The organism is Acinetobacter tjernbergiae DSM 14971 = CIP 107465 (assembly GCF_000374425.1).
Classification (GTDB): domain Bacteria; phylum Pseudomonadota; class Gammaproteobacteria; order Pseudomonadales; family Moraxellaceae; genus Acinetobacter; species Acinetobacter tjernbergiae.
The window spans coordinates 1-84498 of record NZ_KB894372.1 but is presented as its reverse complement, the minus strand read 5'-3'; the positions used below and the strand labels follow the sequence as shown (position 1 = coordinate 84498).

Annotated in this window: 87 protein-coding genes and 2 pseudogenes; 29 read left to right on the top strand and 60 right to left on the bottom strand. The window is 39.7% G+C overall.

Annotated features, from left to right (window positions below; genetic code table 11):
• The 31 genes and pseudogenes from C502_RS18950 to C502_RS0114230 all read right to left on the bottom strand — a co-directional run.
• Positions 1 to 210, bottom strand: a pseudogene (locus C502_RS18950) (IS982 family transposase); the annotation flags it as partial.
• 259 nt (positions 211 to 469) lie between these two features.
• Positions 470 to 1036 (bottom strand): hypothetical protein, encoded by a 567-nt coding sequence (locus C502_RS0114375; protein ID WP_018679509.1) that lies wholly within the window; start codon positions 1034 to 1036, stop codon positions 470 to 472.
• A 258-nt stretch (positions 1037 to 1294) separates the two neighbouring features.
• A complete protein-coding gene (gene rplQ, locus C502_RS0114370) occupies positions 1295 to 1660 on the bottom strand; it encodes a 50S ribosomal protein L17 (RefSeq protein WP_004641032.1) in 366 nt (121 codons plus the stop codon).
• A gap of 18 nt (positions 1661 to 1678) precedes the next feature.
• Entirely contained in the window at positions 1679 to 2686 is a 1008-nt protein-coding gene (locus tag C502_RS0114365; RefSeq protein ID WP_004660372.1) for a DNA-directed RNA polymerase subunit alpha, read from the bottom strand.
• A gap of 18 nt (positions 2687 to 2704) precedes the next feature.
• Positions 2705 to 3331, bottom strand: a complete 627-nt coding sequence (gene rpsD / locus C502_RS0114360) for a 30S ribosomal protein S4 (RefSeq protein ID WP_004641035.1) — start codon at positions 3329 to 3331, stop codon at positions 2705 to 2707.
• A gap of 12 nt (positions 3332 to 3343) precedes the next feature.
• Positions 3344 to 3730: a 30S ribosomal protein S11 gene (gene rpsK, locus C502_RS0114355; protein WP_001040166.1), complete on the bottom strand. Its 387-nt coding sequence runs from the start codon at positions 3728 to 3730 to the stop codon at positions 3344 to 3346.
• A 19-nt stretch (positions 3731 to 3749) separates the two neighbouring features.
• A complete protein-coding gene (gene rpsM / locus C502_RS0114350; protein ID WP_018679508.1) occupies positions 3750 to 4106 on the bottom strand; it encodes a 30S ribosomal protein S13 in 357 nt (118 codons plus the stop codon).
• A gap of 107 nt (positions 4107 to 4213) precedes the next feature.
• The gene (gene rpmJ / locus C502_RS0114345; protein ID WP_000867907.1) at positions 4214 to 4330 is read right to left on the bottom strand and encodes a 50S ribosomal protein L36; all 117 of its coding nucleotides are present in this window, start codon (positions 4328 to 4330) and stop codon (positions 4214 to 4216) included.
• A gap of 20 nt (positions 4331 to 4350) precedes the next feature.
• A complete protein-coding gene (gene secY / locus C502_RS0114340; RefSeq protein WP_171067639.1) occupies positions 4351 to 5670 on the bottom strand; it encodes a preprotein translocase subunit SecY in 1320 nt (439 codons plus the stop codon).
• 45 nt (positions 5671 to 5715) lie between these two features.
• On the bottom strand, positions 5716 to 6156 hold the full coding sequence (gene rplO, locus C502_RS0114335; protein ID WP_018679506.1) for a 50S ribosomal protein L15: 441 nt from the start codon (positions 6154 to 6156) through the stop codon (positions 5716 to 5718).
• A gap of 3 nt (positions 6157 to 6159) precedes the next feature.
• Positions 6160 to 6336 carry a 50S ribosomal protein L30 gene (gene rpmD / locus C502_RS0114330; RefSeq protein ID WP_003653652.1) on the bottom strand — a complete coding sequence of 59 codons (177 nt, stop codon included), beginning with the start codon at positions 6334 to 6336 and terminating at the stop codon, positions 6160 to 6162.
• Positions 6337 to 6342: 6 nt separating this feature from the next.
• Positions 6343 to 6840 (bottom strand): 30S ribosomal protein S5, encoded by a 498-nt coding sequence (gene rpsE, locus C502_RS0114325; protein WP_004657688.1) that lies wholly within the window; start codon positions 6838 to 6840, stop codon positions 6343 to 6345.
• Positions 6841 to 6842: 2 nt separating this feature from the next.
• On the bottom strand, positions 6843 to 7193 hold the full coding sequence (gene rplR / locus C502_RS0114320; protein WP_003653654.1) for a 50S ribosomal protein L18: 351 nt from the start codon (positions 7191 to 7193) through the stop codon (positions 6843 to 6845).
• Between the two features lie 14 nt (positions 7194 to 7207).
• Complete coding sequence (gene rplF, locus C502_RS0114315) at positions 7208 to 7741, bottom strand: 50S ribosomal protein L6 (RefSeq protein WP_018679505.1); 534 nt, start codon at positions 7739 to 7741, stop codon at positions 7208 to 7210.
• A 13-nt stretch (positions 7742 to 7754) separates the two neighbouring features.
• On the bottom strand, positions 7755 to 8150 hold the full coding sequence (gene rpsH, locus C502_RS0114310; protein ID WP_018679504.1) for a 30S ribosomal protein S8: 396 nt from the start codon (positions 8148 to 8150) through the stop codon (positions 7755 to 7757).
• 12 nt (positions 8151 to 8162) lie between these two features.
• A complete protein-coding gene (rpsN, locus tag C502_RS0114305; RefSeq protein WP_005052026.1) occupies positions 8163 to 8468 on the bottom strand; it encodes a 30S ribosomal protein S14 in 306 nt (101 codons plus the stop codon).
• A gap of 9 nt (positions 8469 to 8477) precedes the next feature.
• Complete coding sequence (gene rplE, locus C502_RS0114300; RefSeq protein WP_018679503.1) at positions 8478 to 9014, bottom strand: 50S ribosomal protein L5; 537 nt, start codon at positions 9012 to 9014, stop codon at positions 8478 to 8480.
• 15 nt (positions 9015 to 9029) lie between these two features.
• Positions 9030 to 9347: a 50S ribosomal protein L24 gene (gene rplX / locus C502_RS0114295; RefSeq protein WP_018679502.1), complete on the bottom strand. Its 318-nt coding sequence runs from the start codon at positions 9345 to 9347 to the stop codon at positions 9030 to 9032.
• Positions 9348 to 9356: 9 nt separating this feature from the next.
• Entirely contained in the window at positions 9357 to 9725 is a 369-nt protein-coding gene (rplN, locus tag C502_RS0114290) for a 50S ribosomal protein L14 (protein ID WP_004657680.1), read from the bottom strand.
• A gap of 92 nt (positions 9726 to 9817) precedes the next feature.
• A complete protein-coding gene (gene rpsQ / locus C502_RS0114285; protein WP_004641057.1) occupies positions 9818 to 10075 on the bottom strand; it encodes a 30S ribosomal protein S17 in 258 nt (85 codons plus the stop codon).
• Positions 10072 to 10269 carry a 50S ribosomal protein L29 gene (rpmC, locus tag C502_RS0114280; protein ID WP_000849927.1) on the bottom strand — a complete coding sequence of 66 codons (198 nt, stop codon included), beginning with the start codon at positions 10267 to 10269 and terminating at the stop codon, positions 10072 to 10074. The genes rpsQ and rpmC overlap by 4 nt, the downstream gene beginning before the upstream one ends.
• Entirely contained in the window at positions 10269 to 10682 is a 414-nt protein-coding gene (gene rplP, locus C502_RS0114275; protein WP_004657678.1) for a 50S ribosomal protein L16, read from the bottom strand. Before rplP ends, rpmC begins: the two co-directional genes overlap by 1 nt.
• Positions 10622 to 11438 (bottom strand): annotated as a pseudogene (gene rpsC / locus C502_RS0114270) (30S ribosomal protein S3). The gene rplP and the pseudogene rpsC overlap by 61 nt, the downstream one beginning before the upstream one ends.
• Before the next feature lies 1 nt (position 11439).
• On the bottom strand, positions 11440 to 11769 hold the full coding sequence (gene rplV / locus C502_RS0114265) for a 50S ribosomal protein L22 (RefSeq protein WP_004672999.1): 330 nt from the start codon (positions 11767 to 11769) through the stop codon (positions 11440 to 11442).
• Between the two features lie 11 nt (positions 11770 to 11780).
• Positions 11781 to 12056, bottom strand: a complete 276-nt coding sequence (gene rpsS, locus C502_RS0114260) for a 30S ribosomal protein S19 (protein WP_004678590.1) — start codon at positions 12054 to 12056, stop codon at positions 11781 to 11783.
• A 13-nt stretch (positions 12057 to 12069) separates the two neighbouring features.
• Positions 12070 to 12894 (bottom strand): 50S ribosomal protein L2, encoded by an 825-nt coding sequence (rplB, locus tag C502_RS0114255; RefSeq protein ID WP_018679499.1) that lies wholly within the window; start codon positions 12892 to 12894, stop codon positions 12070 to 12072.
• An 11-nt stretch (positions 12895 to 12905) separates the two neighbouring features.
• Positions 12906 to 13226: a 50S ribosomal protein L23 gene (rplW, locus tag C502_RS0114250; RefSeq protein WP_018679498.1), complete on the bottom strand. Its 321-nt coding sequence runs from the start codon at positions 13224 to 13226 to the stop codon at positions 12906 to 12908.
• On the bottom strand, positions 13223 to 13825 hold the full coding sequence (rplD, locus tag C502_RS0114245) for a 50S ribosomal protein L4 (RefSeq protein WP_004660347.1): 603 nt from the start codon (positions 13823 to 13825) through the stop codon (positions 13223 to 13225). Before rplD ends, rplW begins: the two co-directional genes overlap by 4 nt.
• 11 nt (positions 13826 to 13836) lie before the next feature.
• Positions 13837 to 14475, bottom strand: coding sequence for a 50S ribosomal protein L3 (gene rplC, locus C502_RS0114240; protein ID WP_023274790.1), 639 nt, complete (start codon positions 14473 to 14475; stop codon positions 13837 to 13839).
• A 57-nt stretch (positions 14476 to 14532) separates the two neighbouring features.
• The gene (gene rpsJ / locus C502_RS0114235) at positions 14533 to 14844 is read right to left on the bottom strand and encodes a 30S ribosomal protein S10 (RefSeq protein ID WP_000070912.1); all 312 of its coding nucleotides are present in this window, start codon (positions 14842 to 14844) and stop codon (positions 14533 to 14535) included.
• Positions 14845 to 15070: 226 nt separating this feature from the next.
• Entirely contained in the window at positions 15071 to 15799 is a 729-nt protein-coding gene (locus C502_RS0114230) for a type 1 glutamine amidotransferase (RefSeq protein ID WP_018679496.1), read from the bottom strand.
• Between the two features lie 167 nt (positions 15800 to 15966).
• On the opposite strand from C502_RS0114230, the gene C502_RS0114225 reads away from it, so the two are divergent.
• From C502_RS0114225 to C502_RS0114200, 6 genes are all read left to right on the top strand, one after another.
• Positions 15967 to 17160, top strand: coding sequence for a PLP-dependent transferase (locus C502_RS0114225; protein ID WP_018679495.1), 1194 nt, complete (start codon positions 15967 to 15969; stop codon positions 17158 to 17160).
• A 19-nt stretch (positions 17161 to 17179) separates the two neighbouring features.
• Positions 17180 to 18727: a helicase HerA-like domain-containing protein gene (locus C502_RS0114220; RefSeq protein ID WP_018679494.1), complete on the top strand. Its 1548-nt coding sequence runs from the start codon at positions 17180 to 17182 to the stop codon at positions 18725 to 18727.
• A 143-nt stretch (positions 18728 to 18870) separates the two neighbouring features.
• Positions 18871 to 20082, top strand: coding sequence for an NO-inducible flavohemoprotein (gene hmpA, locus C502_RS0114215; protein ID WP_018679493.1), 1212 nt, complete (start codon positions 18871 to 18873; stop codon positions 20080 to 20082).
• Positions 20083 to 20161: 79 nt separating this feature from the next.
• Positions 20162 to 20614 (top strand): RrF2 family transcriptional regulator, encoded by a 453-nt coding sequence (locus C502_RS0114210; protein WP_018679492.1) that lies wholly within the window; start codon positions 20162 to 20164, stop codon positions 20612 to 20614.
• A gap of 73 nt (positions 20615 to 20687) precedes the next feature.
• Entirely contained in the window at positions 20688 to 21464 is a 777-nt protein-coding gene (gene yihA, locus C502_RS0114205) for a ribosome biogenesis GTP-binding protein YihA/YsxC (RefSeq protein ID WP_018679491.1), read from the top strand.
• 129 nt (positions 21465 to 21593) lie between these two features.
• Positions 21594 to 22538 carry a metal-dependent hydrolase gene (locus tag C502_RS0114200; protein ID WP_018679490.1) on the top strand — a complete coding sequence of 315 codons (945 nt, stop codon included), beginning with the start codon at positions 21594 to 21596 and terminating at the stop codon, positions 22536 to 22538.
• Between the two features lie 54 nt (positions 22539 to 22592).
• Here the strand turns inward: C502_RS0114200 and C502_RS0114195 are convergent, their stop codons facing one another.
• Entirely contained in the window at positions 22593 to 23834 is a 1242-nt protein-coding gene (locus C502_RS0114195; protein WP_018679489.1) for a dicarboxylate/amino acid:cation symporter, read from the bottom strand.
• 126 nt (positions 23835 to 23960) lie between these two features.
• Positions 23961 to 24833: an acyl-CoA thioesterase gene (locus tag C502_RS0114190; RefSeq protein ID WP_018679488.1), complete on the bottom strand. Its 873-nt coding sequence runs from the start codon at positions 24831 to 24833 to the stop codon at positions 23961 to 23963.
• A gap of 343 nt (positions 24834 to 25176) precedes the next feature.
• Between C502_RS0114190 and plsB the strand changes: the two genes are divergently transcribed.
• Positions 25177 to 27732 carry a glycerol-3-phosphate 1-O-acyltransferase PlsB gene (gene plsB / locus C502_RS0114185; RefSeq protein ID WP_018679487.1) on the top strand — a complete coding sequence of 852 codons (2556 nt, stop codon included), beginning with the start codon at positions 25177 to 25179 and terminating at the stop codon, positions 27730 to 27732.
• A gap of 61 nt (positions 27733 to 27793) precedes the next feature.
• Here plsB and C502_RS0114180 read toward each other — a convergent pair whose 3' ends face one another.
• Together C502_RS0114180 and C502_RS0114175 are read right to left on the bottom strand one after the other, a co-directional pair.
• Positions 27794 to 28774: a putative solute-binding protein gene (locus tag C502_RS0114180; RefSeq protein ID WP_018679486.1), complete on the bottom strand. Its 981-nt coding sequence runs from the start codon at positions 28772 to 28774 to the stop codon at positions 27794 to 27796.
• Positions 28775 to 28899: 125 nt separating this feature from the next.
• Positions 28900 to 29718 carry an NAD-dependent epimerase/dehydratase family protein gene (locus C502_RS0114175; RefSeq protein WP_018679485.1) on the bottom strand — a complete coding sequence of 273 codons (819 nt, stop codon included), beginning with the start codon at positions 29716 to 29718 and terminating at the stop codon, positions 28900 to 28902.
• 18 nt (positions 29719 to 29736) lie between these two features.
• On the opposite strand from C502_RS0114175, the gene recG reads away from it, so the two are divergent.
• Both recG and C502_RS0114165 read left to right on the top strand, forming a co-directional pair.
• The gene (gene recG / locus C502_RS0114170) at positions 29737 to 31782 is read left to right on the top strand and encodes an ATP-dependent DNA helicase RecG (protein ID WP_018679484.1); all 2046 of its coding nucleotides are present in this window, start codon (positions 29737 to 29739) and stop codon (positions 31780 to 31782) included.
• Positions 31775 to 32461: a ComF family protein gene (locus C502_RS0114165; RefSeq protein WP_018679483.1), complete on the top strand. Its 687-nt coding sequence runs from the start codon at positions 31775 to 31777 to the stop codon at positions 32459 to 32461. Before recG ends, C502_RS0114165 begins: the two co-directional genes overlap by 8 nt.
• Here the strand turns inward: C502_RS0114165 and C502_RS0114160 are convergent.
• Both C502_RS0114160 and C502_RS0114155 read right to left on the bottom strand, forming a co-directional pair.
• Positions 32412 to 32807 carry an NUDIX hydrolase gene (locus C502_RS0114160; protein WP_018679482.1) on the bottom strand — a complete coding sequence of 132 codons (396 nt, stop codon included), beginning with the start codon at positions 32805 to 32807 and terminating at the stop codon, positions 32412 to 32414. The genes C502_RS0114165 and C502_RS0114160 overlap by 50 nt on opposite strands.
• A 9-nt stretch (positions 32808 to 32816) precedes the next feature.
• Complete coding sequence (locus C502_RS0114155) at positions 32817 to 33401, bottom strand: LOG family protein (protein WP_018679481.1); 585 nt, start codon at positions 33399 to 33401, stop codon at positions 32817 to 32819.
• A 172-nt stretch (positions 33402 to 33573) separates the two neighbouring features.
• Here C502_RS0114155 and C502_RS0114150 point away from each other — a divergent pair, with 172 nt between their 5' ends.
• Positions 33574 to 34587 carry a magnesium and cobalt transport protein CorA gene (locus C502_RS0114150; protein WP_018679480.1) on the top strand — a complete coding sequence of 338 codons (1014 nt, stop codon included), beginning with the start codon at positions 33574 to 33576 and terminating at the stop codon, positions 34585 to 34587.
• A 50-nt stretch (positions 34588 to 34637) separates the two neighbouring features.
• On the opposite strand, the gene C502_RS0114145 is transcribed toward C502_RS0114150, so the two are convergent.
• The 10 genes from C502_RS0114145 to dxs all read right to left on the bottom strand — a co-directional run bounded on the left by C502_RS0114145 (position 34638) and on the right by dxs (position 45064).
• Positions 34638 to 35147: a hypothetical protein gene (locus tag C502_RS0114145; RefSeq protein WP_018679479.1), complete on the bottom strand. Its 510-nt coding sequence runs from the start codon at positions 35145 to 35147 to the stop codon at positions 34638 to 34640.
• 117 nt (positions 35148 to 35264) lie between these two features.
• Positions 35265 to 35552, bottom strand: coding sequence for an STAS domain-containing protein (locus C502_RS0114140; RefSeq protein WP_018679478.1), 288 nt, complete (start codon positions 35550 to 35552; stop codon positions 35265 to 35267).
• An 11-nt stretch (positions 35553 to 35563) separates the two neighbouring features.
• Complete coding sequence (locus C502_RS0114135; protein ID WP_018679477.1) at positions 35564 to 36196, bottom strand: MlaC/ttg2D family ABC transporter substrate-binding protein; 633 nt, start codon at positions 36194 to 36196, stop codon at positions 35564 to 35566.
• Between the two features lie 19 nt (positions 36197 to 36215).
• A complete protein-coding gene (gene mlaD, locus C502_RS0114130; protein WP_018679476.1) occupies positions 36216 to 36893 on the bottom strand; it encodes an outer membrane lipid asymmetry maintenance protein MlaD in 678 nt (225 codons plus the stop codon).
• Positions 36893 to 37672 carry a lipid asymmetry maintenance ABC transporter permease subunit MlaE gene (gene mlaE, locus C502_RS0114125; protein WP_018679475.1) on the bottom strand — a complete coding sequence of 260 codons (780 nt, stop codon included), beginning with the start codon at positions 37670 to 37672 and terminating at the stop codon, positions 36893 to 36895. Before mlaE ends, mlaD begins: the two co-directional genes overlap by 1 nt.
• The gene (locus tag C502_RS0114120; RefSeq protein WP_018679474.1) at positions 37669 to 38487 is read right to left on the bottom strand and encodes an ABC transporter ATP-binding protein; all 819 of its coding nucleotides are present in this window, start codon (positions 38485 to 38487) and stop codon (positions 37669 to 37671) included. Before C502_RS0114120 ends, mlaE begins: the two co-directional genes overlap by 4 nt.
• A gap of 442 nt (positions 38488 to 38929) precedes the next feature.
• Positions 38930 to 40948: a DEAD/DEAH box helicase gene (locus tag C502_RS18385; RefSeq protein ID WP_018679473.1), complete on the bottom strand. Its 2019-nt coding sequence runs from the start codon at positions 40946 to 40948 to the stop codon at positions 38930 to 38932.
• 375 nt (positions 40949 to 41323) lie between these two features.
• Positions 41324 to 41656, bottom strand: coding sequence for a hypothetical protein (locus C502_RS0114110; RefSeq protein ID WP_018679472.1), 333 nt, complete (start codon positions 41654 to 41656; stop codon positions 41324 to 41326).
• A gap of 545 nt (positions 41657 to 42201) precedes the next feature.
• Positions 42202 to 43032, bottom strand: coding sequence for an inositol monophosphatase family protein (locus tag C502_RS0114105; RefSeq protein ID WP_018679471.1), 831 nt, complete (start codon positions 43030 to 43032; stop codon positions 42202 to 42204).
• Between the two features lie 130 nt (positions 43033 to 43162).
• Entirely contained in the window at positions 43163 to 45064 is a 1902-nt protein-coding gene (dxs, locus tag C502_RS0114100; protein ID WP_018679470.1) for a 1-deoxy-D-xylulose-5-phosphate synthase, read from the bottom strand.
• Between the two features lie 304 nt (positions 45065 to 45368).
• On the opposite strand from dxs, the gene ribA reads away from it, so the two are divergent.
• The 4 genes from ribA to aroE all read left to right on the top strand — a co-directional run bounded on the left by ribA (position 45369) and on the right by aroE (position 48480).
• Positions 45369 to 45971: a GTP cyclohydrolase II gene (gene ribA, locus C502_RS0114090; protein WP_023274776.1), complete on the top strand. Its 603-nt coding sequence runs from the start codon at positions 45369 to 45371 to the stop codon at positions 45969 to 45971.
• 40 nt (positions 45972 to 46011) lie between these two features.
• Positions 46012 to 46485 (top strand): DUF4844 domain-containing protein, encoded by a 474-nt coding sequence (locus C502_RS0114085; RefSeq protein WP_018679467.1) that lies wholly within the window; start codon positions 46012 to 46014, stop codon positions 46483 to 46485.
• A 131-nt stretch (positions 46486 to 46616) separates the two neighbouring features.
• Positions 46617 to 47558 carry an oxygen-dependent coproporphyrinogen oxidase gene (gene hemF, locus C502_RS0114080; protein WP_018679466.1) on the top strand — a complete coding sequence of 314 codons (942 nt, stop codon included), beginning with the start codon at positions 46617 to 46619 and terminating at the stop codon, positions 47556 to 47558.
• Between the two features lie 133 nt (positions 47559 to 47691).
• Complete coding sequence (gene aroE, locus C502_RS0114075) at positions 47692 to 48480, top strand: shikimate dehydrogenase (protein ID WP_018679465.1); 789 nt, start codon at positions 47692 to 47694, stop codon at positions 48478 to 48480.
• Between the two features lie 62 nt (positions 48481 to 48542).
• Here aroE and C502_RS0114070 read toward each other — a convergent pair whose 3' ends face one another.
• A complete protein-coding gene (locus tag C502_RS0114070) occupies positions 48543 to 50867 on the bottom strand; it encodes a helix-turn-helix domain-containing protein (RefSeq protein ID WP_018679464.1) in 2325 nt (774 codons plus the stop codon).
• Between the two features lie 239 nt (positions 50868 to 51106).
• Between C502_RS0114070 and C502_RS0114065 the strand changes: the two genes are divergently transcribed.
• Positions 51107 to 52930 (top strand): acyl-CoA dehydrogenase C-terminal domain-containing protein, encoded by a 1824-nt coding sequence (locus tag C502_RS0114065; RefSeq protein ID WP_018679463.1) that lies wholly within the window; start codon positions 51107 to 51109, stop codon positions 52928 to 52930.
• A gap of 57 nt (positions 52931 to 52987) precedes the next feature.
• Here the strand turns inward: C502_RS0114065 and C502_RS0114060 are convergent, their stop codons facing one another.
• Positions 52988 to 53653: a hypothetical protein gene (locus C502_RS0114060; protein ID WP_023274775.1), complete on the bottom strand. Its 666-nt coding sequence runs from the start codon at positions 53651 to 53653 to the stop codon at positions 52988 to 52990.
• Positions 53654 to 53992: 339 nt separating this feature from the next.
• Between C502_RS0114060 and C502_RS0114055 the strand changes: the two genes are divergently transcribed.
• On the top strand, positions 53993 to 54262 hold the full coding sequence (locus C502_RS0114055) for a PspC domain-containing protein (protein ID WP_018679461.1): 270 nt from the start codon (positions 53993 to 53995) through the stop codon (positions 54260 to 54262).
• Positions 54263 to 54331: 69 nt separating this feature from the next.
• Here the strand turns inward: C502_RS0114055 and C502_RS0114050 are convergent, their stop codons facing one another.
• The 3 genes from C502_RS0114050 to C502_RS0114040 form a co-directional block, all read right to left on the bottom strand.
• Positions 54332 to 55444 carry an HPP family protein gene (locus C502_RS0114050; RefSeq protein ID WP_018679460.1) on the bottom strand — a complete coding sequence of 371 codons (1113 nt, stop codon included), beginning with the start codon at positions 55442 to 55444 and terminating at the stop codon, positions 54332 to 54334.
• A gap of 142 nt (positions 55445 to 55586) precedes the next feature.
• Positions 55587 to 56381 (bottom strand): TIGR03915 family putative DNA repair protein, encoded by a 795-nt coding sequence (locus C502_RS0114045; protein WP_018679459.1) that lies wholly within the window; start codon positions 56379 to 56381, stop codon positions 55587 to 55589.
• 2 nt (positions 56382 to 56383) lie between these two features.
• The gene (locus tag C502_RS0114040; RefSeq protein WP_018679458.1) at positions 56384 to 57646 is read right to left on the bottom strand and encodes a putative DNA modification/repair radical SAM protein; all 1263 of its coding nucleotides are present in this window, start codon (positions 57644 to 57646) and stop codon (positions 56384 to 56386) included.
• A 296-nt stretch (positions 57647 to 57942) separates the two neighbouring features.
• On the opposite strand from C502_RS0114040, the gene C502_RS0114035 reads away from it, so the two are divergent.
• The 3 genes from C502_RS0114035 (at position 57943) to glyS (ending at position 61698) form a co-directional block, all read left to right on the top strand.
• The gene (locus tag C502_RS0114035; RefSeq protein ID WP_018679457.1) at positions 57943 to 58569 is read left to right on the top strand and encodes a hypothetical protein; all 627 of its coding nucleotides are present in this window, start codon (positions 57943 to 57945) and stop codon (positions 58567 to 58569) included.
• Positions 58570 to 58639: 70 nt separating this feature from the next.
• Positions 58640 to 59629 carry a glycine--tRNA ligase subunit alpha gene (gene glyQ, locus C502_RS0114030; protein WP_018679456.1) on the top strand — a complete coding sequence of 330 codons (990 nt, stop codon included), beginning with the start codon at positions 58640 to 58642 and terminating at the stop codon, positions 59627 to 59629.
• Positions 59629 to 61698 (top strand): glycine--tRNA ligase subunit beta, encoded by a 2070-nt coding sequence (glyS, locus tag C502_RS0114025; RefSeq protein ID WP_018679455.1) that lies wholly within the window; start codon positions 59629 to 59631, stop codon positions 61696 to 61698. The genes glyQ and glyS overlap by 1 nt, the downstream gene beginning before the upstream one ends.
• Before the next feature lie 243 nt (positions 61699 to 61941).
• Here glyS and C502_RS0114020 read toward each other — a convergent pair whose 3' ends face one another.
• Positions 61942 to 62262, bottom strand: a complete 321-nt coding sequence (locus C502_RS0114020) for a hypothetical protein (protein WP_018679454.1) — start codon at positions 62260 to 62262, stop codon at positions 61942 to 61944.
• 291 nt (positions 62263 to 62553) lie between these two features.
• Positions 62554 to 62988, bottom strand: coding sequence for a hypothetical protein (locus C502_RS0114015; protein WP_018679453.1), 435 nt, complete (start codon positions 62986 to 62988; stop codon positions 62554 to 62556).
• A 351-nt stretch (positions 62989 to 63339) separates the two neighbouring features.
• Between C502_RS0114015 and C502_RS0114010 the strand changes: the two genes are divergently transcribed.
• Positions 63340 to 63759, top strand: a complete 420-nt coding sequence (locus tag C502_RS0114010) for a hypothetical protein (RefSeq protein WP_026315808.1) — start codon at positions 63340 to 63342, stop codon at positions 63757 to 63759.
• A gap of 54 nt (positions 63760 to 63813) precedes the next feature.
• On the opposite strand, the gene C502_RS0114005 is transcribed toward C502_RS0114010, so the two are convergent.
• Entirely contained in the window at positions 63814 to 65310 is a 1497-nt protein-coding gene (locus C502_RS0114005; protein WP_018679451.1) for a flavin-containing monooxygenase, read from the bottom strand.
• 508 nt (positions 65311 to 65818) lie between these two features.
• On the opposite strand from C502_RS0114005, the gene C502_RS0114000 reads away from it, so the two are divergent.
• Positions 65819 to 66208, top strand: coding sequence for a tautomerase family protein (locus tag C502_RS0114000; RefSeq protein WP_018679450.1), 390 nt, complete (start codon positions 65819 to 65821; stop codon positions 66206 to 66208).
• 315 nt (positions 66209 to 66523) lie between these two features.
• Positions 66524 to 67111 carry a hypothetical protein gene (locus tag C502_RS0113995; RefSeq protein WP_018679449.1) on the top strand — a complete coding sequence of 196 codons (588 nt, stop codon included), beginning with the start codon at positions 66524 to 66526 and terminating at the stop codon, positions 67109 to 67111.
• A gap of 51 nt (positions 67112 to 67162) precedes the next feature.
• On the opposite strand, the gene C502_RS0113990 is transcribed toward C502_RS0113995, so the two are convergent.
• Positions 67163 to 68449, bottom strand: a complete 1287-nt coding sequence (locus C502_RS0113990) for a hypothetical protein (RefSeq protein WP_018679448.1) — start codon at positions 68447 to 68449, stop codon at positions 67163 to 67165.
• Between the two features lie 121 nt (positions 68450 to 68570).
• On the opposite strand from C502_RS0113990, the gene C502_RS0113985 reads away from it, so the two are divergent.
• From C502_RS0113985 to C502_RS19575, 4 genes are all read left to right on the top strand, one after another.
• Positions 68571 to 69350, top strand: a complete 780-nt coding sequence (locus C502_RS0113985; protein WP_018679447.1) for a class I SAM-dependent methyltransferase — start codon at positions 68571 to 68573, stop codon at positions 69348 to 69350.
• A gap of 19 nt (positions 69351 to 69369) precedes the next feature.
• The gene (locus C502_RS0113980) at positions 69370 to 69945 is read left to right on the top strand and encodes a hypothetical protein (protein WP_018679446.1); all 576 of its coding nucleotides are present in this window, start codon (positions 69370 to 69372) and stop codon (positions 69943 to 69945) included.
• A gap of 302 nt (positions 69946 to 70247) precedes the next feature.
• Positions 70248 to 70523: a hypothetical protein gene (locus tag C502_RS19580; RefSeq protein ID WP_018679444.1), complete on the top strand. Its 276-nt coding sequence runs from the start codon at positions 70248 to 70250 to the stop codon at positions 70521 to 70523.
• Complete coding sequence (locus C502_RS19575; protein ID WP_023274774.1) at positions 70492 to 70776, top strand: hypothetical protein; 285 nt, start codon at positions 70492 to 70494, stop codon at positions 70774 to 70776. The genes C502_RS19580 and C502_RS19575 overlap by 32 nt, the downstream gene beginning before the upstream one ends.
• Before the next feature lie 203 nt (positions 70777 to 70979).
• Here C502_RS19575 and C502_RS0113965 read toward each other — a convergent pair whose 3' ends face one another.
• Positions 70980 to 71525 (bottom strand): hypothetical protein, encoded by a 546-nt coding sequence (locus C502_RS0113965; RefSeq protein WP_409360638.1) that lies wholly within the window; start codon positions 71523 to 71525, stop codon positions 70980 to 70982.
• Between the two features lie 188 nt (positions 71526 to 71713).
• On the opposite strand from C502_RS0113965, the gene C502_RS0113960 reads away from it, so the two are divergent.
• Positions 71714 to 72337: a class I SAM-dependent methyltransferase gene (locus C502_RS0113960; protein WP_018679441.1), complete on the top strand. Its 624-nt coding sequence runs from the start codon at positions 71714 to 71716 to the stop codon at positions 72335 to 72337.
• A 14-nt stretch (positions 72338 to 72351) separates the two neighbouring features.
• On the opposite strand, the gene C502_RS0113955 is transcribed toward C502_RS0113960, so the two are convergent.
• On the bottom strand, positions 72352 to 72819 hold the full coding sequence (locus C502_RS0113955; protein ID WP_018679440.1) for a Holliday junction resolvase-like protein: 468 nt from the start codon (positions 72817 to 72819) through the stop codon (positions 72352 to 72354).
• 129 nt (positions 72820 to 72948) lie between these two features.
• Between C502_RS0113955 and C502_RS0113950 the strand changes: the two genes are divergently transcribed.
• Entirely contained in the window at positions 72949 to 73593 is a 645-nt protein-coding gene (locus C502_RS0113950) for a ParA family protein (protein ID WP_018679439.1), read from the top strand.
• A gap of 122 nt (positions 73594 to 73715) precedes the next feature.
• The gene (locus C502_RS0113945; protein WP_018679438.1) at positions 73716 to 74810 is read left to right on the top strand and encodes an AI-2E family transporter; all 1095 of its coding nucleotides are present in this window, start codon (positions 73716 to 73718) and stop codon (positions 74808 to 74810) included.
• A gap of 62 nt (positions 74811 to 74872) precedes the next feature.
• Here the strand turns inward: C502_RS0113945 and C502_RS0113940 are convergent, their stop codons facing one another.
• Both C502_RS0113940 and C502_RS18645 read right to left on the bottom strand, forming a co-directional pair.
• Positions 74873 to 77977, bottom strand: coding sequence for a beta strand repeat-containing protein (locus tag C502_RS0113940; RefSeq protein WP_018679437.1), 3105 nt, complete (start codon positions 77975 to 77977; stop codon positions 74873 to 74875).
• 842 nt (positions 77978 to 78819) lie between these two features.
• On the bottom strand, positions 78820 to 84498 hold a 5679-nt coding region (locus C502_RS18645; protein ID WP_018679436.1), incomplete at its 5' end, for a VCBS domain-containing protein.

The window sequence follows — 84498 nt, the reverse complement described above, 5'->3', positions numbered from 1 at the left end:
ATCTTCCGTTAACCGTGTGAAAAAGGCTTTGAAATTACTGAAGTGAGAACACTTATACCAAATGGCGATAAAGCTAATTTCCGAGATGGTCAGCTGTGCAGTTCTGATTCTTAAAGAGTAGCGGATTTGTTTGAGAAACTTCCAATAAGTTGATTCAAATTTAAGAAAGAAATCATCGATTACACAGAATAATTCGGTACTATTGAACATTAGGACTAGAGCTTTAGGTTTGGTGTGGTAACTCAACTGATGGCTCTAGTTCTTTTATTTTTCAAGTCAATTTTTTATCCACGATTCGTGGTTATATTAAATAATGATACTTTAAAGTATTAAAAGACTTATAATCAGAACTGTTATGAACCATGACAGAATCATTTTTTACAATCAATAATTCATAATAAAATTGTTCTGATAATACGCTCTACACTACGTAAAAATAGGAGTTTTACTCCTATTTATAGTTCAAAATTTAATTCAAATGTTTAGAAACATCTTTTGCAACTTGGATTGCAATGTCATCCCAAGCTGATTCCAATAACCCTGTTTGACTACTACCTCCAATTTTAGGATCTTTAAGTTTTGAAGTATAAGTATTAGACCAACTCTTACCTTCATAATTAAAAGTAGCTGTTAAAGTGACATTCGCTACATCAACTGCTGGAGTAATATTAAATATACCAGCAGAATATTCAAAACCCGAACGAGCATTCTCAACGGTAATCATTAAAGGTTTACCATCTGATGAAATCGTAACGTATTGAGCAATTGCTTCTTCTATCCGATTAGATAAAGCTATACCAGTAGGAACCCTTGTTCTAGTTCCTCCACCTACAAAGCCATCTGCTCCTTGTATATCAATACGCTTTGGAAAAGTCTCAGGATTCCATTTAATAACTATTTTGTCATTTAATTTTGGTAATGTAGATAACTGTGAAATGGAAGAATAATTTAAACGATTATTAAAAGGTAAATTTATAGCACACCCTGTTACACTAAAAGTAGCAAACATTACCCCAATAATAGCAATTTTTTTCATAAACTCTCTCAACTTAATCATTAATAAATTTTGTATAAACATTTATAACTAATTTTTAAATGTTTATTTTACCGAATTCTACTTCACAAATTTTTCTAATGTAAAGTGATAGCCTTTATTTAAAACCTAATTTTAAATATTTTTTATCTAAAGATTATTATTTCACTATTATAAAAATAAATTAATTTCAAAAATAAAAAAGGTCGGCTATTACACCGACCTTTTTTGGAACAACTGACTGTTCTACACGTAGAAGTATTATTTTACTTCACGGTCAACGAGTTCAACGTAAGCCATCGGTGCAGCATCACCTGCACGGAAGCCCGCTTTAAGAACACGAAGATAACCGCCGTTACGTTCTTTGTAACGAGGGCCAAGAACGGTAAATAATTTACCAACAGTTGCTGCTGAACGAGTACGAGCAAACGCTAAGCGACGGTTTGCAACAGTATCGTTTTTAGCCAAAGTGATTAAAGGCTCAGCAACGCGGCGAAGTTCTTTCGCTTTAGGCAAAGTTGTTTTAATTAACTCATGCTCAACTAAAGCATTTGTTAAATTTTGGAACAACGCCTTACGGTGGCTGCTTGTACGGCCTAATTTCACACCACTATTACGATGACGCATGGTGATAGTCCTACTTAATTAACGGCTACGATAGGCAAAACGGTCATCCATACGGAGACTAGCTGGTGGCCAGTTCTCTAAACGCATGCCGAGTTGTAAACCTTTCGATGCCAAAACATCTTTGATCTCAGTTAACGATTTTTTACCTAAGTTAGGAGTTTTTAACAACTCAACTTCAGTACGTTGAACAAGATCACCAATGTAGTAAATATTTTCTGCCTTCAAACAGTTAGCAGAACGAACAGTAAGCTCGAGATCATCTACTGGACGAAGCAAGATTGGGTCAACTTCTTCGCGAGGCTCTTGAGCAACAGGAGTTTGGTCTTTCTGAAGATCAACAAAGATTGCAATTTGTTGTTGCAAAATTGTTGCCGCTTTGCGGATTGCTTCTTCAGGATCAACCGTTCCGTTAGTTTCAAGATCAATCACTAACTTATCAAGATCGGTACGCTGTTCTACACGAGCATTTTCAACTGTGTAAGACACGCGCTTGATTGGGCTATAAGAAGCATCTAACTGTAAACGACCTACTGGACGTGTTTCACCTTCAGGGAAACGTGAGTCAGATGTTTCATAACCACGACCTTGAGCTACTTTAAGGCGCATTTTTAATGAACCAGAAGAACTCAAAGTACCGATTAAATGATCAGGGTTAACCACTTCAACATTATGAGGTAAACGAAGATCAGCTGCTGTTACGTCACCTGCACCTTGTTTCTCTAATGTTAAATATGCTTCATTTTGATCGAACAGCTTAATAGACAATCCTTTTAGGTTCAGCAAGAGCTCGACGATGTCCTGCTGCAAGCCTTCTAAAGTACTGTACTCGTGCTCGACGCCTTCTATCTCAACTTCAACCACAGCAGCGCCAGGTAAAGAAGACAATAGAATGCGACGTAAAGCATTACCTAGAGTATGACCAAAGCCACGCTCTAAAGGTTCAAGAATCACTTTTGCCGAGGTCCCGCTCACCGCTTCGACCTTGATCGCTTGCGGAGTTAGAAACTCGTTTGCAGTACGCGTCATTTATTGCTACCTCAAGGATTATTTAGAATACAATTCTACAATCAAGCTTTCGTTGATTTCAGCAGGTAAATCAGAGCGATCTGGTGCAGCTTTAAACGTACCTTCCAACTTAGAATGATCAACTTCCATCCAAGCAGGAATACCACGTTGAGCAGCTAATTCAATCGCGTTTTTGATACGCAATTGTTGTTTAGCACCTTCATGCACTGCAATTACATCACCCGCTTTTACTTGAATAGACGCAATGTTTACACGACGACCATTTAAAGTAATAGAACGGTGAGATACTAATTGACGAGCTTCTGAACGTGTAGAACCAAAACCCATGCGATAAACTACGTTATCAAGACGGCTTTCAAGCAATTTCAACAAGTTTTCACCTGTTGCGCCTTTCACACGAGCTGCTTCTTTATAGTAGTTACTAAATTGACGTTCTAACACACCGTACATACGACGTACTTTTTGTTTTTCACGTAATTGTAGTGAATACTCAGATTGCTTACCACCACGAGCCTGACCATGTTGACCAGGTGCTTTATTGTGTTTTTTGGTTTTAACATCAAACGGTTTAACGCCTGATTTAAGTTGCAGGTCTGTCCCTTCGCGGCGAGAGAGTTTGCATTTTGGACCAATATAACGAGCCATGAATGTTTCTCCTTACACGCGACGTTTTTTAGGTGGACGGCAACCGTTGTGAGGAATTGGTGTCACATCGGTAATGCTGTTAATCTTATAACCCACTGCGCCTAATGCACGAACCGCAGACTCACGACCTGGACCAGGACCTTTTACAAGGACGTCTAGGTTTTTCAAACCGTAATCCAAAGCTGCTTTACCAGCAACTTCAGCAGCTACCTGAGCAGCAAACGGAGTTGATTTACGTGAACCACGGAAGCCTTGTCCACCAGAGGTAGCCCAAGCCAATGCATTACCTTGACGATCGGTAATCGTTACAATGGTGTTATTAAAAGACGCGTGAATGTGTGCAACACCTTCAGAGACGGTACGAGTGACCTTCTTGCGTGTGCGAGTATCTTTAGCCATCTTTTAGCTTCCAGAAATCTTACTTTTTAATCGGTTTGCGCGGACCTTTACGGGTACGTGCGTTAGTTTTGGTGCGTTGACCGCGGACAGGCAAGCTGCGACGATGACGAAGACCACGATAGCAGCCTAAATCCATTAAACGTTTAATGTTCATGGAAATTTCGCGACGTAAGTCACCTTCGGTTGGAACCTTAGTAACTTCTGCACGAATCGCATCAAGCTGAGCATCATCTAATTCACGGATTTTCGTGGTTTCAGCAATACCAACAGCAGCTAAGATATTCTTAGCAGTATGGCGACCGATACCAAAGATATACGTGAGAGAGATAACAGCATGCTTGTTATCCGGAATGTTTACACCGGCAATACGAGCCATTCAATTTTCTCCAAAAAGGCAGTCAAGATAATCAACCGCCCCACAAAAATCTTGAGGGGCGGATAATAACCTAATTAGCCTACTGAAATCAACAGGTCTTAATTAAATTAACCTTGACGCTGTTTATGACGAGGTTCTGCGCTACAAATCACGCGAATAACCCCATTACGACGGATAACTTTGCAGCTACCACAAATTTTCTTTACAGAAGCTTGTACTTTCATGATGAAACCTCTAAGTGCGCTTATCCCTTAGGATGAGCAGTCGTTTTTCTCATTAACGTTTGATCATCATATTGATGCGACGTAAGGTGCGCTTGGAGTTGCGCCATAAAGTCCATTACAACTACTACTACAATTAGTAAAGATGTTCCACCTAAATGAAATGGAATACCAAACGAACTTTGTAGAACCATTGGCATTAAACACACCACGGTAATATAGATTGCACCAATAAAAGTCAAACGGTTAAGAATATGATCTAAATAACGAGCCGTTTGCTCACCTGGGCGGATACCAGGCACATATGCTCCGCTACGTTTTAAATTCTCGGATACTTCCTTCGGGCTAAAAACCAGCGCGGTATAGAAGTAACAGAAGAAAATAATTAACGCGCCAAAGAGCATTAAATACAACGGCTGTCCAGGTGATAACACCAATGCCAGATCTTGTAGGCTACGTTTCACAATCCCTGCATTTGGATCAGCACTTCCCAACCATTGTCCCAAGCTCGCTGGAAATAACAACAAAGAGCTTGCAAAAATCGCTGGAATAACACCTGCCATATTAATTTTCAATGGCAAATGTGTTTGCTGTGCAGTAAACACACGACGACCTTGTTGTTTTTGTGCGTAGTTCACAGGAATACGACGTTGTGCTTTTTCAATAAACACAATCGCAGCAAGAACTGCTAGCGACAATAAGCCGAATACAGCCAAACCAATTAAACTACCTTGACCATTCTGAACAGATGTAAATGATTGAATTACTAAATTTGGTAACCCCGCCACAATACCTGCAAAAATAATCATCGAAATGCCATTACCAACACCACGTTCGGTAATCTGCTCTCCAAGCCACATCAAAAACATTGTTCCAGCAACTAAAGAAGTGACTGCTGGAACATAAAATGCAAGTCCAGAACTCAAGGTAATACCCTGACTAATCAGACCAGCACACATCCCCACACCTTGCACGAGTGCAAGGAATAAGGTGCCATAGCGTGTATATTGATTGATCTTACGCTTGCCCTGCTCGCCTTCTTTTTTCAAAGCTTCTAGCGAAGGAACTACTGTTGACATTAACTGCACAATAATCGATGCAGAAATATACGGCATAATCCCTAACGCTAAAATCGACATGCGTTCTAATGCACCGCCAGAGAACATGTTGAATAAACCTAAGAAGGTACCTTCATTAGCTTTAAAAAACCGCGCTAGCGCTACATTATCAATCCCCGGCAACGGAATATGCGCTCCTAGTCGAAAGACCAATAACGCGCCAATCAAAAACATTAATCGACGAATAATTTCACGATATTTCACATGAAATGGTTGGCCTTTCATCATGTTTACATGACCGGAAGAACTAGGAGTCATAGACACTCGAGATTACTCCTCGACTTTACCGCCAGCAGCTTCAACAGCAGCTTTAGCGCCTTTAGTCAACGCAACACCTTGTACAGTGAACGCGCGAGTGATTTCACCAGAAAGCACGATGCGAGCACGAATTTGGTCACGACGAACAACATTCGCAGCTTTCAAAGTTTCAAGGCTAACAACATCACCTTCCACTTTGTTCAACTCAGACAAGCGTACTTCAGCAGTTTTTAAAGCGATTTGGCTAGTGAAACCGAATTTAGGTAAACGACGATATAACGCTGTTTGACCACCTTCAAAGCCTGGACGAGTACCACCACTTTTACGTGAATTCTGACCTTTGACACCACGGCCACCAGTCTTACCAACACCAGAACCGATACCACGGCCTAAACGACGATTTTCACGCTTAGCACCTTCTGCAGGTGCAAGTTCATTTAAACGCAGAGTCATGGCTTATTCCTCTACACTAACCATATAGTAAACTTTGTTGACCATACCACGGTTAGAAGGCGTATCTTGCACTTCTACAGTATGACCAATACGACGCAGACCTAGACCTTGTAAGCAAAGTTTATGATTTTTTAAACGATGCGAAGAAGATTTAGTCTGGGTAACTTTAATCGTTTTCATGATTGATTACCCTTGAATTTGTTCTACTGAAAGACCACGTTTCGCAGCGACTTTCTCAGGAGAAGTCATATCACGCAAACCTTTGAAAGTTGCGTTTACTACGTTAGCAGCATTTGTAGAACCATAACATTTAGCAAGTACGTTATGTACACCTGCAGCTTCAAGAACAGCACGCATCGCGCCACCAGCAATTACGCCAGTACCTTCTGAAGCAGGTTGCATATATACACGGCTTGCACCATGACGAGCATTCACAGGGTGTTGTAAAGTAGTACCAGCAAGATCTACAGTAATCATGTTACGACGTGCAGCTTCAAGTGCTTTAGAAATAGCAGCTGGAACTTCACGTGCTTTACCACGACCAAAACCTACACGACCATTACCATCACCTACCACAGTCAATGCTGTGAAAGAGAAGATACGACCACCCTTAACAACTTTGGCTACACGATCAACGGCAACCAGCTTTTCAACAAGACCTTCGTTTTGTTCAACTTTAGCCATGATTAGAACTCCAAGCCGTTTTCACGAGCAGCATCAGCCAAGGCTTTGATACGACCATGATATTTAAAACCAGAACGGTCAAATGCAACTTTCGTTACACCAGCAGCTTTCGCACGCTCTGCGATTAAAGCACCTACTTTAGTAGCTGCGTCTACATTACCTGTAGTACCGCTACGCAAAGATGCATCTAAAGTTGAAGCTTGCGCTAAAACTTTGCCACCATCTGCTGAAATAACTTGAGCATAGATGTGACGCGGAGTGCGGTTTACACACAAACGAGTCGCACCCAATGCACGAATGTGCAAGCGTGTGCTTTTCGCACGACGCAAACGGGTTTGTTTCTTTTCGTTCATAAGAACCTCGCGCCTTATTTCTTCTTAGCTTCTTTACGAAGAATAACTTCATCCGAATAACGAACACCTTTACCTTTATATGGTTCAGGAGAACGGTATGCACGGATTTCCGCTGCTACTTGACCTAACAACTGCTTGTTTGCTGATTTCAAAATGATTTCAGTAGCAGTTGGAGTTTCCGCTGTTACACTTTCAGGTAAAGCGTAGTCAATTGGGTGCGAGTAACCAAGGTTAAGATGTACAATTGTACCCTTAACCGCAGCTTTATAACCGACACCAACAAGCTGCAACTTACGTTCAAAGCCTTCACTAACCCCTTTTACAAGGTTATTTAATACAGCGCGAGCAGTACCAGCTTGCATCCAAGCATCTTTCGACTCTTTAACTGGAGCAAGTTGAAGTTTACCTTCTTCCTGTTTTAGCTCGACCAGCGCATGCAGGTTGAAAGACAATGTACCTTTACTGCCTTTCACTTCGACCTGCCGGCCGTTCTGAGTAACTGCTACGCCATTTGGCACAGTTACTGGGGCTTTAGCCACACGAGACATGAGGATTCACCTATTAAGAAACAAAAGCAACAACTTCACCACCAACGCCTGCAGCACGTGCAGCGCGATCAGTCATGATGCCTTTGCTTGTAGAAACAATTGCAATACCTAAACCTTGCTTAACGCTTGGAAGTTTATCTTTACCACGGTATTGGCGAAGACCTGGACGGCTTACGCGCTTAACCGTTTCGATAACTGGTTTGCCTTCGAAATATTTTAACGTAATGGTCAAAGTAGATTTTGTCTCTTCTTGAGCAACTTCTACATTTGAAACATAACCTTCTTGTTGAAGTACATTTGCAATCGCAACTTTCAACTTAGAAGAAGGCATAGAAACGGTTTGTTTCTTTGCCATTTGTGCGTTACGAACACGTGTTAGCATGTCGGCAACGGTATCTTGCATACTCATTATAGTCGCTCCTTACCAGCTTGCTTTAACAACGCCAGGTACATCACCCTGCATTACTGTGTCACGTAATTTGTTACGGCTTAAACCGAACTTACGGAAGTAACCATGAGGACGACCAGTTAAACCACAGCGGTTACGAAGACGTACTGGAGATGCATTACGTGGTAATGCTTGTAATTTTAGCGTCGCTGCGAAACGTTCTTCGTCAGTTGCATTTACGTTAGCAATCGTAGCTTTTAATTCAGCACGTTTTGCAGCGTATTTTGCAACTGTCTTTTCGCGTTTCAATTCGCGATTAATCATACCTTTCTTAGCCATATCGACCTCTTATTTGAACGGGAAGCCGAATGCACGCATAAGCGCACGGCCTTCGTCATCGCTACGAGCAGTAGTCGTAATCGTGATATCTAAACCACGGATACGATCAATCTTGTCAAAATCGATTTCAGGGAAAACGATCTGCTCTTTTAAACCCATCGAGTAGTTACCACGACCATCAAATGATTTCGAAGAGAAACCACGGAAGTCACGGATACGAGGGATTGCGATCGAGATCAAGCGATCCAAGAATTCGTACATTTGGTCGCCACGTAAAGTAACTTTACAACCAATTGGCCAACCATCACGGATTTTAAAACCAGCAATTGATTTACGTGCAAGTGTCACAACTGGCTTTTGACCAGCAATAAGTTGCATATCAGCAACAGCACCATCTAATAATTTCTTATCAGTTGCAGCTGCGCCTACACCCATATTAAGAGTGATTTTGGTAATGCGAGGAATTTCCATCACATTCTTAATGCCAAGTTGTTCTTGTAACTTCGCTTTAAGTTCTTCATTGTAACGTGCTTTAAGTCTGGCCATCGCCTTTTCAACCTATTACTTCGCTACCGCCACTGATTCACCATTTGACTTATAAACACGAGTTTTCGTGCCTTCAGTCACTTGGTAACCAATACGGTCAGCCTTTTGGGTTGTAGCATTAAAAATTGCCACGTTTGAAATATGAAGCGTAGCCTCTTGAGTAACAATACCGCCTTCAGCGCCTGTTACACGGTTTGGCTTTTGGTGCTTCTTCACTAAGTTAAGACCTTCGACCTTAACTCGATCTTCAGAAATAGACAAAACAACACCTTGTTTGCCTTTTTCTTTACCTGCGATCACAATTACTTGATCGCCTTTTTTAATCTTAGCCATGATTGCCTCTTATAGAACTTCAGGAGCCAATGAAATGATTTTCATGAACTGTTCAGTACGAAGTTCACGAGTCACTGGTCCGAAGATACGAGTCGCAATCGGAGCTTTATTGTTGTTCAAAATTACAGCAGCATTATCATCAAAACGGATCACAGAACCATCTGGACGACGAATGCCGAACTTTGTACGAACAACTACAGCATTCATCACGTCACCTTTTTTAACACGTGCGCGTGGGATTGCTTCTTTTACAGTAACTTTAATAATATCGCCAACTGAAGCATAACGACGGTGTGAACCACCAAGTACTTTAATACATTGTACGCGGCGTGCACCACTGTTGTCTGCTACGTCGAGCATACTTTCGGTTTGAATCATTGCCCTACTCCAAAACCGAGCATCACCGGTCACAATTTCGAAAGGCTCAAAGAGTACTCGAAATTGTCCGATGATGCAACAAGAACGTCTAATTACTCAGCAGCTGCTTCAACGACTTCCACTAAAGTCCAAGCTTTAGTTTTAGAAATTGGGCGGCTTTCTTTGATGGTTACCAAGTCGCCAGTTTTAGCAACATTGTTCTCATCATGAGCGTGTAATTTAGTTGAACGGCGGATTGATTTGCCATACAACGGGTGTTGAACGCGGCGTTCAATAAGCACAACAATAGACTTGTCCATTTTGTCACTTACAACTTTGCCGGTTAACGTGCGGACTGTTTTTTCACTCATTGTCCGTTCCCCTGTTTTTCGGTAAGGAGTGTCTTAATACGAGCAATTGTCTTACGAGCAATTTGCACTTCATGCGATTTGCCTAATTGACCAGTTGCTTTCGCCATACGAAGACGGAATTGGTTAAGCTGTTGCTCATCAAGCAAAGCTTTCAACTCTTCTACCGACTTTTCACGTAGATCTTTAGTTTTCATTACATCACCGTCCGAGTCACGATAGTGGTTTTAAACGGAAGTTTAGCAGCAGCTAAAGCAAAAGCTTCACGCGCTAACTCATCGCTAACACCTTCAATTTCGTACAGGATCTTACCTGGCTGAATCTGACAAACCCAGTATTCCACACTACCCTTACCTTTACCCATACGAACTTCTAATGGCTTTTCAGTAATTGGTTTATCTGGGAATACGCGGATGAAGATTTTACCACCACGTTTAATACGACGGCTAATGGTACGACGTGCAGCTTCAATCTGACGCGCAGTCATACGACCACGTTCAGTTGCTTTAATTGCAATCGAACCAAATGATACTGTACTACCACGATGCGCTAGACCAGTGTTACGGCCTTTGTGCACTTTACGGAATTTGGTACGTTTAGGTTGCAACATGGATTATTCTCCCTTGTCAGCAGCACGGTCACCGCGACGACCACGACGCTCTTGACCTTCACCACGACCACGACCACGTTTAGCTGGACGCTCTTCAGCAGGAGCAGGGTTCATGACTTGTTTCATGCCACCTAAGATCTCGCCACGGAAAATCCAAACTTTAACACCGATCGTACCGTATGTTGTTTCTGCACGCATAGTTGCATAGTCGATATCCGCACGAAGTGTATGCAAAGGCACACGACCTTCACGATACCATTCTGTACGAGCAATCTCTGCACCGCCTAAACGACCAGAAACCTCAACTTTGATACCTTTAGCACCAGCACGCATCGAATTTTGAACCGCACGCTTCATAGCACGACGGAACATAACACGCTTTTCTAATTGAGAAGCAATTGCTTCAGCAACTAAACGCGCATCCAAGTCAGGACGATCGATTTCATTAATGCTAACTTGCGCTGGAACACCCATAATAGTGGTGAGTTCACGCTGTAATTTTTCAATGTCTTCGCCTTTCTTACCGATTACGATACCTGGACGAGCAGTGCTAATTGTTACCTTAGCAGCACCTGTAGGACGTTCGATAAGAATATTGCTGACCATCGCATTCTTAAGTTTTTTCAACAAAAACTCACGAACTTGAAGATCTTTAAGCAAGTATTCAGCGTATTGTTTCGGACTCGCATACCAGTTAGCGTTATGACGTTTCACAACACCTAGGCGGATACCGATTGGATGAACCTTCTGACCCATATCAAACCCCTACCTTAACGGTGATGTGACAAGTACGCTTAGTAATACGATCTGCACGGCCTTTAGCACGTGGCATAATACGTTTAAGGCTTACACCTTCATCAACGTAAATCGTAGTTACTTTAAGGTCATCAACATCTAAGCTGTTGTTATGTTCAGCGTTTGCGATTGCAGACTCGAGTGCTTTTTTAACAAGCACAGCTGCTTTCTTATTGCTGAAATTCAAAATATCAAGCGCGCGCGCAATCGATTTACCACGGATCAAATCAGCAACTAAACGTGCTTTTTGTGCCGAGATAGCGGCACCGCGTAATTTTGCAGTTACTTCCATCATAGCACCTATTAACGTTTAGACTTCTTATCAACACCGTGACCACGATAGGTACGAGTTGGCGCGAATTCACCTAACTTATGACCAACCATATGTTCAGTAATAATTACTGGAACATGGTTACGACCATTGTGAACAGAAATTGTTAAACCAACAAAATCCGGCAGGATCATTGAACGACGTGACCAAGTCTTGATTGGCTTACGATTGTTAGCTGCGATAGCCGCTTCAACCTTAGCAAACAAGTGCGCGTCGACGAATGGACCTTTTTTTAATGAACGAGGCATTATTCAGATTCCTTTACTTGACGCGACGGTCGCGAATAATCATCTTAGTCGTACGCTTATTGGTACGTGTCTTGTACCCTTTAGCTTTTTGACCCCATGGACTTACAGGTTGAATACCTTTACTACGTCCTTCACCACCACCATGTGGATGGTCAACTGGGTTCATCGCCATACCACGAACGGTAGGACGAATACCACGCCAGCGCGCTGCACCAGCTTTACCCAATGAACGAAGGTTGCTTTCTTGGTTAGAAACTTCACCAATAACAGCACGACATTCAACATGGATTTTACGCATTTCACCAGAACGTAAACGAACGATAGCGTAAGAACCATCACGACCCAACAACTGAACTGAAGTACCAGCAGAACGTGCGATTTGAGCACCTTTACCGATTTTAAGTTCAACGTTATGTAGGGTAGAACCGATTGGCATATTACGAAGTGGTAAACAGTTACCTGGACGAATTGGAGCATCGTTACCAGATTGAACTTTATCACCAGCACGTAAACCTTTAGGCGCAATAATATAACGACGCTCACCATCAGCATACAAAACTAAAGCAATGTGTGCTGTACGGTTAGGATCGTATTCAATACGCTCTACAGTCGCAGGAATACCATCTTTATTACGTTTAAAGTCAACAAGACGGTAGTTTTGTTTATGACCACCACCTACGTGACGCGTAGTAATGTGACCGTTATTATTACGACCACCAGTACGTTTTTTAGCTTCTACCAACGGAGCATATGGAGCGCCTTTGTGAAGATGGTCATGAACCACTTTCTCTACAAAGCGACGTCCTGGAGACGTTGGCTTACATTTTTGAATTGGCATAATTTTCGTCCTTATTCCGCTGCATTTTCAGCGGTATCGCCCAAGTCAGCCATTTCTACATCTTGGCCAGCTTTCAGGGTGACGTATGCTTTTTTCACATCAGAACGACGTCCTAATGATTTACCAAAGCGTTTTGTTTTACCTTTAGTGATTGTTGTATTAATTTTAACAACTTCAACACCAAAGAGCTGCTCAACTGCTTTTTTGATTTCAAGTTTGTTTGCATTTAATGCAACTTTGAACACTTGAACACCAGCAGTATCACCTAAAACTTGTGCTTTTTCTGAGAATACTGGTCCTAATAGGACTTGATAGATACGTTCGTTGTTCATCCGAGTTCTACCTCAATTTTCTTAGCAGCAGCTACAGACATTACAACTTTATCAAATGCAATCAAGCTAACTGGATCAATTGCAGTTGCATCTACCACATCAACGTGTGGAAGGTTGCGAGCTGCGAGATACAAGTTCTCATCTACAGCATCTGTAATGATCAATGCACGAGTTGCATTCAAGTCTGTAAGTTTTGCAAGCAAGTCTTTAGTTTTTGGAGCTGCAACAGCAAACTCTTCAACTAATACAAGACGATCTTGGCGAACAAGTTCAGCTAAGATACATTGCATTGCACCGCGATACATCTTACGGTTTACTTTTTGAGACCAATCTTGTGGGCGAGCAGCAAAAGTTTTACCACCACCAACCCAGATAGGGCTACGAATAGAACCCGCACGAGCGCGACCAGTACCTTTTTGACGGAATGGTTTTTTACCACCGCCAGAAACGTCTGCACGTGATTTCTGAGCTTTCGAACCTTGACGACCACCAGCTAAGTAAGCTGTAACAACTTGGTGTACAAGCGCTTCGTTAAACTCACGTCCGAAAGCAACTTCAGACAATTCAACAGCAGAGCCGGAAACAGTTTTTAAATTCACAGTATTTCCCCTCAGGCCTTGATGGTAGGACGTACAATAACGTCACCATTCGTTGCACCAGGAACAGCACCTTTAACAACTAAAACAGAACGTTCAGCGTCAATAGATACAATTTCAAGACCTTGAACTGTTACGCGTTCATCACCTAAGTGACCAGCCATTTTCTTGCCTTTGAACACGCGACCAGGAGTCTGGTTTTGACCTGTAGAACCTAATACACGGTGAGATACAGAGTTACCATGAGTAGCATCTTGCGTACGGAAATTCCAACGCTTAACACCACCCTGGAAGCCTTTACCTTTTGATTGACCAGTTACGTCAACAATTTGACCAACTGTGAACAAATCAACACCGATAGAAGCACCAACTTCACGGCCTTCAAGCTCAGCTTCAGTAACACGGAACTCTTTAACTAAACGACCAGCAGCAACACCAGCTTTCGCATAGTGACCTTTCTGAGCGTTAGTTACGCGCGATTCGCGACGTTCACCAGTAGTTACTTGAATTGCTTGATAACCATCAGTTTCAAGTGTTTTGATTTGCGTAATGCGGTTTGGATCGACTTCGATAACTGTAACAGGTACAGATACACCAGCATCTGTAAAGACGCGAGTCATACCACATTTGCGACCGACTAAACCAATAGCCATGTGCATAAACCTCTAAAAAAGCGGCCTAATTAACTTAACGTTAATCAACCGAAAGCCTTAACCCAAAGCGATCTGAACATCAACACCAGCAGCAAGATCTAATTTCATCAATGCATCAACAGTTTTATCTGTAGGTTGAACGATATCGATCAAACGTTTGTAAGTGCGGATTTCGTACTGATCACGAGCGTCTTTGTTGACGTGTGGTGAAGTAAGAACGTTGAAGCGTTCGATGCGAGTAGGCATCGGAATTGGACCACACACTTGTGCGCCAGTACGCTTAGCGGTTTCTACAATCTCTTGAGCAGATTGATCAATCAGACGATGATCAAAAGACTTCAAACGGATACGAATTCTCTGGTTAGACATACCAGTAAACTCCAAGCCAAATATATAAAGAATCACCCATGACGCACCTCACCTTATTGGTAAGTGTCAAGGGCAGTGAAAATCACTAAGGTCATGATCGATGCCACGACTGTAATGCGTTGACTACTTTCTTCGTAGTGAACGCCCTCCATTTGAGGGTCGCCCATTATAACGATTGTTTAAGTCTTATGCAATTCTTCTTTTATTTTTTTAGATTTTAGCGGAGCTAAGCATTGACGACATATTCTATTGCCCGATTCAACAATTGATTGCCTTGTTCAAATTTACTTTTAATGGATTTTTTTAACTCTGACATAGGTTGAACATATTTCCCATTAAATACAGCACTATCTTCTTCATTTTCAATCAACAATTGCAAAGCATGCGGGGTCATCTCGGGGTGAAACTGAAAGCCAAGCACATTGCGCCCAATTTGGTACATCTGGTTTTGACAGACCTTATTTTCTGCTAAACGGACGCCGCCACGAGGAATCTCAAAGGTCTCACTGTGCCATTGCATAATATTAAGCTTATCAGGGATTTGAAAATAATTTTCAGGGACATGTGAAACCCTACCCACATCCATCCACCCCAATTCTTGATGTTGATTTCGACTGACAGTCGCTCCTAATGCATTGGCAATCAACTGTCCACCTAGGCATAAACCAATCGCAGGTTTGCCCGCAGCCAAATAACGTCTCAACCATCTTTTTTCTAATTTTAACCATGGATAATTTGCTTCATCATTCACACTCATCGTCCCTCCCATAATAATGAGTAAATCAACCTCATCAACATGTGGAAGTGCTTCCAATTCAAGTGACAAATCAACAGGTAAAGCAAAAAATTCTGTAGCAGTAATTTTTGCTTTATGTGATTTTAAAAAGCCATGACAACTTCCAAATCCTTCACCAGCAATGTGCTGAAAATAATGCACTCTTAAATGCGACTTCATTCGCGTAAACCTATTATCGTTAGAATGATAATAAGTCTTAGCAAAAATAAAGCCAGTTTTAGAGGAAAGCTTTGATCTGTAACGATTCTGTACAAAATATGCAAATTACTAGCAGGATTTCATATTTTCTCTTAACCTAAATCATTCTATTGATTTAATTTTGCCCCATGACTAAACATAATTGTCCACAAACTGCACTCATTCATGCACCACGCCAAGCCCCTCAATACATAGAAACGATACAACCTCCCCTATTTCGTGCATCCACAATAATTTTTAAGACCACAACGCACCTTTTTGATCGCCATTGGACAGATGCCTATGACTATAGTTATGGCACACATGGCACACCCACAACCTTCACATTGGCTGACAATATTGCCCAAATCGAAGGCGGAGATTTTTGCTTACTTGCACCAAGTGGTTTATCAGCAATTAATTTAGTGAATAGTGCTTTTTTAAGTTCAGGCGATGAAGTATGGGTGGCTGATAATATTTATGGCCCCAACCTTGAACATTTAAAAAATCTGCAAGATCGATATGATATTCGCGTTAGAATTTATAATCCGATTGATGCTGAAAGCTTTCAACCAACAGAGAAAACTAAGCTTATTTGGTTAGAAGCAGCAGGTTCAGTTACTTTAGAATTTCCAGACTTAAAAAATCTAGTCAAAAAAGCCCAACAAGCCAATGTATTAACAGCACTGGATAATACATGGGGTGCAGGGCTTGCCTTTAATGCTTTTGATTTCTCAGATGAACATCTGAGTGTTGATATAACAGTACACGCACTGACCAAATATCCAAGCGGTGGTGGTGATATTTTAATGGGTTCAGTGGTCACACGAGACCAACTGTTACATCATAAACTGTATCGCATGCATGCCACTCAAGGTATCTCTGTTTCAGGCGACGATACTGCACAAATTCAGCGCAGCTTGGCACATATGTCACTCCGTTATGAACAACAATCTAAAAGTGCAATCACCGTACTCGATTGGTTAAAGCAACAACCTCAATTTAGCCAAGTACTGCATCCAAGCAATCCTGATGTAGCAGGTCATCAATTTTGGGCAGAAATTTGTAGCACAGGTAAAAGTGCGGGCTTAGTCAGTGTCATTTTCAAGCCTGAGTATGATCTCGCAGCAATTCGTAAATTCTGTGACAGCCTGACTTTATTTAAGCTTGGGTTTAGTTGGGGCGGCCCAGTCAGCCTCGTCATGCTCTATGACTTAAAACAAATGCGAGAACTTAAAAATACACATTTACAACAAGGTTTGTTGGTTCGCTTCTGCATAGGACTAGAACATCCAGAAGATTTAATCCAAGATATTCAAAATGCACTAAAACAACTCGAATGAAATAAAGAATAGGTGAAGAATGAGCACACCCATTATTATTGCCAAAAAAACCACGGACACAACACAAGATATTGTTTTACATTCTCAATTTGCAAACCGACATGGTTTAATTGCAGGTGCAACAGGTACAGGTAAAACGGTTACACTTAAAGTACTTGCTGAGAGCTTTTCACGTCTGGGTGTGCCCGTATTTCTGGCAGATGCCAAAGGCGATGTCTCCAGTTTGGCTAAAGCAGGCAGTAGCAATCCTAAATTTGATGAGCGCCTGAAAAACCTGCAACTGACCCCCATTCCATTTGCTGCTTCCCCTGTTATTTTTTGGGATTTATTTGGGCAACAAGGTCATCCAATCCGTACCACGATTTCGGAAATTGGTCCGTTACTTTTGGCGCAAATGCTAAACCTGAATGACACACAAGAAGGTGTGCTTTCGGCTGTATTTCGTGTTGCAGATGATCAAGGGCTTTTATTAATTGATTTCAAAGACCTTAAAGCAATGCTGACCTATGTCAGTGAAAATGCGGCTGAATTAAAAGCAGAGTACGGCAATCTTTCCCCAGCAAGCATCGGGGCAATTCAACGTAATCTATTAGCTTTGGCGGATCAAGGCGGCGAGCAGTTTTTTGGTGAGCCAAGTCTGAATATTCTCGACTTTATTCAAACCGATACCAATGGTCATGGCTATATCAATATCTTAGCCGCTGACAAGCTCATGAATACACCTAAACTCTATGCCACTTTTTTACTTTGGATGTTGTCTGAATTATTTGAACAACTTCCTGAAGTCGGCGATATGGATAAACCCAAATTGGTGTTCTTCTTCGATGAAGCACATTTATTATTTAATAATGCCAGCCCTGCCTTACAACAAAAAATTGAGCAAGTGGTTCGCCTGATCCGCTCTAAAGGTGTGGGGATTTATTTTATTACCCAAAACCCACTCGATCTCCCTGAAAGCGTATTGGGGCAATTGGGTAACCGAGTACAACATGCCTTACGGGCATTTACCCCCAAAGATCAAAAAGCCGTGAAAACGGCAGCGGATACCTTTCGAGCTAATCCCGAATTTAAAGTGGATCAAACCATTACCGAACTTGCTGTGGGTGAAGCATTAATTAGTTGCCTAGACGAACAAGGCACACCTCAAATTGTAGAACGTGGTTGGGTAATGCCACCCTATTCTTCTTTTACTCCAATCACGCCAGAAGAACGACAAATTATTATTTCGCAAAGTATTGTTGCAGGTGTTTATGATCAAGCGGTGGATCGTGATAGTGCTTATGAAATGCTGCAAAAGAAAGTGCTACAACAATCTCAGCAAAAAGAAATAGAAGAACTGGAAAAACAACAAAGCAAAGAACAGGATACTTTAGCGAAGCAACAAGCCAAAGAGCAGGAACGTTTTGCGAAAGAGCAACAAAAAGCAGCGGAAAAAGCACAACGTGATCGTGAAAAACTCACTCAGGATATTGTCGGTACTTTTGCCAAAAGTGCAGCACGTAGTTTAGGCGGCAGTACAGGACAAAAAATTATCAGAGGTTTACTCGGTTCATTATTTGGTAAATAAAAATCTTTATTATTTTAAAAATCAGGGGATAATCACTTATCCCCTATTTTTTTTATGGTTTTAATCAAAACAGATATTGCAAATAAATTTTATAAGGTATATTTTAAATATATCTTATAAATGATAGCCAAGAGAGATCACCCATGACTCCGCAGCAAATTGACCTCGTAAAAGCAACTGTTCCTGTACTCCGTGAAAATGGTGTAGCGCTCACGGGTTACTTTTACAATCGTATGTTAGGCAACAACCCAGAATTAAAAGAAACCTTTAACATGGGGCATCAACGTAGCGGCGCACAAGCACAAGCACTTGCTGGTGCAGTTTTGGCGTATGCAGAAAACATCGAAGACCCTTCTGTACTTTTACCTGTGGTTGAGTTAATTGCACATAAACATGTCAGCTTAAATATTCAATCACCTGATTACGGTATTGTGGGTGAGAACCTGCTCCATTCAATCAGTGAAGTACTGAATATCTCAATGGAAGATCCATTGATTGGGGCATGGGCGGCTGCTTATGGTCAATTAGCAGACCTATTTATTAGCACTGAAAAAGCCATTTATGATCAACATCAACAAACCAAAGGCAGTTGGTTGGGTTGGCGTAATTTTAAAATCGCCAAAAAAGTTGTTGAAAGTGATGAGATCACTTCATTCTATCTAGCTCCTGTAGATGGCGGTGAATTACCAAAATACGAAGCAGGTCAATATATTTCGGTTCGCGTGTTTGTGCCTGAACTCAATTTAAGACAGCCACGTCAATACACCCTATCGACGAGTCCTCAAGCAGATTACTTACGTATCTCAGTCAAACGTGAAGATGAAAAAGGTGAGTTAGCAGGCGGTTGGGTGTCTAGCACTTTACATGGCTTAGCTGAAGGTTCAGAAATTGAAGTCTCTGCGCCAACAGGTAATTTCTATCTGATTGACAGCCGCAAACGTAATGTATTCATTAGTGGTGGTGTGGGCTTAACGCCAATGATTGCAATGCTCAATCAATTGGTAACTTTAGACATGCCTCAACCTGTGAGCTTTATCCATGCTTGTCGTAACAGCCAAGTACATGCCATGAAAAAACATATTCATGAATTGAAAGCGAAGTATCCACGTCTGAGTACATTTACAGCTTATGAATTCCCACATGAAGGTGATGTACTCGGTGAAGATTATGAGGTCGCTGGTCGTTTAGATTTAGGCTCAATGGATGCAGGCTTACTACCTGTAAATGCTGATTACTACTTATGTGGTCCAATGCCATTTATGGCAGAGCAACATAAAGCTTTAGTTGCTCGTGGTATCCCTGCTGAAAATATTCACAGTGAAGCATTCGGTACAGGTGGTGTAAAACTCAGCTAATCGGCACTGCGTTTTGCATAGGGCTAGTCTATGTTAGACTAGCCCTTTCTATTTACAGCAATAGATTGAGTGAAATCCCATGCAACTCAATAAGTTTACTGATTATGCGCTCAGAATTTTAATGTATGTCGCTCGTCCAAGTGATGTACCGTATACGATTGCAGATATTGCGCGAGACTTGCATGTATCCCAAAACCATTTAGTGAAAATCGTTCACTTCATGGGAAAACAACACTGGATTGTGACGATTCGTGGTAAAGGTGGTGGACTTCGTTTAAATCCAGAAGCCAAAAGTTTAAAACTAGGTGAAATTGTTCGTATCTTGCAAGGCAACCATCAGATCGTCGAATGTAATACCCCACCCTGTGTTTTACGCTCCCATTGTGGTCTTAAAGGCATCTTAGACCAAGCCTTGGAATGTTTTTATCAAAGCCTTGACCAATACACACTTGGAGAAGTGCTACAACATGGGATTCTCCCCTCTTCTACGCGTTCCAATATTGACTTTTTACAACTCGTTCAAAAAGCCTAAACATCAAAATTCGCACGAACGCCTCACATCCTTTATAATGGCTCTTGCTATTTCAATTCAAAAGTAAGCTTCTATGCGTCGCAGTGAAAAATCGAAAGACACCAAAGCCAGACTCGCACCCAAAGAAAAAATCAGTTATGAAAAAAAGACCGACCCTGCATTAACCGCCTATGCAGTACAGTCTTTAACTTGGTTACGCCAAGCTGAGTTTCTCATGAGTGCGCCTAAACTGGATTTATGCGTAGAAGATACAGGCTATGAAATTGCATTCGCAGGTCGTTCTAATGCAGGTAAATCAAGTGCAATCAATGCATTAACCAACCAAAAACAGTTGGCACGTGCATCGAAAAGACCTGGTCGTACACAGATGATCAACTTTTTTAGTTTAGGCAATCCTGACCAACGTTTAGTCGATTTACCAGGTTATGGTTATGCGGCTGTACCTGAAGCCATGAAAATCGTATGGCAAAAAGAACTCGAAAATTATTTAATTCACCGTAAAAGTCTACAAGGCTTGGTGCTCTTGATGGACATCCGCCATCCCTTACAACATTTTGACTTGATGATGTTGGAATGGGCACATTCACGTCATTTGTTTGTGCATATTCTGCTGACCAAAGCAGATAAATTAAATCGTGGCCCTGCCAATAAAGTACTATTAGAAATTAAGCAGCAGTTGAAGAAAATGAAACTTGATTTCTCGATTCAATTATTCTCTTCACTCAATCGAATTGGTTTAGAAGAATTGGCAAGCATCATGGGTGGCCGTTTAAATTTCACACTCGATCAACCAGCAGAATTTGACCTTGATCAGATCCCAGAAGCTTCAGAAATAGACGTCGAAGAATAAATAATGCATTTCATGCAACTTGATGCATTAAATAATTTCTAATTGTCCCGAATTGCTAAACACAAACACTAGGTAGTTTTCATATACTGCTTAGTGTTGGTTCATTGCACTATCGATTAGGACTAAACGATGAAATTACTATCATTTATGAAGAACAAAGTTCTTGGTTCTTCAATTGACTATAAAATTCTCCCACGCAAAGTGAAGTTTGACTGGGAAAAAACACCAGTGGATTGGATTCCAAACCAGCCTTACGCCAGTTATTTTATTAATGAAATTAACAATATTTTACCCGCAGGTGAATTTTGGTTTTGTCGCTTGTACAATAAAGTATTGCCTCAAGTCACTGATGAAAAATTAAAACATGATGTCCAAGCATTTATTCGTCAAGAAGCAATGCACGCAATTGCACATACATCTGCCAATAAAGAATATCTCAGCCAACGCAATATTGATATTCAGCGTAATCTTGAAATCATGGACTTCTTATTCACCAAAGCATTAGCCGACAAACCTTTTGGTAAAGAAGTTCCAAAAGTACTTGATCATCAATGGGATTTATTTCGCTTAGGCGTCATTGCAACCGTTGAGCACATGACCTGTGTATTAGGTAAATACGCACTTTACAACAAGCGTTGGGAAGAATTAGGGGCTGACCCTGAAATGATCGATTTAATCAAATGGCATGGTTCTGAAGAAATTGAACACCGTACCGTTGCCTTTGATCTATATCGTCATTTGGGTGGGGGCTATCTTGCTCGTTACTATCTCAGTGTTGCGGTGATTATTGGTGTACTCGGTTTATGGGTCGATGGTGCAGCTCACATCATGAGCCAAGATCCACGTTTTGCAGATAAGAAACCGAGCTTATTCAGACCTTGGGTGTGGATGGAATGGTATAAAATTGGTCGCCAAGACAATCAAGTTCTACCAAGCCCGATTTGGTTGGTTGCACAACAACTAGATTACCTGATGCCATGGTATGACCCTGTGAAAGAAGGTAATACCCAAGATGCTGTAAATTATTTAAATAATTCTCCAGCAGCGAAACGCGCATTGCAACAGGCAGCATAATTTGAATGAGAAAAAAAGCAGGAGTGATCTCCTGCTTTTTTATGTCAAATCTAATCAACCCACTTCTACTTCAGCTTGTTTCGCATAACGATCTACCACAACACTAATCATCATATCGCCTTGCACATTGACCACAGTACGTACCGTGTCCAGTACACGGTCAATTGGTAGCAAAATCGCAATTGCTTCTGCTGGCAAACCAACCGATTGCAGAACCATAATCATGGTCACCATACCTGCACTTGGGATTCCTGGTGCACCTAACGAAGCAATCATGGCCGTTAAACACACAATGATTTGCTGCGTTAAACTCAAATCTAAACCCATCAAATTTGCAATAAATAAAGCGGCGGCTGCCTCATAAAGCGCAGTACCATCCATATTCAATTGTGTGCCCAAAGGGATGACGAAGCCTGCCGTTTGTGGTCGCACACCTAAGTTTTCCTGTGCACACTTCATACTGAGTGGCATCGTCGCTGAACTTGAACTGGTCGCAAATGCGGTGACTAAAGCTGTGCGTGCGCCTTTAAAGAAAGTGATTGGATTCATTTTACCAAAAATCCAAAGTAACGCAGGCAAAACAACTGCACCATGAAAAATCGTTGTTCCTGTCACAACGACTGCAAATTCAAGCAATCGACTCAAGACCGAAAGATCTTCGGTCGCGATCAACTTAGCGAGTAATGCAAAAATACCGATTGGAGCTAGCTTCATCACCCAACCCACAAGCATCATCATCATGACAAAGAATTGTTGGCAGGTATTGCGAACCAAACTAAAGCTTTCACCACCTTTGACTAATGCGACTCCAAGGAATAACGCAAAGACCACAACAGCAAGCACATTGCCTTCACTAAATGCTTTAAAAGGATTGATTAAGGTATTTTGGATGAAACTGGTGAGGAAACTAGATGGTGTGAGCGTATCAGGCGTCTGATGGTTGTGCATGGCATCTTGGAAGATTTGAATATCAACCCCTTTACCTACATCAAACAGATGCGCACAACTAATCCCTAAAATCAGGGCTAAGGTTGTTGTCGTTAAACAACTCAGTGCTGTAATTTTCCAGACTCGTCCAAATTGTCCACCTGCCTGTAAATTTGAAACCCCTACCACAATTGAACTAAAAATCAGCGGGATGAGCAGCATTTTGAGTAAACCAATAAAAATACTACTTAAAATACTAAGCCCATATAAACTATGCTCAGTAAAACTGGCATGGGGATAAAGGGTTAACAGAAAACCACATATGACGCCAAGTATGGCTGCAATGAGTATTTGTGTATTTAAATTCATTCTGATTAATAAAATGTTTAGCTTGTCAGTACTATGGCATGCTCATATTGAAGAATCGAGCAATTTTTTGTCATAACCTAATGACAAAAAAGCCATCAAAATGATGGCTCTCATATTTACTTTTATTTATTGGGTTTCAATTTCTCTGAGCCGAATCAAACCTTCTTGAACCGTACTACAGACCAATTGACCATTCTGCCACATACGTCCAAAGTTGAGACCGCGTGAACTGGCACTAATGGTCGCTTCCATATCATAGAGCATCCAATCATCAGCACGTAATGGACGGTGAAAATAGATGGTATGGTCAATACTTGCGCATTGCAAGTTTGGTGAAATCCACGACAAGCCATGTGGGCGTAATGCCGTTGTCATCAAAGTAAAGTCTGAATAGAACGCAACAATGGCTTGATGTAATGAAATCTCATCCAAATTCTGTGGAATACGATCATGGGTGCGAATGTAATGCGCATAATATGGTGCTTCAGGTTGAGGCTGAAATGGATTGACAGGTCGCGTCGGTCTGATTTCCACATGGCGCTCACGCATAAAGCTCGTACGTGCGTTTTCTGGTACGAAGTTGAGCATACTTTCTTTTAATTCTTTCTCAGATTTCAGCTCTTCTGGCGCAGGATACTCTGGCTCTTTGTGCTGATAATTCAAACCCTCTTCTGGGTTGGCAAAAGACACCATCGCAGAAAAAATTGTTCGTCCGTGTTGAATCGCACGCACTTGTCGACTAGCGAAACTTTTACCATCTCTGAGTGGATCAACCTCATAAATAATCGGGGCATCAACATCACCGCCATATAAGAAATAAGCGTGCAAAGAATGTGCTGGACGATCTGTTGTATAAGAGGCGGCTCTTAATGCTTGTCCAAGAACTTGTCCACCAAATACTCGTTTGCCGACCAAATTACGGCTCTTGCCTCGGAAAATATGCTCTTCCAACTTTTCCAAAGTCAAAAGTTCAACCAGTTCTTGAGTTAACGCATTCATGTAATTGCCTTCCAACATCAATGAGGAGAGATCAATCCATCCTTTAAGGATCGATCATTTTGATTGTGCCACAAATTCCAATAAATATGCTCAGGATAAAATGATTCATCCGTCACATTAATATCTACTTATAACCGCTAAAAATACGATTTTTAACGATAAAATCTACCAAATACGCTATATTTTGTCAGAAAATAACATATCGTTTCATGGCAGAATATCGCAAAATGTCATGTTGACGTTTGTGTTCATCGAGCTTCGCCTTGCGCTGCACTTTAAGCTGCGCTTTCTTATGGCACTATAACAACACCTCATGCTCAGGGTTATCATTTAGGAGTTTGTAATGTCCAAGACTGGATTTGGTCAAATGTATCGCCAACTTTCGAGTAAGTTACTTGACCTCGTGGTCACCCCACATGTTCTTGGTGAAGTTCCTACAGAGTCCACCGTAACTGAGCAAAACACAACAGATTCAAATACCGTAATTTGCTATGTTTTACAAAATTATTCACGTAGTAATGCCTTAGTCGTCGATGGAGAGACTCGCCGTCTGCACCTAAAACCAGCTTTAGATGCAATGAGTTTTGGTAATTATCAAGAAAAAAACTCAGTTCTATTTTTACATCAAAATGAAAATAACCTTTTTAACACACAAACCTACCCACCACGCCTTCTACAGCTCATCGAAGCATTAGAACAAACTGCTGAAGTAGAAGTTCAACTGGTACCTGTCACTGTCCTGTGGGGACGTTCGCCAGACAAAGAAGATTCTTGGTTTAAATTATTATTTTCTGATACTTGGGCAACACCAGGGACAGTGAAGCAACTCATGAATATTGGCTTACATGGGCGCGATTCATATTTAGAGTTTCATGAGCCTCAATCTTTGCGAGAATTGGTAGATTATGCCAAGAAGCATCACCCAAATATTTCGCCTGCAACTTATATTGCAAGTTCGTTAGACACTTACCTCGATCAGCAACGTGAAGTAGTACTAGGCCCTGACTTGTCTGACCGCCGTAATGTGATGCAATCCGTGGTGAAGGCACGCGATGTACAAGATGCCATTCGCCGTGAAAGTATTCAACATAAGATCAGCATGCTCGAAGCAGAACGTCGTGCAATTGGCTATGTCAATGAAATCGTTTCTGATTATTCAGCTTCTGCCGTTCGTTTTGCAGATATGGCTTTAACCCGTTTATGGACACAACTCTATGACGGCGTTGAAGTACACAACTTCAGTACTGTGCGTGAACTCGCAAAAGACTACGAAATTATTTACACACCTTGTCACCGTAGCCATATCGACTATTTACTCTTGTCATATGTAATCTATAAACGTGGCTTAATGATTCCATATATCGCTGCGGGTGATAACCTAAACTTACCGTTTGTGGGTCAGTTACTACGTGGTGGTGGTGCGTTCTTTATTCGCCGCTCATTCCGTGGAAATGCACTATATACCTCTGTATTTAAGGAATATTTATATAGCATTCTGTCACGTAACACCCCAATCGAATACTTCATTGAAGGGGGGCGTTCACGTACTGGACGCTTACTTCCACCGAAAACAGGTATGCTCGCCATGACCGTGCACGGTCATTTACGTGGACGTGCGAAACCGATCGTCTTCTTACCAACGTATATTGGTTATGAGCGCTTGATGGAAGGCTCAACGTACGTGGGTGAAATGCAAGGTAAGCCAAAAGAAGCCGAATCAATTTTTGGTATCGTCAAAACCTTACGTAAAATTGAGAGAATCTTCGGCAAAGTACACGTCAACTTTGGTGAACCTGTTTTCCTCGATGATATTTTAAAGCAGCATAATGCAGATAAAATTCAGATTGAAAAAAATGATGCACCGATTCCTGCTGAGGTGTCTCATGTTGTTTCTAGCTCAGCCAATCTGATTTTAGAAAATATTAACCGAGCAGCAGTGATCAATCCTGTTTCTTTACTGTCTTTGATTTTATTGGCAACACCAAAACACACACTAGACGAAGAAATCTGTATTAAACAGCTTGATATCTACCGTGATTTGGCGACACAACAACCTTATGATGAGCGTACTGAAGTAACATCATTATCAGGTAAAGAAATCATTGCCTACGGTTTAAAACTCAAGCTGATTAAACGCGTGCAACATGTTTTAGGCGATATTATTGCGATTGAAGACAATCAAGCCGTCTTGCTAACTTACTTCCGCAACAACATCTTACATGCCTTTGTATTACCATCATTGGTTGCATCATTGGTTGAGCATAACGGTAAAATTAATAAAACAGATTTAAGCAATGTGATTCGGACTTTATATCCTTTCTTAAAAGCTGAACTGTTTATGAAATGGCAAGCGGCTGAATTACAACAGCACATTGATACATATATCGATGCGCTCGTTCAAATTGGTCTCATTTTCCAAGATCATGATGGTAACTTATTTAGCCCAACACCAAACAGTGAAGAACATCAGAAGCTTTTAACATTAGGCATGCCGGTTAAACAAAGCTTAGAGCGTTATTACATGACGCTTGCGCTGATTACGCAACGTGGTTCTGGCAATATTTCAACCAAGCAAGTTGAAGAACTCAGTCATTTATTAGGTCAACGTTTATCTGTCCTATATGAGTTTAATTCACCTGAGTTCTTTGATAAGTCTTTATTCCAAAGCTTTATTAAAGTCCTTACACAGCAAAATTATATTCGTAATAATGAACAAGGTTTCATTGAGTATGATGATAATTTCAGTGAAATGGCTGCAGGCGCTCAACTGGTACTGGATGAAACGACATTGCAAATGTTGCAACACATCACAACGTTTAGTGATGAAGAACTTGCAACCGCTTTAGAAGCAATGGCATCACAACAAGCAAAACGCCGTTTAAAACGCAAGAAAGCTTAACGCTATCAACGTTCATTTCTTCTGTGTTAGTTAAAGCGTGAATCGCTTTAGCTAACACAACTTATCGACGACACTCTAAAGATTTGGGGTCATCTAAACATCTGAGTCGTTTGATTAGCTCGACAAAATACGCATCATAATAACCTGAATCGACATAACGATTGCGAATCTTCGCCACTAGAGCTTCATAACCTTGTTTTTCGTATCCTGAGATATCTGCCCAATAATAGGCAGGTAAATGATTTTCCCATTGCATTGCTTGTGCTGCTAAAACATTACTATTTTTCACAAACCAAGTTCGTATCTGATGTCCAAAACCATTGGGATAAGCTTGAGGTCGAATCACAATATTGATTGCAAAATATGCCACAGGAAAGTTCACCACTTGGGTCGATTCACCAAACTCTTTTTTCAAGTTATAAGGTAATACGCCATACGCTGGTGCAGCCAAGATATCGATCTTCTTTTGTTTAAAAGAATCAACTGCCGTCGCAAAATCCACATAAACAGGTTTTGCCGATACACTTTGCACCAATGCCAATTGAGGCGGATTATTTTCTAGAATACCAATGGTCTTATTCTTTAATTGTGAAACTTTACTGATCTGCTGAGTATTCATGATCATATATGCCGTGCCAATTGGAATCATGCCTAGCACTTCATAATTTTGATCTAGCATACGTTTTTCGACATTTGGATTGGTTAATAACTGCAATAACATACGTGCAACACGATTGTTTGAAATCAAACCAATTCCACTGGTACTCCCCATAAAATGGTTGTAACGATAGGTATGAAAATTAGATGCCACTAAACCTGAACATTTATGTTGATCAAATGCCTGAATCGCATCTTTTTCATCCTTAAAAGTATCAAACTTCAACTGAGTTTTATGTTGAAGTGCATAGAGACGAATATCTTGTAAACGACGACTAATATCGCCCTGAGTACCAAGTGGGTCAAATACACACCATGTTTGCGCACCTGCCCAACTGGTTGTAGTTACGAATCCCAGTATGAGCATACAAATTATTTTTTTCATATTCCCCCCTTAATGCCTCACCACAAACCATGTGTACAACTCAGGCAGTTCCTTTACGGAATCTGTTGGTATTTTAACATCAAAATCCATACCAAGCTTTCAAACTGTCTTGCAGTTTAATCTAATTATTTTCCATTACTATGTGCCGATAACAGTGCGGCATAGTCATTAAAGCAAATCAAATGGTCAAATTTAAACCCAGTTTCCACTAATCGAGTTGCATAAATTCGCTTACCTGTCACTTGCTCAGATGCAAGCTCCACTTCAGGTAAACTCAAGAATTGCTGAAACCAACGTAAAATTTTATGCATGGCTAAAGGGGTGTTGTTGGTCACGATATAGCTCGATTGCACTTGGTCTAAGGTCGCCAACAATGCTAAAAATTTTGCCAAATCATCAATATGGATTCGATTACTAAAATGTACGGTTGGATAGCTAAGGGTCTGCTCAGCAAGTTTTTTTAATCGGGCAATTGATGTCCCATAAATGCCTGTTGGACGCACAATAATGCTCTGTTGCGGATAATAAGCTTGCCACAATAACTCCATCTTCCGAAGTAAATGCCCTTGCTCATCGATTGGCTGAATCACTGACTCATCATCAATTCGCTCCCCTGCATTTTCACCATACACACGGGTGGAAGAAACAATAATAATACGTTGAACAGGATGCCCTTTTAACGCTTCAACAATAGGCTCAATACTATCAACATAGGTTTGCTGATATGCCGCTATGCCACTTTGTGACGGTGCAAGAATCACATAGACCACATCAACTGGACGAAGTTGTGCTAGATCGAGCTGCTGAATATCTTGAAGATAATGTGTTGCGTAACAATCTGTTTTTTGACTACGGCTAATTGTGCTAATGTAGTGAGCTTGCTCAAATAAGTATTTAGCAACACGCTGAGATGTTTTACCATAACCAATAAATAAAATATGCATACATACCCTTGACCAGAGATGACTTCAATCCAGAAATTACAAGGCGTTGGTGCTGCCGCAGCAACCCTATTAGAAAAGCTTCATATTTTTAGCACGGATGATTTGCTGTTTCATCTTCCGCGTGACTATGAAGATCGTAGCACTATTATTCCAATGAATCAGCTGGTTGTTGGACGAAGTTATCTGCTTGAAGGCGAAGTCCGATCAGTGGATTTCCCCCCCGGTAAAAAGAAATCTCTTGCCGCTTTATTACAAGATGATTTTGGCAAGGTCACTTTACGTTTTTATCATATTTACAAAGGTTTAACTGATCGGATCAAAATGGGGCAACAGCTCCGAATTTTTGGTGAGGTTCGCGTCGGTGCACGTGGCTTAGAACTGTATCATCCAGAAATACAAGTCATCCAACAACATACGCCGTTACCAAAAACCCAACTCACGGCAATTTATCCAAGCACGGAAGGACTGACTCAACCCAAGCTACGTGAATATGTACGCCAAGCCTTACAGCACCATAGCGATGACTTGGCTGAGTTATTACCGACTAAATACAGCAATGGCTATGAACTTAAACAAGCATTAGAATATATTCACGAACCCCCTGTTGATGCCAACATGCAACAACTCAATCAAGGTTCACATCCTGCCCAACAACGATTAATTTTTGAAGAACTGGTTGCTCATCAAATTAGTCTGTTAACACGCCGCGCCTATATTCGCCAAATTGCTGCACCTCGTTTTGATAGTAGTAAAGTCTTGGCTAAGGCATTATTAGACGGTCTTCCTTTTCAAATGACCAATGCACAAAAACGAGTTTCTAAGGAAATCTTGCAAGATCTCAAGCAAGATCAACCGATGCTCCGTTTAGTCCAAGGTGATGTAGGAGCAGGTAAAACCTTAGTCGCAGCAGTTGCTGCCTGTCATGCACTAGAAGCGGATTGGCAAGTTGCACTGATGGCACCAACTGAGATTTTAGCCGAACAACATTATTTAAATTTTAAACGTTGGTTTGAGCCGTTAGGCATCCAAGTAGCATGGCTTTCAGGCAAACAAAAGGGCAAAGCGCGCACTCTAGCCGAACAACAAATTAAAGAAGGACATGCGCAACTCATTGTAGGAACACATGCCTTATTCCAAGATACTGTGGGATTCTCCAAACTTGGTTTAGTCATTATTGATGAACAACATCGTTTCGGGGTAGATCAACGTCTTGCTCTAAGAAATAAAGGCGCTAATCAATTCACCCCACATCAATTGGTCATGACAGCAACCCCGATTCCCCGCACCCTCGCGATGAGTGCCTATGGTGATTTAGATACCTCGATTATTGACGAATTACCGCCTGGACGTACGCCTATTCAAACAGTCACCATTCCTTTAGATCGTCGTGAACAAGTCCTGCAACGGATTGCCAGCAATTGTCGTGAAGGTAAACAAGCCTATTGGGTCTGCACCTTAGTTGAACAGTCTGAAACCTTGGATGCACAAGCGGCTGAAGCGACCTACCAAGAAATTAAAGAACGCTTTCCAGATATCAATATTGGTCTAGTACATGGCAAAATGAAGGCCGATGAAAAACAATCCGTCATGCAAGCATTTAAAGACAATCAATTACAACTGTTAATTGCCACTACCGTGATTGAGGTTGGAGTCGATGTCCCGAATGCATCTATTATGATTATTGAGAATGCAGAACGTTTGGGGCTTTCCCAATTACACCAATTGCGTGGTCGGGTTGGGCGTGGTGCTACCGCTAGTTTTTGCGCTCTACTCTACAAAGTACCTTTGTCTCAAAATGGTCAGGAACGCCTTTCAATTTTACGTGAAAGTAATGATGGTTTTGTGATTGCTGAAAAAGATTTGGAAATCCGTGGTCCCGGTGAACTCTTAGGAACTAAACAAACTGGAGATATGGGCTTTCGTGTGGCACGTTTAGAACGTGATGATCATTTACTCACACAAGCACATTATGTCGCTGAACAAATTTTAAGAGATTACCCACAACATGCTGATGGGCTATTAAAACGCTGGCTACCCGAAGCCCCAAGATATGCTTATGTTTAAATTCATTGGCAGATCAACACAACAGCTTTTTGATTATCTAACGCCATGTAGTCTGTGTGATATTGGGATTAAGAAACAATACGGAGTATGCCAAAGTTGTTGGCAACAATTACCGTGGTTAAAACAATCCATCGAACGTAATCAACAACAGATTTTTGTTGCCTGCCATTATCAATATCCAATTGATCGCATCATTCAACAGTTTAAATATGAGCAGAAATTTCATCATCAACGACTATTGGAAGGACTATTACAACAAGTAAAACTTCCTAAAGTTCATGCAATCGTTCCAATGCCAATTTCAACAGATCGCTTGGTAGAACGAGGTTTCAATCAAACATTGTTACTGGCTCAAGCACTGAGTAAAAGCTTAAATCTACCCATCTGGCAACCCGTGCAACGCTTGGCACAACATTCGCAAAAAGGTTTGTCACGCATCGAAAGACTCGAAAATATTGAGCAGCAATTTGTGGCGACACCCCCCAATCATCTTCGTTATCGAAAAGTCTTAATCATCGATGATGTTGTGACTACAGGGAGTTCAATCACTGCTTTATCACACGTGTTACAACAACTTGGCTGCCAAAAAATTTATAGTATCTGTTTAGCAGCCGCAGTAAATCATCAAGCTAGTACACTAAATTTTGCTGACACCATGGAATCACCACGTATTGAGTGAGCGGTGCAAGTAAAGTCGATTGATCATGCAAATCAATCCATTTCATCTCCGCAATTTCAGCTGCAATATGCGGTGCTTGTTTCAATTCCACCTCATAAACATAACTTATCAACAGATGATCAGGCTCATTTGCCGCAGCTGTTTCAAAGCGCCCGACAAACTGTTTGATCTCAGATTCACAACCGATTTCCTCTAAAATCTCACGTTGTATCGCAACTTCAGGAGGCTCATTGCTTTCTAGTTTACCACCCACTTGCATAAAGGCGTGGGTGTTCTGTTTACGCACCAAGAGCAATTGGTTTTGTTCATTCAGTATAATCGCCGCAGCAACCGTTATAGTTTTCACCTATTCTCCTCAGCCCTGAATATCTGTCACAGACATCCATTTGGGTGTCGCAGGTTGATATGCTAAAAATGCGGTTAAAATATCATGAATATTATCTGCGACAATCAAATTTTCCACAAAACGAGCCTGACTAAAACCACGATCCACCGAATCTTGGATGGTTTGAATCAATCCATCATAGAAACCATCAATATTTAAAAATGCACATGGTTTTCGATGAATACCCAACTGATTCCATGTCCATTGTTCAAAAATTTCTTCCATCGTGCCCGCTCCGCCAGGCAATGCGACAAAAGCATCGGCTAACTCTGCCATTTTGGTTTTCCGTTCATGCATATCATTGACTACATACAGTTCAGTTAAACCCGTATGCGCTAATTCTCGATCAACTAAAGCTTGTGGAATGATGCCAATGACCTGCCCACCTGCTTGTAGTGCGCTATCGGCAACCACACCCATTAAACCAGAGCGGCCACCGCCATAAACAAGGGTTTGACCTTGCTGCGCAATTGCCTGCCCTGTCGCTTGCGCAATTTGTTGATAAATAGGATCATTACCAAGAGAAGAACCGCAAAAAACACATATAGAATTCATACAATTAAAACCATTTTATATAACTGTCATGCTGATAAAGTAGGCTATGTAACAAGATTTTTTAGAAATTAACGTTTAGGCAAGTGTTTTTCGTTTCATCCTTGTCTAAAATACACGCTGGTTTTCGGCACAATGCTGAAAATCTTACATTGGCTGCGCGAGGAAAAAAGACATGCTTGAAGCCTTTTATGCCACAGAGCGCGGTAGTCTAGAAGATGCAACAATCAATGGGAGTTTTGATCTCCATCCCGAACTGGTTTGGATTGATCTGATTGCGCCATCTCAAGAAGAACAACAATGGGTATTAGATGCTTATGATCAAAACCTGCCCACATTAAAGTCACTTGAAGACATTTCCTCATCTGCACGATTTTACCGTGATGATGATGGTATTTTGCATATCAGTACATATTTTTTAACAAAGAATAAAAACTATCAGGTCGATGGCGATGCAGATGAATCATTGCATATGCTCGCAATGGTACAAACGGTTGCCTTTATTTTACATAAAGATCGTTTATTTACGATGCGTGGTGAAAAGCTCGTTGCTTTCCGTGCTTTCCGCGCACGCGCACGTCGCAATGACTATGACATGGACTATAAAGACCCAACTTGGATCTTACTAGGATTATTAGAAGCTAAACTGGATGAGCTTGCGGATATCTTGGAAGATATCCACAAGGACTTGGAAAGATACTCCACAGAAGTTCTCAATAATCATCACCGAGAGAAAGTCTTAGATTTGGATGACATGATTACCCGCCTAGCTCAACAGGAAGATATGCTCGGAAAAGCACAACTTTGCTTGATTGACTTGCGCCGAGTATTAACCTTCCTCTCTCGCCCACGTGCTTTGGGCAGTCACATTTACGATGCTGATATTCGAGAATTAAGTGAAGATGTACGCTCACTGGTCGAGCATGATGCCTTCTTATTCCAAAAAGTGCGTTTCTTACTCGATACCACATCGGGCTTCATTAACACCGAACAGAACGATACGATTCGTCGATTCTCAATTTTACCCAGTATGCTTGCGCCACCAATGCTCATCGCCAGTATTTATGGGATGAATACGGATGAATTACCTTTTGCACATGGTAGTTTAAGTTTTTTAGTGGTGACAGGTATTTTAATGGCATTCTTAATATTGCCAATGGTGTACTTCCGCTGGAAGAAATGGATTTAATGTTCTTGTATCTAGAATATTGCGACTAAGGTCACAATATTCTAATCAGTTTATGACAAATTAAATGAGACAAGATCTTTTTCATTCTCAATAAAATAATCGATTAAGGCATCATGCCCTTTTGTTTTCCATCCTAAATATTCATTCGAACTTAAAAAGACAACCAAAAGAAAATTATAATTTACTTTATTAATTTCGAGTTGATTCGGTAAAAAATTTAAAATATTCGATGTAGTAATCGGCAATAAGATTATTCCTCTTACATCATTTTCGATAAGGCGTGTGTCATCAAACAACTGGACACACCCCATACCTATTTGCTCATGTCCTTCAATATCTTCAAGTGTTGCAAATAACTGCCTGATTAAATGAGTATCACCATCAGAAACCGTAATATAAATATGATGTGTATCTGTAGGTATTGAAAAAATAATATGTAAATTTACATCATCACGTAATGTGCTTACGGCTTGATGTCTTTTTGTCCCATCCTCTTTTTCAAAATAATAAAGATTACAATCATCACAAAATAAGTCATTACTTATTATTGTATTGACCACTGCCGATCTTATTTTTGTATATCAGCGATATGCCCCATAACTCCCCAAAGCAAAGAAATTTTAAAACAAAAAAAACAGAGTTAATATTAACTCTGTTTTTCAATCTACAAGATTTCATCAAATCAATTTCAAATCATCTTGTAAATGACAGGCCTGGATGACTTTTAGCATTTTCTCAGACACATTTTTAAAATGCAGACCTTTATTATCTGGCGTTTGGCGCAACCATTGCACCAAAACAGCCAAAGATAAGGTATTACCCTGTTCAAGCTGAGCAAGATCAACAACCAAAGGGAACTCCTTATGCTGTTGAATATGCTTCAAACCCGTCAAATAAACTTGTTCCGCATTTGCAAAATCAATTGTTTTTGAAACAATCAACTGCTGATCAATATACTGAATCACCCTTCACCTACTTATTTTTTGCTAACAGCAGCATCAGCATCTGGTTTAAATGTTGCAATCGCTTTATTTATATCACCGCCATTACGCTGAACAGTTGCGGCGAATTGGTTGCGGAACTGCAAACCAAGGTCAATACCAGAGACATTGATATTACGAACTTTCCATTGATCGCCCTTATCAATTAATTGGAACGATACAGGGATCTTTTCACCATTATGCGAAAAGTCCAAAGTTACCACAGGATTCTTACTATTGGTCGACTTGAATGGACGCATCGTGTAACTTTCATTGGTATATTTCGCGAAAGCACCACCGTAGTTTTCGATAATGACCGCACGGAAGTTTTGCTCAAACTGAGCACGTTGCGCAGCATTTGTATATTGATTATTTGCATAAGTACCCAAGACAATACGTGTGAATGATTGAGAATCAACATACGGATCAAGGTTTTGGCGAATAATCGTTTTCACTAAAGCAGGATTGTTCTGCAATTTAGCATGATCTGCTTTTAAACGTGTAATTAGACCATCAGCAACACGTTTAACAAAATCAGGTGGGGTCTCTGTTGGTGCTGCAAAGGCCGCACTTGCAAGCATCGTTGATAAAATGCTTACTGTTAACGTCTGTTTCAATAATGTATTCACTTCAATCTCCTAACCTGAATTACTCAGCAAATGATGGCTCTGCATCAGCTGCTGCTGGCTGTGATGCTGAACTTTCTGTTGTTGCCGAGCCTGTTGTGGTTTTACTCGAACCACCAGTAATAAATTTACTAATTAAATCTTCTAAATCCATTGTGCCTTGGGTATTTGAAACCACATCACCACGTTTTAAGTAGTTCACACCACCACCTGGCACAACTTTCAAATATTTCTCGCCCAACAAGCCATTGGTTGCAACCATAATATAAGCATCCTCATCCAGACTGGTGATGGAGGTCATGTTACTGATAAGTTGCTGTTCCATTGCTTTTTGTTTCGCTGCATCAGCTTGTTGATAATCAGAACTATAGTGCAATTCGTCCAATGCATTTTTTTTCACTTGTTTTAATTGTTCAGCATTAAAACTGGTTAACTTCCCATCTAAATCGAATTTAACAGTTGCTAAACGTGTTACAGGGTCAAGCGTAATCGATTCCACACGACCAATGGTTACACCACTCATGGTGACCTTTGCACGTGATTTCAAACCATTTACGTTATCAAACTGCGCTGTCATGCTATAGCTATCACGTAGATTTGTACCTACTAAACCACTCACTTTCATCGCAAGAAAAAATAGAGCGATACCGAAGATAATGACAAAAATACCTACGGCCAGCTCACTAGTACGTGATTTCATTAAATCCCTCCGAACATGACCGCAGTCAACACAAAATCAAAACCTAATACACAAAGTGAAGAATATACGACCGTTCTAGTCATCGAAGTCGCAATACCTTCTGGTGTTGGGTCACAGGCATAACCTTGATAGACCGCCACCCATGTACAAATCAGTGCAAAAACAATGCTTTTAACAATAGTGCCATTGAAAATATCATGCCAAAACTGAACCGCACTTTGCATACCGCCCCAGAAAGAACCTTCATCAGCACCGAGGAAATCCACACCAACCAATTTGCCGCCAATAATACCAATCGTTGCAAAAATAACAGTCAACATCGGTAAACTAACAATACCCGCCCATAAACGAGGAGCAACAATTTGTCGCAGTGGATCAACCCCAATCATTTCCATACTAGCAAGTTGTTCACTCTGCTTCATCGAACCAATTTCAGCCGTTAATGCTGAGCCTGCACGTCCTGCAAAGAGCAATGCGGCAACAACCGCAGCAAGTTCACGTAGCAGCGTCAATGAAATGGCAGTACCGAGCATTGCCTCACTACCAAAAGTGACGAGGATGCTATACATCTGCAAACCAAGAACAGCACCAATAAATAAACCAGAAACAGCAATAATCAGTAGGGACATGACCCCAACACGATGCATTTGATATATGAAGCGTTGAAAACCACCTTTTGAAGGGGCTGAAAATAAAATTTGAATGAGCATAAGTGACGCAGCACCTATCCCCTTTATTCGCTCAATAACGAGTCTACCTAACCAGGCAATCGTATTCATGCACGAACCTCGTTATCTAAATATGCTTGGTGAGTAAATTGATATTCGACAGGCCCCTCAGCCGAGCCTGTTAAAAATTGATGCACAAATGGCGAAGCATGTGCTTGTAATTGCTCAGGTGAACCTTCACCCTGAATTTTACCTTCCGCAACCACATAAATATAATCAGCAATCGACAAGGTCTCTGCGACATCATGCGAGACAATAATTGTTGTTAAATCTAAAGCTTCTCGCAAAGAGCGAATCAAGCGGGTGAGTACACCTTTAACGATCGGATCTTGACCTGCAAAGGGTTCGTCATACATGATCAATTCAGGGTCGAGTGCAATCGCACGCGCTAAAGCTACACGACGATTCATACCGCCTGAAAGCTCAGATGGCATTAGTGGTTCAGCACCACGTAACCCAACAGATTCTAGCTTTAAAGCCACTAATTCGGCGATCAGATGTTCTGGTAATTGAGTATGTGCACGAATCGGAAATGCGACATTTTCATAAACGGACATATCTGTAAAGAGCGCACCACTCTGGAATAACATCCCCATGCGTGCGCGAGCAGTAAACAATTCTGGACGTGACATGGCTGCAATATTTTTACCATCTAACAGCACTTCACCTTGATCTGGCACTAACTGCCCACCAATCAAACGGAGCAATGTTGTTTTACCCGTCCCAGATGGTCCCATAATTGCAGTGATTTGACCACGTCGAATTTTTAAACTGACATCATCATAAATGACGCGTTCTCCTCGATTAAAGCTCAAGTGTTTAACTTCGATTAAGGCTTCAGCATCGAGAGGAGATTTGTTATTCATACTGGCATTCATTCCTGCACTTTTTATGCACGCATACTATACACTGAAAGATTAAACGCTTGTTTTTATTTTGATATGCTACGTATGAAGATTATTAATTTATGTAGTTATTCTTTATATCAGCCTTCCCTAGAGAGCTATGCAAATTTGCATTTAATGAATTTGGATTATTTCGATCAAAAATAGCATAGGCAAAAAACAGCCCATTACATAACATCAAAATAACAAATAGACATGGCAGCCCTTCACTACAGATGAAAGACCAAATTTGGCTGAAAAAACTTTTATTTTGCTTAACCCTATTCATTTCTTATTTAAAATTTGAATTAGTAGACATTTTTCAGATTTTACATGACTAATACTAAATAAAAAAGCCAGTTTTACAACTGGCTTCTTCTTTTTATCGGTTTTTATCGATTAAAAGTCGTTTTTCCGACGATAATCATTCGCTACCAAACTTACGTTTTGGACGGTCATCACCGAAGCTACGCTTTGGACGATCTTCACCACCGAAACTACGCTTTGGACGATCTTCACCGCCGAAGCTACGCTTTGGACGATCTTCACCACCGAAACTACGCTTTGGACGATCGCCGAAGCCACCTTCACGTTGCGCTGGACGATCACCAAAATCACGCTTTGGACGGTCGCCGAAGCCACCTTCACGTTGCGCTGGACGATCACCAAAATCACGCTTTGGACGGTCGCTGAAGCCACCTTCGCGTTGCGCTGGACGATCACCAAAATCACGCTTTGGACGGTCGCCGAAGCTACCTTCACGACGCGGTTTATAATCTACACGATTACCACGGTTGTCATCATTCGAATCAAAACGCGGTTTATCATTGAAACCACCTTCACGGCGCGGGCGATCTGAGTTGAACTCACGACGTGGACGGTCTTCGAAACCACCTTCACGACGTGGACGATCTGAATTGAACTCGCGACGTGGACGATCTTCGCCGCCAAATGATGGACGTTCACCACGTGGTTTGTCATCAAAGCTACGCTTTGGACGATCTTCAAAACCACCTTCACGACGTGGGCGATCTGAATTGAACTCACGACGTGGACGATCTTCACCACCAAATGCTGGACGTTCGCCACGTGGTTTGTCATCAAAGCTACGACGTGGACGATCTTCACCGCCTTCACGACGTTTGAAGTTGCTCTCGCCTTCAAAACGACGACCGCCACCAAAACCACCACGACCACCGCCATCACGACCACCACGGCTACGACCACCGCCATCACGACCACGACCACCACCATCACGACTACCACGAGCAGGTGGTGGAGATGGCTCTAAACCTTCGATTTCAGATACATTTAAACGTGCATCTAAATAATCTTCTAAAGCACGGATTTTGCCACGTTCACGGTAAGTTGCCAAAGTAACAGCTTGACCTGTACGGCCCGCACGACCTGTACGACCAATACGGTGTACATAGTCTTCATTTTTCATCGGTAAACCGAAGTTGATTACGTGTGAGATTGTTGGTACGTCTAAACCACGCGCTGCAACGTCAGTCGCAACCAAGATTTTTGCACGACCTTCACGAATACTACGTAAACGACGGTTACGAACGGTTTGTGGCATTGCACCGTGCAACGCAACAACTGAGTGACCCGCTTCAGCTAATTCTTCAGCAAGCATGTCTGTATCTTCTTGTGTGCTTGCGAATACAACAGCTTGATCTACTGATTCGTCAGATAACCAATGCGTAAGTAATTTTTTCTTGTGTTCAAAACCATCAGTCCAATGTAATGTTTGAGTTACATCAGTATTGGTGCTGTGACCAGTTTCGATTGCAATACGTTGTGGATCATTCATCATGCGTTCAGCAAGACGGATAATACGATCAGCAAATGTTGCAGAGAACATTAATGTTTGTTTACGGTTTGCAGCTAATTCACCAATCGCCTCTAAGTCTTCAGAGAAGCCTAGATCAAGCATACGGTCAGCTTCATCAACAATTAATGATTCAACTTTATCAAGTTTAATTTGACGACGGTTTACAAGGTCAAGTAAACGACCAGGGGTCGCAACGACAACTTGTGCACCTTTAAGCTGTTGGATTTGTTTACCAAAAGGCATACCACCCATAATTGCAGCAATACGAACACCTTTCATGTGACGCACTAATGCAATCGCATCTTGGCTAACTTGTTGAGCCAATTCACGCGTAGGAGAAATAACTAAGATTGTAGGCTGAGTTACTGCCTTCATACGATCTTTGAAAGAAACGAATGCTTCTTCACCAGCCAAAGAGTTTAAAGTAGGCAATAAGAATGCAGCAGTTTTACCTGAACCAGTTTGGCTCGAAACTAATAAATCTTTCCCTTCTAACGCAGCGGGAATCGCTTGTTCTTGCACAGGAGTTGGTGTGGTAAAACCTAAACCTTCAAGCGCTTGTTGTAAGGTTTCGTGTAAAGAAAATTCGGCAAAAGTTTTGCTCATAGAGAGTTTCACCCTAATGGGTGCTCCATTTTAATAAATTCAAAAAAATAGACATCGGCAACAAGCGGCAAAGCGACTCAAGCTGAAAATAGATGAAGTTCAGCGGCGATCCGAATAACGACGATGTGGACTAAACGCACGCTTGATTACTGCTTCAACCTGAAGAATCGCTAAGCGATTTTGGCGCAAGATGTGGTCCTCTCGATGGACAGCGTGCGCTTTATGATGAATAGAACTGAATGTTCAGGTAATGAACTGGAATTTAAGTGCGTGGGCGGATTATAGCAGAATAATTTTAAAAGTCACCTTTTTTAATAGGTTTTTTCTATTCGATCACTTTTATTCTTTGTATATTAATTACAACTAAAGAAAAAATTAAGGATTATTGGCTACTTGAGTAAATATCTCCCCAATATTCAAAGATTGATCATTTAAGATATTCCGAATCGCTTTTACCAAACATTCAACTGTCATTTCCTTCAGAATGATCATATCTGAAGCCCAAAAATATGTACCAAAAGCAGATTCACCTGTTCTATTATCTTTAGTCATTAAATATTGAATATTTGCTAGTGTAAAAGCACTTCCTAAAAAAGTTTTGTCACCAACAATAAGCCAAAAATCAATATTTTGTTGCTCAATATCATCCTCTGGAATGTTATGGTATGTCTTGATAGAGAATGCATCATCTTGGTCAATCGTTTGCATTATTATATTTACTCCATTGCTATTTATAAAAAATATTTACGTCAAACTTAAGTTAAGCTATTCTTATTTCTAACAAAAAATATACCACCTAACCATCAATATGAAAAATAAAATTAAAAATCATAGATCACTAATCAAATTATTAATAAGCTTTTGGTTACTCGGATGCCTCAATATTGTCTATTTCGGTTTTCAAATTGATCCGTACCTTAGCAAACATGAACCTGAGCATATTTATCAATATCCCATAGATGGTGTAATTTTAATTTCTTTATTTTTTTCTAGTTATTTTATCGTTACATATTTCCTAGCATCGACTTCGTTTAATCAAAAACATCCTTTTTTGAGTTGTACAATCTTAAGCATCATTACTTTTATCCAACTTTTAATTGTATATAGCAGTGCTATGCATGCACCACCTTTTATGTGGGCATATATGATAAATTTATTTATTCTATTCTTTTTTCATCTTGCTCTATGTGTTTCTATTATTAGACATAAAAAAAAGAGTAGCCAATAGCTACTCTTTTCTCAAAATCTACAAATTATTTTGCAGCTTCGCCCCAAGCTGGAACAACAGTCTGCATCAATGGTTTTAACATTTTCATTGAACTAGCAAGCACTTGACCATTTTCCATTGAATCATTACCACCACGAGCATCAACCACGACACCGCCTGCTTCTTTCACAATCAACTCACCCGCAGCGATATCCCACGGTTTTAAACCAAGTTCAAAGAAACCATCAAAACGACCCGCAGCAACATAAGCCAAATCCAACGCAGCAGAGCCTGTACGACGGAATTGAGCACCTGATTTAGTCACAGCAAGCAAAGAAGCAAAATGTTGCTCTGCATAAGATACGATTTCACCATTACGTTTTGCACGGTAAGGATGACCTACAGCAAGGAATGTGTTTTCTAAAGAATCTTTTACATTCGCACGAATACGACGTTGGTTCATGACTGCACCACGACCACGGCTTGCAGAGAATAATTCATCACGGACTGGATCATAAATCACCCCGTGTTGAGTTACACCTTTATGTTGTACAGCAATAGAAATACAGAAATGAGGAACAGCGTGAATAAAGTTTTGTGTACCATCTAAAGGATCAATCACCCAGCACCAATCTGCATCGTGACCTTTACCTTCTTGCATACCAAATTCTTCACCAAGAAAACTGTGGTTTTTATAGCTTTTACGAAGTGTATCAATTGTTAGTTGTTCGATGTAACGATCTACACGCGTTACTGGACCATCAATGCCTTTTTCTTCAACTTGCAAATCGAGTTTATGACGATTTTGATGCGCCTTTAAAAGCTCTTGACCAACTGTTTGAGCCGCACGCGCAGCCATAACCACCATAGGTTCCATTGAACACCCACTACAAATTTGAAGATTTTGACAAAGAATAATGCATAAAAGCGCCCACATTCTATCAAATATAAGCGCTTTTAGGGGAAAAATGTTGCGAAAAATTATTTCCGCTTTCACATTCTTCTATTTATGAGAACCAAGCTTGTTCAATTGAAGCTAAAATACCGTTGCTATCTAAACCACAGTCTTGCAGCATTTGCTGATGGGTTGCTTGATGTAAGAATTCATCGGGCAAACCTAAATTCAACATTGGTTTTAAAATTCGCGCATGTGCCAAAAATTCATTGACCGCACTGCCTGCTCCTGCCATCACTGCATGTTCTTCCACAGTGACAAAAAGCTGGGTACTCTCTGCAAGCTCACGGATCATTTGCTCATCTAGTGGCTTCACGAAACGCATATTGACCACACGCACACCAATTGCATGTTTATTCGCACACTGTTCTGCGGCTTCAATTGATGCCGCAACTCGACTACCAAACGCCAAAATACTGATCTGCTGTTCAGCATCTACATTAAATTCTGCAACAATTTCAGCTTTACCAATATCCAAAGCAGTCATTTGCTGTTGGATTTCAGCACCTGTACCAACACCTCGCGGATAACGTACGGCAGTTGGTCCATTATAGTGATATGCCGTATGCAACATCTGGCGACATTCATTTTCATCTTTTGGTGCCATGATCACCATGTTAGGTACAGTACGCATATAGGCATAATCATATGCACCTGCATGGGTCGGACCATCTTCACCGACCAAACCAGCACGATCAATCCCAAAAGTGACATCTAGATTTTGCAAGGCAACATCATGGATCAATTGATCATAGCCGCGTTGTAAAAAGGTCGAATAGATTGCCACAACAGGTTTTAAACCTTCACACGCCATACCTGCTGCTAAAGTCACTGCATGTTGCTCGGCAATAGCCACATCGAAGAAACGTTCAGGATATTGTTTTGCAAACTGTACCATTCCAGAGCCTTCGCACATGGCAGGTGTGATTGCAAGTAAACGCTCATCTTGAGCTGCCTGATCACATAACCATTGCCCAAATACATCTGAATATTTAGGCCCCGATTTTTTTGTCGGTGTTGTCGTCGCTGTAGGCGAAATTTTAGTAATGGCATGATAGGTAATCGGGTCTGCTTCCGCAGGCGCAAAACCTTTACCTTTTTTTGTATAAATATGAACTAAACGTGGCCCTTTACGTTTTTTCAATGCTTGAAAAACTTGTGCAAGTTGTTCTACATCATGCCCATCAAAAGGACCAAAGTAATCAAAACCAATTGCTTTAAATAAATTATCGGCAGCATTTGTTGCAGATTGATGCAAACGTGAATTATAAGTCCACTTTGGATGCGGCTGAACATAAGCTTCACCATGTTCATTTAGATTAATGAACTGACCTGTTTCCCAAATCGCTGCTAAGTGCTTGGCAAAACCACCTGTGCTACATGAAATCGACATATCGTTGTCATTTAAGACCACAATCAAATCAGCATCATGCGCTACTGCATCATTCATGGCTTCAAATGCCATGCCTGCTGTCATCGCACCATCACCAACAATCGCAACGACATCACATGGATCTTGTTGATAACGACGCGCCAGTGCCATTCCCAAGCCTGCTGAAATTGCAGTGGATGAATGTCCGACGCCAAAGGTATCAAATTCAGATTCTTCACGTGCTGGGAATGCAGCCAAACCATCTTTAGTACGAATCGTCGTGATACGTTCACGGCGACCTGTCAGCACTTTGTGTGGATAAGCTTGATGACCCACATCCCAAACCAAACGATCTTGTGGCGTATTAAAACAATAATGCAATGCAACAGTTAATTCTATTACACCAAGATTTGCGCCAAAGTGACCACCACTCTGTCCTGCCGCATACAAAATATATTGACGCAACTCATCCGCCACTTGTGCGAGTTGGCTTTGCTCGAGCTGACGTAATTGTTGTGGATGGTCGATTCCATCTAACAATGGCGTAACAGGGCGTTGAGTTGGAATTTCGGTATACAACATAATGTGGCAAAGCCTTTTTAAGCCTGGCAAATCCGAAGCTGGGTTAAATGGGGGCAATCATACAATTAAATACAATCTACCTTCAATCAGCCACATGTGCGAATGATGTAGTGCTGAACATTCTCAAGCCAATCTTAAAGATTGACTCGCTGATTATCCTGAATTATGTCACTGTTTATCAACTATTATTGTGTGCTTTCCATGAAAAAGAAAAACTTATGTGAAAAATCAGAACTCGCAATTCACTCAATCTTCACACATTAAGCTATACTTTGACTGTTTTTATCATGATAGTGAGTTATCTGTGCCGATTGAATTTATTGCAACATCAAAGCTACCAACCGCTTTTGGTGACTTCAATATTTCTGTGTTTCAAGACCCTGAAACGGGTGAAGAACATGTGGCGCTGTCTAAGGGTTTAGAAACAACGCCTGAGGCACCTGTACTGGTACGCATTCATTCTGAATGTTTAACAGGCGATGCTTTCGCTTCGCTTAAATGCGATTGTGGACCTCAACTACAAGCAACTCAACGCTTGATTAATGAAGCAGGTCAAGGTGTGATTTTATATTTGCGCCAAGAAGGGCGTGGCATCGGACTGACCAACAAAATTCGTGCCTATGCCTTGCAAGATCAAGGACATGACACCGTTGATGCTAACTTATTATTAAATCTTCCTGCGGATGCACGTCGTTATGATATGTGCAGCATTATGTTAGACCATCTTCAGATTAAAGAAGTCAAGCTCATTACCAATAACCCTTTAAAGCTGAAAGCTTTGACAGATCTTGGTATTCATGTGACTGAACGCGTTCCTCTCACCGTAGGAAGCAACCCATTCAATGAACAATATTTAAAGACCAAACGTGAGCGTATGGATCATCTTTATCAAAAGGATGACTTCTAAGTGTAGAGTCATCGCACTCATTAAAAGAGTATTTATTAATATGAAATTATTAAGTATTTTCTTAGTAACAGGTCTCCTATTACTAAGTGGCTACACTCAAGCGAATGGGCATAAAGCATCCCCTTTAAATACTAAAATTATCAATCAATTACATAAATTTCAACAGCAAGATCATTTTTTAAGTGATGGCTATCTATATACAGGCGTTCAAGATAATCAATTGAAAAGAGTATTAAATCAAAAAGTAGCTCAGACTGCTGAAGCGTACATCCAGCTTTATCAGCACTCGGATCAACCAAGTAAAGAACAGCGACTGAAAATACTTTCTGAAGGTATCCATCAAATTGATCCTGACTCACTTGGTACAGATGATAGAGAACAAGTTGCAGGTACATTTGAACATTTTTTAGATATTACTGGCTTAGAAAGTTCTGAAGGTATTTTAAATACTTGGCTGTATAACGAAGAAATTAATAGACTTATCGAAAAGAATCGCGCTGCACAGTCTAAATAAAAAGTATTCTCGGCTCTCCAAACTTTTCATCCTAAATCATGTATCTGAATATAGATTTAAAAATCCCTTACTTTTCTTATGGTTTTATGTTTTGATATCACTAATTCTTAGATCACATCATGAGGATCATCATGCAGCACCCAACTTCAGCTGATATTCAACGTGTTCGCGAGTTTTTACTCGATCTACAAGCACGAATTTGTGCAGGACTAGAGCAACAGGAACGTGCAGGCGGTGGTACCGCTGAATTTATCATTGATGATTGGCAACGAACCGAAGGTGGCGGTGGTCGCTCTCGTGTTTTGCAAAATGGTGAAGTGATTGAAAAAGGTGGGGTGATGTTCTCCCACATCAATATTAGTAAACTCCCCGCTTCTGCAACAGAGCGTCATCCGCAAATTGCTGGCGCAAAAGCACAAGCGTTGGGCGTATCTTTAGTGATTCATCCAAATAACCCCAATATTCCAACTTCACATGCCAATGTTCGTTTATTTGTCGCTGAACCTGAAGGACAAGATCCCGTGTGGTGGTTTGGCGGTGGCTTCGACTTAACGCCTTTTTACCCAGATGATCAAGATATTCAGAATTGGCACCAAACAGCCTATGATCTCTGTCAACCTTTTGGCGAAAATGTCTACGCTGAACATAAACAATGGTGTGATGATTATTTCTATTTAAAACACCGTGATGAACAACGTGGCGTTGGCGGTTTATTCTTTGATGATTTGAACCAGTGGGATTTCGACACCTGCTTTAAATATATCCAAGCCGTGGGTAATGGCTATTTAGCCGCGATTTTACCGATTTTTGAAAAGCACCGTGAACAACCTTATACCGAAGCGCAACGTTCTTTCCAACTGTATCGTCGTGGTCGCTATGTTGAGTACAACCTTGTTTATGACCGCGGCACTTTGTTTGGTTTACAAACAGGTGGTCGTATTGAGTCCATCTTGGTGAGTTTACCAAATCTTGCCGGTTGGTCTTATCGTCCTGAATGGGATGATAACTCTACAGAAAAGCGCCTTACAGATTATTATCTAAAACCAAGAGATTGGTTGGGTTTAAATAAATAATTCACTGTAATGATCCCAAGCACCTAAACTTAGGTGCTTTTTTTGTACCTACAGATTGTCGTATATTGTGTGCGTATGAACATGAAAACATGTTTAATAACCACCATCCTCTCTTTAAACTTTGGATAAAAGTATGACCAAACAATTTGCTGTCATTGGGAATCCGATTGAACAATCTCGCTCACCAGAACTCCATCACGCATTTGCAGCAAAAACGGGGGTCAATTTAGACTATAAAAAAATTCTTGCACCTTTGGATGGCTTTGAAAGCACAGCAAAAGATTTTTTTGCTCAAAACGGTATCGGTATGAATGTGACTGTTCCATTTAAAGAACAAGCATTTGCCTTATGCGACCAACTCACTGAGCGTGCAAAAATTGCCAAAGCAGTCAATACCTTATGGATGCAAGATGGCAAACTTTTTGGGGATAATACCGATGGTCAAGGTTTAGTTGCAGCCATTCAAGCCTTAGGTTGGGAACTTAAAAATAGCCGTATTTTAATTTTAGGGGCTGGTGGTGCAACACGTGGTGTGATCTATCCTTTAGTACAAGCAGGTGCAAAGAACATTGTAATAGCCAATCGTACCCTCAGCCGCGCGGAGCAATTGGTTGATGATCTAAAAGATGCCGTACCACAAGCTAAACTGATAGCAATTAACTTAGAACAACTTTCGGGTGAATTTGATTTTGTCATCAATGCAACTTCAGCGAGCCTAACGGGTGACAGCTTACAACTCCCTGAAAGCTTAGTTTTCCATCATGCTTATGAAATGGCGTATGGCAAACCTTCGAGCTTTCTAGATCAAGCCCAAGAGCGTCAAGTTCCCTCGACAGATGGTTTTGGTATGTTGGTGGGTCAAGCGATTGAAGCTTTTTCTATTTGGAATGGGGTCAAACCTGACTTGAAAGATTTTTTATAATTCACCCGCTATTCAATAAAAAAGAACCTGCATTACGCAGGTTCTTTTTTATCAATATTCAATTATTTTGCCGTCAGCATTTTCAAATAAACATCTTTAAAAATTTCATAATCAATAAATTCATTATGCTCAATTTTTAAAGCTTTAATGGTTTTCTCAGACAACTGATTCTTACGTGCATCAACATACACTTGCCCTAAAATCGCAGCGGTTTGTGCCAGTAAAGGTTTTTCTTCACTCGAAACCCCATTATCACGTTCAAATTGGATTTGATATTGTTGAGCAAATAGCTGCTGTGGCTGTTTATATTGGGCTTGTAATTTTTTCCATGCTTGACGATCTTGATCACCATGCATCGCATCATTCACAATACGATTGACTGCCTGACCTAACTTGTCATCGAACTGGTCTTCTTGCTCAAGATGATGTTTCTTCTGTAAGGCTTCAATGCTTTTTAGTGCTTTTCCTTCTGGGTTATACACGTCTTCATTGCCATACCAATAGGCATAAACCGCTGCAATTTCCTGTAATTCTTGGCTAGAGTAACGCTGTGCAATTTGGGGCTTACTTTCAACCAATTTAGCAATAAAGACGGCTTTGTAGGTGTGTTCATAAGCATGTGTTGCATCATAACGTTGTTCTGCAATCACTTTCAGTTGATCATCTAAAGATAAAGTATAAGGCTCAACTGAACGCTCTTGGATACCCGTTTGCCCCAATTTCTCAGAGAAACTTCCCATCGCTTGTTCCAGTATTGAACCTTTACTGGTTTCTGCCCATGTTTTTGCACGTTTCAATTGAGCCTGATCAATCGGTGTGGCATTACCATAGTTCGAAATCAGCATATCCGCTTTCATATTGAAGCGAGCTTTTAACTCAGGTAAGCCATAATTGAAATCATAATCAATTTTGACTGCACGCCCCTCTGCATCTAAACCAATATCGATGATCAATGGATTACGCTTATCTACAGGTGGTAATGCTTTGTCGATATCAGCTTGGTGTTTTGTCCAAAGTGCTTTAAAGGCTTGATCATCAACAAACTGGTTTTGATCATAGACAACAAACTCTTTTTCCAAAGCCTGCAATTTATCAATATAAGATAAGAAGCTTGGTTCAGTCTTCTTCACACCAAATACATCAATCTCATACATACTTTGGCAATATTGTGCATCGCCATAAATCGCCTTCATGGTATTTTGTAGTGCCGTACATTGCGCCTCGGTTAAACCTTCATCATCTACCGATGAAGCTGAATCAGCAACAGCATCAGTTGGCTCTGAATCACCTCTTGCAGCTTGTCTAGCTGCTTCTGCAGCATCTTCTGCAACGTCAGTAATAGATGTATCATCTGCTACTTCATTTTCAACACCAAAATGTTGATTCACCAAACGATAGAGTTGTTGGCTGACCACACTGGCATCATCTGCGGAATCTTTTTTATCTAAGACAGAAGCCGCTGTCTCAGGTTTGGCTTTATTTGTAGTACTTGCTTCATTTGCAATAAATTTTTCTAGATTTTGCTGTTTAATATTCAAAATGCTTTGCATTAAATATTTTTCATTGACTTTGCTATACAAGTTCGCTTGTAGGATTAGCTCTTCAACGGTCGATTTTAAGCGAATTTTTTCAACCACACCTGCCTTTTGGTCAGTTGAAGAAATAGACAAGGCCTGAATATTATTTTGATCAGCAAGACGATAATACACCGCACCTGATGCTTTCATATATTCGACTAGTTTTTTGTAATCAACTTGCTTAAATAAATCTTGATATTTAGAAAAATCTAAATATGCCAAATTGTTTTGGTTTTCTTTGTTCACCAAATACGGCATCAGCGCAAAGTAGTTGATATAAAACTTATAATTATTCAAATCAAGCACCATCGGCACTTTGGCTTGTATCAATAAGGTTGGTTTTTCATAACGTGCAGTGAGGTTGAATGATCCCACTTTTTGGCGATAATGCACAGAACCATCATATTCAAACTGCATGTCGTTTAGGATATTGACCATGACTTGAGCAAACTGATCTGCTTTAGAAAGCTTAGCTGCTTTTTGTTCTTGTGCTAACGCAACATAAAGCGCTTGCTTCTGTTTACTATTTAAATTGACCTTTTGGTCTTGTAAATATTGATCAACTTTTTGCTTGAGCGCTGCATCTAGAGATGATTGCGCGGATGGAGCTGTTGATTTATCTCGTTCAAGATCGACATGAACATTAAATTTTCCGCGATAATCATAGCTCGGATATTCATACATCGCATTGAGACTATTAATCGCCTTTTGCTCTAAATTTTTAGAACCTGAATTGGTTTTAATGACATGCTGCGAGCAAGCAGAAAGACCAAGACCCAATAAGCATAATGTTAAATATTTTAAACGCATAGCTTTACCAAACACCCTTATATCGTTATATTTTCAACTATAAAATAGATCATTTTTCACATATAATATCTGCAAAGACTCTAACAGAAAAATGATTTTCTTACACATTACTATTTTCTAAAATTCGCTTTTCTGACATTTTTTTCCCTAGAGTTTATCAATGTATTTTTATCACTATTATGAATAATCAAAGTATCGAAACAGATAATCCAAAATGATTCAAATACAGGATTAAGATTATGCCAGCATATAAAGCCCCTCTCCGTGATATTCGTTTCTTAATGAACGAAATGTTAGATTATCCAGCACATTACCAAACTTTGACAAGTGGTCAAAATGCGGATGCTGAAACAGTTGATATGATTCTTGAAGGTGCAGCAGATTACTGCGAAAACGTGCTTTCTCCACTCAACCAATCAGGTGATGAAGAAGGTTGTACTTTCAACAATAGCGAAGTAACAACACCTAAAGGCTTTAAAGAAGCGTATGACCAATTCGTAATGGGCGGTTGGCAAGGTCTTTCTTACCCAGAAGAATTTGGTGGTCAAGGCTTACCAATGTCTTTAAACCTCATTAAATCTGAAATGATGGGTACGGCGAACTGGTCATTCACCATGTATCCAGGTTTAAGTACAGGTTGTATGAACACCATCATGCAGTTCGGTACGGATGAGCAAAAAAATACCTATATGCCTAAATTGGTTGAAGGGACTTGGTCAGGCACAATGTGCTTAACTGAACCTCAATGTGGTACAGACTTAGGTCAAGTAAAAACTAAAGCAGAACCTGCTGCTGACGGTACATATAAAATCTCTGGTACTAAAATCTTCATCTCTGCGGGTGAGCATGATTTAACAGACAATATCATTCATATCGTACTTGCGCGTCTTCCAGATGCACCTGCGGGTACTCGTGGTATTTCTTTATTCATCGTACCGAAATTCATCCCGACTGCTGATGGCGGTGTAGGTGAGCGCAATACGGTTTCTTGTGGTTCTATTGAACACAAAATGGGTATTAAAGCCTCTGCAACAGCAGTACTTAACTTTGATAATGCAACAGGCTACCTCATCGGTGAAATCAACAAAGGTTTACATGCGATGTTTACCTTCATGAACACTGCGCGTATTGGTACAGCGGTTCAAGGTGTTGCTCACGCTGAGCTTTCATTCCAAGGTGCTTTACCTTATGCGAAAGATCGTATGTCTATGCGCGCACTTTCTGGTAAGAAAGAACCTGAGCGTGTAGGTGATGCGATTATTCACCACGCTGACGTACGTCGTTTGCTTTTAACTCAAAAAGCGATTGCTGAAGGCGGTCGTTCAATGATCTATCATGCTGCAAAACTTGCAGATAAAATGACAGATGCATTAGTAAGTGGCGATCAAGCTGCTTATGAAGCTGCCGATGACAAACTTGGTTTCTATACCCCGATTTTAAAAGGTTTCTTGACTGAATTAGGCTTGGAAGCAGCAAACAACGGTATGCAAGTGTATGGCGGTCATGGCTATATCCGTGAATGGGGTATGGAACAAATCGCGCGTGATGCTCGTATCTCAACACTGTATGAGGGTACAACAGGTATCCAAGCACTTGACTTATTAGGTCGTAAAGTTCTTTTAAGCTCAAAAGGTAAAGTCGTTCGTGACTATACTGCTGAAATTTTGAAGTTCTGTGCGACTCATGCACGTAACAAGTACTTACGTCGTTTTGCTTGGGACTTAACGAAGCTTTGTGCTCAATGGAATACTTTAACTGTTCGTATCATGCTTGCTGCTCGTAAAGACCGTGACATCGTATCTTCAGCTTCAGCTGATTTCTTGATGTTCTCTGGTTATGTGATGATGGCTTACTTCTGGGCACAACAAGCAGTGATTGCTTCTGAGAAATTAGAAGCAGGGAACGGAATCGAAACACCAGAATTCTATAAAGCAAAAATCAAAGTTGCTGATTTCTACTTCGACCGTTTATTACCACGCGCTCAGGGCCATGCAGAATCAATGGTATCAACTTCACGCACATTAACTTCACTTGCACCAGAACACTTCAGTTTCGATTACTAATCGAAACGACAAAAAAGAGCGCTTGATGCGCTCTTTTTTTTACATCAAAAATTATTTTTATTTTACTTTTTCAAATATATACGCCTGTTGAGGAAATGGGTATTCTTTAAAAAATTTGCGATTCCGTCCATGATCAGCATTCCAAATTTGATCTAAATCTAAAACCAAATCATGATTTTGACTAATTTGATAATACAAATTGAGATCTGCGGCTTCACAACGAACCATTATTTTTTTTCCTGTGGTATGTACATGCCATTGTACTTGTTTACAGGTTTGTTCTATTTTAGCAATATTACGAGATGGGTCTGCACCTAAGCGTCCAAAACTGGTATTGGTCCAATACACTGAACCATCTTCTAACAAATTTAAAATATATTCGGCTTCTTTTTCACCCTTTACACAACCTGCAAACGCATCTGTACATGGAATCCGTGCATGATAGCGCCCAGCATAGCGTAAATCTTGCTGCGTGGGTTTAGTCATATGATTTGATGCCACATGAGGAATCGTTGCCTGCCCTGCAACCTCAGTTAATGCAACGCCTTCACTAGAAATTGTTTTTTCATCATCTGATACATTGGGGGCAGAAACTTCTTCACCATTTGGCTGTGCTTGGGTTGGCTGTTTCATCGATTCAGGATGATGGCTATCACATGCACTTAAACCAAAACTAAAAAGAATCCCTACACTAAAATGCTGTAAGAATAACCTGAACTGCATATCCATAATTCTCTAACATCATGATTACTTTCTTTACAAATTTAAGCCTAATTTTTTGAAAATATAGGGTTAATATTGGTGTCAGTCCATTCCCCAAAAGGGTAAATAGAAGGAAAGCAATAGGATTGAAATCGTGATTTGACAAAGCAGTGTGCTTTAAGTCGGTGCATTTTAGGCGATACTGTCGCTTTTTCCATCAGTCTTTTACACACGGTAACGATTCTCTTATCTGTTTAAACTTTAAAAATCTTCGTTCATCCCTATTTATTTATTAACAGTAGCAAATCACCAATAAAAGTATTTTTGCTGTTTCATATATATTTTAAGGAGAAAAATTCAATGACCAATTCTGGTTTATATCGCTCAAACCAACAAAGCATGATCGCTGGGATAATGGGCGGTATTGCGGAACGTTTTGGTTGGAATGCAAATTTATTACGCTTGATCTTTGTCGTGATTTCGCTCATGAGCGCTGCCTTTCCGGGTATTTTGGTCTATCTAATTTTATGGTTAGTTATTCCCAAAAAACAGCTCACTCCAGTTGAACATACGCAAGGTTACCAGCAACCTGTCAAAACGATTTATGATGATCAAAGCATAAAACGTTAATCCTTTTTTCCACTTTTGGTCGCTACGGTTGAATTTCCCCCGAATACAACCGTAGCTTTTTTTTATTTTTTATTCAAATGAAAGCTTTTGACGATTAAGCTGTTGCTGTAGCGCAGCAATCATATCGGCACGACTAATGATCCCAATCAAACATTTATTTTCAACCACAGGGATATAGTTAAATGACTTCTCCACAAAATAAGGGATTAAATCCTGAATGGGTTGAGATGGGTCAACAATGACAACACGATGACTCATAATTTGTCGGACATAGTGTTGCCAAGAATTTCTCGGATCAGTCGCACTTTTAAACCATTCCACCACTTCATATAAAGCCAATGTCCCCACCAAATGATTTGCGGTATTGACAACAGGCAAACTCATCAAATTCACTGCTTTAAATTTATCCAAAGCCTGATGAATATCATCATCTTCATGCAATTTCATCACATCTCGACTCATAATGTCTTGACAAACAAATGAGTTCGTCAGACGTTCATTGGCCCGTTCTTGTGCTTCTAAAATGATTTTTTCCAAATCATATTGACTAATATCTAATAGCTCGGTGTGATGTGCCAAAGCATATCTAATATCTTTCGGTTGAATTGATACTTTTTGGGTTGGTGTTGGATCTTTAGAGCGTTCATTAATATGCGCTGTAATCGGATAATGTCGACCAATCAACCGATTAAAAAAGACTGCAATCAATAATAATAAAATCGAATTGAGTAACACAGGATATAAGATAAATTGAAAGCCTAAACGGTGTACGGCATCCCCACCTAATACGGCGGTAATTGCCACTGCTCCACTCGGTGGATGCAATGAATCGGTGGTCATCATCATAAAAATTGCCAATCCAACCGCAATACTAAAAGCAGAGGTTAAATCAGGCAAAAGCTGTGTACAGGTTACTCCAATCAGCCCTGCTAAGGTATTCCCAACCACAACATTCCAAGGCTGAGCTAATGGACTATTCGGAACTGCAAAAAGCAGTACAGAAGAGGCACCCATAGGAGCGATATACCATGCATTCATACCGCCCAATACATACCAACTAATTAAAGAGGATATTGCTAAACCACAAAGCGCACCAAATCCTGAAAGTAAACGTTCTTTCAAAGGTAATACTTTATAATTGGGTTTTAGTAAATTTAGCCAGTCTGATTGGATCAAGCTCACAATACACCTTACCGTAATCGTGTTGTTTTCATCGGTTGCAGCAGTATACGCTGATCTTAAAACAAAGATGTATTTAAATTATAGTTTTAAACTATGGAAAAGATTCTAGAGGCCGGCTAATCTATTCATTGCAAAAAGTAGTTTATATATTTTTTTCGTTGAGATAACGCCAATAGCGTTTAGGTAAATATTGCACGTGCAATTTCACATTCTGACGTTCTTTAATGTTGATACTATTGAAATAATCTTTCCAAAGTTGATCGTATAGTTCTTCTTGTTCATCTAATTCTAATTGGAAGTTTTGACTCGCACCATTTTCGAGATTACGGTCAATTTGACTAACCTCTAAAGACACCTCATGAATTTCGCGTAAATCATAATACAATCCATATTTGCGTTGTTCGTCATAAATCAACCAACGTTGATCTTGATAACGACGCTTAAAATGCGACTGTATCAAAGGCAAGACATTAAAATCAGGTCGAACCAAACTTAAAAATAAACCATCAGTGGTTTTCTTAAATCGCACAAAAGCTTCCATACGATGTTTTTCGCGCCCCACCCTTTTCGCCCATTGTGAAATCGCTAAAACACTGGGATGCGAATAGTTTTTCTCGACTGAATGTTGATGCCGAAAAACATAGATACAGTAATTAAATAAATGCTGATAGGCATCTAAGGATTCTGACAAATAAGCAAAATAAAATTGTCTTAAAGATGAATACGAAAGTTTCTGTTGTAAGGCTGACCAAACACGACCTGCATGTTGCTCATGATTTGGAATCTCAACCACCGTAGCAAATAAGCCATGCTGCGTGCCTTGGTTTAAACAGAGTTGTACGTGAAACTCTTTAAATTGAAAAGCACGAAATACACAGTTGAGTAAACCGACCATTGAGCCATCAAAATAATAATAAACCACAGCATCATTGAGCATGTTTAGAACCCTAAACTCAATTGTGGTGACAGTTGTTTAACGTACTTGGATGAACCCTGCGTTAATATCTGCTGCCGAATATCAATAGTAGAAAGCTCTTTTTGGAAACGCGGACTGGCTTCACAATGAATAAAAAACTTGGCACGTGAATACGCCACACCGAGTTGTTTTAGTAAATCAATATGCACTTTACCAAAACGACGCGCTTGTACGATTTTCTTGGCAGACTTCACCCCAATACCTGGGACGCGCAAAATCATTTGATAATCTGCACGATTTAAATCCACTGGAAATTGTTCAGGGTGACGTAGTGCCCAACTCAGTTTTGGGTCTACATCTAAATCTAAATATGGATGTTTTTCATTGACAATTTCATTGACCTGAAACCCATAAAAACGCATCAACCAATCACTTTGATACAGTCGATTTTCTCTTAATAATGGTGGTGCAGAACCCACCGCAGGCAAATAGTTATTTTCCGTATTGATTGGTATATAGCCTGAGAAATAGACACGTTTGAGTTTAAATTCTTTGTAATGTCGATCTGCCATCACCAGTACGTCTTGATCGGTTTCCAGATGTGCGCCGACCACCATTTGTGTGGTCTGCCCTGCAGGTACGTATTTCGGCACATGCTTAATAATTTGACGTTCATCTTTGAGTTGAATCAGTCGATCTCGTACTAAACCTAAATCTTTTTGTACTTCTTGATGGGATTTTTCAGGAGCAAACGCTTTTAATCCAACCTCAGTTGGCATTTCTAAATTGATGCTCATCCGATCTGCATAAAGCCCTGCTTCGTGAATCAGCTCTGGTGAAGCACCCGGAATGGTTTTGAGGTGAATATAGCCATTAAAATTTTCTTCAAGTCGTAGTTTTTTCACCACTTGCAGCATCCGCTCCATCGTATAATCAGCAGACTTAAAAATTCCTGAACTCAGAAACAACCCTTCAATATAATTACGACGATAAAAATTAATGGTGAGATCAACCACTTCTTGTACCGTAAATGCAGCCCGTTTCACATCATTGGAACGGCGTGACACGCAATAAGCACAATCAAAAATACAGACATTACTAAACAAGATTTTCAGCAATGAAACACAACGCCCATCTTCGGTATAGCTATGGCAAATGCCTGAACGACTGGCATCTCCTAGCCCCTTATCTTTATTTTTACGGTCACTGCCACTGGAGGAACAGGACACGTCATATTTGGCAGCGTCCGCAAGAATTTGTAATTTTTCACGAATGCGATCAGACATATCAAACACCTCTGTGACAACATCATTTCAAAGCTAACATTTCATGATTTGAAAATTAAGATTGATAAAGATGTTATGCGTCATGAGGTGACGTTTAAGTGAATAAACTACTATTCAAGACTTTGCCAACTGAGAAAGTATGTCTGCTATCGAGTACATTTTGAATTGACTCGAAAATTAAACAAAAAACTTTAAATAATTTATTATCAGAACTTGTCGCTGAAACGCTCGAATCCTTTGCACTGCAACCGAAAATCCTTATACTCATTTTCAACTAGGTTATCTAAACTATTTACATGAACAACAATTACTTAGAAAATATTAAAAATGCAATCAAATTTTCACATGAATTAGGGTTACAAAACCTTCAGCTAACACCAGCAGCAAAGCAATACACAGAAAAAAAAGAAATGGACAAATTATTAGAAATTGTAAATGGGGAGTTATTTGATTTTATTGAACAAAAATTTGCCATTTATCCTTATTGGGGGAATATGTGTTTAGATTTAAATGCACACGCATTTATGTATTTACATGCTCTTGGCTACAATGTTGATATGGTATTTGGAAACATTAACGTGAACAATTCACCTGATGATGAATTTGATGTTACTAAAGAATCATTAATGTATGAATATAACAACAAAATAACTACTGGTATCCAAAATGTTCACGCATGGGTGAATATAGGTGGTGACATCATTTTGGATTTTGCAATAATGCCCAGACTTATTAAAAATTATAGCTATCCTCGTAAATTGGGGGACGTAATATGCTCAACTGCCCATATTTTAGAAAAACACTATAAATTGATTTATAAACCTCTTTTAGTTGGTTCAGACTTCTTTACTATTACCAATACATATAACCCATTAGAAAAAGCTTCAAACTTAAAAGTAATTATGCAATCACAATTTAGGTAAAGCCTTTGCCACTACTCCGCAAAATCCTTATACTTAAGCACAATTTTTGTTTGATTCCAGTGGATGCACCATGAGTCGTGCTATATCGCATATTGATACATTTCAGGGCTTAATTCTTGCCCTACAAAACTATTGGGCGGAGCAAGGCTGCGTCATATTACAACCATATGATATGGAAATGGGTGCAGGAACATTCCACACTGCAACATTCTTACGTGCATTAGGGCCAGAAACTTGGAATGCGGCTTATGTTCAACCTTCACGCCGTCCGAAAGATGGTCGCTATGGTGAGAACCCGAACCGCTTACAACATTACTATCAGTTCCAAGTCGTCTTAAAACCAAACCCAGACAATATCCAACAGCTTTATCTCGATTCTTTAAAAGCGATCGGGATTGATACGTTGACGCATGACATTCGTTTCGTGGAAGATAACTGGGAATCTCCAACGCTTGGCGCATGGGGCTTAGGTTGGGAAGTCTGGTTAAATGGTATGGAAGTGACTCAGTTCACTTACTTCCAACAAGTCGGTGGTGTTGAATGCTACCCTGTGACTGGCGAAATTACTTACGGTTTAGAACGTCTTGCGATGTACCTTCAAGGTGTAGACTCAGTTTACGATCTGGTTTGGACTAAAGGTCAGTTCGGTACAGTGACTTACGGCGATGTATTCCATCAAAATGAAGTTGAGCAATCAACCTATAACTTTGAATATGCCAACGTTGAAAAAATGTTTGAATTATTCGATTTCTATGAAGCGGAAGCAACTCGCTTAATGGAAGCTGAACTGCCACTCCCTGCTTATGAGCAAGTCATTAAAGCATCGCATAGCTTTAACTTACTTGATGCGCGTGGTGCTATTTCTGTGACTGAACGTCAACGTTATATTTTACGTGTGCGTACTTTGGCGCGTTCAATTGCACAAAGTTATGTCGCTGCCCGTGCGAAACTCGGTTTCCCAATGGCAGAACCGCATTTACGTGATGAAGTATTGGCTCAACTCAAAGCACAAGTTGAAGCAGAAGCAGCCCAAGCTGAAAAAGCGAAGGAGAATAAATAATGACCAAGCATACAGTTGTATTCGAACTTGGCTGTGAAGAACTTCCACCAAAAAGCTTAAAGACTTTACGTGATGCTTTAAAAGCTGAAACTGAAAAAGGCCTCAAAGATGCAGGCTTAAACTTCGCGTCTATTCAAGCTTATGCTGCTCCACGTCGTTTAGCCCTTAAAATTGTGGATATCGATGCTGCTCAAGCGGACACGCAAAAACGTTTTGACGGCCCTGCGGTACAAGCGGCTTATGATGCTGAAGGCAAAGCAACTAAAGCCCTTGAAGGCTTTATGCGCGGTCAAGGCGTTACGGTTGATCAGCTTTCAACGTTCCAAGCAGGTAAAGTTGAAAAAGTGTGCTTCTTGAAAGATGTGAAAGGTCAAAGCCTTGATGCTTTACTGCCACAAATTTTACAAGCTGCGTTGGATGACTTGCCAATCGCTAAACGTATGCGTTCAGCGGCAAGCCGTACTGAATTCGTGCGTCCAGTAAAATGGGTTGTATTGTTGAAAGACGACCAAGTCGTTGAAGCAACCATTCAAGATCATAAAGCAGGTAACGTGACCTATGGTCATCGTTTCCATGCGCCAGAAGCAGTGACTCTGACACATGCAAATGACTATTTAGCTGCCTTAGAGCAAGCTTATGTCGTTGCGAACTTTGAAAAGCGTCAAGCAACCATTCAAGCACAAGTCAAAACATTGGCAGATGAAGTCAATGCCACTGCAATTGTGCCAGCAGACTTACTTGATGAAGTCACCAGTTTGGTTGAATGGCCTGTTGCGTTACGTGCAACCTTTGAAGAGCGTTATTTAGCTGTTCCTCAAGAAGCATTGATTACCACCATGCAGGACAACCAAAAGTATTTCTGTTTAATCAATGCTGAAGGTAAATTACAACCTTACTTCATTACCATTTCAAATATTGAGTCAAAAGATCCGATTCAAATTATTGAAGGAAATGAGAAAGTTGTACGCCCTCGTTTGTCAGATGCTGAATTCTTCTTTTTACAAGACCAAAAGCAACCACTTGCAAGCCGTAAAGAAAAACTCGCAAATATGGTATTCCAAGCACAATTGGGTACGCTTTGGGATAAATCAGAACGTATTGCTAAATTAGCGGTGGCATTGTCTCCAATTACAGGTGCAAATGTTACTGATGCTGAGAAAGCTGCGTTACTTGCGAAATGTGACTTAACCTCTGAACTTGTGGGTGAATTCCCAGAGCTTCAAGGGATTGCAAGTACTTACTATGCACGCCTTGAAGGTGAGAATAATGAAGTTGCAGAAGCTTTAGGTGAACAGTACTTACCTAAATTTGCTGGTGATGTATTACCGCAAACTAAGACAGGTACAACCATTGCGCTTGCTGACCGTTTAGACACATTGGTCGGTATTTTCGGTATTGGTCAAGCACCAACAGGTTCTAAAGATCCATTTGCATTACGTCGTTCTGCAATCGGTATCTTACGTTTGATCATTGAAAATGAACTCGATGTCACGATTGAAGAACTAGTGAACTTTGCGCTTCAAGGTTATGGTGACGTGGTTAAAGATCATGATAAGACCCGTGCTGATGCCGTTGCGTTCCTTGAAGGTCGTTACCGTGCCAAGTATGAAGACCAAGGCGTATCAGTTGATGTGATTCAAGCGGTTCAAGCACTTGCTCCAAAATCTCCACTTGATTTTGATAAGCGTGTCACTGCTGTCAATCATTTCCGTACTTTGCCAGAAGCGGCTGCATTGGCTGCGGCAAATAAACGTGTTGCTAATATTCTTGCGAAAGAAGCAACGCCTGAAGGGGCTGTGGTTGAAGCGAACTTGGTTGAAGCTGCTGAGAAAGCGCTTTATGCAGAGCTTCAAGCACTTACGCCTGTGGTTCAGCCTTTACTTGCTACACGTAATTATACCGAAGCATTGTCTAAGCTTGCTGCGCTTCGTGCGCCAATTGATGCTTTCTTTGAAGGTGTAATGGTTATGGCAGATGACGTTGAATTGAAAGCCAACCGTTTACGTTTATTGGCTCAGTTGCGTGATTTATTCACGGCAATTGCAGATGTAAGTGTATTGCAGGGTTGATGTTAAGTAATTGAAAAATAAGGTAGACCCCGCTATAAATTAGCGGGGTTTATTTTATCGAATAATCGTCAGCCAAATTTTAATACAAATTGCCATTTTGCGATTCATCTGAATTATAAAAATTGCCCCATAAGTGGTTGGGGCATTGTCCTTGTTGAGTGCCAAGTTGGCGTGTTTACTTCGACACAAGATCACTTCTCAGCAAGATAACAACAATGGCTTTCTGATCTACATCCCAAACGATTAGCTTTTTACCATTATTGTAAAAGCATTTATAATCCATAATGTCGCCATATGCTTCCGTAATTTCCATCTTTTCTGGCTTTCCAAATTCTTCTTCAAATTGCTCAAAGTTTTAATGTAACTATAGTAATCTTTATATGCGCCATAGATTGAAAAATCACGAATTTTTCCATTTTTTACTACAAAACTAATTTTTTCATAAAAATGAAAAACACCACCTTCTTGAACTACATTATTTATTAATTCAGCTTTCGATAACTCATTTTCGTTTTCATCATAATATCGACTCCCTTCTGCTTTAGACCAAGAAGAGCCTTTCACAATTGGAGCTAATGTAATCTCAGTAATCTTTTCGAATGGGAATTCATTTACATCACTTCCATATTTTCACGCCAGCCAAAGAAAGGTTATCTAACTCAAGTGAGCTACTCTTCAATATTTCAAAATTTTCTAGTATTTCGATCATGCTTTACTGATGCGCAACTACCCGCGCAAGGCGCAAGTTAGACAGATTACAGAAACATCCATAAAAAGTTAAACCATATTAATTTTTTTTATGAATAGTCATGTTTTCGGAAGCTGAAAAAATTAAAGATAAATTCTATACTTATGCTAGAAAATTTCTAGGCTAGCTTCATTGACTAGCTCGGACTTTAGCAGTTTAAGTTGTTCAATGAAATTATCTAGCAATACTGGCTCTGTAGTGAAAAATAGCTTTACTTCGCTTGCAATATTTTTCTTACCAAAATCAATAAACTCTGATTGTGCATGAATACTAACGTAAATTTTTCCAAGTTCTTGAAAATGTAATCGTGCAACAAATGCTCCACTAGCATATTCTGGGCCAAATTCACCAAATTGAATATCGTAGATTCCACCGTAAATGTGGTTTTTGAACTGATAAATTTCAGATACCATTTTATTGTAATTATCATACCCAACATAAACTTTGTTAATAAAAGTAGAAATACCATCTGACGAGGTAATTTGAAATTCATACATATCATCATCACGCCAGATAATTTTGAATGTTATTCCTTGAATCATATAATGCCCAACTACGCTTATGCGGCAGAAGTGAGGTATACGATTCCAAAATCTGCTGCATAAGATACCTATTTTGATTAAAAATAAACCGCGAAAATATTGATTTGTATTGAATTAAAACTACCATGGGGAAAACAAGGCGTCAACGCTCATCAAATATTTGATTAACAACCTGATCTTCTGAATTGGATGAAGAAGCGAATACGCTACAAACATATGAGCTATCAAACTGAACAGACATAATTTTTACGCACTGTATCAATTTCACATTACCTACATTCTTTTCTTATACTTGGCGATAAGCTATAAAGCTTGGATTATGGCAAGGTCAGTTATGGGACGGAAAAGATGATGAAAAAAGTACCTTCACTGTGTTTAGCGACTGCACTGATCGCATCGTCTTCTCTCTGGGCAGCCGAAACAAATACAACTACGGCGAATGCGAATACTGCAACGGCTGAAAAAACACTTCCTTATGGTGATAATCCAAGTATCGGACGTGTACTACTGTATAAAACAGGAAAAGGCATCCAAAACTTAGGTCACTCGATTCAACATGGTTCAGAAAAAACATCTGCAAAAATAAGCAAATCATGGCAAGAAGCCAAAGTTTATAGTGCTGAGCAATCTCAATCAATTCAGGCAAAAGCTGAAGAAACCAAAGAAGTCACCACAAAGAAACTGCAAGAAACCAAAGATGCTGTCATCGGTACAAATGACGGGAACATTCCAATTGTGCATGCAGAACTTAGCCAATCATCATCGAACTAAAAATAAAAACACCTCTAATCGACTTAGAGGTGTTTAGCTTAACCCTTAGTTTGATTAAACAAGTTCGGCTTCTCCCCCAACTTGATGATCAATCAAATATTCATTCAAATTAAAATAACTGAGTTGCTGACGCATCTTAAACGTTGTCCACGGCCATACCGTACTGTTACGCCCATTTCGATCAATGAAATAACTCTGACAACCCCCTTTATTCCACACCGTCGTTTGTAAAGCCTCTTGCACGCGTTGATTAAATTCAGCCATACGCACAGGGTCAGGTTCTATGCTTTTGATATTTTTTTGAATTGCTTGTTTTAAGGCATCAACAATATAAGTCAGTTGGGCTTCAATGATGATAAAAGCAGATGAACTCACCGCAATATTAGGGCCGAACATCAAAAAACCATTCGGACAATCCGCCACCATCGTTCCCATATAACCTTCTGGACTACCCTGCCACACATCAGACATGCTTTGCCCATAACGGTTATAGACTCGCTGTGCAATTGGTGGTTCAGCGACTTCAAAACCTGTCCCGAGAATGATCACATCAGCTTCAAAAGTCGTGCCATCACTGGCAATCAACTGCTTGCCTTTCACTTCGCTCAATGCACCCGCCACCACATTGACATTGTCTTGGGCTAGAGTTGGGTACCATTCATTAGATTGCAGAATACGTTTACAGCCAATCACATAATTTGGTGTGACTTTGGCACGTAACTTAGCGTCTTTAATGCCTTGTTTAATATGAAACTCGGCAATACGTTGTACTTGTCGCATCGCCGCATTACTTTGTAAGCCACCATTTAAGGTTTCAAAGATGCCATAGACTGAACCACGCATCACCGACTGAGTGACAGGGACATATTTAAATAAGGTTTGAATCGCACTTGGGAGTGGCATATCGGATTTAGGTAAAATCCAATGCGGTGTGCGTTGAAATACAGTGAGTTGTTTTACCAACGGCTGAATTTGTGGCACAAACTGAATTGCTGAAGCACCTGTGCCAATTACTGCAACACGTTTTCCTGTTAAGTCCACATCATGTCGCCAACGCGATGAATGGAAAATCTCACCCTTAAAATCTTTTAAGCCTTGAATGTTTGGAATGACAGGCTCATGCATTGGGCCACATGCCATAATCGCAAATTGTGAATGTAATTCGCCTTGATTGGTTTTAATAATCCAGCACTGTTTAGCATCTGACCACGTTGCTGCAAGGGTTTCATGTTGAAAACGGACATGAGGTAATACTTGGTATTTTTGTGCCGTATTTTGCAGATATTGTTTGATTTCAGCCTGTCCTGCAAACACACGACTCCATGCAGGATTGGGCTCAAAAGAGTAGGAATACAATGCTGAAGGCACATCACAAGCACAGCCTGGATAGGTATTTTCACGCCATACCCCACCCAACTCATTGGCTTTTTCTAGCAAAATAAAATCTTGGATGCCTGCTTGTTTGAGTTTAATGGCTGCGCCCAGACCTGCAAAACCACCGCCGATCACAATGACACGATGAAATGGAACAGTCTTCGATTGTGTACCCATACCACGTATTTCCTTATTTTAATTCCGTGAACAACATCGCATAAACAACTGAGAGGGTCATTATCAAGACAGGCCTTTTCTTAGGTCATTTTTGACACAAATTGCTAAGGTGGCTTACCGTTGTTTGCATTCAACCGATTCAGCTTAGATTTATACTGTTATCCCAAAACATAGATTGAACTTCTCAGCGTTTATCTACACACTCAATAACATAAATTCATAGGATTAGAATTTTGCAAATAATGCATCACCCATTCAATGTAGTGTCATTAATGTGGCGACACAAAAGCATAAACTGGATCAGAAAACACGGACGGTCACTGTTTTCGATATTCAAAGCGATGAAACAAAATACAATTTTGAGAAGCTTAAAAGCCATTTCAGTCAAACTGTTTTAGCTCAATATAACGATGCAGGGGAAATAAAAAATTTCCCTCTCTGTTCAATATGTTGTTGTAGAATGATCAACTTAATCAAAGTAAGAAATAAATAAAAAGAGCAATTCACCATGCCATTATCAAAGATTGAGGTGTGCTATTCACACCTACCGACAACAGTTCAAGCCCTGATGAATGCGGTTATACAAGCACAACGGGAAGTTTTACAAATCCCTGAGCATGATCGACACATTCGTTATATTGAGCATCGCCCTGAACACTTTTGGATACCACCGAATAAATCTCAAAAATATACTTTAATTGAAATTTGCATGTTTTATGGTCGCAGCATTGAAACAAAAAAGAAGCTGTATCAAACTTTAGTTAAAAATTTAACTGAACTCGGTATTCCTAAAGATGACATTTTTATTTTGCTTCAAGAACAAGCCTTAGAGAACTGGGGAATTCGCGGAGGGATTGCTGCTTCAGAAATTGATCTAGGTTTTAAAGTAGAGATTTAAAATAACCTTTAAAGCAGCGTAAACTTGATCATTCAATTTTCTTTATTCCATCAATATGAAAGTTGATCAAATATGCTTTTCACCTTTTATTTCTTATAAATTTGAGATTAAACTTTGCTATCAACTCTATTTTTTACTTTATTTTTCATTTAATTATGAAAAATATCATCTCCACAATTTCTAGCTACAGTGTTTTTAAGCTGTAATGTGCTTGTAAAGTTTTGCTGAAATCCATCGCTTTCTCTGTTTTGCTGGTTATGATGCATTTGCGTTGATGAAGTACCCCAATACGGTACATCGCTTAAGGAAATCGCAATGAAAAAAATGATCAAAACCGCTATCGTGACAACAACTCTCCTTGCTTCTGCATCTATTTTTGCACAAAACGTTGGTATCAATGCCAATGGCTCGGCGCAAGTGAATGTAGAATCAGGTGGCTTGATCAAAGGCGTTACAGGTGCAGTTAAAAACACGGCACAAGGCGTAGGTCATACCGCTCAGCATATTGGTCATGCTGCTGTAAATACGGGCGTAAATGCAACTCAGCAAACGATCGGTGTCGCAACCAATGTCAGCTCACAAGTGATCAGTAAAACTGATGAAACTGTCAAAAACACTCGCAACTACACTGTCAATAAAGCGAATGATGCTAAGCAATTTACGGCTGATCAAAAAACAAAGATCAACAAACAGCTTGAAGAAAAACAAACTCGACCTAAGGCATTAAATTTAGATGCACAAACCAGTCTCAATACACAAGTGAATGGTAAGACTTCATCAGTAAATGCCAAAACAGGCTTGAATGCAGATCGAAAAAATCTACAAACAGGTGCAAATGTAGGTGTGAAAGTCTTAGGCGTGAATGCCAATGTAAACACCAATGCTCAAGTTGGCGTGAACTAATCTATTTAAATCTGCTTTAAAGAAAGCCCTTTGTCGATACAAAGGGCTTTTTTATTGAATCATTGAGCTGACGAATTGTAGTTTGGTCTGTTCGTCAGCACTGTTGTCAATAAAGTGGCTCAAACCCTGATCATCACAACTCAAGGTCAATTGTTTATAACTCAGACTATAAAAGTCAGCATAATATTTAAATAGCAATAGCGACTGATCTAAGGCTAAAGCTTCGCCTACTTTGACTAACTTATGAATGCCACGATCATTCATCGTCACCAGATAAGATTTAGCATTGAGTTCTAGTTCAACAACTGCATTTGCTGTGACTTTTAATGGCAATAGATATTGTTGATTCGCCTTAATCGCTTCAGCGCTATAGCTCTCTAGCTTTAAACTCACCAAATTAAAGACCAAAAACTTATCTTGCACCGTGCGAATGCTTAACGCTGAGATTTCAGTGTGTTGGACAAAGTGTGGCTGAATACCCAACTTCTGCAAGTTTTGTTCAGTGCCCTGTTTGAGATTAAATAATTGTTGAACCAATTTTTGTTTGAGTAGCGCATCAAAATAACGCTCGTCTAAGACAAAATCATTATTCTCTAAAATCCGCAATAAAGCCTGATGGTGTCTGGTTAACAACGCATCAAGTACATGACGGTAATAAAATTTACTTTGCTTTTTAACTTCCCGAACACGCTTATAAAAATAGGTGATATCAAACGGTTGTTCGACAAAATCATTTAACAATTGTGAACTCGCCAAAACCGAAAGTGCTTCATGCCCTGTGAACGGTAAATGAATCACATGCATGTTTGGCAATAGAGGCTGTATTTTTAAGAAATGCTCTTTGTCTTCTGCAAAATAAGGATCATAAACAATGATGTATTCACGAGATGCATCCACTTCATCGGCTTGAATCTGCATTTCTTGATGAATGGATGGATCGAAAAATTCCGCATAACGTCGGTCTTGCACCACATCGGGGTCAATTGAATATTGTGGAACAAAAGCAACGATTTTCTGCATATTCAATAAATTAGAATACTTAATCGCAGCATAGCCTCCCATTGAGCCGCCATAACCAACAATCTGTTTAAATTGTTCTAAAATTGGCTGAATCTGCTGCTGCATCTGCAGCATGCTGCTTTTAGGAAACCAAGTTTTTTGTTTTGGCATAATGCCAATCACATTGTATTGATATTTTATCAGTGATTTTTCAGCATTAATCGACATTCCTTTGGCACGACTAATCAAATCGCCAAACGAAACTACTAAAGTGTCACTTGAACCTTTTAAAAAAATAACGCGAATATGTTCATCTTCAAATATTATTTGCTTATCCATGCTCACACTGAAAAATCAATCCTAGGCTTGTCGCAAAAAGTCATCAAATGATGGCTTTGCCAAACCCTATTTGCGGAGTATCTTATTTTATAGAGATAAGACAGATTAAAAAGCGCAAAAAATGACACAATCCTTGCATCCTGCTGCACAAAAAGGCTTTAGTTTAGGGGCAGAACTCTATCAGCAAGTTCGCCCCAGTTATCCACCAGAAGTCATCGTTTGGCTGCAAGATCAGCTCAAAGTTGGTGAAAGTTCCACTGTTATTGACCTCGGTTCAGGGACTGGCAAATTCTTACCTTACCTCATTCAAACACAGGCAAAGGTGATTGCGGTTGAACCTGTAGCAGAAATGCTAGAACAACTGCAACAAAGCTATATCACGGTTGAATGTCTACAAACTTCCAGTGACCAACTTCTGTTAAAGGATGAATCGGTTAACGCCATTATTTGTGCGCAATCGTTCCATTGGTTTTCAAATATTGAAACGCTCAAGGAAATGTATCGTGTCTTAACGCCATCGGGGCATCTCGGATTGGTTTGGAATCAACGAGACATTACTGTGGATTGGGTAAAAGCGTTAGCTGATGAAATTGCACCTTTTGAAGCAGATACACCGCGTTACCATAGTGAAAAATGGAAGAAAGTTTTTGAGCATCAAGCGCTATTTCAATTCAAAGGGCTGCAAACCTTTCAACTCAAGCATACAGGTACGGTAGAACATGTTGTCAGTAAACGTTTGCTTTCTACCAGTTTTATTGCAGCAATGCCGCAGCTTGAACAACAACGCCTGAAAGCAAGATTCGAACAAATTGTATTTGATTTTACAGGGCGAACTGCGCAAGATCAGATTGATTTTCCCTATACCACCTTTGCCTACCATTTCCAAAAAAGAGTAAATTAATAATCTATCAGGTGTATTTATGACGATTAAAGTTAAAACTACCGTTGCACTCACTGGCTTACTCAGCGCTACATTACTACTGAGTGCATGTAATAAAGACCAGCAAACAACAGCACACCAAGAACAACAAAGTACGACCAGCAACGATGCAATTGGTCAGATCAAACAAATACCGATTAAACAGTTCCCCGCCACTGCTGACGATGCGCATGATATTGCAGTCTTGGATGACTATGACCGCCGTTTTACCGAAATGAGCGATAGTATGGAAATGGAATTGGCAAAGATGAAAGAAGCCAATTCACTCACACCTGAATTTGAACAACAACGCCAAAAAGATAATGTCCGATCTGCACTCAATATGCTGAAAGAGTTAGAACTCAAAACCGAACAAGGTCGTTATATTCAAGGGCTTTTGTATGAATATTGGGATAACCAAGCCAAAGTATTAGAACAAAGTACCTTATCTAGCACCACTCAAAATACCGATACAGCCAAACAAGTTGATCATCTAAATGAGTATTTACATGCGCAAAGCCAACTGCATCATTGGAAGAATTCTCAACCCACAGAAACTAAAATGCAGAAGGAATAGTAACCTCATGAGCTTAATAGACCTATGAAAAAGTATTATGTTGGTAGCATGAAATAACTATACCCACCGAATTCAAAGGAAAAGCCCTCTAGGTTGCAAGACCTTAGGAAGCTATTTATTGAGTTTTAATTAAATAGAGGAAAAAGCTGTAAAAATGTAACAGATACAGCAATTAAAACTGCTAATGCAACTCTTTTTAGAAACTTAATAAATGCAAGAATACGTTGGTCACCTCCTGATTCAAACCTTGCTACAGCAATTATTGATGCTCAAAATGCCTGGAACCTATGTGAAAATTAATCATGAATATGAATATTAAAGAGCTTCTTGAACAAGTATTCCCTCCCTTTGAATTAAAGGCCAATCGCTCTCTACTTGAATGTGATTTTTATGACACTCATTATCGATATTTTGACCAAATTGATGATGATTATCTATCTGCAATAGGAATATCAGCAGAAGATTTACTTCTTGAATATAACTTTGATTGGCCTAAATTTTATTTGAAAGTTGGATTGGAAGCTGCTCGCTCACGTAGTAGACCTCATGAAGAAATCAAAACATGGAGAGATGTATGAATACTTGTATTACTTTGGGCAAGACTGTAGTTATTTAAGCTCAGAGGGTTTTAAATTCTTTTTACCAGCTGCATTGTATTATTTCCTATCAACTGATGAAAATAAAGCTTATATGGATTGGTTTATTTTTAGATTGAACTCACAATGGGAAAAAGATCAATATATTTTTGATGGCAATCAACAAACATTTATTCTAGCATTTGTAAGCGATTATTATAATGATGGGTATGCTTCTTCTACACTTGACTCTTAATAAAACTATAGCCGAAAATCCATCCCTCGATTATTCTTAGGTTGGGGCTTATCCATTTGTTTTACCCTTATTTCCTCTAGACGATATTTTTTTAAATATCTCAGGTAGTAGTTAGCAAGCTCTACTGTGATTTAAACTCTATTTAAGCTACACGAATGAGATCAAAGATCTCTCTTCTGTGTAACTTAAGCATTAAAAGTGCGTTAAATATTCTGTTTTTCTATCCACTGAATGGAATTAACACGGAATAACTCACAAGCACCATCGCCTGTATCGGTTGGTGTTAGAGAAGACCGCCAAACCAAATCCTTATCACGAATCTCGACCAACTCGCCTTTCAACTGCACCAAATCCCCACGCTTTACTTGTTTGATTTGCTGAGCAATTTCAGGATTTGCAGGAATAATATGCATATTGGACACCATTTGCATGGCTTGATCAGCAGGAACAGGCAGTTTATCAATTTTCCAATTCAGATAACGATCATATTGATTCACTGAAATTTTACCTGCAATCTCAGGCTTGGCAAATAAGCCCCAACTCACAGCATAATCAATCGGAGAAAATTTGGCTTGTTCGTCATCCTGATACATTTTAGAGCCGAGAATACGGAAGTCGCCATAAAAAGGCTGCAACACCGAAATAGACTGATCCTTGGCAATCGGCGATAAACCATTGGCAATGTTATATTCTATTCCACGGGTCGATGCATGTGCCTGCCCAAGCACTGCAACCATGCCCAAACTCATCCATAGACGTTTTTTCATGGTCCATCATCCTCAAAATATCACTAAAATCTTAGAAAAGCATATGTCTTCATAGTATGCTTAGATGATGAAAAAAAGTGCTTTTTTTAGTAACAATCAAACTCACTTTAGTCCTATTTTTGTGCTGTGATTTCAGTATTATCTTTATTAAAACGAGTGAATAGAGCTTTATGATTTACCAATTTTACCAACGTCGAATTTTTCCACATTTACTTAATCAAGTGATGCAAACTGCAAGCTTGATGGACAAACGTCGTGAATTATTAGTTCCGATCGAAGGTGAAGTGCTTGAAATCGGATTTGGTACAGGGCTGAATATTCCTTTCTACGGCAATGTTGATTCACTTTATGCCTTAGAACCCAACCCAGATATTTATCATCTGGCAATTGAACGAGTTCAACATGCGCCTTTTTATGTAAAACACGTGCAATCGAGTGCAGAAAAACTCCCCTTTGCCGATGCAAGTTTAGACCATATTGTTTCTACATGGACTTTATGCAGTATTCCAAATCTTGATCTCGCCTTGGCAGAAATTTATCGGGTGTTAAAACCTACAGGGACATTTCATTTAATTGAACATGTCAAACACCCTGACTCCGTTAAATTACAATCCCTACAAACCTTGCTGACCCCAATACAAAAACGAATTGGTGATGGTTGCCACCTCAATCGCAATATTGAGCATCATCTATTACAAGCTCAATTTAAGTTTGTGGAAAAAGAATATTTTGATGCGGATGGTATTCCTGCGGTTGCACAGAAAATGTTATTCGCACGGGCACAGAAACAATAGATTCAGAACGCTGATTAGTTTTCAAAATCAATTCTCAGTGTTTCAAAACGAACTCGTCCTTCACGTACCGCTTGCGCAATTGCCTGTTGCCCTTTGCTCAAGCGTGCACCACCACTTTTGATATCCAACAAAATCACTTCAATGTCATCTACGGTGCCATCTCCATCACGAAAATTGGTATAACCATCAAATACCACATAATCGACGGGATCACCGAGAAACTTTGCATCACTGGGTAAATACCGAAACTCAGGCAAGATCGGTGCAAACTGTTCAGCCATTTTCCCTTTTAAAACCGCACGGCTGGTATTTACACTGCGTTTTTGCGCATCAAGTAAGGCTTGTTTATGTTCTAATTCTAATTCAGCAATATATTTTTCATATTCTGCCTGAATACGACCATTGCGTGTATTGGACAAAATCATGGTTGTGATAACGACACCAATACAACCACCAATCAACATTGCAAGCCAAACTGACATAAAAGTATTCCTTTTTCTAGGTTTGCTATTTAACTGCAAGATTAAACTTTTGTCATGTGTCATACACTCTGGTCAAAAAGATGCTAAGGTATAGTTGAATACAAAACACTTGTTAAAAAATCTAATTTCATGAAGACAATATTAATTGCAAATCAAAAAGGTGGTTGCGGCAAAACCATGACCGCTATTACCCTTGCCTCAGCATTATCACAAAAAGGTTATAAGGTTGCGCTTGCCGATGCCGATAACCAAAAATCATCATTACAATGGTTAAAGCAACGTCCTGAAACTGTGACCGCAATTCAGAGTCTCGATTGGCGACATGAAAAATCAATTGGTGATATTCCAAAGCATCTCGACTATTTGATTATTGATGCACCAGGTGCGCTGTCAGGCGAACATGCTGAACAATTGGTCAGTGAAGCACATGCGATTGTAACGCCATTACAACCCTCATTTTTTGATATTGATAGTACGCGTCGTTTTCTGAAACATTTGCAAGACATTAAACGTATTCGCAAAGGAAAAGTGCAGATTCTGTTGATTGCCAATCGTGTCAAACCAAATAGTGCTAGTTCAAAAGATATTCAGGATTTTTTTAATAAGATTGAACAAGAACCTGTTGCATGGATCTCAGAACGTAGTGCTTACGGCACATTAGCCATGCAAGGCTTGAGTATTTTTGATAAAACACAGAAAAACTTTGTCAGTATTCAGAGTCAATGGCAGCCTGTTCTAAATCAATTGGTTGATGATCCAACTGAATGGTTCTAAGCGTTGCAAAGAAAGCTAATCTTTTGATATTGAATCTTAAAACAAGGAAATGAAAATTTCCCTAGACTGGTTTTTCAGTTAATATGGTTTGACTTATCTGCTAGTACTAGAGAAATATTATCGTGCAACAATACGCCCCAACATTACAACGCGTTTTGCTGTTTGGACTATTTTTTGTCTTAATGTTCCTCGGATTCAGTATTCTAAAATACTTTATCGTTCCTGTTGTTTGGGCAGCAATTATTGCATATATGACTTGGCCCGTTTATTTGTGGGTACAACGCCGTTTCTTTGGAGAGAATCGTCCAACACTGAATGCCACTATTATGATTAGTTTGGTTATTTTAGTTATTGGTATTCCCTTTATTTTCGCCATTTTTATGTTGCAACTCGAAGGGCGAAATTTATATTTTAACCTGCAAAAACAATTATTCTCAGGGCATATTCAAATTCCTGATTTTATTAAAACACTGCCTATAATTGGCCAAGATATTAGTCGCACCCTCAACGAATTGAGTGCTGATCCCAATAGCATTACTAAAAACATTGCCGAGTGGATTCAAGGCCATCTAAGCTATGGACGTTTTGTACTCAGTGAAATTAGTCGCAACTTAGTCAAACTCACTTTTGCAATTATGACCTTATTCTTCTTCTACCGTGATGGACAAATGATTTTGGCGCAAGTCAGTCGTGCCCTAGAAATGGTGATTGGTCCTCGTGTACATCATTATTTAGACACCATCTCAGAAACCACTCGTGCTGTGGTTTATGGTGTGGGCTTAACGGCGGTTGCTCAAGCGATTTTAGCAGGTCTCAGTTACTTCGTTGCAGGTGTTCCAAATCCAATGCTCCTGACGATGGTGACATTTATTTTAGCCTTGATCCCGTTTGGTACACCGATTTCTTATTTTGGTGTTGGACTATGGTTGTTTGCCCAAGGTCAAACAGTAGAAGCAATTGGTGTAATCACATGGGGCGTACTTATCGTTAGTAGCTCAGATAATGTGATTCGCCCATTAGTAATCTCTGGTGCAACTCAGATTCCATTCATACTCATCATGTTTGGTGTTTTAGGGGGAATCGCAAGTTTTGGTTTGGTGGGTTTATTTATTGGTCCAGTGATCTTGGCTATTTTATTGGCAATTTGGCGCGAATGGTTACATGAAAATGTTCAAGAACCGATTGCGGCAATTGAAGCACCACCTGAAACAAAATAAAATTTTTGAAACTCTCGTAAAAAGACCAGCTTTTAGCCAGTCTTTTTACTTATTCTAATACATTACGCTAAAACTAATTGATCATTATTTAATAATGTATTTAAACTTACATCTATATTTTTTAATGTAACGAGTAAGGTATCACTATAAGAACCTGCAGATCCATCTCGATCAAGATATACTCCGATATCAGCTCCCATATCAACAATAGTAAGAAATTGCTCAACATTCACTAAAGTTTCTACACCACTATAACCAATCAATAGATCACTAACATCAATCTTATCTGCATTTACATCAGAACCAATCAGACCCACTTTAAAATCAGTCCAGATATCGGCACCATTACCACCAGTCGCATGTGGATTTGCTAACAAGTTAAAGATTAAGGTATCAGAACCTGTACCTGCCGTGTAAGTGTCATTCCCTTCTTTACCATTCAAAAAGTTGTTTCCTGTATTCCCCATGATCGTATTTGCAAGTAAGTTCCCTGTACCATTAATATTTGTAGCACCAGATAAAATTAAGTTTTCGACATTATTACTTAAAGTATAACTTGCTGTAGAAAATACCCGATCTACGCCCTCATTAAATAACTCAGTTACAATATCGCTGGTGTTATCGATAAAGTAAGTATCATTTCCTAACCCACCGACTAAAGTATCGATACCAGAGCCACCATCTAAGGTATTAACACCACTATTACCTGTGATTACATTATTCAATGTATTCCCAGTCCCATTTAAATTGAATGAGCCTGTTAAAATTAAATTTTCAAAATTAGTTCTTAATGAGTAATTAATATTACTAAAAACGCCATCTATTCCTTGATTTAATGATTCAGTAACAACATCACCGGTATTATCAACATAATAGATATCATTCCCAGCCCCGCCTTGTAATGTATCTGCACCACTACCACCATCTAGCGTATTATTACCACTATTCCCTAGAATGGTATTGACTAAAGTATTTCCTGTACCATTAATATTACTTGCACCAGATAAAATCAGATTTTCAACGTTATCTTCCAGCGTATGGCTTGCACTCGCAAAGATTCGGTCTATACCCTCATTAAAAAACTCAGTGACCACATCTCCACTATTGTCTACAAAATAAGTATCATTCCCTAAGCTGCCGATCAAAATATCAGCACCAGCACCACCATCTAGCGTATTGACACCGCTATTACCCACAATTGTATTGTTTACGGTATTTCCTGTCGCATTAAGGTTTGATGAACCTGTTAAAGTAAGATTTTCGAAATTAGTTCTTAGAGAATAGTTAATATTTGCAAAAACACTATCCATACCTTGATTCAATGACTCAGTAACAACATCTCCCGTATTATCGATATAATAAGTATCGTTTCCTGAACCGCCCTGCATAGTGTCTATGCCAACACCACCATCTAGAATATTATTCCCAGTATTACCAAGTAGCGTATTATTTAGGATATTCCCTGTAGCATTATTATTGGCAGAACCTGATAAAATTAAATTTTCAACATTGGCACTTAATGTATAGCTAATACTTGAAAAAATTCGATCAGTTCCTTCATTGGTTTGTTCAGTAACTATGTCACCTAGATTGTCGACAAAGTAGGTATCATTTCCTAAACCACCAATCAAAGTATCAGCACCTGCACCACCATCTAAACTGTCATTTCCTAAACCACTATCTAATACATTAGCCCCAACATTACCGAGTAATGAATTAGCAACATCATTCCCTGTACCATTAATATCAGCTATACCAGACAGAATTAAATTTTCAAAATTAGAACCTAAAACATGATTGACACTAGAAAAAACTCGATCTGTGCCCTCATTGAGTTGTTCAATTACCACATCACCAATATGATCAATGATATATGTATCATCTCCGAGTCCACCAATCATTTCATCATTACTTGCCCCCCCATTTATGATGTCATTACCATCATTACCGTAAATGACATCATGGACAGTACTACCTATAATGCTATTATTATCAGCACTCCCATTGATCACAACACTGTCTAAGCTTCCTCCGAAATTAAGAAATGTCGTTGTCGATAGATTTAAATTCTGCGTATCCATATAAATTTCATAACGGTCAGTGACATCTGAGAAACTAATACCATTGACTGTAGTAAAATTTCCAATAGAAAGTTGGGAGGTATTGACTAAGGCTGTAGCAAACCCATTCAAGCCAGGATCAGTAAATTTAAGGATTTCTAAACTATTCAGAGTAATATTTCGTAGATCAAAATTATAGGTTAATGCGGGATCATCTAATAATAAGGTATCAATACCACTACCACCATCATATACTTCACCAAGTATTAGACTAGTCATTGTGGTCAGTCGTAACGTATCATCACCTACATCGCCATAAAGCTTATCTAAGCCTTCACCACCATTTAAGGTATCGTTACCAGAGCCTCCATGTAAAAAGTCATTCCCAGCACCACCATTCAGTGTATCAAGACCTCCTTGGGCAAAAATACTATCATCCCCATTACCACCATCAATAATATCATTCCCTTGAACTGCTCCTGTACCCACGACATGTCCCGTAACAGAAACATTCAACATGAAAGTATTGTTAGAGGTAAATGTTGAACCGCCAAATGGATAAATTTGCAGATAATAAGTACCTGCACTAGTGGGTGTATAAGTAAGATAAGAATCCAGTGAATCGAATGAACCGAGCCCACCATTACTGGTAACAGAATCATCATTCGTGACTAAAACATTACCTAATGAGTCTAGAATACTAATGATTAAATCGTTCCCGTTTCCAATAGGTGACGAAGCAGAGAAGTCGATATCTGCTGTGAGTGTTTCTCCTGCACCAACATTCACACTAAAAAATTCGGCTTGTCCGATAGTTGATTCAACAATTGCAGTTACATGAGGAATACTTGAATTACCAAATAATGGGTTCTCATCGACAGTCCAAGCACTTGTTGCCGTATCTAAACTCAAAGCTGTTGCAATTGATCCATTCGCAAAAGACTGATCAGGAATATATAGATTACTACTATCTGCTAAAACGAAATCATCGCCATCATTTGCATTAATGGTATTATTTGCAACAGAGAGAGAATCTATTCCCATTATAAAATCGTCATTGGCAGAACCTGTCATCGGTTCACCAGTATATATATAGCTTATAGCCATGATCATATTCCCTATAGAAATTGTTATTTTGATTATTAAGATAAATTTTAAATTATCAGCAACCCTTAGGATTCTTTCTTTTTTATCTCACCTATATGATCACCAACCACCAAAGACAAATAGATCACACTTATCTTAATAAATTTAATATACATCACAATTTAAAGATAGATATGCAAAAAAAATCAGCAAAATATTATAATTGTTACACAATATTTATTAATTAAAACTTTAAAGTGAGCTTAAAAACCAACTCAAACATATAAATTCATATAATTCATAGTGTAAGAATCTCTTTAAAATAAACAGAAAGCTCTTTATAAAAGCCAACTTAATAATGATTAAAAAATATTTAAAATATAAATTTTAAGAATTAAAAAATCCACAAACCAATTCGACTCATCATTAAATTTTTAAATAGCTATTTTTATTTTGACTAAAGGTTAAATTTAAATCAAAGTAAATATTGAAAAATTAAAATAAAAGACAAAATAATTTCTTTTAAATAATTTAGATTATTATAAAAAACAAGACGTTGGTTGTTTAAAAACTCTACAAAAAATAGATAAAATCTATCCAAAATTATTTTATCTCAAGATCCAAAAAACTAAATACTAGGCTTATTCGACCAAAGCAAGATCGCTAAAAGCAACAGTTGAAATATTATTAAACTGGAATTAAATCCGACATCAATCACTACCCCTTTAATTAAATTTAAAAATAGGAACAACAAAAACCATATTATTAACAATAATTTTAAAATACGTGCACTTAAATATAAAACAATATTAAATAAAAAACCCCAAACCGAATGGATTGGGGTTCTTTTTATTATTTAGCTATTACACAAGTACCAACTGATGATTATCTAACAATGCTTGTAAACTGACATCAACATTCTTCAATGTTAACAATAGAGTGTCATTATAACTTCCACCACTACCATCTCGATCTAGAAGAATTTTTATATCAGTACCAGTATCCACAACAGACAAGAATTGATCTACAGTCGTCAAATCTTGACTGCCATTAAAACCAATCAACAAACTACTTACATCAATCTTGTCAGCATTTAATCCGACTTCAAAATCTGTCCAAGTGTCTGAATCATTACCGCCAGTTGCATTATTTGATAATAGATGGAAGATAACGGTATCAGAACCTGCGCCTGCAGTATAAGTATCATTACCCGCTTTACCATCTAGAACGTTACTACCACTATTTCCAAGTAAGGTATTCGCAAGATCATTACCTGTACCATTAATAGCTGAAGTGCCACTCAATATCAGATTTTCAACATTAGAGCTTAAGGTATAACTTACGCTTGAATAAACGCGGTCAGTTCCTTCACCAGCAAGCTCTGTAACGATATCCCCTACATTATCAACAAAGTAAGTATCATTACCTAGCCCACCAACTAAAGTATCTACTCCAGCAGCACCATCTAGAGTATCATCACCCAAACCACCTGCTAGAATGTTATTACCAGAATTACCTAGCAAATTATTTGCAAGCTCATTACCTGTACCATTAATGTTACCAGTACCAAATAAGATCAGATTTTCGACATTTGCAGCCAAGGTATAATTAACACTTGCAAAGACACGGTCAGTACCTTCATTAGCAAACTCAGTAATTACATCGCCCACATTGTCAACGAAGTAAGTATCATTACCTAAACCACCGATTAGAGTATCTGCTCCCGCAGCACCATCCAAGCTGTCATTTCCGAGACCACCAGTCAATATATTACGACCAGCATTACCCAAGAGTGCATTTGCTAAATCATTACCTGTACCATTAATATTAGCTGTTCCTGCGAGAACTAAATCTTCAACATTTGCAGCTAAAGTATAATTAACACTTGCAAAGACACGGTCAGTACCTTCATTTACTTGTTCAGTAACAACATCATTAACATTATCTACATAATAGGTGTCATTGCCTAAACCGCCAAGCAAGGTATCAACCCCAGCACCGCCGTCTAAACTATCATTACCTACTCCACCATAGAGTAAATCATTGCCTAAGCCACCATTCAGAGAGTCATTTCCTAGACCACCGTATAGCGTATCATTACCTGCACCACCGTCTAAACTATCATCACCAGCAGCACCATCTAGAATATTACTTAATGAGTTACCAATCAAAGTATTGGCTAAATCATTACCTGTTCCGTTAATGCTTGATGCACCCAATAGAATCAGACTTTCAACATTTGCACTTAAAGTATAACTTGCTGTAGCGTAAACACGATCAACGCCCTCTCCAGCAAACTCGCTAATAACATCATTAGTGTTATCAACATAGTAGTTATCATTTCCGAGACCACCAAGTAAGGTGTCTACACCAGCACCACCATCCAACGTATCATCGCCCAAACCACCAGATAAAATATTATTACCTGCATTACCAAGTATTGAGTTAGCTAAGTCATTACCTGTACCGTTAATATTAGCAGTACCTGACAAGATTAAGTTTTCTACATTAGCGCTTAAAGCATAACTTACGCTTGCAAAGACTCGATCTAATCCTTGACCTACGTGTTCAGATACTACGTCTCCAATATTATCAACAATATAAGTATCACTTCCGAGACCACCAATTAAGGTATCAGCACCAGCACCACCATCTAGGGTATCATTACCAGCACCACCATCTAAAATGTTAGCTCCAGCATTACCAAGCAACGAGTTGGCTAACTCATTCCCCGTTCCATTGATGTTTAATGTGCCATACAAAATTAGATTTTCGAGATTACTTCCTAATGTATAAGTAATATTTGAAAATACTCGATCAACCCCTTCATTGAGTAGTTCAGTTACAACATCACCAGAATTTTCAATGATATAAGTATCATTTCCTAAACCACCAATTAATGTATCTGCGCCAGCCCCACCATTTAAGGTATCATTTCCGTCACCACTGATGATTGAATCATTAAGGTTACTACCAACAATTGAGTTATCACTGCTGTTACCATAAATAACAATGCTATCAAGCGGATTATTAAAATTATTGAAGGTTGTTGCTGATAAATTTAAATTCTGGGTATCCAAGTGAATTTCATATCGTTCAGCTACATCTGCACGATTAGTACCATTCACTGTAGTGAAATTTCCAGCATTCAATTGAGATGAATTTACAATAATTGTTGAAGTACCATTAACAATCGGGTCTTTCAATGTTAGAACTTCAACACTATTTAAATTAATCGTACGCAAATCAAAATTGAAATTGGCGTGTGGATCAATAACTAAAGTATCAGCACCATCCCCACCATCATAGCTCTCACCAGCCTCTAAATCGGTAACTGCTGTAATGATAAGAGTATCATCTCCCAAACCACCATGCAGCTCATCAGTACCTGCACCACCAATCAAAGTATCCGCACCTAAACCACCAATAATGGAGTCATTACCCTGACCACCATTGATATATAGCTGACCACCCGATGATGAAAAGTCTAGGTTATCGCCTGATGATGAACCAAGAACAATACCAGTGAATTGATCACCATATTGAGTTCCTGTAGTCAAATCACGGACATCAAATGTCGTTCCAACAGATGCTGTAATTACAACGCCTTCATCATCACTACGACTTGCATTTCCAGTTAATCCATCCGTACCATCTTCAGCTTGGATTCGAACTGCTAATCCACCATCTTGAGGAGGTGTGCTGTTGCTATCAAGAGCAGAACCATTTCCTACTTCGCTACCTGTCAAAGTAATACGGACTTGGCTAGCACTTGTATTAACATGTAAGTAATCTAAGCTTTCTTTCAGATCTACTTTATAAGGAAGTTCTTCACCTGGAGCGGCGGTATCTAAATTAAGAACGTATGTATCTTGATTAGGAGTACCAACGATAGAAGTCCCATCAATATCATTTACATTCAGCGTAATCGTTTGCGTTGTGCTTGCACCATCACTATCCGTAACAGTTATATCAAAGCTATAACTAGATTTTGTTTCATAGTCTGCCGCAGCATTTAGAGTCACGACACCATTCGCATCAATTGAGAATGCGGCTGTATCAATACCACTCAAACTATAGCTCGTTATAACATCATTTTGATCTATATCAGTTGCTACAGTCGTATAAACTACTGCACCCGCGCTAGCTGCACCTTCATCGACACTCACAATACTACCACTTGTGATAGTTGGAGCATCATTATTACCCGTAATCGCAATTGTGATTACTTGATCGACTGTCCCACCATGCTGATCGCTAACAGTAACTGTAAATGTCTCATACACGACATCATCGATACCCAATGCTTGTGTCAAACTATTGTTTACACTGTAGTTCCATTGGATACTACCATTACCAAGTCCAGTTGCTGGATCAACAACTGTTGCAGTTAGTATTCCACCTAAACTATTTCCACTATCAGGACTAATACTAATGCTATGACTATCACTAAGATCAACATCATCAAAGGTAATTAAGCCGAAGTCATTCAAATTACCAGCGCTAATAGCAAAATCTTCGATCACAACCCCATTAACATCAGCTGCGCTTACAGTAGGAGCATCATTTGTCCCTGTCACTGTTATGCTTGCAGTTTGATGTACGATAGCACCGTGTATATCCTGAATATCGTAGCCAACTTGGATAACTGTTTGTTCGCCAATAGCTAAATGATCAAAGGCTATATGAGTTGGGTCAATAGCTAAATCATAACCGCTTAAGCTAACCCCATCTGGTAGTGATGTACTACTTGCACCTCCATCAACACTATATGTAATGTTAATGATACTTAACGTTGCTGTTTCACCATGATCAACATCACTTGCGCCACTCAATAAGTTTACAGTTGAAGCTGAATCATTTTCCGCAACTGTCGTCGCTAGCGCAGCAACAACCGTAGGTGCATCATTGCTACCCTCAATCGTAATATTCAGTACAGCTCGATCAGAACGTAAACCATCTGTAACACGATAATTAAACGACTCTGTTAATGTCTCGCCAACCGCTAGACTATTCACCAAAGGATTCGTATTATTTAAAGTATATGAGTAAGTACCATTACTATTAAGAGTAAGGCTGCCATATAGACCAACCAAAGCAGTTCCAATGCTACCTAAAGTTCCTGCACCCTCAATATTACCTGTGTAGATTTGGTTTACTTGCAAAACAGTACCCAAATCAACATCTAGATCATTGGTTAGCACATTACTAGAAAGAACAATACCATCTTCAACAGCTATCTCGTTGTCATCTGCTGCAATTGGAGCATCATTACGTCCATGTACGCCAACTGTGACGATTTGGCTTGTAATACCACCATGGCCATCATCAATTAGAATAGTGAATGATTCAGGATAAGTATGTGCAGCTGCTTGCTGTGCCGCAGCATTTGATAAGGTATAGGTCCATTTAACGGTACCATCACCTGCACCTATTGCAGAATCAGTAATAACTGCGGTTAACGTACCACCTAAAATGTTGCCACTATCTGCCAACACGCTAACAGTATGATCATTACCTAACTCGATATCATCGAAGTGTATAAAGCCAAAGTCACTTAGATTACCAGCACTGACCGCAAAATCTTCAATTACTGCACCATTGTCATCGGCACTTATAATTGTCGCTGCATCATTTACACCATTAATAATGACGTTAACGGTACCAACATTCGAATCAACCGTGCCATCGTTAGCAACATATTGGAAAGTTACAACACGGCTTTCACCATCTGCTAATCCTTGATCAGCCGCCTGTGGTGCAACACTGAATGTACCATCACTATTGAAAGTCAAACCTGTTGGGGCAGTACCAACCAAGCTATAGGTCAACGGTTCATCATCAACATCTGTCGCAACAACTGCGCCTGTGATTGATGCATCATCCTCTGTACCTATGAATGTTTGTATACCACTACCTTGACTGACAACTACATCATCAAGATAGATCTGATTACCATCAGAAGAACCATCACCAATTGGACTGAACTCTACCCATGTCACACCTTGGAAACTTACAGTGTTAATACCTGCTGGGAAGGTCAATACTGTACTTGGGTCTAAGCTAGTACGTACTTCTGCTGCATAACCTAGGTTCAAAGTAAATGATGTTAAATCAAACGATGCACCGCTGTTATAAGTTAAACGCGCAATCGTGTCATAGTCATCATTTGCTGAGCCATTATGGAAATATAAACCATTCCCATCAGCACTATCCAAGTGATGACCAGCACCAACGGTAAGAACATAGCCATCTTTAGTATAAGTATCACCAATACCAGTATATGAAGCTGGATATAGTTCTGATATGTCCGCACTCTCAAACGTTAGCGTTGTGCTGATAGCTGAAACAGGCACAACTGGCGCATCATTAACGCCATTAATGGTAATTGTAACTGTCGAAACATTCGAATCAACTGTGCCATCATTAGCAACATATTGGAAAGTCACAACACGGCTTTCACCATCATCTAAGCCTTGGTCAGCCGCCTGTGGTGCGAGACTGAATGTACCATCACTATTAAAAGTCAAACCTGTTGGAGA

Excerpts from the sequence above, each read along its gene's own strand:
- C502_RS0114375 (WP_018679509.1), bottom strand. The coding sequence starts at position 1,036 with ATGAAAAAAATTGCTATTATTGGGGTAATGTTTGCTACTTTTAGTGTA.
- rplQ (WP_004641032.1), bottom strand. The coding sequence starts at position 1,660 with ATGCGTCATCGTAATAGTGGTGTGAAATTAGGCCGTACAAGCAGCCAC.
- C502_RS0114365 (WP_004660372.1), bottom strand. The coding sequence starts at position 2,686 with ATGACGCGTACTGCAAACGAGTTTCTAACTCCGCAAGCGATCAAGGTC.
- rpsD (WP_004641035.1), bottom strand. The coding sequence starts at position 3,331 with ATGGCTCGTTATATTGGTCCAAAATGCAAACTCTCTCGCCGCGAAGGG.
- rpsK (WP_001040166.1), bottom strand. The coding sequence starts at position 3,730 with ATGGCTAAAGATACTCGCACACGCAAGAAGGTCACTCGTACCGTCTCT.
- rpsM (WP_018679508.1), bottom strand. The coding sequence starts at position 4,106 with ATGGCTCGTATTGCCGGTGTAAACATTCCGGATAACAAGCATGCTGTT.
- rpmJ (WP_000867907.1), bottom strand. The coding sequence starts at position 4,330 with ATGAAAGTACAAGCTTCTGTAAAGAAAATTTGTGGTAGCTGCAAAGTT.
- secY (WP_171067639.1), bottom strand. The coding sequence starts at position 5,670 with ATGAAAGGCCAACCATTTCATGTGAAATATCGTGAAATTATTCGTCGA.
- rplO (WP_018679506.1), bottom strand. The coding sequence starts at position 6,156 with ATGACTCTGCGTTTAAATGAACTTGCACCTGCAGAAGGTGCTAAGCGT.
- rpmD (WP_003653652.1), bottom strand. The coding sequence starts at position 6,336 with ATGAAAACGATTAAAGTTACCCAGACTAAATCTTCTTCGCATCGTTTA.
- rpsE (WP_004657688.1), bottom strand. The coding sequence starts at position 6,840 with ATGGCTAAAGTTGAACAAAACGAAGGTCTTGTTGAAAAGCTGGTTGCC.
- rplR (WP_003653654.1), bottom strand. The coding sequence starts at position 7,193 with ATGAACGAAAAGAAACAAACCCGTTTGCGTCGTGCGAAAAGCACACGC.
- rplF (WP_018679505.1), bottom strand. The coding sequence starts at position 7,741 with ATGTCTCGTGTGGCTAAAGCCCCAGTAACTGTGCCAAATGGCGTAGCA.
- rpsH (WP_018679504.1), bottom strand. The coding sequence starts at position 8,150 with ATGAGTATGCAAGATACCGTTGCCGACATGCTAACACGTGTTCGTAAC.
- rpsN (WP_005052026.1), bottom strand. The coding sequence starts at position 8,468 with ATGGCTAAGAAAGGTATGATTAATCGCGAATTGAAACGCGAAAAGACA.
- rplE (WP_018679503.1), bottom strand. The coding sequence starts at position 9,014 with ATGGCCAGACTTAAAGCACGTTACAATGAAGAACTTAAAGCGAAGTTA.
- rplX (WP_018679502.1), bottom strand. The coding sequence starts at position 9,347 with ATGGCTAAGATTAAAAAAGGCGATCAAGTAATTGTGATCGCAGGTAAA.
- rplN (WP_004657680.1), bottom strand. The coding sequence starts at position 9,725 with ATGATTCAAACCGAAAGTATGCTCGACGTAGCAGACAACAGTGGTGCA.
- rpsQ (WP_004641057.1), bottom strand. The coding sequence starts at position 10,075 with ATGAGTGAAAAAACAGTCCGCACGTTAACCGGCAAAGTTGTAAGTGAC.
- rpmC (WP_000849927.1), bottom strand. The coding sequence starts at position 10,269 with ATGAAAACTAAAGATCTACGTGAAAAGTCGGTAGAAGAGTTGAAAGCT.
- rplP (WP_004657678.1), bottom strand. The coding sequence starts at position 10,682 with ATGTTGCAACCTAAACGTACCAAATTCCGTAAAGTGCACAAAGGCCGT.
- rplV (WP_004672999.1), bottom strand. The coding sequence starts at position 11,769 with ATGGAAGTAACTGCAAAATTACGCGGTGCCGCTATCTCGGCACAAAAA.
- rpsS (WP_004678590.1), bottom strand. The coding sequence starts at position 12,056 with ATGCCTCGTTCATTAAAAAAAGGTCCATTCGTCGACGCGCACTTGTTT.
- rplB (WP_018679499.1), bottom strand. The coding sequence starts at position 12,894 with ATGCCAATTCAAAAATGTAAGCCAACGTCTCCAGGACGTCGCTTTGTA.
- rplW (WP_018679498.1), bottom strand. The coding sequence starts at position 13,226 with ATGAACAACGAACGTATCTATCAAGTCCTATTAGGACCAGTATTCTCA.
- rplC (WP_023274790.1), bottom strand. The coding sequence starts at position 14,475 with ATGGCTATTGGTTTAGTCGGTCGCAAATGTGGTATGACTCGCGTCTTT.
- rpsJ (WP_000070912.1), bottom strand. The coding sequence starts at position 14,844 with ATGTCTAACCAGAGAATTCGTATCCGTTTGAAGTCTTTTGATCATCGT.
- C502_RS0114230 (WP_018679496.1), bottom strand. The coding sequence starts at position 15,799 with ATGAAGTCGCATTTAAGAGTGCATTATTTTCAGCACATTGCTGGTGAA.
- C502_RS0114225 (WP_018679495.1), top strand. The coding sequence starts at position 15,967 with ATGACTAAACATAATTGTCCACAAACTGCACTCATTCATGCACCACGC.
- C502_RS0114220 (WP_018679494.1), top strand. The coding sequence starts at position 17,180 with ATGAGCACACCCATTATTATTGCCAAAAAAACCACGGACACAACACAA.
- hmpA (WP_018679493.1), top strand. The coding sequence starts at position 18,871 with ATGACTCCGCAGCAAATTGACCTCGTAAAAGCAACTGTTCCTGTACTC.
- C502_RS0114210 (WP_018679492.1), top strand. The coding sequence starts at position 20,162 with ATGCAACTCAATAAGTTTACTGATTATGCGCTCAGAATTTTAATGTAT.
- yihA (WP_018679491.1), top strand. The coding sequence starts at position 20,688 with ATGCGTCGCAGTGAAAAATCGAAAGACACCAAAGCCAGACTCGCACCC.
- C502_RS0114200 (WP_018679490.1), top strand. The coding sequence starts at position 21,594 with ATGAAATTACTATCATTTATGAAGAACAAAGTTCTTGGTTCTTCAATT.
- C502_RS0114195 (WP_018679489.1), bottom strand. The coding sequence starts at position 23,834 with ATGAATTTAAATACACAAATACTCATTGCAGCCATACTTGGCGTCATA.
- C502_RS0114190 (WP_018679488.1), bottom strand. The coding sequence starts at position 24,833 with ATGAATGCGTTAACTCAAGAACTGGTTGAACTTTTGACTTTGGAAAAG.
- plsB (WP_018679487.1), top strand. The coding sequence starts at position 25,177 with ATGTCCAAGACTGGATTTGGTCAAATGTATCGCCAACTTTCGAGTAAG.
- C502_RS0114180 (WP_018679486.1), bottom strand. The coding sequence starts at position 28,774 with ATGAAAAAAATAATTTGTATGCTCATACTGGGATTCGTAACTACAACC.
- C502_RS0114175 (WP_018679485.1), bottom strand. The coding sequence starts at position 29,718 with ATGCATATTTTATTTATTGGTTATGGTAAAACATCTCAGCGTGTTGCT.
- recG (WP_018679484.1), top strand. The coding sequence starts at position 29,737 with ATGACTTCAATCCAGAAATTACAAGGCGTTGGTGCTGCCGCAGCAACC.
- C502_RS0114165 (WP_018679483.1), top strand. The coding sequence starts at position 31,775 with ATGTTTAAATTCATTGGCAGATCAACACAACAGCTTTTTGATTATCTA.
- C502_RS0114155 (WP_018679481.1), bottom strand. The coding sequence starts at position 33,401 with ATGAATTCTATATGTGTTTTTTGCGGTTCTTCTCTTGGTAATGATCCT.
- C502_RS0114150 (WP_018679480.1), top strand. The coding sequence starts at position 33,574 with ATGCTTGAAGCCTTTTATGCCACAGAGCGCGGTAGTCTAGAAGATGCA.
- mlaD (WP_018679476.1), bottom strand. The coding sequence starts at position 36,893 with ATGAAATCACGTACTAGTGAGCTGGCCGTAGGTATTTTTGTCATTATC.
- mlaE (WP_018679475.1), bottom strand. The coding sequence starts at position 37,672 with ATGAATACGATTGCCTGGTTAGGTAGACTCGTTATTGAGCGAATAAAG.
- C502_RS0114120 (WP_018679474.1), bottom strand. The coding sequence starts at position 38,487 with ATGAATAACAAATCTCCTCTCGATGCTGAAGCCTTAATCGAAGTTAAA.
- C502_RS18385 (WP_018679473.1), bottom strand. The coding sequence starts at position 40,948 with ATGAGCAAAACTTTTGCCGAATTTTCTTTACACGAAACCTTACAACAA.
- C502_RS0114110 (WP_018679472.1), bottom strand. The coding sequence starts at position 41,656 with ATGCAAACGATTGACCAAGATGATGCATTCTCTATCAAGACATACCAT.
- C502_RS0114105 (WP_018679471.1), bottom strand. The coding sequence starts at position 43,032 with ATGGAACCTATGGTGGTTATGGCTGCGCGTGCGGCTCAAACAGTTGGT.
- dxs (WP_018679470.1), bottom strand. The coding sequence starts at position 45,064 with ATGTTGTATACCGAAATTCCAACTCAACGCCCTGTTACGCCATTGTTA.
- C502_RS0114085 (WP_018679467.1), top strand. The coding sequence starts at position 46,012 with ATGAAATTATTAAGTATTTTCTTAGTAACAGGTCTCCTATTACTAAGT.
- hemF (WP_018679466.1), top strand. The coding sequence starts at position 46,617 with ATGCAGCACCCAACTTCAGCTGATATTCAACGTGTTCGCGAGTTTTTA.
- aroE (WP_018679465.1), top strand. The coding sequence starts at position 47,692 with ATGACCAAACAATTTGCTGTCATTGGGAATCCGATTGAACAATCTCGC.
- C502_RS0114070 (WP_018679464.1), bottom strand. The coding sequence starts at position 50,867 with ATGCGTTTAAAATATTTAACATTATGCTTATTGGGTCTTGGTCTTTCT.
- C502_RS0114065 (WP_018679463.1), top strand. The coding sequence starts at position 51,107 with ATGCCAGCATATAAAGCCCCTCTCCGTGATATTCGTTTCTTAATGAAC.
- C502_RS0114060 (WP_023274775.1), bottom strand. The coding sequence starts at position 53,653 with ATGCAGTTCAGGTTATTCTTACAGCATTTTAGTGTAGGGATTCTTTTT.
- C502_RS0114055 (WP_018679461.1), top strand. The coding sequence starts at position 53,993 with ATGACCAATTCTGGTTTATATCGCTCAAACCAACAAAGCATGATCGCT.
- C502_RS0114045 (WP_018679459.1), bottom strand. The coding sequence starts at position 56,381 with ATGCTCAATGATGCTGTGGTTTATTATTATTTTGATGGCTCAATGGTC.
- C502_RS0114040 (WP_018679458.1), bottom strand. The coding sequence starts at position 57,646 with ATGTCTGATCGCATTCGTGAAAAATTACAAATTCTTGCGGACGCTGCC.
- C502_RS0114035 (WP_018679457.1), top strand. The coding sequence starts at position 57,943 with ATGAACAACAATTACTTAGAAAATATTAAAAATGCAATCAAATTTTCA.
- glyQ (WP_018679456.1), top strand. The coding sequence starts at position 58,640 with ATGAGTCGTGCTATATCGCATATTGATACATTTCAGGGCTTAATTCTT.
- glyS (WP_018679455.1), top strand. The coding sequence starts at position 59,629 with ATGACCAAGCATACAGTTGTATTCGAACTTGGCTGTGAAGAACTTCCA.
- C502_RS0114015 (WP_018679453.1), bottom strand. The coding sequence starts at position 62,988 with ATGATTCAAGGAATAACATTCAAAATTATCTGGCGTGATGATGATATG.
- C502_RS0114010 (WP_026315808.1), top strand. The coding sequence starts at position 63,340 with ATGAAAAAAGTACCTTCACTGTGTTTAGCGACTGCACTGATCGCATCG.
- C502_RS0114005 (WP_018679451.1), bottom strand. The coding sequence starts at position 65,310 with ATGGGTACACAATCGAAGACTGTTCCATTTCATCGTGTCATTGTGATC.
- C502_RS0114000 (WP_018679450.1), top strand. The coding sequence starts at position 65,819 with ATGCCATTATCAAAGATTGAGGTGTGCTATTCACACCTACCGACAACA.
- C502_RS0113995 (WP_018679449.1), top strand. The coding sequence starts at position 66,524 with ATGAAAAAAATGATCAAAACCGCTATCGTGACAACAACTCTCCTTGCT.
- C502_RS0113990 (WP_018679448.1), bottom strand. The coding sequence starts at position 68,449 with ATGGATAAGCAAATAATATTTGAAGATGAACATATTCGCGTTATTTTT.
- C502_RS0113985 (WP_018679447.1), top strand. The coding sequence starts at position 68,571 with ATGACACAATCCTTGCATCCTGCTGCACAAAAAGGCTTTAGTTTAGGG.
- C502_RS0113980 (WP_018679446.1), top strand. The coding sequence starts at position 69,370 with ATGACGATTAAAGTTAAAACTACCGTTGCACTCACTGGCTTACTCAGC.
- C502_RS19580 (WP_018679444.1), top strand. The coding sequence starts at position 70,248 with ATGAATATGAATATTAAAGAGCTTCTTGAACAAGTATTCCCTCCCTTT.
- C502_RS19575 (WP_023274774.1), top strand. The coding sequence starts at position 70,492 with ATGAAGAAATCAAAACATGGAGAGATGTATGAATACTTGTATTACTTT.
- C502_RS0113965 (WP_409360638.1), bottom strand. The coding sequence starts at position 71,525 with ATGAGTTTGGGCATGGTTGCAGTGCTTGGGCAGGCACATGCATCGACC.
- C502_RS0113960 (WP_018679441.1), top strand. The coding sequence starts at position 71,714 with ATGATTTACCAATTTTACCAACGTCGAATTTTTCCACATTTACTTAAT.
- C502_RS0113955 (WP_018679440.1), bottom strand. The coding sequence starts at position 72,819 with ATGTCAGTTTGGCTTGCAATGTTGATTGGTGGTTGTATTGGTGTCGTT.
- C502_RS0113950 (WP_018679439.1), top strand. The coding sequence starts at position 72,949 with ATGAAGACAATATTAATTGCAAATCAAAAAGGTGGTTGCGGCAAAACC.
- C502_RS0113940 (WP_018679437.1), bottom strand. The coding sequence starts at position 77,977 with ATGGCTATAAGCTATATATATACTGGTGAACCGATGACAGGTTCTGCC.